This window comes from Pseudomonas sp. A125, from assembly GCF_055409485.1.
In genome coordinates, this window is record NZ_JBUZVP010000027.1 from 1 (window position 1) to 107,427 (window position 107,427).

The 107,427-nt window shown below is 60.6% G+C and carries 88 protein-coding genes, 1 tRNA gene, 1 rRNA gene and 1 pseudogene; 22 read left to right on the forward strand and 69 right to left on the reverse strand.

Going from position 1 to position 107,427, the window contains the following annotated elements:
* Positions 1 to 99: 99 nt before the first annotated feature.
* Genes ACZRN6_RS28090 through ACZRN6_RS28105 form a run of 4 tightly spaced genes read right to left on the reverse strand, consistent with a single transcriptional unit; the run spans position 100 to position 7,542 of the window.
* Complete coding sequence (locus tag ACZRN6_RS28090) at positions 100 to 2,319, reverse strand: glycoside hydrolase (protein ID WP_464009344.1); 2,220 nt, start codon at positions 2,317 to 2,319, stop codon at positions 100 to 102.
* Positions 2,320 to 2,321: 2 nt separating this feature from the next.
* Positions 2,322 to 5,375 carry an efflux RND transporter permease subunit gene (locus ACZRN6_RS28095; protein ID WP_322142751.1) on the reverse strand — a complete coding sequence of 1,018 codons (3,054 nt, stop codon included), beginning with the start codon at positions 5,373 to 5,375 and terminating at the stop codon, positions 2,322 to 2,324.
* Positions 5,372 to 6,442, reverse strand: coding sequence for an efflux RND transporter periplasmic adaptor subunit (locus tag ACZRN6_RS28100; RefSeq protein ID WP_322142750.1), 1,071 nt, complete (start codon positions 6,440 to 6,442; stop codon positions 5,372 to 5,374). Before ACZRN6_RS28100 ends, ACZRN6_RS28095 begins: the two co-directional genes overlap by 4 nt.
* Complete coding sequence (locus tag ACZRN6_RS28105) at positions 6,439 to 7,542, reverse strand: efflux RND transporter periplasmic adaptor subunit (RefSeq protein WP_464009345.1); 1,104 nt, start codon at positions 7,540 to 7,542, stop codon at positions 6,439 to 6,441. Before ACZRN6_RS28105 ends, ACZRN6_RS28100 begins: the two co-directional genes overlap by 4 nt.
* 122 nt (positions 7,543 to 7,664) lie before the next feature.
* Between ACZRN6_RS28105 and ACZRN6_RS28110 the strand changes: the two genes are divergently transcribed.
* Positions 7,665 to 8,828 (forward strand): AAA family ATPase, encoded by a 1,164-nt coding sequence (locus ACZRN6_RS28110; protein WP_322142748.1) that lies wholly within the window; start codon positions 7,665 to 7,667, stop codon positions 8,826 to 8,828.
* A 116-nt stretch (positions 8,829 to 8,944) separates the two neighbouring features.
* Here ACZRN6_RS28110 and ACZRN6_RS28115 read toward each other — a convergent pair whose 3' ends face one another.
* From ACZRN6_RS28115 to ACZRN6_RS28165, 11 genes are all read right to left on the reverse strand, one after another.
* Positions 8,945 to 9,817, reverse strand: a complete 873-nt coding sequence (locus ACZRN6_RS28115) for a transporter substrate-binding domain-containing protein (RefSeq protein ID WP_464009346.1) — start codon at positions 9,815 to 9,817, stop codon at positions 8,945 to 8,947.
* Positions 9,814 to 10,590: an amino acid ABC transporter ATP-binding protein gene (locus ACZRN6_RS28120; RefSeq protein ID WP_322142746.1), complete on the reverse strand. Its 777-nt coding sequence runs from the start codon at positions 10,588 to 10,590 to the stop codon at positions 9,814 to 9,816. Before ACZRN6_RS28120 ends, ACZRN6_RS28115 begins: the two co-directional genes overlap by 4 nt.
* Positions 10,587 to 11,246, reverse strand: coding sequence for an amino acid ABC transporter permease (locus tag ACZRN6_RS28125; RefSeq protein ID WP_464009347.1), 660 nt, complete (start codon positions 11,244 to 11,246; stop codon positions 10,587 to 10,589). Before ACZRN6_RS28125 ends, ACZRN6_RS28120 begins: the two co-directional genes overlap by 4 nt.
* The gene (locus ACZRN6_RS28130; RefSeq protein ID WP_322142744.1) at positions 11,227 to 11,892 is read right to left on the reverse strand and encodes an amino acid ABC transporter permease; all 666 of its coding nucleotides are present in this window, start codon (positions 11,890 to 11,892) and stop codon (positions 11,227 to 11,229) included. The genes ACZRN6_RS28125 and ACZRN6_RS28130 overlap by 20 nt, the downstream gene beginning before the upstream one ends.
* A 497-nt stretch (positions 11,893 to 12,389) precedes the next feature.
* A complete protein-coding gene (locus ACZRN6_RS28135) occupies positions 12,390 to 13,172 on the reverse strand; it encodes a MetQ/NlpA family ABC transporter substrate-binding protein (RefSeq protein ID WP_063033612.1) in 783 nt (260 codons plus the stop codon).
* Between the two features lie 232 nt (positions 13,173 to 13,404).
* Entirely contained in the window at positions 13,405 to 14,325 is a 921-nt protein-coding gene (locus ACZRN6_RS28140; RefSeq protein ID WP_322142743.1) for a sigma 54-interacting transcriptional regulator, read from the reverse strand.
* Positions 14,326 to 14,373: 48 nt separating this feature from the next.
* Complete coding sequence (locus ACZRN6_RS28145; RefSeq protein WP_464009348.1) at positions 14,374 to 14,955, reverse strand: alpha/beta hydrolase; 582 nt, start codon at positions 14,953 to 14,955, stop codon at positions 14,374 to 14,376.
* 996 nt (positions 14,956 to 15,951) lie between these two features.
* Positions 15,952 to 16,353: an ExbD/TolR family protein gene (locus tag ACZRN6_RS28150; RefSeq protein ID WP_003218118.1), complete on the reverse strand. Its 402-nt coding sequence runs from the start codon at positions 16,351 to 16,353 to the stop codon at positions 15,952 to 15,954.
* Between the two features lies 1 nt (position 16,354).
* Positions 16,355 to 17,080, reverse strand: a complete 726-nt coding sequence (locus ACZRN6_RS28155) for a MotA/TolQ/ExbB proton channel family protein (protein WP_088424038.1) — start codon at positions 17,078 to 17,080, stop codon at positions 16,355 to 16,357.
* Positions 17,081 to 17,131: 51 nt separating this feature from the next.
* The gene (locus ACZRN6_RS28160; RefSeq protein ID WP_464009349.1) at positions 17,132 to 17,935 is read right to left on the reverse strand and encodes an energy transducer TonB; all 804 of its coding nucleotides are present in this window, start codon (positions 17,933 to 17,935) and stop codon (positions 17,132 to 17,134) included.
* A gap of 240 nt (positions 17,936 to 18,175) precedes the next feature.
* A complete protein-coding gene (locus tag ACZRN6_RS28165) occupies positions 18,176 to 19,027 on the reverse strand; it encodes a LysR family transcriptional regulator (RefSeq protein WP_464009350.1) in 852 nt (283 codons plus the stop codon).
* A gap of 106 nt (positions 19,028 to 19,133) precedes the next feature.
* On the opposite strand from ACZRN6_RS28165, the gene ACZRN6_RS28170 reads away from it, so the two are divergent.
* The 3 genes from ACZRN6_RS28170 to ACZRN6_RS28180 all read left to right on the forward strand — a co-directional run bounded on the left by ACZRN6_RS28170 (position 19,134) and on the right by ACZRN6_RS28180 (position 21,791).
* Positions 19,134 to 19,595, forward strand: a complete 462-nt coding sequence (locus ACZRN6_RS28170) for a nucleoside deaminase (protein ID WP_464009351.1) — start codon at positions 19,134 to 19,136, stop codon at positions 19,593 to 19,595.
* Complete coding sequence (locus ACZRN6_RS28175; protein ID WP_464009352.1) at positions 19,582 to 20,781, forward strand: CynX/NimT family MFS transporter; 1,200 nt, start codon at positions 19,582 to 19,584, stop codon at positions 20,779 to 20,781. The genes ACZRN6_RS28170 and ACZRN6_RS28175 overlap by 14 nt, the downstream gene beginning before the upstream one ends.
* Positions 20,782 to 20,855: 74 nt before the next feature.
* Positions 20,856 to 21,791: a LysR family transcriptional regulator gene (locus tag ACZRN6_RS28180; RefSeq protein WP_464009353.1), complete on the forward strand. Its 936-nt coding sequence runs from the start codon at positions 20,856 to 20,858 to the stop codon at positions 21,789 to 21,791.
* Here the strand turns inward: ACZRN6_RS28180 and ACZRN6_RS28185 are convergent.
* Entirely contained in the window at positions 21,773 to 22,819 is a 1,047-nt protein-coding gene (locus ACZRN6_RS28185; RefSeq protein WP_464009354.1) for a fatty acid desaturase, read from the reverse strand. The genes ACZRN6_RS28180 and ACZRN6_RS28185 overlap by 19 nt on opposite strands.
* A 101-nt stretch (positions 22,820 to 22,920) precedes the next feature.
* On the opposite strand from ACZRN6_RS28185, the gene ACZRN6_RS28190 reads away from it, so the two are divergent.
* Positions 22,921 to 23,925: an AraC family transcriptional regulator gene (locus ACZRN6_RS28190; RefSeq protein WP_464009355.1), complete on the forward strand. Its 1,005-nt coding sequence runs from the start codon at positions 22,921 to 22,923 to the stop codon at positions 23,923 to 23,925.
* Positions 23,926 to 24,071: 146 nt separating this feature from the next.
* On the opposite strand, the gene ACZRN6_RS28195 is transcribed toward ACZRN6_RS28190, so the two are convergent.
* Both ACZRN6_RS28195 and ACZRN6_RS28200 read right to left on the reverse strand, forming a co-directional pair.
* On the reverse strand, positions 24,072 to 24,437 hold the full coding sequence (locus ACZRN6_RS28195) for a response regulator transcription factor (protein WP_322142735.1): 366 nt from the start codon (positions 24,435 to 24,437) through the stop codon (positions 24,072 to 24,074).
* Between the two features lie 38 nt (positions 24,438 to 24,475).
* On the reverse strand, positions 24,476 to 25,162 hold the full coding sequence (locus tag ACZRN6_RS28200) for a Crp/Fnr family transcriptional regulator (protein WP_322142734.1): 687 nt from the start codon (positions 25,160 to 25,162) through the stop codon (positions 24,476 to 24,478).
* A gap of 82 nt (positions 25,163 to 25,244) precedes the next feature.
* Here ACZRN6_RS28200 and ACZRN6_RS28205 point away from each other — a divergent pair, with 82 nt between their 5' ends.
* Positions 25,245 to 25,769, forward strand: coding sequence for an Mpo1 family 2-hydroxy fatty acid dioxygenase (locus tag ACZRN6_RS28205; RefSeq protein ID WP_322142733.1), 525 nt, complete (start codon positions 25,245 to 25,247; stop codon positions 25,767 to 25,769).
* A gap of 97 nt (positions 25,770 to 25,866) precedes the next feature.
* Here ACZRN6_RS28205 and ACZRN6_RS28210 read toward each other — a convergent pair whose 3' ends face one another.
* The 6 genes from ACZRN6_RS28210 to dibA form a co-directional block, all read right to left on the reverse strand.
* On the reverse strand, positions 25,867 to 26,847 hold the full coding sequence (locus ACZRN6_RS28210; protein ID WP_177042302.1) for a sulfate/molybdate ABC transporter ATP-binding protein: 981 nt from the start codon (positions 26,845 to 26,847) through the stop codon (positions 25,867 to 25,869).
* A 3-nt stretch (positions 26,848 to 26,850) separates the two neighbouring features.
* Complete coding sequence (gene cysW, locus ACZRN6_RS28215; protein WP_322142732.1) at positions 26,851 to 27,723, reverse strand: sulfate ABC transporter permease subunit CysW; 873 nt, start codon at positions 27,721 to 27,723, stop codon at positions 26,851 to 26,853.
* A 13-nt stretch (positions 27,724 to 27,736) separates the two neighbouring features.
* Positions 27,737 to 28,555, reverse strand: coding sequence for a sulfate ABC transporter permease subunit CysT (cysT, locus tag ACZRN6_RS28220; RefSeq protein ID WP_076015547.1), 819 nt, complete (start codon positions 28,553 to 28,555; stop codon positions 27,737 to 27,739).
* 197 nt (positions 28,556 to 28,752) lie between these two features.
* The gene (locus tag ACZRN6_RS28225; RefSeq protein WP_322142731.1) at positions 28,753 to 29,763 is read right to left on the reverse strand and encodes a sulfate ABC transporter substrate-binding protein; all 1,011 of its coding nucleotides are present in this window, start codon (positions 29,761 to 29,763) and stop codon (positions 28,753 to 28,755) included.
* 76 nt (positions 29,764 to 29,839) lie between these two features.
* A complete protein-coding gene (oscA, locus tag ACZRN6_RS28230; protein ID WP_003170956.1) occupies positions 29,840 to 30,022 on the reverse strand; it encodes a sulfur starvation response protein OscA in 183 nt (60 codons plus the stop codon).
* A 301-nt stretch (positions 30,023 to 30,323) separates the two neighbouring features.
* Positions 30,324 to 32,234 carry a phosphodiesterase DibA gene (gene dibA / locus ACZRN6_RS28235; protein WP_322142730.1) on the reverse strand — a complete coding sequence of 637 codons (1,911 nt, stop codon included), beginning with the start codon at positions 32,232 to 32,234 and terminating at the stop codon, positions 30,324 to 30,326.
* A 166-nt stretch (positions 32,235 to 32,400) separates the two neighbouring features.
* Between dibA and desA the strand changes: the two genes are divergently transcribed.
* A complete protein-coding gene (gene desA, locus ACZRN6_RS28240) occupies positions 32,401 to 33,585 on the forward strand; it encodes a delta-9 fatty acid desaturase DesA (protein WP_322142729.1) in 1,185 nt (394 codons plus the stop codon).
* Between the two features lie 375 nt (positions 33,586 to 33,960).
* Positions 33,961 to 34,959 carry a GGDEF domain-containing protein gene (locus tag ACZRN6_RS28245; protein ID WP_322142728.1) on the forward strand — a complete coding sequence of 333 codons (999 nt, stop codon included), beginning with the start codon at positions 33,961 to 33,963 and terminating at the stop codon, positions 34,957 to 34,959.
* Positions 34,960 to 35,079: 120 nt separating this feature from the next.
* On the opposite strand, the gene ACZRN6_RS28250 is transcribed toward ACZRN6_RS28245, so the two are convergent.
* The 3 genes from ACZRN6_RS28250 to gabD form a co-directional block, all read right to left on the reverse strand.
* On the reverse strand, positions 35,080 to 36,288 hold the full coding sequence (locus ACZRN6_RS28250; RefSeq protein WP_464009356.1) for an HDOD domain-containing protein: 1,209 nt from the start codon (positions 36,286 to 36,288) through the stop codon (positions 35,080 to 35,082).
* Between the two features lie 137 nt (positions 36,289 to 36,425).
* A complete protein-coding gene (gene gabT / locus ACZRN6_RS28255; RefSeq protein WP_322142726.1) occupies positions 36,426 to 37,703 on the reverse strand; it encodes a 4-aminobutyrate--2-oxoglutarate transaminase in 1,278 nt (425 codons plus the stop codon).
* A gap of 182 nt (positions 37,704 to 37,885) precedes the next feature.
* Positions 37,886 to 39,328, reverse strand: a complete 1,443-nt coding sequence (gabD, locus tag ACZRN6_RS28260) for an NADP-dependent succinate-semialdehyde dehydrogenase (protein WP_155585418.1) — start codon at positions 39,326 to 39,328, stop codon at positions 37,886 to 37,888.
* 395 nt (positions 39,329 to 39,723) lie between these two features.
* Between gabD and ACZRN6_RS28265 the strand changes: the two genes are divergently transcribed.
* Positions 39,724 to 39,800 (forward strand) — tRNA-Arg (locus ACZRN6_RS28265).
* A gap of 167 nt (positions 39,801 to 39,967) precedes the next feature.
* Positions 39,968 to 40,156, forward strand: a pseudogene (locus ACZRN6_RS28270) (Arm DNA-binding domain-containing protein); the annotation flags it as partial.
* A 399-nt stretch (positions 40,157 to 40,555) separates the two neighbouring features.
* Here ACZRN6_RS28270 and ACZRN6_RS28275 read toward each other — a convergent pair.
* The 12 genes from ACZRN6_RS28275 to ACZRN6_RS28330 form a co-directional block, all read right to left on the reverse strand.
* Positions 40,556 to 40,756, reverse strand: coding sequence for a hypothetical protein (locus ACZRN6_RS28275; protein WP_322142725.1), 201 nt, complete (start codon positions 40,754 to 40,756; stop codon positions 40,556 to 40,558).
* A 39-nt stretch (positions 40,757 to 40,795) separates the two neighbouring features.
* Entirely contained in the window at positions 40,796 to 41,323 is a 528-nt protein-coding gene (locus ACZRN6_RS28280; RefSeq protein WP_464009357.1) for a hypothetical protein, read from the reverse strand.
* 121 nt (positions 41,324 to 41,444) lie between these two features.
* Positions 41,445 to 41,750 carry a hypothetical protein gene (locus ACZRN6_RS28285; RefSeq protein WP_464009358.1) on the reverse strand — a complete coding sequence of 102 codons (306 nt, stop codon included), beginning with the start codon at positions 41,748 to 41,750 and terminating at the stop codon, positions 41,445 to 41,447.
* Positions 41,751 to 41,835: 85 nt separating this feature from the next.
* Positions 41,836 to 42,435, reverse strand: coding sequence for a hypothetical protein (locus ACZRN6_RS28290; RefSeq protein WP_464009359.1), 600 nt, complete (start codon positions 42,433 to 42,435; stop codon positions 41,836 to 41,838).
* Entirely contained in the window at positions 42,432 to 42,992 is a 561-nt protein-coding gene (locus tag ACZRN6_RS28295; protein WP_464009360.1) for an RNA polymerase sigma factor, read from the reverse strand. The genes ACZRN6_RS28290 and ACZRN6_RS28295 overlap by 4 nt, the downstream gene beginning before the upstream one ends.
* A gap of 26 nt (positions 42,993 to 43,018) precedes the next feature.
* Positions 43,019 to 44,680 (reverse strand): vWA domain-containing protein, encoded by a 1,662-nt coding sequence (locus ACZRN6_RS28300; protein WP_464009361.1) that lies wholly within the window; start codon positions 44,678 to 44,680, stop codon positions 43,019 to 43,021.
* Positions 44,681 to 44,754: 74 nt separating this feature from the next.
* Positions 44,755 to 45,336, reverse strand: coding sequence for a hypothetical protein (locus ACZRN6_RS28305; RefSeq protein WP_322142720.1), 582 nt, complete (start codon positions 45,334 to 45,336; stop codon positions 44,755 to 44,757).
* A gap of 74 nt (positions 45,337 to 45,410) precedes the next feature.
* Positions 45,411 to 45,629 (reverse strand): hypothetical protein, encoded by a 219-nt coding sequence (locus ACZRN6_RS28310; RefSeq protein ID WP_318304607.1) that lies wholly within the window; start codon positions 45,627 to 45,629, stop codon positions 45,411 to 45,413.
* A gap of 98 nt (positions 45,630 to 45,727) precedes the next feature.
* The gene (locus tag ACZRN6_RS28315) at positions 45,728 to 46,351 is read right to left on the reverse strand and encodes a hypothetical protein (protein WP_464009362.1); all 624 of its coding nucleotides are present in this window, start codon (positions 46,349 to 46,351) and stop codon (positions 45,728 to 45,730) included.
* Positions 46,352 to 46,416: 65 nt separating this feature from the next.
* Entirely contained in the window at positions 46,417 to 46,995 is a 579-nt protein-coding gene (locus tag ACZRN6_RS28320; protein ID WP_464009363.1) for a hypothetical protein, read from the reverse strand.
* 87 nt (positions 46,996 to 47,082) lie between these two features.
* The gene (locus ACZRN6_RS28325; protein WP_464009364.1) at positions 47,083 to 49,671 is read right to left on the reverse strand and encodes an autotransporter family protein; all 2,589 of its coding nucleotides are present in this window, start codon (positions 49,669 to 49,671) and stop codon (positions 47,083 to 47,085) included.
* Between the two features lie 348 nt (positions 49,672 to 50,019).
* Entirely contained in the window at positions 50,020 to 50,712 is a 693-nt protein-coding gene (locus ACZRN6_RS28330) for a hypothetical protein (protein ID WP_322142716.1), read from the reverse strand.
* Between the two features lie 389 nt (positions 50,713 to 51,101).
* Here ACZRN6_RS28330 and ACZRN6_RS28335 point away from each other — a divergent pair, with 389 nt between their 5' ends.
* Positions 51,102 to 51,359, forward strand: a complete 258-nt coding sequence (locus ACZRN6_RS28335; protein ID WP_464009390.1) for a hypothetical protein — start codon at positions 51,102 to 51,104, stop codon at positions 51,357 to 51,359.
* A gap of 73 nt (positions 51,360 to 51,432) precedes the next feature.
* Here the strand turns inward: ACZRN6_RS28335 and ACZRN6_RS28340 are convergent, their stop codons facing one another.
* From ACZRN6_RS28340 to ACZRN6_RS28435, 20 genes are all read right to left on the reverse strand, one after another.
* Positions 51,433 to 52,305, reverse strand: coding sequence for a hypothetical protein (locus ACZRN6_RS28340; protein ID WP_322142715.1), 873 nt, complete (start codon positions 52,303 to 52,305; stop codon positions 51,433 to 51,435).
* Positions 52,306 to 52,424: 119 nt separating this feature from the next.
* Positions 52,425 to 52,832 carry a DUF6911 family protein gene (locus tag ACZRN6_RS28345; RefSeq protein WP_464009365.1) on the reverse strand — a complete coding sequence of 136 codons (408 nt, stop codon included), beginning with the start codon at positions 52,830 to 52,832 and terminating at the stop codon, positions 52,425 to 52,427.
* Between the two features lie 159 nt (positions 52,833 to 52,991).
* Positions 52,992 to 53,717, reverse strand: a complete 726-nt coding sequence (locus tag ACZRN6_RS28350) for a hypothetical protein (RefSeq protein ID WP_464009366.1) — start codon at positions 53,715 to 53,717, stop codon at positions 52,992 to 52,994.
* Between the two features lie 4 nt (positions 53,718 to 53,721).
* On the reverse strand, positions 53,722 to 61,767 hold the full coding sequence (locus tag ACZRN6_RS28355; RefSeq protein WP_464009367.1) for a two-partner secretion domain-containing protein: 8,046 nt from the start codon (positions 61,765 to 61,767) through the stop codon (positions 53,722 to 53,724).
* A 31-nt stretch (positions 61,768 to 61,798) separates the two neighbouring features.
* Entirely contained in the window at positions 61,799 to 63,520 is a 1,722-nt protein-coding gene (locus tag ACZRN6_RS28360) for a ShlB/FhaC/HecB family hemolysin secretion/activation protein (protein WP_322142711.1), read from the reverse strand.
* Positions 63,521 to 63,841: 321 nt separating this feature from the next.
* Positions 63,842 to 64,324, reverse strand: a complete 483-nt coding sequence (gene pgaD, locus ACZRN6_RS28365) for a poly-beta-1,6-N-acetyl-D-glucosamine biosynthesis protein PgaD (protein WP_464009368.1) — start codon at positions 64,322 to 64,324, stop codon at positions 63,842 to 63,844.
* The gene (gene pgaC / locus ACZRN6_RS28370; RefSeq protein WP_322142709.1) at positions 64,321 to 65,667 is read right to left on the reverse strand and encodes a poly-beta-1,6-N-acetyl-D-glucosamine synthase; all 1,347 of its coding nucleotides are present in this window, start codon (positions 65,665 to 65,667) and stop codon (positions 64,321 to 64,323) included. The genes pgaD and pgaC overlap by 4 nt, the downstream gene beginning before the upstream one ends.
* A gap of 3 nt (positions 65,668 to 65,670) precedes the next feature.
* On the reverse strand, positions 65,671 to 67,668 hold the full coding sequence (gene pgaB, locus ACZRN6_RS28375) for a poly-beta-1,6-N-acetyl-D-glucosamine N-deacetylase PgaB (RefSeq protein ID WP_464009369.1): 1,998 nt from the start codon (positions 67,666 to 67,668) through the stop codon (positions 65,671 to 65,673).
* 12 nt (positions 67,669 to 67,680) lie between these two features.
* Positions 67,681 to 70,134, reverse strand: coding sequence for a poly-beta-1,6 N-acetyl-D-glucosamine export porin PgaA (gene pgaA, locus ACZRN6_RS28380; RefSeq protein ID WP_464009370.1), 2,454 nt, complete (start codon positions 70,132 to 70,134; stop codon positions 67,681 to 67,683).
* Positions 70,135 to 70,314: 180 nt separating this feature from the next.
* Positions 70,315 to 71,811: a YdgA family protein gene (locus tag ACZRN6_RS28385; protein WP_322142706.1), complete on the reverse strand. Its 1,497-nt coding sequence runs from the start codon at positions 71,809 to 71,811 to the stop codon at positions 70,315 to 70,317.
* 122 nt (positions 71,812 to 71,933) lie between these two features.
* On the reverse strand, positions 71,934 to 72,566 hold the full coding sequence (locus ACZRN6_RS28390; protein WP_258343094.1) for an NADH:ubiquinone oxidoreductase subunit N: 633 nt from the start codon (positions 72,564 to 72,566) through the stop codon (positions 71,934 to 71,936).
* Positions 72,567 to 72,647: 81 nt separating this feature from the next.
* Positions 72,648 to 74,090, reverse strand: a complete 1,443-nt coding sequence (locus ACZRN6_RS28395) for an efflux transporter outer membrane subunit (RefSeq protein ID WP_464009371.1) — start codon at positions 74,088 to 74,090, stop codon at positions 72,648 to 72,650.
* Positions 74,087 to 74,977, reverse strand: coding sequence for an efflux RND transporter periplasmic adaptor subunit (locus tag ACZRN6_RS28400; RefSeq protein ID WP_258343091.1), 891 nt, complete (start codon positions 74,975 to 74,977; stop codon positions 74,087 to 74,089). Before ACZRN6_RS28400 ends, ACZRN6_RS28395 begins: the two co-directional genes overlap by 4 nt.
* A complete protein-coding gene (locus ACZRN6_RS28405) occupies positions 74,974 to 75,183 on the reverse strand; it encodes a DUF1656 domain-containing protein (RefSeq protein WP_003218193.1) in 210 nt (69 codons plus the stop codon). The genes ACZRN6_RS28400 and ACZRN6_RS28405 overlap by 4 nt, the downstream gene beginning before the upstream one ends.
* Positions 75,180 to 77,258, reverse strand: a complete 2,079-nt coding sequence (locus ACZRN6_RS28410; protein WP_464009372.1) for an FUSC family protein — start codon at positions 77,256 to 77,258, stop codon at positions 75,180 to 75,182. Before ACZRN6_RS28410 ends, ACZRN6_RS28405 begins: the two co-directional genes overlap by 4 nt.
* Positions 77,255 to 77,686, reverse strand: a complete 432-nt coding sequence (locus ACZRN6_RS28415) for a MarR family winged helix-turn-helix transcriptional regulator (protein ID WP_322148591.1) — start codon at positions 77,684 to 77,686, stop codon at positions 77,255 to 77,257. Before ACZRN6_RS28415 ends, ACZRN6_RS28410 begins: the two co-directional genes overlap by 4 nt.
* Positions 77,687 to 77,840: 154 nt before the next feature.
* Positions 77,841 to 78,122 (reverse strand): type II toxin-antitoxin system RelE family toxin, encoded by a 282-nt coding sequence (locus ACZRN6_RS28420; protein ID WP_464009373.1) that lies wholly within the window; start codon positions 78,120 to 78,122, stop codon positions 77,841 to 77,843.
* Positions 78,112 to 78,357: a type II toxin-antitoxin system Phd/YefM family antitoxin gene (locus tag ACZRN6_RS28425; RefSeq protein WP_323570969.1), complete on the reverse strand. Its 246-nt coding sequence runs from the start codon at positions 78,355 to 78,357 to the stop codon at positions 78,112 to 78,114. Before ACZRN6_RS28425 ends, ACZRN6_RS28420 begins: the two co-directional genes overlap by 11 nt.
* 90 nt (positions 78,358 to 78,447) lie before the next feature.
* Entirely contained in the window at positions 78,448 to 78,693 is a 246-nt protein-coding gene (locus ACZRN6_RS28430; protein ID WP_322142703.1) for a DUF2789 domain-containing protein, read from the reverse strand.
* 75 nt (positions 78,694 to 78,768) lie between these two features.
* Positions 78,769 to 80,376: a glycosyltransferase family 39 protein gene (locus ACZRN6_RS28435; protein WP_464009374.1), complete on the reverse strand. Its 1,608-nt coding sequence runs from the start codon at positions 80,374 to 80,376 to the stop codon at positions 78,769 to 78,771.
* Positions 80,377 to 80,585: 209 nt separating this feature from the next.
* Here ACZRN6_RS28435 and ACZRN6_RS28440 point away from each other — a divergent pair, with 209 nt between their 5' ends.
* Both ACZRN6_RS28440 and ACZRN6_RS28445 read left to right on the forward strand, forming a co-directional pair.
* Positions 80,586 to 82,748, forward strand: a complete 2,163-nt coding sequence (locus tag ACZRN6_RS28440) for a PA5441 family protein (protein WP_464009375.1) — start codon at positions 80,586 to 80,588, stop codon at positions 82,746 to 82,748.
* A gap of 3 nt (positions 82,749 to 82,751) precedes the next feature.
* Positions 82,752 to 83,456 carry a DUF3142 domain-containing protein gene (locus ACZRN6_RS28445; RefSeq protein WP_464009376.1) on the forward strand — a complete coding sequence of 235 codons (705 nt, stop codon included), beginning with the start codon at positions 82,752 to 82,754 and terminating at the stop codon, positions 83,454 to 83,456.
* Positions 83,457 to 83,504: 48 nt separating this feature from the next.
* Here the strand turns inward: ACZRN6_RS28445 and ACZRN6_RS28450 are convergent, their stop codons facing one another.
* The 8 genes from ACZRN6_RS28450 to ACZRN6_RS28485 form a co-directional block, all read right to left on the reverse strand.
* Complete coding sequence (locus tag ACZRN6_RS28450) at positions 83,505 to 84,947, reverse strand: efflux transporter outer membrane subunit (protein ID WP_464009377.1); 1,443 nt, start codon at positions 84,945 to 84,947, stop codon at positions 83,505 to 83,507.
* Complete coding sequence (locus ACZRN6_RS28455; protein WP_322142698.1) at positions 84,944 to 86,002, reverse strand: HlyD family secretion protein; 1,059 nt, start codon at positions 86,000 to 86,002, stop codon at positions 84,944 to 84,946. Before ACZRN6_RS28455 ends, ACZRN6_RS28450 begins: the two co-directional genes overlap by 4 nt.
* Positions 86,003 to 86,028: 26 nt before the next feature.
* Entirely contained in the window at positions 86,029 to 87,564 is a 1,536-nt protein-coding gene (locus tag ACZRN6_RS28460) for an MFS transporter (RefSeq protein WP_464009378.1), read from the reverse strand.
* Positions 87,565 to 87,793: 229 nt separating this feature from the next.
* A complete protein-coding gene (locus ACZRN6_RS28465) occupies positions 87,794 to 88,714 on the reverse strand; it encodes a LysR family transcriptional regulator (RefSeq protein ID WP_464009379.1) in 921 nt (306 codons plus the stop codon).
* 171 nt (positions 88,715 to 88,885) lie between these two features.
* Positions 88,886 to 89,734 (reverse strand): ABC transporter permease, encoded by an 849-nt coding sequence (locus ACZRN6_RS28470; RefSeq protein WP_003218225.1) that lies wholly within the window; start codon positions 89,732 to 89,734, stop codon positions 88,886 to 88,888.
* A 12-nt stretch (positions 89,735 to 89,746) separates the two neighbouring features.
* Positions 89,747 to 90,598, reverse strand: a complete 852-nt coding sequence (locus ACZRN6_RS28475) for an ABC transporter ATP-binding protein (RefSeq protein ID WP_322142694.1) — start codon at positions 90,596 to 90,598, stop codon at positions 89,747 to 89,749.
* Between the two features lies 1 nt (position 90,599).
* Complete coding sequence (locus tag ACZRN6_RS28480; protein ID WP_464009380.1) at positions 90,600 to 91,625, reverse strand: ABC transporter substrate-binding protein; 1,026 nt, start codon at positions 91,623 to 91,625, stop codon at positions 90,600 to 90,602.
* 14 nt (positions 91,626 to 91,639) lie between these two features.
* Entirely contained in the window at positions 91,640 to 92,533 is an 894-nt protein-coding gene (locus ACZRN6_RS28485; protein ID WP_322142692.1) for a TauD/TfdA dioxygenase family protein, read from the reverse strand.
* A gap of 298 nt (positions 92,534 to 92,831) precedes the next feature.
* On the opposite strand from ACZRN6_RS28485, the gene ACZRN6_RS28490 reads away from it, so the two are divergent.
* The 5 genes from ACZRN6_RS28490 (at position 92,832) to ACZRN6_RS28510 (ending at position 99,493) form a co-directional block, all read left to right on the forward strand.
* Complete coding sequence (locus tag ACZRN6_RS28490) at positions 92,832 to 93,542, forward strand: GntR family transcriptional regulator (protein ID WP_322142691.1); 711 nt, start codon at positions 92,832 to 92,834, stop codon at positions 93,540 to 93,542.
* A 384-nt stretch (positions 93,543 to 93,926) separates the two neighbouring features.
* The gene (locus ACZRN6_RS28495; RefSeq protein WP_464009381.1) at positions 93,927 to 94,691 is read left to right on the forward strand and encodes a DUF3050 domain-containing protein; all 765 of its coding nucleotides are present in this window, start codon (positions 93,927 to 93,929) and stop codon (positions 94,689 to 94,691) included.
* Positions 94,688 to 95,635 (forward strand): diiron oxygenase, encoded by a 948-nt coding sequence (locus ACZRN6_RS28500; RefSeq protein WP_464009382.1) that lies wholly within the window; start codon positions 94,688 to 94,690, stop codon positions 95,633 to 95,635. Before ACZRN6_RS28495 ends, ACZRN6_RS28500 begins: the two co-directional genes overlap by 4 nt.
* A complete protein-coding gene (locus ACZRN6_RS28505; RefSeq protein WP_464009383.1) occupies positions 95,632 to 99,012 on the forward strand; it encodes an amino acid adenylation domain-containing protein in 3,381 nt (1,126 codons plus the stop codon). The genes ACZRN6_RS28500 and ACZRN6_RS28505 overlap by 4 nt, the downstream gene beginning before the upstream one ends.
* Positions 99,013 to 99,037: 25 nt before the next feature.
* Positions 99,038 to 99,493, forward strand: coding sequence for an SRPBCC family protein (locus ACZRN6_RS28510; protein WP_464009384.1), 456 nt, complete (start codon positions 99,038 to 99,040; stop codon positions 99,491 to 99,493).
* 112 nt (positions 99,494 to 99,605) lie between these two features.
* Here ACZRN6_RS28510 and ACZRN6_RS28515 read toward each other — a convergent pair whose 3' ends face one another.
* Entirely contained in the window at positions 99,606 to 101,486 is a 1,881-nt protein-coding gene (locus tag ACZRN6_RS28515) for a methyl-accepting chemotaxis protein (protein ID WP_464009385.1), read from the reverse strand.
* Positions 101,487 to 101,765: 279 nt separating this feature from the next.
* On the opposite strand from ACZRN6_RS28515, the gene ACZRN6_RS28520 reads away from it, so the two are divergent.
* The 4 genes from ACZRN6_RS28520 (at position 101,766) to ACZRN6_RS28535 (ending at position 107,072) form a co-directional block, all read left to right on the forward strand.
* Positions 101,766 to 102,266 carry a sigma-70 family RNA polymerase sigma factor gene (locus tag ACZRN6_RS28520; RefSeq protein WP_464009386.1) on the forward strand — a complete coding sequence of 167 codons (501 nt, stop codon included), beginning with the start codon at positions 101,766 to 101,768 and terminating at the stop codon, positions 102,264 to 102,266.
* Positions 102,263 to 103,246: a FecR domain-containing protein gene (locus tag ACZRN6_RS28525; protein ID WP_464009387.1), complete on the forward strand. Its 984-nt coding sequence runs from the start codon at positions 102,263 to 102,265 to the stop codon at positions 103,244 to 103,246. The genes ACZRN6_RS28520 and ACZRN6_RS28525 overlap by 4 nt, the downstream gene beginning before the upstream one ends.
* An 86-nt stretch (positions 103,247 to 103,332) precedes the next feature.
* Positions 103,333 to 105,825 carry a TonB-dependent siderophore receptor gene (locus ACZRN6_RS28530; protein ID WP_464009388.1) on the forward strand — a complete coding sequence of 831 codons (2,493 nt, stop codon included), beginning with the start codon at positions 103,333 to 103,335 and terminating at the stop codon, positions 105,823 to 105,825.
* 71 nt (positions 105,826 to 105,896) lie between these two features.
* On the forward strand, positions 105,897 to 107,072 hold the full coding sequence (locus tag ACZRN6_RS28535) for a PepSY-associated TM helix domain-containing protein (protein WP_464009389.1): 1,176 nt from the start codon (positions 105,897 to 105,899) through the stop codon (positions 107,070 to 107,072).
* A gap of 81 nt (positions 107,073 to 107,153) precedes the next feature.
* Here the strand turns inward: ACZRN6_RS28535 and rrf are convergent.
* A 5S ribosomal RNA gene (rrf, locus tag ACZRN6_RS28540) occupies positions 107,154 to 107,269 on the reverse strand.
* Positions 107,270 to 107,427 lie beyond the last annotated feature (158 nt).

A 107,427-nucleotide genomic window follows, 5' to 3' on the forward strand; every position in this document is an offset into this window, starting at 1 on the left:
ACCCCCCGTAGCAGCTGTCGAGCCCTGGCGAGGCTGCGTCAGGCGCACCTCGGTCACCGTGCCTGGCTCAAACTCGGCAGCGCGGCCAACGCAGCCTCGCTAGGGCTCGACAGCTGCTACGGAATAAATTGTGGGTGATGCGCCGGATATGAACGCCGTTACGCTGCTCGCCGCATAACCTTCTCTCACCTCCCCGGAAAAATTCGCCACCAACCGCGTCCCATCGGCAAACGTGGTCTGCTGCACCTGTTTATCTTCCGTCAACCAGCGAAAATCGGTCATCGCCTGAGTCGCCAACCGCTCATGCAGCGGCCGGAAGAATCCATCCTGGCGCTGAATCACCGGCAAGCGCTGCTTCACCGTCGCCGCACTCAGGTGATACAGCGGCGGCACGTTGTAGAGCAGTTGCGTCAGTTCATTCTCGCGCCGCACATTGCTCAGTTTCAGGCTGTCGAATAGCCAGTGGTGCGTGGTGATAACCGAGCCGTGGAACACCGCCTGATACAACGGCAGGCGCATCGCCGGGTCGAAATAAACCGTGCGAAACGGCTCCTTCAACGGCACCGACTTGAAGAACACCGCCGGCTGTTCCGGCGGGTACCAGGCGCCAACGAAGTACGGCGACTGCTTGTCCTTAGTCATCTGCCGATCACCCCAGCCCAGCACCGGCGTTTGCATGCCGTGGGCAAACAGAATGCCCCGTGCGGTAATCGCATTACCGTCCTCCGAGCCTGCCGGCAACTTGAGCACGCTACTGATCCAGTGGGACGCGTCGATATTGCCTTCGGCATTCTGTGCCTGGGTCATGCTGGCGCCGGTGCGATAACTGTCGAACAGCATGCTGGTGGCGTAGGCGTCGAGGAACCACGCGTTGAACCCGGATTTGGCTTGCACCGCCTGGACCCGCGCTTCCAGCAACGGTCGCACGCAGCGCGGGTCGGTGTAGTGGCCAGACTTCTGGAAACCGGTCTTGAGCTGGCCACCCTTCAATACGATCGCGCACTCGCGGTAGGCCTTGCTGCCCAGGTGTGCGGTGATCCAGTCGGGGTTTTCAGTGGCAGACAGCGCCGTTTCATAAGAGTCGTAGGGCGCCATCAAGTAACCGGCGTCCACCCCGGCCTTGACCGCTTCAGGATGCCAAAGCCCGCCTTCCCAGCCTTCGCCCTGGGTTACCAGCAGCCGTTTGAGGCCGGCGTCTTTCAACGCGTTGGAGACCGACAAGGTGTTGCCCCAGGTCTGCGGCGTGGCGCTCAAGGCGCCGGCAAAGGCCACGGCCAACTCGCTGCGCAGTGCCCCATAGCCCTCAGCGAGTGCGGTCATGCCCGGCTCGGTGGAGCGCTGCCAGCCCTGCCGGGCTTTTTTGTTGATTGCTGCGTTCAATCCCCGCAGGAGCACGGCTTGCTCATACGGTTGCTTGACCTGCCGGACCTGCGCAGCCTCTTTGTCCAGCACGCCATTCAATTGCGCCGCCAGCCCTTTGCCGCTGCGCAGCAATTTGAGCAGTTGCGGCCAATCGCGCACATCCTCCGGGGCCAGCAGGTCGTTGCCCCACAGGTAGATATGGCTGGCACCCAGCAATTTTCCCGCTTCCGGGGTTTGCTGCAGTTTGTCCGCCAGCGACTCATAACGCCCCTGTGCTACCAGCCACTGGCGATAACGCTTGGCGCCGGCCAGCGGGTCGCTTTCGCCCAGGTGCAACAGCAGGGTCATCGGTGCCGCAGGGTCCAGCGTGGTGAACTCATGGGCCGCGGATAACGCCAACCCCGCACCATCTGCCCGCCAGTGCAGGCGGTTATTGTAGGGGTTGGTCATCAGCCAGTTAAGGCTGAACGTGCCGTGATCAACCCCCCACAGCGGCAGGCTGAGGTCTTGCGTGGTGTTGACGTCGCCCTGCTCCAGCAGGAATTTTTGCCATACGCCATTGCCGGCCGGCACGTAATGCCCCTCGGCCAGGGGCCAGATCAGGCCGCGGCCCATCGCGCTGGCCGGCTGTCGCAAGATCGCCAACTCACCGGCACCACGGGCGGTGATCGTCAGGGCCAGGTCGCGTTGATCAAGGGTAGCGCTCAGGCGATAAGCCCCATCGTCCCATTGCCAGCTGGCGTGTTTGGCGCTTTGCGTCAGTTGGCCAACCGTGTGCGCGTCGACTCCATCGCTGGCTTGCACGGCATCGTGGTCAGCAGGCTTGGCACGAATCGCCAGGGTGGCCGGGTCGAGCTCGATGCGCCACAGGTTGTTTTCCAGTACGGTCGTGGCGCCCGCAAGGGGCGATAAAACCAGGCTGCCAATCAGCAGCCCGTGGCGCAACCAGTGGGTCATATTCAGGCCTGTTCGTGCTTCGGCTCCCGAATCTTGTACCAGGCCACATACAGCGCCGGCAAAAACAGCAGCGTCAGCAACGTCGCAATGATTATGCCGCCGATCATCGCATAAGCCATCGGGCCCCAGAACACCTCCCGGGCGATAGGGATCATGCCCAGGCTGGCCGCCGCCGCGGTCAGCAGGATTGGCCGGCGCCGGTGTTCGGTGGCTTCCACCACCGCATCCCACGGCGTGTAGCCGTCGCGTTCGTAGGCGTCGATCTGCGTCACCAGGATCACCGAGTTGCGAATGATGATGCCGATCAACGCGAGAATCCCCAGGATCGCCACAAAGCCCATGGGCGTACCCGTGGGAATCAGCGCCAGTACCACGCCAATCAGCCCCAGCGGCGCAACGCTGGCCACCAGGAACATCTTCTGCACACTGTGCAGCTGGATCATCAGGAAGGTCGCCATCAAGAACAGCATCAGCGGCACCACCTTGGCGATCGGGCCCTGGGCCTTGCCGCTTTCTTCCACGGTGCCGCCGGTGGCGACCTTGTAGCCCACCGGCAACCCAGCACTGAACTTGTCGATGTCCGGCTTGAGCTGTTTCACCAGGTCGGTCGGTTGCATGTCGTCGCGTACCGCCGCCTTGATGGTGATGGTCGGTTTGCGATCCCGGCGCCACACCAACGGCTGTTCAAGCTCATAGCGCACGGTGGCGAATGCCAGCAGCGGAATCGAGGTGCCGTTGGGCGTGACGATCTGCAGGTTCTGCAAAGTCTCCGGCGTACCGCGCTCGGCATCTTCGGCGCGGCCGACGACGTTGATCAGGTAGATATCGTCATGCACCTGGGTCACCGACGCACCACTGACCACGCTGTTCATCAACTGCGCCACGTCTTCCGACGACAGCCCCAGTTGCCGCGCCTTGTCCTGGGCGATGTCCACCCGCAGGACTTTGCCCGGCTCGTTCCAGTCGTAGATGATCTCGCCCATGTGGGTGTTCTTATCGAGCATCGTCGCCAGTTCGATCGCGTGTTTGCGCACCTGGTCGATGTCCTTGCCAGACACCCGGTACTGGATCGGACGCCCCACCGGCGGGCCCATTTCCAGTGGCTGCACAAAGCTGCCGACGCCGACAAAATCTTCCCGCAGGCGTTTTTGCAGGCGCGCAATCAGCGCGCCACGCTCTTCCAGGCCCTTGCTGACAATCACCAACTGCGCGTAGTACGGGTTCTCCAGTTGCTGGTCCAGCGGCAGGTAGAAACGGATCGCGCCCTGGCCGATGTAGGTGCTCCAGCGCGCGATGTCCGGGTCGTCCTTGATGATCGCTTCAAGGCGGTCGACGGCCTTGCGGGTCTCGTTGATCGAGGCGTTTTGCGGCAGGTTCAGGTCGACGAGGATTTCCGGACGGTCCGAAGACGGGAAAAACTGGTTCTGCACGAACTGCATGGAAAACACCGACGCCACGAACAACAGCACGGTAATGCCGATGGCCCACCAGCGGTTGCGCATGGCCCAGAGCATGCCGCCATTGAAGGCCCGGCCCACCCGGCCCGGCTCGGCGCTGTGGGGTTTGACCTTGCTGCTGAGGATATGCACCCCCAGCACCGGCGCGAACAATACGGCGACCACCCACGACACCAGCATCGCCACGGCAATCACCGCGAACAAGGTGAAGGTGTATTCACCCGCCGAACTGGCGTTAAGGCCGATCGGTACAAAACCGGCGACGGTTACCAGCGTGCCGGTCAACATCGGGAACGCCGTGGAGGTATAGGCAAAGGTTGCCGCCTGCTCCTTGGTTTCGCCTTTTTCCAGGCGTGTGATCATCATCTCCACGGTGATCATCGCGTCGTCCACCAACAGGCCGAGGGCGATGATCAACGCACCCAGCGACACCCGTTGCATGGTGATGCCGCTGTATTCCATAAACACAAATACCAGCGCCAGCACCAACGGAATCGAACACGCCACCACCAAGCCCGCGCGCACACCGAGGCTGATAAAGCTCACCACCAGCACGATGATCACCGCTTCAAACAGCGCACTGGTGAAGCCGCCCACGGCCTCTTCCACCACTTCGGCCTGGTCGGACACCTTGTGCACGCCCACACCCACCGGCAGGTCGGCCGTCAGCTCATCCATGCGTTTGTGCAGGGCCTTGCCGAAGTCCTGGATGTTGCCGCCCTTTTGCATGGCGATGGCCAAGCCGATGGCAGGCTTGCCGTTGAACCGGAACATCGGCGTCGACGGGTCGACATAGCCACGGGTGATTTGCGCCACATCCGCCAGTCGATAAAAACGGTCGTTGAGCCGCAGGTTGACGTTGGCCAGGTCCTTCTCCGAGGCGAACTGCCCGGAGGTGCGCACCGAAATCCGCTCCGGCCCGGCCTCGATCACCCCGGCCGGCGTCACCGCATTCTGCGATTGCAGGCTTTGCACCACCTGGCGCTGATCAATCCCCAGCGCCGCAAGTTTGCGGGTGGAGAAGTTCAGGTAAATCACTTCGTCCTGCTGGCCGATCATCTCGACCTTGCCCAACCCCGGCACCGAACGAATCTCGGCGCGCGCTTGCTCGACGTAATCGCGCAACTGGCGCATCGACAAGCCATCGGCGGTAAACGCATACACCGAGCCGAACACATCACCGAACTCGTCGTTGAACGATGGCCCCTGCAATCCCTGGGGAAAGCTGCCGCGGATGTCGTCGATTTTCTTGCGTACCTGGTACCAGATCTCCGGGATCGCCTTGGCACTGGTGGTGTCCCGCAGGAACACAAACACCGTGGACTCACCCGGCCGGGTGTAGCTTTTTACGTAGTCGAGGGAGTCGAGCTCTTCGAGTTTTTTCTCGATGCGGTCGGTGACCTGCTTGAGGGTTTCTTCCTGGGTCGCGCCGGGCCAGCGGGTTTGGATCACCATGGTCTTGATGGTGAAAGACGGGTCTTCCTCGCGGCCAAGGTTCATGTACGAGAACACGCCCATCAACAGCGCGACGAACATCAGGTACCAGACGAAGGACTGATGCTTGAGGGCCCAGTCGGATAAGTTGAAGCTCCCTTTCATCGCGGGCTGTCCTCGTCGATTTTGACTTTTTGCCCAGGCTTCAGGCTGTTCACACCGGCACTCACCACGCGCTCGCCGGGTTTGACGCCGGCGTTGAGCAAGGCGCTGTCGGCGTCACGGCTGACGATGCTGACATCACGCGGTTGCACGGTCTGGCTTTGGGTGTCGATAACCCAGATGCGGGTCTTGCCGTCGGCTTCCTGCAAGGCGCTCAGGGGCAGCTCGATGCGCGGGGCGATGGCCGAACTCAGGGTCACGCTGATGGCGGTGCCGAGGCGAAACGCGGGCGGCGTTTCGGCCAGGGTCAGGCGCGCACGTCGGGTGCGGGTCGCGCTTTGGGCCTGGGGTTCGATCTCACGCACGGTGGCGGTGGTGCTGACGGTTGGGTCCATTTGCCCGGCGACCAGGAACACCACGTCGGGTGGCAGGCGCTCGGCGAGACCCGCAGGCAAATCGATGACGGCCTCCTTGATGTCCGGACGCGCCAGGGTCACCACTTGCTGCCCGGCGGCAACCACCTGGCCGGCCTCGGCATTCCAGGCGGTGACGATGCCCGCATGGTCGGTACGCAGCTCGCTGTAGTTGAGCTGGTCCTTGGCCTGGTTGACCGAGGCCTTGGCTTGGTCAAGGGAGGCCTGGGTGGTTTTAAGGTCCGTCTGGGCGATGTCCAGTTGGGCCTGGGCGCCGACGCCCCGGCTGAACAACTCTTGTTGTCGACGTGCGTTGGCCTGGGCGTTGATCCACTGGGCCTCAACACGGGCCAGGTCGCCCTGGGCGGCACGCAACTGGTTCTGTTGATCGGTGGGGTCGAGCACGGCCAGCAACGCGCCCTGCTCCACTTCAGCGCCCACGTCGACCGCGCGCCGGGCGATACGGCCGGGCACACGGAAACCGAGGTTGCTTTCATAACGGGCCTGGATGGTACCGGCGAAGCGGCCGAGGTTTTCCTGGTCTTCGGATTTCACTTCAATCGACAGTACCGGGCGCACCGGTTCCGGCGCCGGTTCTTCCTTGGAGCACGCCATCAACAGCAGGCTGGCGGCAAGCATACACGTCAGCCGCTTCATGGCTGCACCCCTTGGGCCTGGGCCTGATCCGGCGGCTGGGCGATTTCCACGAGCATGCCGGGGTGCAGCAATTGCCCGCCGGCCACCACGACTTTTTCGCCACCCTTGAGGCCGTCGCTGATGATCACCTTGCCGGTTAGATAGCGCGCCACGGTGACCTTGTGCAGCTGCGCCTTGCCGTCGCCGTCAATCAACCAAACTGCCGGCGCACTGATGTCTTTGGTCAACGCGGCCCACGGCAACTCGATACTGGCCTTGGCCGGGCCATTGGCGGTGGCGCTGACCACCGAGCCCAATTGCATGCCCTTGGGCAGTGCATCGAGGGCGATCTTGACTTGCACCGTGCCGGTATTCGCAGCCACGGCCGGGGTGACTTCGCGCACCTTGCCCACGGCGGTAATCTGCGGGTTTTCCAGCAGGCTGACGGTGATCGGTTTGTCCGGTGGCGGCTCCACCAGCAGTGATTCATAGACGTTGAACACCGCGTCGCGCTCGCCATCCCGGGCCAGGCTGAAAATCGGCACGGTGGCCTGCACCACCTGGCCCACCTCGGCCTGGCGCGCGGTGATGATGCCCGGCGCATCGGCGATCAGCGAGGTATAGCCCAACTGTTCACGGGCGTTGGCCAACTGCGCCTGGGCGGCGGTCAGCGCGCTTTGGCTGCTGCGCAACGCGGCTTGGGCGGAGTCGTATTCGCTGCGGCTGGTGTAGCCCTTAGGCAGGAGTTTCTCCTGGCGCACAAACGCGGCAGCGGTCTGTTTGACCCGCGCCTGCTCGGCGACCACCTGGGCCTGGGCGGAATCGACATTGGTCTGTAAGTCTTTCGGATCGAGCTTGGCCAACACCTGCCTGGCGCTGACGCGGTCACCGACATCCACCATGCGCTGGATGATCTTGCCGCCCACGCGGAATGACAGATCGGTCTGCACCCGCGCCTGGATATCGCCGGTCAAGGTCACGGCGGCCGCAAAGTCGGAAGACTTCACGGTCTGCACAAACACCCGGGAATGTTCTTTGGGTTCGGCTTTTTCCTGGCCGCAACCGCTCAACAGCGCCAGCAGGCCAAGGCCGAGGATAAATGTGGAGGTGGGACCGCCCATGCAGGCTCCTTTTGCGTGATGCCGCCGTGCCAGTGTCTATGCGACTGTGAGCTTAGAACAGGGTTCCTTATCTGCATGGAGAATCCCATACTCCAATGGTTCCCACGCCGATAATTTTTCCCATGCTCAAGACCCTCGCGGTGGCCAATTACCGCTCAATCAACAAATTGGTGGTGCCGCTGGATCGGTTGAACCTGATCACCGGCCCCAATGGCAGCGGCAAGTCCAACCTGTATCGCGCCCTGCGGTTGCTGGCGGAGACGGCCCAGGGCGGGGTGATCAACGCATTGGCCCGTGAGGGCGGGCTGGATTCAACCTTCTGGGCCGGGCCGGAAAACATCAGCCGGCGCATGCTCAATGGCGAGGTGGCGGTGGAGGCGAGCGTGTCGAAGGGAGCCAAGCGCTTGCGCCTGGGGTTTGCCGGGGAAGATTTCAGCTATGCGATCTCTCTCGGGTTGCCGGAGCCCGACAAACAGTCGTTCTTTACCCTGGACCCGCAGATCAAGAAGGAATGCATCTGGGCCGGCCACGTGTACCGCCCGGCGAGCCTGCTGGTACAGCGCTCCGGCCCGATGGTGCGAGCCCGGGATGGCCGCGCCTGGGATGTATTGGCCCAGCACACGCCGGACTACCACAGCCTGTTCGATCAGGTCGGCAGCCTGCGGGGTTCGCCGGAAGTGCTGCTGCTGCGCGAAAGCATTCGCGGCTGGCGCTTTTATGATCACTTTCGCAGCGACGTCGACGCCCCGGTGCGCCAACCGCAACTGGGCACGCGTACGCCGGTGTTGCATCACGACGGTCGGGACCTGGCAGCGGCGTTGCAGACCATCCGCGAGATTGGCGACCCCGAGGCATTGCAGCGGGCGATCAGCGATGCGTTTCCCGGGGCACGGTTGAATATCACGCCCTTGCAGGGTGGCCGCTTTGCCATCGAATTTTATCAGGAAGGGTTGCTGCGGCCATTGTCGGCGGCAGAGTTGTCGGACGGAACCTTGCGCTATCTGCTGCTGGTGGCGGCGCTGCTGACGCCGAGGCCGCCAACGATGATGGTACTCAACGAACCGGAAACCAGTTTGCACCCGGACCTGTTGCCGGCGTTGGCGCGTTTGATCATCCAGGTGTCGCAGCAGTGTCAGGTGTGGGTGGTGTCGCATGCCAGCCGCTTGATTGCGGCGTTGCAGCAGGATCACGGGTGCAACTCGATTGTGCTGGAGAAGGTGATGGGGCAGACGCAGGTGGTGGGGCAGCGGGTGCTGGATGAGCCGGCGTGGCATTGGCCGAGTTAGGCGGTGCCTGACATGGCCTCATCGCGGGCAAGCCCCCTCCCACATTTTGATTTGTGAATACATTCAAAGGTGGGAGCTGGCTTGCCTGCGATAGCGGTAGAACAGTTACCGCATAGTCAACCCTGCCACTTGCCGCCTTCAACAATCACGCTTTCCGGCTTGGTGTCATCGCTCAGTTCCTTGCGAACATACTGGTCATACAGCTTGAGCAAATACTTCTCTTCGCCCAGCTTGGCCAACTCGGTATTCACCCAGTCACGCAGTTCGATGTTGCCCTTCTTCACCGCCGGCGCAATCGGCGCTTCATCGCCCAATTTTTGCTCCAGCACACGGTAGCCCGGGTTCTGCTTGGCCCAGCTGAACAACACCAGGTTGTCTTGCGCATACGCATCACCACGGCCGGCCGACAGCGCTTGCAGCGACTCGGAGTTTTTCTCGAACTTCAGCAGTTTCCAGTCCGGGTGGTTCTTGGTCAGCCAGATATCAGCCGTGGTGCCGGTGGTGACGATGGTGGTGCGGGTCGCCAGGTCGTCCAGGTTTTTCACTTCGCTGGTGTTGGCCACCAGTGCCTGCACCGCCACTTTCAGGTTGGGGTTGGTGAAGTCCACCGCTTCCTTGCGCTCAGGTGTCACGGTCATGTTCGCGAGGATCAGGTCGACCTTGTCGCTTTGCAGGAACGGAATGCGGCTCGCCGGTTCCACCGCGACGAATTCAACCTTGTTCTCGTCGCCCAGCAGGTCCTTGGCAAAACGGCGGCCGATGTCGGTATCGAAGCCGACGTAGCGACCGGACTCGTCCACAAAACCAAACGGCGGCTTGTCGGTAAATACGCCGACGATCAGCTTGTCCCGCGCCTTGATCTTGTCGATGTAGCTCACCGCAGCCGGAGCCGGGGTGGCAGCAGCCGTCTTGGCGGGCTCTTCGGATTTGTTGCAGCCGGCCAGCAGAGCGAGGCCGAACAGGGGGAATAACAACGTGGCAGTTTTCATAGCAGCTCCAATTCCTTGGTTCTTTTGGGCAGTGTTGAAACGAAGGAGAACTTCTCCAGGAACTGCTGCGCGCGTGCGGTTTGCGGGTTCGTAAAGAATGCCTCAGGGGTGTTTTGTTCGAGGATGCGGCCGGCTTCCATAAACACCACGCGGTCGGCGACGGCGCGGGCGAAGGCCATTTCATGGGTGACGATCAGCAGGGTCATGCCGTCCCGGGCCAGGCCCTGGATCACTTCCAATACTTCCTTGACCATTTCCGGGTCGAGGGCGGCGGTGACTTCGTCAAACAGCATGACCTGTGGGTTCATGCACAACGAGCGGACGATGGCGATGCGTTGTTGCTGGCCGCCCGAGAGCTGGCGCGGGTAAGCGTCGCGTTTGTCGCAAAGGCCCACCCGCTCCAGCAGCTTTTCAGCCTGGGCACGGGCTTCGCGGGGCTCGCGTTTTTGTACTTTCAACGGGCCGAGCAAAATATTCTCGAGCACGCTCATGTGCGGGAACAGGTGGTAACTCTGGAACACCATGCCCACGTCCTGGCGTACCTGGCGCCAGTCGGTGGCCTTGTCCAGCAGCTCTTTACCGGCAAAACGCAGGCTGCCGCTGTGGGCCACTTCCAGGCCATTGAGGCAACGTAGCAAGGTGCTTTTGCCGCAGCCGCTGGGGCCGAGAATCACCACCACTTCGCCGCTTTGCACACTCAGGTCGATGCCCTTGAGCACCTGCTGGTCGCCGAAAAATTTATTGAAACCCTGGAACTCGATCAATGCGCTCATGCGTGGGCCCAGCGCCGTTCCAGCACCTTGGAGGCGGCCGACAACGGGTAGCAGATAAAGAAGAAAAACAGGAACAGCGCGCCGTAGATCAACACCGACTCGTAGGTGCGCTCGATGATTTGCTGGCCGACCTTGATCACGTCCACCACACCGATCAGCACCGCCAGCGAGCTGGTCTTGATAATGCGGGTGTAGACGTTGATGGTCGGCGGGGTCATGCGTTTCAGGGCCTGGGGCAGCAGCACGTAGCCGTACAGCTGCGGGTCCGACAGGCCAATCGACAGGCCGGCTTCACGCTGGCCGCGGGGCAACGAATGCAGGGCGCCGCGCACCACTTCGCCCACTTCACTGGCGCCCCACAGCGACAACACCAGCACCGCGCACCAGAAGCTTGGGATGCTCAGGCCGAAGAAAATCGGCAGGCCGAAGAACAGCAGGTACAACCACACCAGCACCGGGATGGCGCGGAACAGCTCCAGGTAAATGCGCAGCACCAGGTTGATGGCTTTCGAATTCAGCGTGCGCAATACGCCATACACCACGCCACCAACGGTGCTGAAGGCGATGCTCAAGAATGAGATCGACAGGGTTTGCGCAGCGCCCTTGCCCAGTTGCGGCAACGACACCCAGAGTAATTCAAGACCCGAACTGGCCATGCTGGAGCCTCCTTTCAAGGCGGTTGAGCAGCAGCGACAGCGGCAGGAATAACAGCACGCAGATCAGCGTCAGCACGGCGAGCATTTCGTAGGTTTTGTAGTAGAGGGCGATGTAGCTTTTGGTGGTGTAGAGAATCTCTGGCACCGCCACGGCTGACACGATCGTGGTTTCCTTGAGCAGGAAAATGAAGTTCGCAAACAGTGCCGGCAGGCTGAGGATCCCGGCCTGGGGCAGGATCACATGACGCAGTAGCTGCCAGTGGGACAGGCCGATGGACTTGCCCGACTCGATCTGTGCCAGCGGCACCGCCTCGACACCGGCGCGCAGCACTTCGGTGAGGTAGGCGCCGCCAAGAAAGGTCATGGTGATGATCGCCGCCCAGAACCCGGAGATATTCAGCCCCAGGGCCGGCAACGCGAAGTAGACGAAAAACAGCTGGATCAGCAGCGGTGTGTTGCGCGCCAGCTCGACGTACAGCGCCACCAGGCGCCACACGTAAGGCGTGCGAAATACCAGCAGCGCGGCGTTGATCAAGGCCACCAGCATGGAGGTGCCAATGGCGATCAAGCCGACTTGCAAGGTCACGCCCACGGCCTTGAGAAACGCCGGCAGCGTGCTGAGGATAAATGCGTAATCGAAGGTCATCTCAAATCCCTGACGCCACAAGGGTAATGCGGCGTTGGTGCGGTCCGGTTCAGCGTGGGTAACGCTGAGTAGCGCCGACTTTAAAGGTATAAAAAATAAAATTTAAATACCGAAATAGCATATTGATATCACCCAAATAGATAACCTGCGGATTCGCGGTGCAGGCGGATGACAGCTACTGTTCTGCGCAAGGTAGGAACATTCTGTTTATCGGTGCTGCACTACAGGGATGAGCGGCGCAAGGCCAGACTGAAGGCCAATCACAAGCGAGGGAATCAGCGATGACAGAGGCAAAACCGATTGATCCGCAGGAACTGGTGAAGTGGCTGGTGGCGTTGCGCAGGGCCATTAACAGTCGAAATATCTGAGCTGACACAGTCCCAATGGGGGAGCTGGCTTGCCTGCTCCCACAGTTTTGACCGCATTCCAACCATAAAAAACGCCGACGCTGTAGAAGCCGTCGGCGTTTAAACCTTGAAGGAGGTTTTGGGGCTCGATCAGAACGCCGGCACGACAGCGCCGTTGTATTTCTTCTCGATGAAGGCTTTGACTTCAGGGCTGGTCAGGGCTTTGGCCAGCTTCTGGATCGCATCGCTGTCCTTGTTGTCCGGGCGGGCAACCAGGAAGTTCACGTACGGCGACTTGGCGTCTTCGATGATCAACGCGTCCTTGGCCGGGTTCAGGCCAGCTTCCAGGGCGTAGTTGGTGTTGATCAGGTCCAGGTCAACCTGGTCCAGGACACGTGGCAGCAGGGCCGATTCCAGCTCTTTGAATTTCAGGTTTTTGGGGTTGCTGGCGATGTCTTTCGGCGTGGCCAGGGCGTTGGTTGGATCTTTCAGGGTGATCACGCCAGCTTTCTGCAGCAGCAGCAGGGCACGGCCGGAGTTGCTGCCTTCGTTCGGGATGGCCACGGTGGCGCCATCTTTGAGCTCAGAGATATTTTTGATTTTTTTCGAGTAACCGCCGAAGGGTTCTACGTGCACACCGACCACGGTGACCAGGTTGGTGCCTTTACCCTTGTTGAAGTTTTCCAGGTACGGCAGGGTCTGGAAGTAGTTGGCGTCCAGACGCTTCTCGGCAACCTGCACGTTTGGCTGTACGTAGTCGGTGAAGACTTTGATTTCCAGGTCCACGCCTTCTTTGGCCAGGGTCGGCTTGACCAGCTCAAGGATCTCGGCGTGCGGGATCGGCGTAGCGGCTACCACCAGTTTCTCGTTGGCCTGGGCGAAGCTTGCAGTCAGGGCAGCCGCCAGTGCGGTAAACAACAGAACCTTTTTCATGCAGTGTCCTTATCGAAAATCCGGGTCGTCTCTGACGGCCGCTTTTTAGTTGAGTGCCAGCGAAGTGCTATCGCGGCGTGAAGCGGACAATACCGAGGTTTTTTATTCCAGAACAATACTTTTTATTCACTTTGATATTCCATTTTGTTCATGTAGGAGCCCGGCTTGCCGGCGATGGCGGTCTTGAGCCTTGCGATGCTCCTGAGGACGCCATCTCCGGCAAGCCGGGCTCCTACAAAACAGCGTGTTCTTTCAGATAGCTTTTCAGGGCTTCAACCTCGGCAGCGCTGGCGTGGCCAAGAATTCGCCGCACCTGCTCCACAGGCGAACCCGCCACGGGCAGGTTCAAATGCGCCGGCAAAATCTCGTCGCCACTGCTGACCAGCAGGGCAAAGTGAATCACGTTCTCCAACTCCCGCGTGTTCCCCGGCCAGCTGTGATGCTCCAGTACGCGTTGGGCTTCGTCGCTGATCAGCGGTACCGGCAAGTCGAGGCGCTGGCTATAGATGCCGAGGAAATACTCGGCCAGTGACAGAATGTCGCCCACCCGCTCGCGCAGTGCCGGCAGCTCCAGCTGGCCTTCGCTTAGGTAATGAAACAAGCGCTCGTGAAACTTGCCGGCCGCCACGGCCTGGGCGAGGTCGATGCTGGTGGCGGCCACCAGCCGCACATCGACCGGGCTTGGCTGATGGGCACCGACACGGGTGACTTCGTGGTTTTCCAACGCCGCCAGGAGTTTGACCTGGATTGGCAACGGCAAGTCGCCGATTTCATCCAGGTACAGCGTGCCGCCGTTGGCCGAGCCGAACCAGCCGGCGCGGCTGCTGGCTGCGCCGCTGTGGGCGCCTGCGGCATAGCCGAACAATTCGGCGTCGGCGTAAGTCGGGCTGATGGCGCCGCAATTGACCGAGACAAACAAGCCGGTGCGGTCGCTGCCACGGTGGATGTGACGCGCGAGCAATTCCTTGCCGCTGCCGGTTTCGCCACGGATCAGCACGGGCAAGGCGCGGGGGGCGAGGTTTTCGAGGTCTTCACGCAGTTGGCGCGAACGCGGGTCGACAAACACCAGCGCCTTGGCGCGAATGCTCAGGGGGCTTTTTTCGGCGTCGGGGAAGGTCAACAGTGGCTGACCGAAGGTTTCATGCAGGCTCATGGCAGACTCCCGCCCCATCCACGAAGGGGAAGGGGCGTTTAAAAAATTTTATGCACGGCGCCGGGAGTGATGTTCCAGGCGATTTTGCAGGCGGTAGAGGTAGGCGAAGCCTTGTTCCCAGCGTTGATGGCCGGACTTCACATTGATGTGCCCGGCACCCGCGAGAATTCCCGATTCGGCGCCCCAGTTACGTGCCAGTTCCAGCGCACGAGGTGCGCTGACGGCGCTGTCGTTGTCGGAGCTGACGACCTGGCTTGGGAACGGCAACAGGTGGTTGGGGATTGGCGCGAAATTACGCAGGGCGGGGGCGCAGGCGGGGCGTTCGACATCTGCCGGGGCCACCAGCAAGGCGCCGCGGACCTGACGCAGAAACTGCACTGGGGCGGTGGCGGCCCAATGGGCAACGGTGATGCAGCCCAGGCTGTGGGCAATCAGAATTACCGGGGTGCTGTCGGCGGCGATGGCTTCGGCCAGTGCCGCCACCCAGTCTTCACGGCGTGGGGTGAGCCAGTCGGCCTGCTCCACGCGGGCGCTGTTGGGCAGGCTGTTCTGCCAATGACTTTGCCAATGATCTTCTGGCGATCCTTGCCAGCCCGGCACGATCAGATAACGAATCGACTCGCTGTGCATGGGTGTGCCCTCCTGCAGCGTTTAACGTTGTGGGTCAGTATAGGCACGGGGTATATATTCGTTAAGGAATAAGAAGCTATTTGTTAATAACCAAAATGACGGACTGAGGGAGGTGTGGGGGTTTAGGGTACATATCCGTTATTTAGGTAAGGGCTGCTATTGGTTCCGCTCTTACAGCGGGTCACTTTTGAAAAGCGCAAAAGTAACCAAAACGCTCTGCCCCGCCTGTCGGCACCTCGCCTAGGCTCGGTGTGCCCTCACTCCGGCATTGCTCCGCGGGCCGCCGCGACGGCCCGTCCCTGGCCCGTCGCGGCTAAACCGGCGTCCTGCCGGTTTACCCGCTCCTCAATCCCTGCGTTCGGCCTCGGGCTGAATGGGGCAGTCAGATCAAGATCAAAAGCAAGAGCACGGCGGCCTGAAAGCCGACCTGAGTGTTAAAAGCCAAGGCAAAAGCTGTAGGAGCTGGCTTGCCGGCGATGCAGGCGACTCGGTCTTTCAGATACACAGAGGCGATGCCATCGCAGGCAAGCCAGCTCCTACATTTGAACCGTGCCCCGGTGTCAGGGTAGTTGTCGTGCTCGCTGTTGATTTTGCTGTTGCTTTTAACACTCAAGCCGGCCTGTAGGCCGCTGTGTTCTTGATCTGCTTGTGATCTTGATCTTAGGCGCCCCGTTAAACCACGCTGGCCGAACGCAGGCTTTGGAGCGTGGGTAACCCGGCAGGACGCCGGGTTAGCCGTCCTGGGCCAGGGATGGCCCATGACGGCGGCCCACGCTCCAAAGCCGGAGTGAGGGCACACCGAGCCTAAGCGAGGTGCCGAGTGGTGGGGCAAGAGCGTTTTGCTTACTTTTGCGCTGTTCAAAAGTGAGCCGCTGTAAGAGCGGAACCCATATCAGCCATCACCCAAATAACGGATATGTACCCCCAACCCGCAGGCAAAAAAAAGGCCGCACCCTGCCAAGGAAACGGCCAAAAAAATTGTCGAGGCATTTGAAACTAACGCGCAGTAATCACCGACAGCTTGGTAATCCCCGCCCGTTCGATAGACGCCATGGCTCGCGCCACTTCGCCGTAGTTCACTCCATCGTCAGCCTGCAGTTGCACCCGAACATCCGGGTCCTTGGCCTTGGCCGACTGCAGGTTGAATTCCAGCAAATCAGGCTGGATTTCATCCTTGTTGATAAACAGTTTGCCGGCCGCATCAATACTCACCACCAGCGGGTCTTTCTGCTCCACCGGAGCCACCGCCTCAGTCTTGGGCAAGTTGATCGGAATCGCGTTGGTCAACAGCGGCGCGGTGACGATAAACACCACCAGCAGCACCAGCATCACGTCCACCAGCGGCGTGACGTTGATCTCGCTCAACACCTCATCACTGTCTTGCGTGGAGAAGGCCATCTCAGGACGCCTCCTTCACTTTTTGCGCGCCGCCCTGGGCACCCGCTTTGTTCAGCGTCGGGTGCAGCAGCACACGGAAGGAGTTCTTCTGCGCCAGGCTGTAGAAGTCGTGAGCGAAGTCATCAAGGTCAGCGGCGGTGAGTTTCAGACGACGCAGGAAGTAGTTGTAGACCAGCACCGCCGGTACTGCGACCGCAATACCCACGCCAGTGGCGACCAGCGCCGCACCGATCGGGCCAGCCACGGTTTCGAGGCTGGCGGAGCCGGCGGCGCTGATGCCCTTGAGGGCTTCCATGATGCCCCACACAGTGCCGAACAGGCCGATAAACGGCGAAGTGCTGCCGATACTCGCAACCACGGCCAGGCCGGTTTCCAGAGAACGACGCTCACGTACGATCTGTTGGCGCAGTGCTCGTTCGAGGCGGTCCTGGTGGTTGATCGCCTGGCTCAAGTCAGCGGCATGGGGCGCCTCACCGACCTGGATCGCGGCGTAACCGGCCTGGGCCACACGGGCAGCCGCGCCGGGCCTGGTTTCAGCGAGTTCGGCGGCCGAGTCCAGACTGGACGCGGCCCAAAACTGTTTGTGGAACTTGCGATCCTGGGACTTGAGGCGGCCGAACTGCACGCCCTTGAGCAGGGCCAAGCCCCAGGTGGCGACCGAAAAGACCACCAGCAGCCAGATGACCGCGCTTTCGATGGATTCAGTTGGAGATGCTAATGCCATGATGTTTCCCCTCTGTGCAGGTCGCGATGTGTCCAACACACCGCCTCCCAATAATTAATGAATCTTGAAATCGATCGGTACGCTGACCCAGCCGTCCTGGGCCACATCGCCCTGCTTGGCCGGTACAAAACTCCAGCGCTTCACGGCAGCCAACGCGGCTTCGTCGAGTTGCTGGCGACCACTGCTTTTCTGAATCTGGATCTCACCCGGCTTGCCGGTGGCCAATACATGCACCCGCAACAACACCGTGCCTTCCCAACCCCGGCGCTGGGCCAGTGACGGGTATTCGGGCGCCGGGTTCTTCAGGTAGGCGGCGTTGGCCGAGGCCGGTGTGACTGGCGCTGGTGCAGGCGGTGCTGGTGCCGGCGGCGCTGGTACCGGCGGCGCGGGCGGCTGCTCGGCGACAGGCTTGGGCGCCGGCTTGGGCACGGTTTTTTGTACCGGCTTGGGTTTCGGAATCTTTTTCGGCGCCGGCTTGGCGGCCAACTCATCGACCACCGGTGGCGGTGGCTCCACAACAGGTGGCGGCGGTGGCGGCGGCACGGGGGGTGGCGGCTCTACAACCGGCGGGGCCGGCTGGGAAAACTCGATCGTCATTGGCGGGATTTCCGGCGGCACAATCGGCAACGCCGGGGTTGGCTTCTGGCTGACCCAATAGATCACCGCACCATGCAAGGCCAACGCGAGAATCCCCAACAGGATCGCTTCACGCCGGCTTAACACACCCTTGGGGGTTTTCTGCGTACGCAACTGCCCCAACGGCGCGCGATGCGGCCGGCCAAGGTCGACCAACTCACCACCCGGTGCCTGGCGCCACTGCGCCTCTTGTGCACTGGCGGCGGTCTGGACATTGCCCATTGATTAACTCCCCTGCGGTCTTAAGCAAAAAAACCGACGGGCCTGCCTTGGCGGCCGTCGAGGGCTGAATCATCGGGGCCAGACGCTTATCTCTTAAAGTAACCTTTAAAGTTATACATAGATCCAAATTGAATAAACGAAACATCCAGATACGCCGAGGCCACGTCCTGCGCGGCCTGGCGCCGAGGGGCAAAATCCGAATGCTTTTAAGGCATACAAAATATTCACTGAAGGCATGAATCAGCGAGGATTACCGGCACATAAATCCAGCAATTGATGCAACAACGCCTGCCCCGCCGCGCCCAGGCCATTACGGCCATACAGCGCCAGCCGCACGCCCTGCACTGCCGGCAAACCGCTGTCTGTGCCCAACACCACATGCCCGGGCTGCACCACCCGCACCGGCAGTAAGCTGATGCCGAGCCCCGCCGCCACCGCCGAACATACGCTGGCCAGGCTCGCGCTGGAGTAACCGATGCGCCAGCGCCAGCCGCCCACCTCCAGGTGATGCAGCATTTCATTGCGGTACAGGCCGCCTGCGGGGAATGCCACCAGCGGCAGCGGATCACGCGCCAGGGACGGCGCGCTGCGGCTGTCGACCCAGCACAACGGCTCCGGCCAGGAGGCCAGGCAGTCATCGCTGTTGCCCATTTGCTTGACCAGCAGCACGTCGAATTCACCGCCGCGATAATCGCGCAGCAACTCCGGGCCCAACCCGCTGGTGACCTCCAGGCGCACCCGTGGATAAGCCTGCACAAACGCCGACAGCAGCGGCATCAAGCGTTCAGCTGCAAAATCCTCGGGCACCGCCAGGCGCAACACGCCGTCGCTCTGCTGATTGATCAGCACATCGGCAGCCTCTTCGTGCAGCGCCAGAATGCGCCGCGCGTAGGCCAGCAAGCGTTCGCCCTCGACCGTGGCCACCACGCGGCGCTGGTCGCGGTCCAGCACCTGGCTGCCCAAGGCGTCTTCGAGGCGGCGGATCTGCTGGCTGACCGTGGACTGGGTCAAATGCAGGCGTTCGGCGGCGCGGGTGAAATTGCCGCAATCGACGACGGCGACAAAGCTGCGCAATAACACGGGATCGAACATGGGTATCACCATTGCATTTGCCACTGATTGGCATGGTTATATTTAATTTCAGAATACCCTTGTGGCTGCCCATACTTCACGCCTCATTGCGCACGAGGGGTTTGGCATGACTGACGATCAACGGCATCTGCATCAGGCGGTGCAACTGGCCCAGGCCAACGTAGCCGCTGGAGGCCGCCCGTTTGGTGCGGTCCTGGTGCGCGACGGCGAGGTGCTGGCGGAGGCCGTCAACGAAATCCACCTCAGCCAGGACCCGACCGCCCACGCCGAAATGCTCGCCATCCGCGCTGCCAGTCAACAACTGGGCCCGCGCCTGGAAGGCTGCGTGATCTACGCCAGCGGCCAACCCTGCCCGATGTGCCTGAGTGCGATGTACCTGTGCGGCGTGTCCCGCGTGGTATTCGCTGCCAGCAATGAAGTGGCGACGCCCTTTGGCCTGTCAACAGCGGCGATTTACCAGCAAGTGGCGTTGCCACTGGCGGAGCAAAAATTGCCTGTGCAGCACTTGCCGCAAGCGGCGATGCAGACCCTTTACGCGCAATGGCACGCCCTGCATGACACTGAATAATTCGTTCGCCGGCAAACTCGCCGGCTGGGGCTTGCTGGTGGTGCTGGGCCTGAACCTGCGGCCGATCCTCAGTTCCATCAGCCCGCTGCTCGGGGAGATCCGCCTGGCCACCGGTCTGAGCTTTCAGAGCAGCGCCCTGCTCACCAGCCTGCCGGTGATTTGCATGGGCCTGGTGGCGCTGGTGGGCGTGCGCCTGGAGGCAAAGCTGGGGGAACGTCGCGGGATCGCCCTGGGGTTGATGATGATTCTGCTGGCGTGCCTCGCGCGCTGGCTGTTTGGCCAGGCGTCGGCGCTGCTGGCCACCGCATTGTTCGGCGGCGCGGGTGTGGCGCTGATCCAGGCGTTGGTGCCAGCGATGATCAAGCGTCAGTTTCACCAGCGTGTGCCGTTGGCAATGGGGGTTTATTCGGCGGCGCTGATGGGCGGAGGTGGTTTGGCGGCGTTGTTAAGCCCGTTGGTGGCAGGGCATTTCCAGCATTGGCAAGCCGGCCTCGGGATCTGGCTGCTACCGGCACTGGGAGCGTTGTTGCTGTGGGCGTGGCTGCCATTGGGCGCGGCGAAAAACCCGCAGGTGACGGCGCCGTTCCAGGGCCTGCGCAACCGTCGGGCGTGGTTGTTGGCGCTGTATTTCGGCCTGGTGAATTGCGGCTACATGAGCATGGTCGCGTGGCTGCCGGCCTACTATCAGCAACTGGGCTGGGACGTGCTGCCCAGTGGTTCACTGCTGGCGTTCATGACGATCTTCCAGGTGATCGCCGCGCTGTTGATGCCAGCACTGGCGCAACGAGGCATTGATCGTCGACCGTTATTGAGCATCAGCCTGCTGGCCCAGACCGCGGGCTATATCGGCCTGCTGACAGCCCCGCTGCAATTCCCGCACTTGTGGGTGGCGCTGATCGGTTTTGGCCTGGGTGCGTGTTTTGCCCTGAGCCTGCTGCTGACCCTGGATCACCGCCGCGACCCTCGGGAAGCCGGCCAGTTGGCGGCGTTCGTCCAGGGCGTGGGCTTTTTGATCAACGCTATCTCACCCTGGCTGACCGGCTGGCTGCGGGAGCAGACCGGCAGTTTCGTCAGCGCCTGGCTAGTGCTGACGCTGACGGTGGTGGCGATGCTGATACTCACGCGGGTATTCAGCCCCGCGACTTATCGTACCGGCTCTATAGATATGCATTTTGAGTCTAGATAAAGCAATAAAGCTTCGTTGACGGAATAAGTAAGGCTATTAGAATCCCGGTTCCCTCCAGGACGCCGGGAAGCCCCATGGACCTTCGCCAACTGCGCTACTTCATCGCTTTGAACGAGTACCGCAGTTTCGTGCGCGCCGCCGACGCCATGGGCATTACCCAGCCAGCGTTCAGCCGCAGTATCCAAAGCCTGGAACAAGCGTTCGGTTGCATACTGGTGGACCGAGCGCACAAGGACCTGCGCCCTACCCCCGAAGGCCAGGTGGTGTTGCAACACGCATTGTCACTGGTACAGGGCGCGGCGCGCCTGAGCCATGAAGTCACGCGCATGACCAAGCTCGACGCCGGCGAATTGCCCTTTGGCTGCGATGCAGTGGCGGCGGTGAACCTGGTACCCGAAGCGATCGCGCAATTTGTCGGCGCCCATCCCAGAATACGCTGCGGTTTACAGGTGGATAACTGGGAAAAACTCGGCCGCAGTTTAAGCCGCGAGGAGATCGAGTTTTTCGTCGCGGATGTGCGCCACTTCGAGGCCGATCCGAACTTCCAGACCCAAGCCCTGACACCCCGGCGCAATGTGTTTTTTTGCCGCGCCGGGCATCCGCTGCTGGCCAAGGACAGCCTCTCCACAAACGACTTGTTTGACTACCCATTGGCTACGCCCCTGATAGCTGCGGGGGTACGCAAGCTGCTGGCCAACCTGAGCGGGCGTATCGACTTTTCTCCCGCTATTGAGCTTGAGCAGTTTGCGGCGCTGGCAGCCATTGTGCGCCGCTCCAATGCAATTGGGCTGGGGGCGCAAGAGGCGTTTTCCAACGAATTTGCCAACGGTGAGCTGGCCGTATTGCATTGGCGTAATGTGCCCCACAGCCTCGACAGCTTGAACAATCGCTGCGGGATCGTCAGCCGCACCGGCTTTCGATTGTCACCGGCGGCCAAGGCGATGATTGAGACGCTGGTGCAGGTGGATAAGCAAACACTGGAGGTTGCCATTCAACTCGCCACAGTGTGAGGTTTGAAGCGGTTAGCCCGGGCAAAGGTGCCGAAGTCATTGAAGCGCACGCCCATTTCAGCCATCACCTTGTGCGCCGTTTTCACCGTCATTTGGCGAATGTAGAACGGTTCCTTGACCACGAAATGATGAATCCCGTGGGTGCTGCCGAAGTTGAAGCAGAACGCCTGCAACGGCCACAGCCACCAAGGGTTGAGCACCTGGGTTTGCTGGACCACATTGCCCGGCTCGATATCACCGTAGTAGTGCATGTTGGAGCTGACAAAGTGCAGGCAGAAGGTACGCAGCACATTGGGGCCGATGATCACCACCGCAGCGATGTCGATGACGTGCATCACCGCCAACGTATTCGCTGACCAGTCGATCGGCGCGCCCAGCAGGCTGGCAATGCCGTTGATGGCATGGAAGCCGAGAAACACATACCACGCGCCCCAATGCAGCAACGCCAGCGGTGCGTAGACCAGCGCCGTGCGCTTGAGAATGCTCAACTTGTGCTTCCAGGACGGTGCGCGCAGCACCCGGATCAGCGCCGACATGATGTTGTCGCCGACCATCAGCAACCGCGCCAGGCCCCACGGTTCACCGTTGGTAATCGCCCGCTCCTCAATGTCGGTTTCAGTGCCGGACACCTTGTGGTGGTTGAGGTGGATATGGCGGCGCACCCAAGGGTTGATGGTGCTGGGCCGAGCCAGCCACACCAGGCCCATCATCAGATTGTGAGGCAGGCGCTGCTTGCGAAAGTACATGCTGTGGATCAGGTCGTGCTCCAGCTCGTGGGTCAATGAGGCGAGGAACGCATTGAGCAGCAGGCACGCCCACCACGCCATGTGCCCGGTGATATAGAGCGCCGCCGAACCCAGCATGCCCACCAGCGCAAAGGCCAGGATGCCCGCGCCCAACGCGTCCTGATGCAGCAGCCACGGATGGCGCTGGCGCAATAACAGGCCCTCGGCAAGTACCACTTCACGAATATGCGCTGAACGCTGTAGTGCGTTCATCTGCTGGGGACTTGCACAAGTACCTTGCATGCTTCCATCCTCTTGTTTATTGATGCGTACATCCTGCCCTATGCGATCTGGCGGGACGCTAGCCCCACACGCCAACCTGTTGACCGCAAGCGCCAATCAACATGACCGAACCGACCTCCCTCGCCAGTTGGACCCGCGCCCTGCGCAAGCAGCTCGACGTGCTGGGCCTCGACAGCGCGGCGCTGTGCGTGCAGGCCGGGCTCGACCCACAGCTGATGGATGACCCCAACGCGCGCTATCCGTTGTCCGCTACCACGCGCCTGTGGGAACTGGCGGTGCAGGCCAGTGGCGATCCGGCGATTGGCCTGCGGGTGTCGCGGTATGTCAGCCCCACCACCTTTCATGCGCTGGGTTACGCGCTGGTGGCCAGCGCCAGCCTGCGGGAAGTGTTCGAACGGATCGTGCGCTATCACCAGGTGGTCAGCGACGCCCTGAGCCTGGAACTTAGCCGGGAGGGCGAGCGTTACCACTTTCGCTTGCAACAGCCTGCCGGCACGTCTGCGCCCGCGTTTGAAGCGATCGATGCGTTTGCCGCGATTTATGTGCGAACCTGCCGTAATCGGCTGGGCCGGGAATACGCGCCGCTGGCGGTGTACCTGCGCCGGCCCGAGCCGGCCGACCCCAAGCCGTGGCACACGGTGTTTCGCGCGCCAGTGTTTTTCGCCGCCGATGAGGACCGTTTGGAGTTTGCCGCCCAGGACTTTGACAGTCACTTGGATGACGCCAATCCAGAGTTGGCCGAACACAATGAAACCGTGCTTAAACGCACCTTGGCGCAATTGCGACCGCTGACCTGGGAGCGCAAGGTGCGTTCTGCCATCGAGGCACAGTTACCCGACGGTGAACCGAGCGCCGAGCGGATCGCCCAGGCGTTGCATTTGAGTTTGCGCAGCTTGCAGCGCCACCTGGCCGATGAGGGATGCCGGTTTGATGCGCTGCTGAATGAATGCCGGGAGAACCTGGCGTTGCTGCGTCTGCGCGATCCCGGATGTTCGCTGGCGCAGATCAGTCATTTGTTGGGGTTTGCCGATACCAGCAGTTTTAACCGGGCGTTCAAGCGTTGGACGGGGCTGACGCCCGGGCAGTTTCGGGATGGGTTGAAGTAGCTGGAGCTGGAGTTGCAGTGGGGGCCTCATCGCGGGCAAGCCCGGCTCCCACAGTTGACCGAGTGGTCTTGGGCAACTGTGATCAAGTGTGGGAGCCGGGCTTGCCCGCGATGGCGATGGCCCAGGCACTACAAGCGCCAGATCAGTCAGCGCCCCCGATCGCGGCGCAACACCTTCTTCACCCGTGCCACCAAGGCCCGGGCCTCAAACGGCTTGAGCAAATAATCATCCTCGTGCAATTCCAACCCACGCAGCCGGTCTTCAATCCCGTCGGGCGTGGTCAGGAACAGCATCGGCGTCTCGCCTTTCAGCCGAATCGCCTGTTGCAGCTTCCAGGCATTCAGCCCCGGCAGCATCACATCCAGGATCACCAGGTCGTATTCGGTGCTTTCCACAAAGCGCAGGGCCGCCATGCCATTGGCCGCCACCTCCACCGTGTAACTGGCCTCCTCAAGACTGCGGCCCATCGACTCGGCCGCCTCTGACTCGTGTTCCACTAGCAGGACGCGCATAACACACCTCGAATAATCGTGAGCGCAGGCTAACACCCTCAGGCGTGCGCCGCCTCGCGCAAACGCTGCGGGTCGAGGATTTCGATCTCGCCATAGCCCAGGCGCACGATGCCCTGGCCTTGCAGGTCCTTGAGCAACGCGTTGGTGGTCTGGCGCGACAGGCTCAACATCGCAGCGAGGTCTTCCTGGGGCAGTTGCAGCACCTGCCGCGCCTGCTCGATGTCGCCGTAGCCTTCGGCGATCATCAACAAGCGGTGTGCCACCCGCACCGACGCCGGCATCAGGCTCAATTGCTCGATATTGATAAAGGTCAGGCGCAGCTTCTGGCTCATCAACAAGGCCATGTCGCGCCAGTAACGCGGCGCGTCATCGAGGATCTGCAGCAACGCCACATGGGGCACCTGCAACAGCGTGCAAGGCCCGACAGCGCAGGCGTCGTGGGTGCGGGGCAACCCGTCGAACAGGGAAATCTCGCCGAACCAGTACGGCAACTCCGCCAGACTCAACACCGCTTCCTTGCCCTGCTCGTTCACCGCACTGATGCGCAGGGAGCCTTCCAGCACCGCGTACAACCCGCACGGTGGGTCGCCGCGCTTGAACAGGTACTGCCCCGCCGTCAGCTGCCGCAGCCGGGCGCTGGCCAGCAAGCTATTCTGTAAGTCAGCAGGCAGGTGGCTGTACCAGTGACCGGTGGCCAGCCGTGGGTGCCATTTCTCTACATCCATGAGAACTCCGAGATTGTCGGCCAACTGACAGTCTGCCGCAGGCCTACAGGGCATGATCAAACATCCTACAGGAGGAATAACAATGAAAAGCCTCGTCGACCACCTCAGTCAATACGCCGCCTACCACCGTGACCCACGCAATATCGCCAGCCACTTTATCGGCATTCCGCTGATTGTGGTGGCGGTGGCCGTGCTGCTGTCACGCCCCGAATGGACAGTGGCCGGGTTGTGGCTATCGCCGGCCGTAGTGGTGGCGCTGCTCTCGGCGTGGTTCTACCTGCGCCTGGAATTTGCCCTCGGTGTGCTGATGACGGTCCTGATGGGCCTGTCGGTGTGGGCCGGGCATGTGTTGGCAGCGCAAAGTACGCTGGTGTGGCTGGGCAGCGGCATCGGCCTGTTCGTGGTGGGCTGGGTGATCCAGTTTGTGGGGCATTACTACGAGGGCAAAAAACCGGCGTTTGTCGATGACGTGTCCGGGCTGATCGTAGGGCCGTTGTTTGTGGTGGCGGAGTTGGCGTTTCTGCTGGGGCTGCGGCATGACCTCAAGCAGCAGATTGAAGAGCGCTCGGGGCCGGTGGCCGTGCGGCACAAGAACGCCACGGCCTGACAAGCAACACAAACTCAATGTGGGAACCGGTTTTCTGTGGGAGCTGGCTTGCCTGCTCCCACACAAGCCAGCTCCCACATTGGGTTTTGCAGTGTTCTTAGGCTTTCTGCCAGACCTTGGGCTTGAAGAACAACGTCTCGCCCCGCGCCAAACCGGTCAGGCTGTCGTGATCCTTCACCACTTCAGCCTCGATCAGCTCGCTCTGGCCTTCGACTTTCAACGTCACCCGAGTGGTCGCACCCAGCGGGCGAATATCGCGTACTTCAGCCGCGTGGTGGTCTTCCAGCTCATGGCGCGACAGCGACACTTCATGCGGACGGAACAGCACGTGCTTGTCTTCACCCAAATGCAGGCGGTTGGAGTCACCGAGGAAGTGATAAACGAAATCGCTGGCCGGGTTTTCGTAGACTTCACCCGGTGAGCCAATCTGCTCGATCACGCCCTTGTTCATCACCACGATGCGGTCCGCCACTTCCATGGCTTCTTCCTGGTCGTGGGTCACGAACACCGAGGTCAGGTTGATGTCTTCGTGCAGGCGCGCCAGCCAGCGGCGCAGCTCTTTACGGACCTTGGCATCGAGGGCGCCGAACGGCTCATCCAGCAGCAGCACTTTAGGTTCTACCGCCAGGGCGCGAGCCAGGGCGATACGCTGGCGCTGGCCGCCGGAGAGTTGTTCCGGGTAGCGATCCGACAACCAATCAAGCTGCACCATGTTCAGCAGCTCGTGGACTTTTACCGCGATCTGGCTTTCGGTGGGGCGCTGGTTTTTCGGCTTCATGCGCAGGCCGAACGCGACGTTGTCGAACACCGTCATGTGGCGGAACAGCGCGTAGTGCTGGAACACAAAGCCGACGTTGCGATCACGCACATCGTGGCCGGAGACGTCTTCACCGTGGAACACGATGCTGCCGTCATCCGGGGTTTCAAGACCGGCAATGATGCGCAGCAAGGTGGTCTTGCCGCAGCCGGACGGGCCCAGCAACGCCACCAGCTCGCCACTCTGGATGTCCAGATTGATGCTGTTCAGGGCCTTGAAGGCGTTGAAGTTCTTGCTGACATTACGGACTTCGATCGACATGACTTATTCCTCACCGGCGCTTTTGCGCAGGCGGTTGATACGGTTCTCGCTCCACTGCTTGAGCAGCAGGATGAAGAGCGCCAGGATCAGCAACAGGCTCGCAACGGCAAACGCGGCGACGTGGTTGTATTCGTTGTAGAGGATCTCGACGTGCAGCGGCAAGGTGTTGGTCACGCCGCGAATGTGGCCGGACACCACCGACACCGCGCCGAACTCACCCATGGCCCGCGCGGTACACAGCACCACGCCGTAGATCAGGCCCCACTTGATGTTGGGCACGGTGACGTGCCAGAACATCTGCCAGCCGTTGGCGCCCAGCAGGCGCGCGGCCTCTTCTTCCTGGGTGCCTTGTTCCTGCATCAGCGGGATCAGCTCACGGGCCACGAACGGCACGGTGACGAAGATCGTCGCCAGCACGATGCCCGGCAAGGCGAACACGATCTGGATGTCATGGTCTTGCAACCACGGGCCAAAGAAGCCCTGGGCGCCGAACATCAACACATAGACCAGGCCGGCGATCACCGGCGATACCGAGAACGGCAGGTCGATCAGGGTCACCAGGATACTTTTGCCACGGAACGAGTACTTGCTCACGCACCACGCGGCGCTGACGCCGAACACCACGTTGAGCGGCACCGAAATTACCACGGCGATCACCGTGAGTTTCAGCGCCGACAGTGCGTCCGGCTCAAGGATCGCGGTGAAGAACGCACCCAGGCCATTCTTCAGGCCTTGGGACACCACGATAAACAGCGGCAGCAGCAAAAACAGCGCAAAAACCAACCAGCCGAGGCTGATCAGGATGCGCCGGGATACGGCACTGCCACGGCGGGCAGCGTTCGCCGACGAGGCGGCGGAAATAGACGATTGGGACATGTTCCGCGCCTCCTTATGGGGTTTCGATGCGCCGCTGCAACAAGTTGATCAGCAGCAGCAGGACAAAGGAAACCACCAGCATCATGACGCCGATGGCGGTAGCGCCGGTGTAGTCGTATTGGTCGAGCTTGACCATGATCAACAGCGGCAGGATCTCGGTTTTCATCGGCATGTTGCCGGCGATGAAAATCACCGAGCCGTACTCACCCACACCTCGTGCGAAGGCCAACGCAAAGCCGGTCAACCAGGCCGGCAGCAACGCCGGCACCAGGATGTAGCGGAACACTTGCAAGGGCTTGGCGCCGAGGCAGGCGGCGGCTTCTTCGATTTCCCGGGGGATGTCGGCCAATACCGGCTGCACGGTACGCACCACGAATGGCAGCGTGACGAAGGTCAGCGCCAGGGTGATACCCAAGGGGGTGTACGCGATCTTGAAGCCCAGGTCGGCGGCAAACTGGCCGACCAGGCCGGTGGGCGTGTACAGCGCGGTGAGCGCGATACCGGCAACGGCGGTGGGCAGGGCGAATGGCAGGTCGATCATTGCATCAATGATCTTGCGGCCAGGGAAGGTGTAGCGCACCAGCACCCAGGCCAGCAGGGTTCCGATGATGCCGTTGATGATCGCCGCGCAAAACGCGGTGCCGAAGCTCAGTTTCAACGCCGCCAGCACACGGGGTGCGGTGATGATGTTCCAGAACTGATCCCAGGTGAGTTGAGCGGCATGTACAAACATCGCCGCGAGGGGGATGAGTACGATCAGGCTGAGGTACACCACGGTGTAGCCCAGCGTCAGCCCGAAGCCGGGTATGACGGGGGAAATACGACGCGACATAAGAGTCCTTGGTTAGCGGGTAGATACCACTGTAGGAACGAGCTTCTGTGGGAGCCGGCTCTTCTGTGGGAGCCGGGCTTGCCCGCGATAGCATCACCTCGGGGTGTCAGCCACACCGCAGTGATGCTATCGCAGGCAAGCCAGCTCCCACACAAGCCAGCTCCCACAGAAAGGCGCGCTCCTACAGGTAGTTTGGCTTACTGCGCCGAGTAGATCTGGTCGAACACGCCACCGTCATTGAAGAATTTCGGTTGGGCAGTTTTCCAGCCGCCGAAGTCTTTGTCGATAGTCACCAGGTCCAGTTTCGGGAACTGCTGGGCGTATTTGGCGGCGACTTTTTCATCGCGTGGGCGGTAGAAGTTCTTCGCCGCAATCTCCTGGCCAGCCGGGCTGTACAGGTGCTTGAGGTATTCGGTGGCGATCTCGGTATTGCCCTTTTTCTCGGCGTTCTTGTCGACCACGGCCACTGGCGGCTCGGCGAGGATCGACAGCGAAGGCACGACGATGTCGAACTTGTCGGCGCCGCCGTCTTCTTTCAGGGCCAGGAAGGCTTCGTTTTCCCAGGCCAGCAACACGTCACCCTGGCCATTGTTGACGAAGGTGATGGTCGAACCGCGCGCGCCGGTGTCGAGGATCGGCACGTGCTTGAACAGCTCTTTTACGTATTCCTGGGCCTTGGCTTCGCTGCCACCGGCTTTCAGGCCATAGGCCCAGGCAGCCAGGAAGTTCCAGCGGGCACCGCCGGAGGTTTTCGGGTTCGGGGTGATCACGGAAACGTCTTTCTTGATCAGGTCGCCCCAATCCTTGATGCCTTTAGGGTTGCCCTTGCGCACCAGGAACACGATGGTCGAGGTGTACGGGGTGCTGGCGTCCGGCAGGCGGGTTTGCCAGTTTTCCGGCAGGGTCTTGCCCAGTTTTGCGATTTCGTCGATGTCGCCGGCCAGCGCCAGGGTCACGACGTCGGCACGCAGGCCGTCGATCACTGCGCGGCCTTGCTTGCCCGAACCACCGTGAGACTGTTGGATCTTGACGGTGTCACCCGGGTGCGACTGCTTCCAGAAGCTGGTGAATTCAGCGTTGTAGTCCTGGTACAGCTCGCGAGTCGGGTCGTAAGACACGTTGAGCAGTTCGTAATCCTTGGCAACAGCGGAACCGGCAAACACGGCACTGGCCAGTGCTGCCAGGGCATAACGGCGAATCGACGACATAGAAGGCTCCTGAAATTCTTGGGTGTTGGCTTTTTTCTTATAGTTGCGGGTCTTGCAATCGAATCGCCGATCTTGTTCAGCTCGGTTTGTTGCCCGGGTTCTGCAAACGGAATTTTTCTTTGCGTTCGATCTGGACTACCTGGGCGTTGTGCACAGTGATTTCCACCGCACCAAACCGCAGATCGCGCAGGGCGCTCTGGATCTCGCGCAAAATGGCTGCTTCGTCCTGGCCGTCAACGCTACGTAGAGATGCGCTCATGGTGGTGCTCCTGAAATGAGAAGTGCCTCGCAGTGGCGGCACTGCTTGCGGCGTGAGGGCGATAGTAGATAAGCGCGGATATTCTTAAAAATACTATTTAAGAATGTTTATATAACCAGAAAGAATTTTCTGACGGGGGCGAGGGGTTGCAGCGGTTTTCAGGATGAAAATACTCATGCATGGCTGCACAAAACCCTGTGGGAGCCGGGCTTGCCCGCGATGGCGGTGTATCAGCCAACAGGGATGTCGCCTGTGATGGCCTCATCGCGGGCAAGCCCGGCCCACATTGACCGCGTTGTGTCTAACGAATCGCAGGCGCCTTAGCCCAATCCAGCTCACTGGCCGGCATCGGCCGACCAAACCAGTACCCTTGGCCCAGGTCGCACTGCTGCTCCAGCAGAAACCGCGCCTGCTCAACCTGCTCGATGCCCTCGGCATGCACCTGCATGCCCATGCTTTGCGCCAACGCAATCACCACGCGCACGATTGCCGCGTCATCCTCATCCCACGGCAACCCGGCGACAAACCCCTGGTCGATCTTGAGCTTCTGCACCGGCAAGCGCTTGAGCCGCAGCAGCGATGAATAGCCGGTGCCAAAGTCGTCAATTGCCAGGCGCAGGCCAAGCTCGCGCAAGCGGTGCATTTGCTCCAGGGCCACTTCCGGGTCTTCCATCACCGCGCTTTCGGTAACTTCCAGCTCTAGAAACGCCGGGTCCAGCCCCGTGTCGTGCAGCACCTTGGCCACTTGCTCGTACAGCTCGCGCCGGGCGAACAATCGGCTGGACACATTCACCGCAAGAAACGTAAGCGGCGCGCCGTCGGCCAGCCACTGGCACATCTGGCGACAGGCCTGGTCCATGACCCAGGCGTCGATATCGGCAATCTGCCCGGTACGCTCGGCAATCGGGATGAACTCCGCCGGCGACACCAGCCCGCGCTCCGGGTGCTGCCAGCGCACCAAGGCTTCGACACCGATCAGGCGGCTGTTTTGCAAATCGTGCACCGGCTGGTAGTACACCCGCAGTTCCTGCTGCTCGAGCGCGCGGCGCAGTTCGCCGGCTATTTCCACCCGGTGCTGGGCGTGGGCAGTCAGTTCTTCGGTGTACAAGGCGTAGCCTTCGCGGCCGGCGCTCTTGGCCTTGAACAGCGCAGAGTCGGCGTTGCGCAGCAGTTGTTCGGCGCTCTGGGCATCGCTGGGGAACAGGCTGATGCCAATGCTGGCATTGATAAACAGTTGATGACCATCGAAGATGAACGGCTCTTTCATCGCATCAAGGATTCTTTGCGCCAACGCCGCGGCCTGGACCAGCTGTGGGCAACTTTCCGCCAGCACCGCGAACTCGTCGCCACCCAGGCGCGCCAGGGTCACGCCGGGGCCGAACAGGCCTTGCAGGCGTTCACCGACGGCCTTGAGCAACTGGTCGCCGACGTTATGGCCGAGGCTGTCATTGATGATCTTGAAGTGGTCAAGGTCGAGCAGCAGCAAGGCGCAACCCCGTTTATGGATCTGCGCCGAAGCCAGGGCCTGTTCGGCGCGGTCGGTGAACAGCAGGCGGTTAGGCAGGTCCGTCAGCGCGTCGTGGTGGGCCAGGTGCGCCAACTCGTGCTCGGAGTGCTTGATGGCGCTGATGTCGGAGAATACCGCGACGTAGTGACTGAGCTGATCCTGCTCGTCGCGGATCACCCGGATGGTCTGCCACTGGGGGTATATTTCGCCGCTTTTGCGGCGATTCCAGATTTCGCCGCTCCATTCGCCGTCGCGTTCCAGGGTCTGGAACATCTGCTGATAAAAGCCCGCCGAATGGCGGCCGGACTTGAACAGGCTCGGTTGGCGGCCCATGACGTCTTCGCGCTGGTAACCGGTGATTTCGATAAAGGCCCGGTTAACATGAACAATCAACCCCTTGGCATCCGTGACCAACACCCCTTCGCGGGTGCAATCGAACACGGCAGCCGCCTGGCGCAGGCGCTCGCGGTTTTCCTTCAGCGGCTGCTGGATCAGGTTCGCCCGGGCAAAATGCGCGCATAGCAGGTAGATCGCCAGGGCACTGAGGCTGACCCACAGGTAACCGCGCATCTGAAGCCAGCGGCCCAGCTCCACGGGTTCATCGATAAAGTTGATCAATACCTGATGACTGAGCTGAATCCACACAATCGAAACCAGCAGGTACATCAGCCCGACACGCAGGGCACCTCGGTATGAAAACAGCATATGCTCAGTAATCCTTACTAAAAAACCAAATTCGCCCTACAAAGGCTACGGATTATAGAATAAGAAACATCCAGTCACTCCTATCTGAAAGGGCGGCTGGTTTTATCTGTAGGCTTAGTGATAATGCGCAAGCTGGTTTTTTCTTTATCTGAGGGCCATACAGCCTATGTGGTACAACGGTTTTCTTGACTTGTCGGCCTGGCAACTGGTTGCAGTCACCCTGTTGATGACCCACGTGACCATTGTCGGGGTCACGGTCTATCTGCACCGCTATTCAGCCCACCGCTCCCTGGAGCTCAATGCTGGCCTGAAACACTTCTTCCGCTTCTGGCTGTGGCTCACCACGGCGCAGAACACCCGCGAGTGGACTGCTATCCACCGCAAACACCACGCCAAATGCGAAACCGTCGACGATCCCCACAGCCCGGTGATCAAAGGCTTGTCCACCGTGCTGCGCAAAGGCGCCGAGCTGTACCGCGCCGAAGCCGAAAACCCCGAGACCCTGCGCATCTACGGCAAGAACTGCCCGGAAGACTGGATCGAGCGCAACCTGTATACCCGCTTCCCGCTGCTGGGTGTGGCGATCATGGGCGTGATCGACCTGCTGCTGTTCGGCACCATCGGCATCACCATCTGGGCGATCCAGATGATGTGGATCCCGTTCTGGGCCGCCGGCGTGATCAACGGCCTGGGCCATGCCATCGGCTACCGCAACTTCGAATGCCGCGACGCGGCGACCAACCTGATCCCGTGGGGCATCATCGTGGGTGGCGAAGAGCTGCATAACAACCATCACACCTACCCCAACTCCGCCAAGCTGTCGGTGAAGAAGTGGGAATTCGACCTGGGCTGGGCCTGGATCAAAGTGTTCAGTTTCCTGCGCCTGGCCAAGGTGCAACGGGTGGCGCCAATCGCCCACCGGGTCGAAGGCAAGGGCCACCTGGACATGGACACCGCCATGGCGATCCTCAACAACCGCTTCCAGATCATGGCCCAGTACCGCAAGTTGGTGATTGGCCCGCTGGTCAAGCAGGAACTGGAGAAGGTCGACCACTCGGTGCGCCACCAATTCCATCGCGCCAAGCGCCTGCTGTCGCGGGAAACCAGCCTGCTGGATGACCGCCATCACGTGCGCATCCAAAGCCTGCTGGAACACAGCCAGGCCCTGAAGGTGATCTACGAGAAGCGCCTGGCGCTGCAACAGATCTGGCTGAAAACCAGCACCAACGGGCATGACATGCTGGCGGCGATCAAGGAATGGGTACACGAGGCCGAGGCCAGCGGGATTCAGTCCCTGCGGGACTTTGCCCATCAGTTGAAGACCTATTCGCTGCGCCCCGCCGCAGTCTGACACGGCTGTAGCGCGCCGATTTTTTGTGGCAGGGGAGCTGCTGTGGCGAGGGAGCTTGCTCCCGCTGGGCTGCGTAGCGGCCCCAAAATCTTGGGAGCGCTGCGCACTCCAGCGGGAGCAAGCTCCCTCGCCACAGCAAGCTCCCTCCCCACAGCAAGCTCCCTCCCCACAGCAACCTCCCTCCCCACAGCAAGCCCCTCACCCCGATAAGCTCGCGCCTACAGGTTTCTGGCGCCATTTCTTGGTCGCCTCAAATCGACGCCGATAACGGAACTTCGCTGCAAATTCCCCCTCTCAAACAACACTTCGCCATCCCGGCGGCCCTTGTTGTGACCGCTGCCCGACCCTGCGGCACGCCCAGAGAGAATTGTGCCGATGGTCCACGAAAAGACCTTCTCCGATACCCCCGTCCACGACCAGCCACGACCCGCAGCCGCCGCTACGTTGCTGGCGCTGATGCATGCCCAGGGTGAAGTGGAACGCTTGAGTGAACGCGAGCAACTGCTGAGTTCATTGCTGGTCAGTGTGAATGCCGTGCTCTGGGCCATGGAATGGGAGACGCGGCGCGTGCTGTACGTCAGCCCGGCCTATGAACGGGTTTTCGGACGTACGGCGGGCATGCTGCTGGCCGACCACCGGGAATGGCGCAACAGCATTCACCCCGAAGACCTCGACTACGCCGAGCACAGCCTGGCCCAGGTGCTGCACAGCGGCGCCGTGGAAGACCGCGAATACCGCATCATCACCGCCGACGGGCAGATCCGCTGGCTCAGCGACAAGTGCTACATCAACCAGCATGCCGAACCCGGCCAGCCGGTAATCGTGGTGGGCATGGCCGAGGACATCACCGAAAAGAAGCAGCTGGAGCTCGAGCTGCATCGCCTCGCCACCACCGACGTACTGACCCGCAGCAGCAACCGCCGTCACTTCTTCGAATGCGCCCACCACGAGTTCGAACGCGCGTGCCTGCAGGGCACGCCGTTGGCATTCCTGCTGCTGGACATCGATGACTTCAAGGTCGTCAACGACACCTACGGCCACCTGGAGGGCGATCAGGTGCTGCAGCGTATCGCCGAATGCGGTCGAGGAGTTCTGCGCCGTGGCGACCTGTTCGGGCGCATTGGCGGCGAAGAATTTGCCGCCGTGCTGCCCGGTTGCGCACCGGGGATGGCAATGCAGGTAGCCGAACGCCTGGGGCACGAGATTGCGCAACTGCGCTTCAGCCATGAAGGTGAGAGCTACGCGGTCACCGTCAGCCAGGGTTTGGCCAGCCTGACTGCCGAGGACGCCCACGTCGACAGCCTGTTCGCCCGCGCCGATGCGGCCATGTACGAGGCCAAGCGCCAGGGCAAAAACCGCGTGCTCGCAGGCTGACGCTACACGACTCCCTGTGGGAGCCGGGCTTGCCCGCGATGCAGGCACCTCGGTGTGTCAGTTGTACCGAGATGACGCTATCGCAGGCAAGCCAGCTCCCACACTGGCCCGCATCGCCTGCTAGGTTTTGCGCATACGTGTCAATTCCGGCAAACCCACCTTGAGCAAGCGTGCCGTCTTGCCTTTCGCCAACACCTCCACGCCTTCATGCTCGGTCAGCCGCGCCAGTTGCGCCGCCAGGTTCACCACCAGCGCCTCCCGGGAATACACCCCGCCCTCCAGCGAATAAATCGCCGCGATCAACTGGCGTAGCTCCAGCGGCAAGCGCCAGCGGGTGCGCAGTGCCGAGCCATAGGCCGCACCGAAGGTGTAGAGGGACTCGCCAATCAGTTCGTCATCCAGTTCGCCGCCGCCCTGCAGCCAGTCTTGCAGGCACCGCAGCAAGGCCAGGTCGCCGAGGCGATGGAGGATGCCGGCGCTGTAGCAGCGCTCGTGATCCAGGTCGAGCATCCGCGCCAGGCTGCGGGCGTAGTCGGCGGTGTGCTGCGACAGCTGCCAGTAACGCTGGGCGTAATCCTTGAGGCTCGGGTCGCTCAGTACCACGTTGTGCTTGAGGGCAAGCCCCAGGATCAGGTTCATGCTCTGCCCGGCCGCCAGCTTGTGCAGGGCCATGGGCAGGGTTTGCACCGGCGAGCCGTGATGGCCGGCACTGTTGGCGGCGGCGATCAGCACGGCGGTGATTTGCGGGTCGATGCGCACCTGTTCTTCCAGGCGCTTGAGGTCCAGGCCTTCCGGTTGCAGGCTGTGCTGCACCGCAGCCTTTACGTCGACTCGCAGCGGCGCGCCGTCGGACGCTTCGCGGCGGCGCTCCAGAAACACCGCCAAGGTCATGCCCGGCGCCAGGGCCGGGACTTCGCAATACACCGTCTCACCTTCGTTCAGCAGCAAGTCTTGCAGGCGCTGGGTCAGGCTTTCCATGTTCAGGGGCTTGGTCAGGTACGCCGTGGGCGCCAGGGGCAAGGCTTCGCGCACGCTGGCGCTGTCGTTGCGGGTACTCAGCAGGATAAACGGCAACAGTGGCGAACGCCGTTGCTGGCGCACACTGCGCAACAGGCTCAGGCCATCGACGCCGGGAAGCTCCCAGTCGGCGATGATCAGGTCATAGGGTTTCTCGCGCAGCAGCTCGGCGGCACGCTGGCCATCGGCGCACACATCCAGCCGTGCGTCGCAGCGCACATTCAACAGCACCTGCTTGAGCAAATCCCGCGACCAAGGGTCGGCCTCGGCAATCAACACACGGGGTACAGCCGGTAAATCAACAGCAGTCATCCAGCACGCTCCATCGGCAATACCAGCACCTTAGACAAAGGAGCCGCCTGCGTACATGAACAAGCGCTGAATACCGTTCATCGGGCATAAAAAAACCCGCCGAAGCGGGTTTTTTTGTCGATCAGGTCAACATTCGATCACAACTCGCAGAAGCACTCTTCGATGATCGCCAAGCCTTTGTCCAACTGCTCGTCCGGCGAGGTCAGCGGGACCAGCACACGCAACACGTTGCCGTAGGTGCCGCACGACAGCAGGATCAAGCCTTTGTCGCGTGCCTTGGCCACCACAGAAGCCACTGCTGCAGCGTTCGGCTTGTGGCTGTCGCCATCTTCGAACAGCTCGACCGCGATCATCGCGCCCAGGGCACGCACTTCGCCGATCACCGGGTACTTGGCCTGGATAGCTTTCAGGCCGGTGACCAGGCGCTCGCCGACAGCTTTGCAGCGGTCCAGCAGGTGTTCTTCTTCAAACACTTCCATCACGGCCAGGGCCGCGGCGCAAGCGATCGGGCTACCGGCGTAGGTGCCGCCCAGGCCACCTGGCGCGATGGCATCCATGTATTCAGCCTTGCCGCACACACCGGCCAGCGGGAAGCCGCCCGCGATGGATTTGGCGAAGGTTGTCAGGTCGGCAGCAACGCCCATCTGTTCCATGGCGAAGAAGGTACCGGTGCGGCCGGCGCCGGTTTGCACTTCGTCGGCGATCAGCAGGATGCCGTGCTTGTCGCACAGTTCGCGCAGGCGCTTCATGAAGGATTTAGGCGCAACGTAGAAACCGCCTTCGCCCTGCACCGGCTCGATGATGATGGCAGCGATATCACGCGGCTCGGCATCGTTTTTGAAGATGCGTTCGATGCTGGCGATGGAGTCATCATCGCTCACACCGTGCAGTTCGTTCGGGAACAGCGCACGGAACACGCCGCCTGGCATCAGGCCCATGCCGGCCGAGTACGGTACGACTTTACCGGTCAGGCCCAGGGTCATCATGGTGCGGCCGTGGTAGGCGCCGGTGAACGCGATTACGCCGGCGCGGCCAGTGGCAGCACGGGCGATCTTCACGGCGTTTTCTACCGCTTCGGAACCGGTGGTGACCAGCAGGGTTTTCTTGGTGAAATCACCTGGCACCTTGGCGTTGATCTTTTCGCACACTTCAACATACGGCTCGTACGCCAGCACCTGGAAGCAGGTGTGGGTCAGCTTGTTGAGTTGCTCGGTCACGGCCGCGATAATTTTCGGGTGTACGTGACCGGTGTTCAGCACAGCGATACCGCCGGCGAAGTCGATGAACTCGCGACCTTCAACGTCGGTCACGGTGGCGTTCTTCGCCGATTCGGCGAAGATCGGGTGAATCTGGCCAACACCGCGCGGTACAGCGGCTTCGCGGCGTTTCATCAGGGATGCGTTGGTCTTGCTCATAAAGTCCTCATTCGCCACTCATCGGGTGGCGTGGTCCAAGGAATACGTGGCGGGGAGGCAACTACGGCAGCATGCGATGATCGACTGCCACAGCTTTCCCGGCCACTACGAATAACGGTGTGAAACACGCAAAGGGACAGCGCTCTCGTGCCCTTTGCGTTTACTGCAATCTCGCGCCGGGCTTAGATGCCCAGGCAGAGGTATTTGATTTCCAGGTAGTCCTCGATCCCGTACTTGGAACCTTCACGGCCCAGGCCCGACGCCTTGATGCCGCCGAACGGCGCCACTTCGTTGGAGATCAGCCCGGTGTTGACGCCGACCATGCCGTATTCCAGGGCTTCGGCCACACGGAACACACGACCCAAGTCGCGGGCATAGAAGTAGGAAGCCAGGCCGAACTCGGTGTCGTTGGACATCGCGATCACTTCGGCTTCGTCTTTGAAGCGGAACAGCGGCGCCAGCGGGCCGAAGGTTTCTTCCTTGGCCACGGCAGCATTCTTCGGCACGTTGACCAGGATGGTCGGCTCGAAGAAGTTGCCTTCCATCACCTTGCCACCCGCCAACAGGGTTGCGCCTTTGCTCAGGGCATCAGCGATATGCTCCTGAACCTTGGCCACGGCCTTCTCGTCGATCAGCGGGCCGGTGGTGGTGCCTTCTTCCAGACCGTTGCCGATCTTCAGCTTGGCCACCGCCACTTTCAGTTTCTCGGCGAACGCGTCGTACACCGAATCCTGAATGTACAGACGGTTGGCGCAGACGCAGGTCTGACCGTTGTTGCGGTACTTGGAAATGATCGCGCCTTCGACGGCCTTATCCAGGTCGGCGTCGTCGAACACGATGAACGGCGCGTTGCCGCCCAGTTCCAGGGAGACTTTCTTGATGTCCTTGGCGCATTCGGCCATCAGCTGGCGACCGATTTCGGTGGAGCCGGTGAAAGACAATTTACGCACGATCGGGTTGCTGGTCAGCTCGCTGCCGATATCGCCGGCGCTGCCGGAGACCACGCTGAACACGCCTTTCGGGATGCCGGCACGCTGGGCCAGTTCAGCCAGGGCGAACGCGGAGAACGGGGTTTGCGACGCAGGCTTGAGCACCATGGTGCAACCGGCGGCCAGGGCCGGGCCGGCTTTACGGGTAATCATCGCGGCCGGGAAGTTCCACGGCGTGATGGCGGCGGTAACGCCGATCGGTTGCTTGATCACGATCAGGCGCTTGTCCGGCTGGTGGCCGGGAATCACATCACCGTAGACGCGCTTGGCTTCTTCGGCGAACCACTCGATGAACGACGCGGCGTAGACGATTTCGCCCTTGGCTTCGGCCAGCGGCTTGCCTTGCTCCAGGGTCATCAGGCGAGCCAGGTCGTCCTGGTTCTCGATGATCAGTTCGAACCAGCGACGCAGCTTGTTGGCGCGGTCCTTGGCGGTGAGTGCACGCCAGGCCGGAAGGGCCTTGTCAGCTGCTTCAATGGCGCGACGGGTTTCGGCGGCGCCCATTTTTGGCACGGTACCGAGAATTTCGCCGGTAGCGGGGTTATTGACCTTGATCGTTTGACCGTTGTCCGCATCGACCCAAGCGCCATCAATGAAGGCTTGCTGGCGGAACAACTGGGTGTCTTTGAGCTGCATGTCGGCTTTCCTTAACAGCACCGCGCACGCGCGGAGCGAATTAGAGTTGTTGAAAGGCGCCTTTAAGGCTGCCGTCAGGGAAATCATTCACTGGGCGCAAGCACGTAAATGGCGCACGTAAGGGCAAATGTGCGGTTCAGCACCCAGGCAGGAGCGTTTGAAATCTCAAACGAATCCTAGGATCAATGGGGGTTCAGGGCAATAGTCTGTTCGAAAAAAAGAACGAAAACGGCGCATTTGCTCCATTTTTCTGATCAGCGTATTTCGGCCGAGTTCAACCGCATTAAGTCGAGACGCCCGGCACAGGGCGCCGGCGGTACGTATTCCTACTGGCAGGAGGCCGAAAAGCGGCATGGACGCCCAAGGTCGACATGGGTATGATGTCGCCCGCACAAGCATCCGTAGCTCAGCTGGATAGAGTACTGCCCTCCGAAGGCAGGGGTCGTGGGTTCGAATCCCGCCGGGTGCACCATATAGCAGTCTCGGGCTGTCTCAGACAGTCTACGAAACACCCCAAGAAGCCCGCCCTGTGCGGGCTTTCTTGTTTCTAGCTATCCGTCCCTGTCTACCCCTATAACTTCCCGCCGTGTATGCCCACGTGTATGCCTTGAGATTCCTATAACTGGAGGCATACAGGAAGTGAAGCGCACTGAAATCAAACGTCGCCCCTTAGCAGACACCACGCTTGCAGGCCTGGAGCCTGAGCACACAACGTATCGGGAGCAGGACGGGAATGGCCTGTACTTCCGGGTGAAACCTAACGGGCAGAAATCATGGGAGCTGCGCTACAAAAAGCCAGACGGAAAATGGTCTTGGCTGGGTCTCGGCTTGTAATATTCAGAATCTCAACTTACTCACCGCTTCTAACATCGCTTTGGATGTGGCGGACTTTTCCTACCACAGTTCATTTGGTAGGTTTTGGTTCGAAGTACACGCCAGACGGTACGCATGCAAGGAATCCATCAAGCCCTTGTTCGTGCTGGGCGATGATCCACGCAGATTGCTTACGCTCCCGCGCCCTGTCGCACCCATCCGGTCCACTGGCGACGTACAAGCCGTCAAGATGGTTGTACGTCTCGCACTCGGTGGCGTTACACGCCACGGCCACAAGATGCACTGGACGCGTTACCTCCCTATGGCGGTCTATCAGATACACAACGGCAAATGGCAATGTGCAGGCAAGTACAAGAGCGATGGATGACTTATTCATTGGTCGTTTCCGGGGTATCAATACGACGAACAGGTCGTATGGCCATAATCGGTCATGCCGTTGGTGTAGACCGGGTAGGGCGGCACAGTCGCCCATGGTGGTCCTTTCGGGCAGGCCAAGACGGTACCGCCGAAGACGCCCAGCGCCAAGCCCGCTTTGTCGGCCTGGACCATTGCCAACCGGAGTGCTTCTGTTGCCTTGCGCTGCGCAGCGTTCATAGGTCAAACCCCTAATACAAAAAGTCTTTCAGGGAAGTATTATTGACCAAACTTTATTGATGTAAGTGTTTTTTTACCAACAGATTGGTATTCTTTAATATTCTTCTCGGTCATATTAAATGTTGCAATTATTAGGCTATCATCTGATAGCACATATAACTGCATATTGAATATATCAGCATCAAGCCCCTTTGATGTGAATGTTATCAACCATGCTTTATAACCCTCAACCGTGACCGGTGATGCTTGAGGCGCCAAGTTTCTCATGGAGTTCAACATTCCATCCTTGATTTCATCAATCCCAACTAGCTCTGGTTTTTTAAACCTTGATATACCAAAAGACACTGTGCCGTTTTCATTAGCGTAAATAACCTGAGGTCTTTTTTTTGATGGGTATTTAATTTCAGCTAGCTTTTCAGGTAACAGCGTAAATTTACTTGGAATTTCGACACTTAAATCCAAGGATTGAATATCCTCACTTCTCATGTCCATATTTAATGCTGAAACATTTACCGAGACCATTAATACGAAGACAGATAGCGCTAGATTTTTCCGGAGTTTAATCATATTTTTAATCCTTAATCTTGCCATCATTTATCCGTTTAGGCTTCAATCGTAACGGCTGCAGGGTTGGGGCGCGCGTGCTTTTTCTACGGTATTCGGTAATGAAATTCCGACTTTGGTCAAATTACATCAAATTGATAGAAACAACTTCGACAAATCGAAATTTTTTCCTGGCCGCCTTAGTAGCGTCTTGCTCAGCTAGGAGAGTACTCAACGTATCTGCTTCATGGACCATCTCATACGTCTTGCCTTCAAACTCATTGCCCACCCGCAGCGTGACTCTCAGCCTGGGCGTGAAGGCTTTCGCGAATTTCTTTTTATCTGTCGCCTTAGTCGGCTGCGTGTCCAAGATATCTGGGAGAGGCTCATGCTCGGGAGATGTGCTGTACTGCGCAATTTGCTCGGCACCACCGAACAGTGCACGACGCATCTCTTCTTCAGCTAATTTTGGGGCACCAGATACAGATGAAAAAGCCCCAGGTCGAAAGACCTGGGGCTTTTTTGTGGGCGCCGATTCAGGGTTTCTGCAACGCCTCCAACCGCGCCGGCAGGTCTTCCTTGGGAAAGCGCTTATGCAACTCCAGCAGCTTCTCATCCGCCACCTTCGCCTCTCCCGCCTGCCGCAACCGCAGGATTTCCTGCAGCCCTTGCTCCAGCGGCGGCAGCACAACAGCCGCGCGTTTGCTCATCTTCGCCACCGGCTCATCCGCCAGCGAGCCCGCGACTTCTGCCTGCACCTGCGGCGCGCTATCGGCCTGCGGCGCCACGGAGAATCGAGCCATCGGCGCGGCTGCCGGGGCCGGGTGGGCCAGTTCCTGCGGAGCCGCCGCGTAAGTGCCTGTAGATAAGTCTGGCTGGGGCACCGGCGAGCGCGTGACCAAGCCAATCATCAGCGCCACACCCGCGACGGTGGCAAATGCCATCTGCCAGCGCGGCCGTTGGCAGGCCTGCAACCAGCGCTGCCACAGGCCGGGTTGCCGCACGGGCGCTTCGCGGTGGGCGGTGGCCAGGATGAAGGCGTCCAGGGAAGCCGGCGGCTCGCCGCTGGTGTGTTGACGGAAATGCTCGATCAGCACGTCGTCGTTCGAGTCCTGGGTAGGTCGGGGATCAGTCATGCGGGTACCTCCTCGGCCAGCAGTCGGCGCAGTTTCTGCTGGGCGTAACGCAAGCGGCTTTTTACCGTTTCCAGTGGGGCGCCGGTGAGCGCGGCGATTTGTGGTACTTCCAGCTCGCCGTGCAGGCGCAGCAGGAACACTTCGCGCTGGTCTTCGGGCAAGTCTTGCAACGCGCTGTCCAGGCGCGCCTGGTCGCGGCTCAGGCTAAGTAGTTGCTCAGGCCCGGCGCTGTCGTCGGGCTGGCCGTGAAGCTGCTCATCGTAGCTGTCGTGCAGCGGGTTGTGGACGCCGTGCTTGCGCCAGTGGTCGATCAGGCGGTTGCGGGCAATCTGGAACAACCAGGTGCGAAAACTCGCCCGGCCCTGTGGCTCACTGGTGCTGCGGATCAGGCTGACCCAGGTGTCCTGGAACACTTCCTCGGCCAGTTCGGCCTTGTTGCTCAAGGACACGAGAAACCGGTACAGGCCCTGTCGATGCCGCGCGTACAGGGCCTCGAACGCTGCACCGTCGCCGCTGCGGTAGCGGGACAGCAGGGCTTCGTCGCTGGGTGAATCCATCAGGTGGCGCACTCCTTTGAGGTGGGTCAGTGTTTGGCCGGGGCCTGGAGGCTCTGGGCCAATTCGACCAGTTGCACAAATTCGCCGCGCAAACCGAAGGGGTCGTCGCCCCGGGCGGAGCGGGCCAATGCGGCGGTGTCCTTGAAACTCATGCTGCCAGTGTAGCGGCCATCACCCTTGAGTTGCTGGGCGAAGGCGGCCACGGCGGCAGAGAAGCGCAAGTCGTCGCTGGGTTTGTCGCTCTGCTCGCGGCTGATCGGGTGTTCGATCAGTCGGCTATCGCCGCCTTCCGCTGGTTTGTAGCGTACCCGCAACATCGCCAACTCATCAGTTTTACCGTCAGCCTTGGCCGCCGATGCGTAGCGCAGTGGGTCCAGCCAACCCTGTTCACCCTTCGGGACAATTTCATACAACGCCGTCACCGTGTGCCCTGCACCGATCTCTCCGGCATCGACTTTGTCGTTGTTGAAATCCTCACGCTTCAAGGCGCGGTTTTCATAGCCCAGCAATCGGTATTCGCTGACCTGTGCCGGGTTGAATTCCACTTGCAGTTTCACGTCCCGGGCCACCACGGCGAGGGTCGAGCTGAGCTGATCTACCAACACTTTGCGGGCTTCACGCAGGTTGTCGATGTAGGCGTAGTTGCCATCACCAGCGTCGGCCAGTTGTTCCATCAGGTGTTCGTTGTAGTTATCCACACCAAAGCCGAGGGTGGTCAGTGACACACCGCTTTTGCGCTGGTCCACCGCCATCTGCTTGAGGCTGTCGAAGTCGCTCACGCCTACGTTGAAGTCACCGTCGGTGGCCAGCAGGATCCGGTTGATGCCTTTGTCGATAAACCCTTCGCGGGCCATTTGGTAGGCCATTTCGATACCCGAAGCGCCGGCGGTGGAGCCACCTGCCGTCAGCTGGTCGATGGCGTTGCGGATCGTGGTTTTGTCCCGGCCCGAGGTGGGCTTGAGTACCACCCGCGACTCGCCGGCATAGACCACCAGCGACACGCGGTCCTGGTCGCGCAATTGGTCCACAAGCAACTTCAGGGTGCTCTTGACCAGCGGCAGGCCTTCGCGGCGATTCATCGAGCCGGACACGTCTACCAGGAACACCAGGTTGGCCGGTGCCAGGTCCGCCACGGCGCGGTCCGAGGCCTTGATGCCGATGCGCAATAGTCGGGTGTGAGGGTTCCACGGCGACGGTGCAACTTCCGTAGTCACGCCAAAGGGCGAGCCGTCGGTAGGCAGGGCGTAGTCGTAGGGAAAATAATTGACCATTTCCTCCAGTCGCACAGCACCTTCGGGCGGCAGGCTGCCTTGATTGAGGAAACGTCGTACGTTGGCATAGCTGCCGGTGTCGACGTCAACGCTGAAGGTGGAAACCGGCGTTTCGGCCACGCTGCGGATCGGGTTGTCCGGGAGGTTCTGATATTGCTCCCGAGGCTCGGCCTGGTATTGCATGGCGACGGCGTCGTTCATGACCAACCGCGACGCCATCGGTGCAGGAGCAACCATCCGCTTGACCATGGCCCCCTGAACGCTGGCGGGCTCCCTTTGCAGCGGCGCGACAGGTGCCGATTCAGCAGGCTTGGCCACATCACGGGATGAAGAAAGCCCACACCCGGCAAGCGCCACCAGCAGGGTCACGGCAAAGCCTTGGGCGGCAGGACGCAACAGCAGAATTGGACGGGACATGGTCTGAACCTCGTGAGTGAATGATCCGTTCACAAGGTCAGACGCAAGGGATTGGTGATTCGGGTTAAAGCAACTTAGCGTGACGGAATATCGCGCAAATCATCGACGATAAAGCGGCTCAACACGCCCGTGTAAAACGGCTCGACGCTGGTGTTGCCGGTATTGCTGACGATCCCGCCGATCGTCTTGTATTGCTGCCATTGGCCAAACAAGCCCGCGGGAACCAGGCTGTCGCGGTCTTTGGCGAAGTGTAATACCTCGGCACCGGCCTTCTTGACCTTGACCAGGTAGTTGAAATCCACACTGGTCAGGACCGTGTTGTCATCAACGAGCACGGTGGCGATCCCGCCCTTCGAATCCTGGAAATGACGGGCGTAGACGACCTTCACATCCAACAGATAGTCGGCGCTTTCCTTGCTGGTGGCGTAGCGCTTGGCCGTGATCAGGCGGTTGACCAGGTCGACACCCAGTTGCTCGCGGACTTTGTCATCAGGCAGGAAGCGTGGGTTCTTGCCCACGACTTCAACGTCGAAGGTATCGAGCCAATAGGTGGCGGTCTTGGGGATGTGAACCGGTGCGGGGGAAATGTAGTAAGCCGGCTTAGAGGCGCAGCCAGCCAGAAAGCTGAATGCCAGGAGTAAAGCAACAACGCGCATGTCTGAACTCTTCCCTGAATGATGTCAATTTGACTTCATTTTACGGCGTTGCCGGCGCCTTTTCGAGTCCTGCTTCAATTTGAAGCAATAGCCCCAGCGGCCAGCAAGCCAATACCGGCGTACCACCCCCAAAGGAACGGCCTGGCCTGGCGATCCTTTCTGGCATAAACATACACATAACAAGGGATAAACAGGCACAGCAGCGCATGCACCAGCGAGTTTTTTACGGCCACACAAAAAATGGCCAGCTGCATCAAAATTGCCAGTCCCAGTCCAACCATGACCAATGTCATTACCACGGTATTTCTCCTGCGCGGGTGCGTGTGTTACTTCGAGTGGGGCACGACGGCACTGGCCAACTTATCGCCAAGGCGACGAAGCTAACCCTCCATCAGGCGTACAACGCCCAAAAGTCCATGCCATCCACAACCCAATACCTTTGCTCTTTCGGGATCAGCTCCGCGAATGAGCCAGACGGCTGCCCGTCCCAGTCCGAGGGCACATAGGACTCATGAAACCTGTCCCAATCAACATGCCGGAACACCTTGCTATCCAGGTCCACATAAAAGCGGGGCAGCCTCATTCGCATTTTTTCGCATTCATCCAGACGAGGCTTCGTGTGGCCAGATAGAACGGCCTCGATATGGTTATGAAATTCGCCAAGGTAGGCAGCGGAGTAACCGTAGGTGAAGAAACTGACCATCCACTCCAGCGAATAAACGTTGACGCTGTCGCTATCCAGATAGCGCTGAAAGGTATTCACCTCCAGGACCGGAACGCCTCCTCTGAACTCGGAAACGGCCTGGTCATAGAGGCTACTGTCCATGACGCCACTCTCGACATAGCTCCTGTATTCAGCCCTGACATCGATACAGAAATTTCCCTTGTCGTCTGCCAGGTAGTAGTACCTGCCATCAGCGACAAACACCGCCAAATCCTTGCGCCCCTCGAAAATATCTTCAAGCAGGCCATCAACGTCATCTGCAGAAATCATCAGCGCCTCTTCAGTTGCCATGGAGCCCGGCGGTACCCGTCGATACCTGAGCGACTATCGGATTTGCATTGGCGCCAGGCTCTGGCTCACGCCGCAGGAGCCACAGTCGCCACGGGGACACGCTCGTTAGGCGCAGTCACGTCATACACATGCTGCTCACACCCCTTCCCGATAATCACGAACTCCACCAGGTAAACCTTTTGCTTCTCAGGCTTGAAGCTCGAACTCATGGGGCCGCATTCATATACATAGGTTTTGACGAGGCCGACGTAGTTGGCGTTGTAGACCCGTGACTCGCCGATCACTTCAAAGGGCTGCCCCGGGTCAGCCTGCACTTCCAACTGAGGGAAGCGTTTGGCGACGGCGCTGTTGCCCACTTCGTTCATCTTGGCGATCCAGCCGAATACCTTGCCACGGCCGGAATCCACCACCGTCCCGAGGATTTCCGGACGCTGGTCCACATCGGAACTACGGCGTACGGAGAACTGCACCGGATAGGTAAAGCCGGTCGCCTTCATGATGACTTTGGCGTGCTCGGCATCCACCTCGACCTTGTTTTGCTGCAACTGGACGCCGTCCTTGAGCAGGGTTGGCGAGGAGTTCCTGGCAGTGGAGTGGCAGCCGGCCAAGGCCAGGGCGAGGATTAGCAGTGAGGTCTTTTTCATGGTTACTTCCTTGAACACAGTTAAAAATCTGGCTCGGGCTACGTGGGAGAACCGCAGCCCGACGCCGTTTCCTATCGGCTGTAAAACTTAAAACGCGTACCGCGCCTTGAGCATCACCCCATCGGCATCAAACCCACTGCGGGCCTGGCGGGTGTAGCTGGCACCCACGGTAAAGTCCGACACCTGATAGTTCACGCCGACACTGGCTTCATAGCTGTCACGCGCCACCGAAGCGCCGGTGACGGTGAACGCAGAACCGCCGAGCACATAGCTGGAGGTTTGTGCGACGCGATCACCCATCAGGTCGTGATACGCCATCAAGGTTGCTTCCGGCTGCAGGCTGCCGGCGCCCATTGGCAAGTTGCCCGCCAAGCGCACACCAGCGCCCAGCTCGCCCACTTCATAGCGTTGCGACTGGGTGCTCAGTGCGGCCGAAGAACCCTTCTCGTCGAAACCGTCCATGCGCACGTTGGCGTAACGCGCTGCCACGCGCGGCTCGATCACCACGGCCTGCGACGGCTTGAAGCTGTAGCCGCCGATCACACTGGCAGACAGCACATTGCTGTCGTAACTGCCCTTGGCTGTGGTGCCGGCGATATGACGTTTGCTGTCGTTGTCGTTATGGCCATAGCTGAGGCTGCCGTCGACAAACCAGTTTTGCAGCGACCAGTTGCCGTACAGCGACAGCGCATGGCCCTCCACATCGGTCTTGTTGCCGAGGTCGGAATGGATGTTGGAGTTAAGGTAGCTGTACGCCACGCCCAACGTGGTGGTGTCGTTCAAACGCCCGTCCACACCCACGGCCATGCCGCTGCTGTTGGCCGAGTAGCCGTTGTTGCCGCCACGCCCGTCCTGGTCCATGTTGCTGCTCAGGCCCTGCACCCACACGCCGCCGGTTTGATGGCTTTCGCGCTGGTCGGTGAGGCGGTTGAAGATCGCGCCGTTGATCACGGTTTGACCCGACAGCGCCACGTCCAGCGCGCCGCGGTTGACGTCCGGCTTGAGCTGTTCGCTGACTTGCGCCAGTTGCTGCGCAGTACCGGCGTTGGCCAGGGCCTGGAACACTTGATCGTTCTGGTTGAGGCCGCCGAGCACATCATTTTTGAAGGTATTGACCGCCGTGGCTGCTGCGGCACTGGCGCCCACGCCGGCCAGCTCTTGCTGCACTTGCTGGTTGTCCTTGACCGCCACCACCGCCTTGACGGTTTGCGCGTCGGCCGAGTAACTGAGCACGTCGAGCAACGACGACGAACTGGCGACCGACAGGCCGTTGTTCTGCACGCTGGTGGCTTGCAACAAGGTGTATTGGGTGCCGTTGTTAGTGCGCGCGAAGTCGCCTGGCTGCGCGCTCACCGTCAGCTTCGAGGCCTGGGCGAACGTGGCGTTGCCATTCACGTTCAGGTACGGCGTGGTCGGCACGACGCTGTCGGACAGGTGCATATCGATGCCCGCGCCGTTGGCAACGTTAAGGTCGCCGGTGATCGTGGTGCCCGGGGCGGAAAGGTTCAGCGAGCCGGAGTTGATCGAGACCGGCGCGATGATGCGGCTGCCGGTGAAATCGGCTTGGCCTGCGACATTCACCGCGCTCAAGTTGAGCAGGTCGCCGGTGATTTTGCCGCCGGTCCAGTTCAGCGTGGCGAGGTTGGCGGCGTCGATGGCGGTGCCGGAGTTGCTGCGGATCTCGCCGGCTTGCTGGTTGATCTCAAACGCCGAAGCCTGATCGGCAGCGTCCACGTGAATGGCTGTGCCATCGGCGCTGATCGTGCCGCGGTTAACGATGCCGCGCGCGCCGGTCGCGCTGTTCTGGGCAAAGGTTGCCCCGGCAAACTCGAAGGCATTGGCGTTGGTGCCCGTGGCCTCAAGGGTGCCGGTGTTGAGGATGTAGTCGACCTTACCGTTTAGAAACATCACCGTCTTGGCGTCATTGCCGTTGGCGGAAAGCAGGCCGCTGTTTTCAATGCGCAGAGGGTTGGTGTCGGTTTCCACCTCGATGCCCCAGGCGCCCTCGCCCGTCGCTTTGAGCGTGCCGGCGTTGAGGATTTTGCCACCGACGGTGGTGCCCAGATTGTTCTGACGGTCGAGGATCAGGCCGATGGAGTAATCACCGTTCAAGTCGATTACGCCGGTGTTGGAGACGTCGCCGGCGACGGTGGTGCCATGCAGGTAAATGCCTTCGCCGCCATCCACGTAGGAAGGTGAAGCCGGCGGCGTCAGGGGCAGCGTGGAACGGATGGTGCCGGAGTTGATGACACTTCCACCGATGGTCGTCGCGCCGATCTCAAGCCCCTCGTAACCCCCATTCTTCATAAGAATGTTGCCCGCCTGGACCACGTCCCCGGTGACAGTTCCCGGGCTCAGGTTTTGCGGGCCCGACCAGAACAGCGGGTCCAGGGCAATCGCACGGATGGCGGCGCCCTGGGAATCCAGAGTGATGTCGGCACGGTTGATCAACGAACCCTGGATAGTGGTGTTGGCCACACCCAGTCCGGCAGGGTTGGTGGTGGTCGGCACCACTACTTCGGAGAACGTCCCGTTGATAATCAATGACTCATTGAAGGTCTCGCCGACCCAAATGTTCTTGCCCTGCCCCAGGTCGAATTCCACCGCCAGCGCTTGCGCACTGATTGCGCCGACCATGAGTGCCAACAGGCTTTTCTGGAACTGCTTACGCTTCATTTCAAACTCCATGAACTACATTAAAAGCCGCCAATAGGCCCGGCGGCAGTAGGTGTACTGAGAAGGATCAATTGATCCGAATGCATTGCCCCGCGGCGCCTTCCTGAAACGCAGGCGCGCGCCTGTGCACCGCAGCGGGCGGTGACAGAAAAGAGGTTTGGGGGGCAAGGTTCACATTAATCCTTAATGTCATTTGAAAACGCTGCAGTCCATGCAGCCCGACCGGTTGCGGGTGGGCGAGGTAAAGACACTGGGATATACAAAATGTTCAAGGTGCTCGGCGGGTTCTATCAATAACCACCGCGTTGAGATCAGCCACCGCAAGCCACGCGGCAACCTCTCGCTGGTCTACTTGAGCTCCTTCACCAGATAACTCCCGGAGATCTGCGTGATACCCGTCAACGCGCGGCGCAATGCCTCAGGATCAGTGCGATAAGTGAGCGGTGTGTAGCCGTAGACATTCTGGCCATTGAACGGCGTGACCGTCTCCACCGTGCGCCAGAGCATCTCGTCACCACGGTCCATGCGCGCCACCACGGTTAGCGTTGGGTAGACCACGCTGCTGAAACCCTGGGTCAGGCGAAAACCCCACTCGCCCACCGTCAGTTGAATCTGCGCATCGGCCGGCTCGTCGTCACCCACCACCTTGAGCGATGACGTCTTACCCAAGGCATCGATAAAGGCCTGCTTGAGCAACACGCCCAAGTCGATATTTTCGGCGTCCATCACCGTGAGGATCGCCGCCGGCGTCGACATCTCGGCCAGTTGCCCCGCCTTCATGCCGGCGGCAAACCCCGCGCCGCTCAAGGCCGCCGTGCCCAGCTTGGACGCGCCGCTGGCCATGCCGACGCCCGCGCCGAGCCCGGCACCCAGGGCTGCACCCCAGGCTTGTTCACGCCCCATGTAGACCATGTTCTTTTCCCATTTTACGGGCAGCACTTTGACCGTCTTGACCTGCGCACGATGCTCGGGCGTGAGGGGCTGGCTGACGCAGCCGCCGAGGATGAGGGTGGAGAGGAGAATCAGGAGAAGGTTTTTCACATCAGTCCTTTAATGTTGGTGGTGGGTGGATGCGTTTAATCATCGCCAGGGTGTCGGCGATGGGGGTGAAGACATGAGGCATTGGGAGTGGGCCAGTACTTTGCTGCCTTGCGTGGGTTTGGGTGCGGGCTTATAGTCCGGGCCGTCGCCCACATGGCGATTCAGGTTTGGCGACCTGACGGTAGAGAATGCGTAAGCTGGTGGCTTTTTGCAGCCACTTGCTCGCCTGCAAAGTCGTTCTATGACGGCTGTGCGCGGGAGACCTTAGGGTCTGCCGGTTTTCTCTACTGCCGGTTCGCCAACCTGCGTACAGCTGTCACCCATTCGTTTGGCGACGTTTGAGTGATTGCCTCAATCACTTAAGTAGAGAGTCAAAGATGAACCAATATATGCCCCTAACGGGCCACGACTGCACCGTCCCCGCCCTGCTTATCGATACCCATGCGCCCCTCGATGTCCTCCACGACGCCGCTGTGTACAGGATTCGCGCCGTCACCCAACTGCTGGAAAACCTGGCCTTCCGCGACCCGCTCAGCAGCGATGCCGTGGTGCTTCAAGACTTCGCCCAATTGCTGGCCATTCCGCTGCGCGATGGGTGTGATTTGCTGGATGTCATCAGTCGCCGGCTCACTGCCGATCCCTCCTGAGTAAAAGCCGGGCGGCGGTAGCGCCGCCCCCTTGATGGCCAGGGCGGAGATAAAAACGGGGCTTTGACTGCTTTCATGTTCCACCAAAAAAACGCCTGTAAGCGGATTCAACCCTTACGACCAGTTCGTCAGGTGAGAACACCAAGTGTCTCGATGCCGCCGTTCCCACGTAAAGCAGCGGGTTCGTCACGGTAGGTGATGGCAGGCCAAGCTGTTGGCGCGCCCGGTAAATCGCGCCAACCTCCACCAACAACAAATCAAACGGCGGGCTTTTGAATTCGGGTTTCCAGGCGCCGCCATTGTCCTGCGCATTGGCCAGGTGATACCGACCAAGCTCCTCCAGCACCACTGCCAACTGTTGCTCGTCATTCCAGTTGTCTATCACCGACTGATAAATGCCCAGGTTCATCGACTCGATTTGTGCAACGGCGCCTTGCTGCGAATAAACGGAGTAAAGCCACAACATGAAAGGCTCAAAGTGGCGTGCTTTCATAAAACGCGCATCAACGGCGCCCGGCACAGACAGCATCCCGGCCAACACATCGGCCGTCGATGACGCCAGGTCACGCCGGTCTGCCGCCATGAAGGCCGCGAGCAGACACGCGGCATGGCTCAGATGATTGCTCAGGTCAGGCACCGTCTTGATGCCTTGAAGAAAACGCGTGTTGGAGAAGGACCTGGCTTTTAACATCAGTGCCCAGTAGCGATACATCATCGAACGGGCGACGTTCTCCCAGCCGGTTTCATCGCCGTCGAAAATGGCAACTTCCCCCTGAATGCCATAATGAACCGCAAGCATTCCCAGTGAGTCCGAAACGTTGTCAAACCCCAGCAAAGAATCACTGGCCAAGTCCTCGTCCAGAAACTCAAGCTCTTGAGCAACCACGACAGGCGAACGGGACAGCCAGTGTCGGTGCTTTCCAAGAATGCTGCTTACTTTCTTCACTCTCGTTTTCCTCATGGAAACAGGGAAAATAGGAGTCAGACCACTATTCTACTAACTCTGGTGTTTTTAAAGAGCATCTCTGCCAGCCTTAAACGTGGTCTGACCCCAGTTTTCTGTGATTACAAAATTACTAACTTTGACTCACTAACGTTACCGACGCGCAAAAACTCTTTGAAGCACGAGCAGATAAAATTTATATCTTTCGTCATTGACCTCGCAGGATATCGGTCGCCTAAAATCTCTATCATTTCTGCTCCTGCACGCTGATTACTGATAGTTTTTACATCATGCTCACCATCTTCGAGATATTGGGACAACATGAGGAAAAAGTTTCCAGAATCCGTGTACAGATTTAATTTATATGGACCGTACTCAGGTTCGGGATCGATTACTAAGCTAATAACGCCATCACGAGAAGCATATTGTCGGACAATGGCTTCGACCGCTTCAGCTGTCGGCTGATGGAGGATAGGTATCTGTAGTCTTCCTTGCTCAGGGTCCAAGACATATCCTCCTATCAACATCATTTTTTCTCCTTGATAGATTTCATGCCCGGCTCCCAATAGTATCTTTTCGGCAATCCTGTTATATCATCGACCGAGAAATAGGGGTCAGACCACCATTAATACTTTAATTAGAAAACCGTGGCCTGAACCCTATTTCCCGCGCCCGACTCTCGCTCTAATTCACGCGTTAAACAAAACTTTTCTCAGCAAGGCCTGCCTCTCTGCCTGAGCCCCTACCGCTGTAGTGAAGCACTGGTTATAGGCAGCAATTTTCAAAACGCCGCCCAAATCTTCTACTGCAAAGCAGTCGATATCCATTAACTTTTTTTCGTCGACACCCACTACCTGAAGCAAGGATTTGCTTACCCACATGAAAGCGCCAACCGCCTCAATGTAGCCGTTTCTTAAAACCCAACGCCCAGGATTTTTTGATATATCTACGATCTCTTGGGTTAGCGGAAAAGGCAGCCCATTACTTTTCTTGGGCAGATGAGCGTGTTCAACGCGCTCAACTTCAAAGAGCGTAAGACTCTCGGCATTTTGCCATCGATCATACTCGGCATCGTAAATTCGAGCCTGAACAAAGCCGGGGTCATCAATTAAAGCTTCAATCAAGAGCTGTGCAACTTCAATCGAATTCGCCAAGCGTTTTATATCAAGCCGATAAAACGCTTTATCTGCCACATACGAAAACTCGACAGAACCGTTCGCCAGCTCAATAAAAAAACTCTGGCACTTGTTTTTCTTCAAGTAATTCGAAACATCCGCCAACCCCATTTTCTTGCCGGTAAAGCCATCAATGACGGCATCCTCATTAAAGTTTTTGAGCTGTTGTATCAGCCGCCCCCATACAACTGAAGCGCCATCATGTAGCCTCTCGCTAAAAACAACTTCAATTTCAGCCATATGATTAGCCACCGAACTCTTTAATAATCACAGTAATATTACGTTGCTTTCCATACTCTATAAGCTTGCTCGCGTCAGCCATCCCGCCCGGTTGAACTCGGATGTCCAAAACTTTCGTTGCCGGTACGCCATCCACGGTAATTTTTGAACTTTGCAAGGTATCCATATGGGTTCTCATGTCATAAGACCACCCTTTACCTCGGGTATCAATCGTTTTCAAACTCACCACATTAGTGTCGAGCTGGAAGTCAATAACTGGGAAGTTATTGGATTTAAAGGGTTGCCCGGTCTTGGGATTGATGAGGTTGTCCGTTCGGGCCCAGTCCTTATAGTCCGTATCCGTAAGTGTTGTCTCAATCTGCCTACCTCTCGTCCGAGGTTCAAGATCCCAAACATTTTTGCCGTTTTCCGGCGGCATGAGATCCGGCCTTGAAGGTGGCGGGGTCTCTCTCTTGCTGGCCGCAACGGCGCGCTTGTAAGCCAAGGCTCCCGCCGCTGTACCTAACCCAACTGCAAGCGCGATTTTGAGATCGTTCGTAATTTCCTGCGCCTGCGCGTCGCTCAAATTCCATTTTGCTTTAAGCGTATCGACCATCGCCCCGACCGTATGCTCAGTCGTCGCTGTCGCTAACATCTCCTGGAATTCAAAGTTCGAATTGATGAGGTTTTGTACTGCTTCTCGAGCCTTCGGCGAGCCGTACTCCACGATGTCTTTGATTGGGTTGAGATCCGCCATGGTATTGGCGACTTCTTTAGACCGCGCTGCACACGTCGAAGGATCAGCCTTACAGCCGGCGATCGCGTCAATATCTTGTTGAAGACTCAACTCTTTGAATTTACGTGTGGTGTCTTCAATGCAGGAAGTGTCCGTGCACGCCGCTATCTTCTTGGCTGCTCTCTCAAGCTGATTGTGGTTCAGATAGTTATATTGCGTTGCGTTTTGCGCCACCCAACTACCTTTTTCCAGCGTAGCCGCGTCCGCGTCGCCTTGTGCTGCTGCTGCCAGCACGCCGACAATCTGCGAACTCATCGTAAGCAAGTTATCGTCACCTTTAACCAAGCCGTCCAGATGGGTGACCAATGCCTCGCTTGCCCCTGCTGCCAAGGCGCCGGTCTTGAAGTCTCCTCCAGTGGCCTCTGCCAGCAACCCACCGACCATGGCGTGAATCGCAACCTTCGGTGCGGAACCGTCTGCGAACACATTCTTGGTGTAATTACCCAACAAATTGAAACTGGCAGCCGCCAAGGTATTAAACAACGCGTTTTTCAGCGCATCGCTGGCACTGCCACCTTGTCCGAGCGCCTTGCTCAACAGCATGGACGTACCGCTCTGCAGCGTTTGGTTGGCTGCGAATTGACCAACACCGCTCCAGCTATTCAGGATGCCCGGCGTTGTAATTTTCCCAGTCGCCGTGTTTGTTTCGGTTCCAGTCCAATCACCGAAAAACTCTGCCGTCAGACCTGCCGTAACGCCAGAAATGACGTACCCCTTCATCGCATCCGAAGAAGTCACGTCCTTGAGCACCGCGCCAAGATTGCCTCGATTATTAATAACACTGACGGTCGCGTTCGTTGAGGCACCCGCCGCCACCGCGCCTGCGACGGCGCCCACCGTACTTCCGCCTGCGGCGACGGCGGCCATAGGCCCGACGACTGCTGCCATCACAATTGCAATGATGATTTGCGAAGCCGGCCCCAACCCCGAGTTGCTGTACTTGAAGCTGTCGTGGATTTCCTTGACCTGACGCCAATCCACATCACCGCGCTTTTCCGCTTCCTTGATCCACGCCAACTGCGGATCCGCCTTGACCATCGCATCAATGGACTGGCTAACGGTTTGCTGGTTAACCTGGTTGATGTCGATTTTCAAACCATCGACGGCCTTGATTGCCACGTTGCCTTCGGCAATCAACTGGCTCTGACGCAGGGTTTCATCTGTATTGCCCTTGCCTTTGGAAGACACCCAAAACGCATTGTTATTGGTCTTCTCGTGGCTTTCCTGATGCAGGTCCTTTACCGCCTCAAAGGTGATGGCACCACCACTGTCCAGGGTGATGTCTTTCCCACTCTGAAGCTTGGCGAGCTGGTAAGTCTGATCACCACCACTCTTAAGCACGAGGTCACCACCGGTCTTGATTTCAGTACCGACGTTGGTCACGCGAGTCACTTCGTCACGCTGGGTCTTTTTGTTGCCCCAACCGCTGACCTTTTTCATGTCATACAACGTATGCGTACTGTTCTCAGCCGCCAGCAAATTCAACTTATCCCCGCTATACAGATAAGCCTCATTCCCCGCACTGATCTTGCTCGCCACCAGCGTGGTGTCGCGTCCGGCCTGGCTCTTAAAGTCCCCTCCCGCCGTCAGCACACTGGCCAGCTGCGTGGTTTGCTCGTCCGCCGTCTTGATGCGTTTTTTGCCGTCCTTTTCCTTGCCTTCGACGTTGTGCGTTTCGCTGACGGAGGCGACGTTGAGGTCGCGCCCGGCCTGAATGTTCAGGTCCTTGCCCGCGGTGGCGTTGCTGCCGATGATGTTGACGTCTTGCCCCGCCACCATGCTCAGGTTGCCGCCGGCCGTGACCGTGGCCGCTTGGTTTTTCACGTCGGTGGTGATGCTGGATTTGTGCCCGCCGTCGCTGAAGGCGTGGATCTCGCTGGTGTCGCTGACGGCGATCAGGTTGAGGTCGCGCCCGGCTTTCAGGTCGGCATCGCCGCCGGCGGTGAGTGCGCCGTGGTTGGTGAGGTCGCGGCCAGCGTCGATGGCCAGGTTTTCGCGGGCGGTGATGGTGCCGGCGCTGCTGTCGGTGAGGGTGCGCATGCCGGCGCCCTGGCGCACCTGGATGGCGGTGTTGTCGTTGGTGATGTCGCCCTTCAGGGTGGTGAGGCTGACCTGGGTGCCGCGTATCTCGCCAGCCATGGAATTGCGGATGCTGTCCTGGGCCAGCAGGCTGAGGTTGTTGCCGGCCTCGATCAGGCCGCCGGTGTAGAGGCTGCCGCTGCTGGCCACCGAGAGGTTGTTGCTGGCGCGCAGGGTGCCGACGTTGATCAGGTCGCCGCCGGTCATCAGGTTGAGGTCGCGGCCCTGGATCAGGCTGTTGCCGCGCACGTTGCGGGAGTCGGCCTGGGCCAGGTAGAGCACCGGCACGAGCACGGTCTGGCCGTCGACCACGCGGTTTTCCATCCACACGATGTCGTGGGTCAGGGCGCCGACTTGCTGGTCAGTCAGGGACACGCCGACGCTCAGGCGCAAGGCGTCCTTGCTGGCCAGGGCGTTGTCCATCAGGTAGCGGAACTGGTCGTAGTCGCTGGTCAGTCCACCGGCGAGGAAGCGTTGCCCGGTTTGCGCCAGCACGGCATCGCGGATCAGCCGTGACTCGTATTGCCCGTCACCCAGGCGACGCCAGGCGTTGTCGGGGCTGTAGCCGAGCTTGCCGAGCATGTAGTCGGAGCTGAAGAAGCCCGCCACGGTGGTGAGGTTCGGGTTGGTCTCGATCAGGTAGTGGCTGGTGGGGTCGGCGTTTTTGATGAACAGGCCGTAGTCGCCCTTGGGCAACTGGAAGCCGGGCGCGGTGGTGGGGTCGACCGGGGTGAAGGACTCGCCGGTGTAGTCCACGGGTACGTAGCGGCCGTCCGGCGCGATGCTGGTCACCGGCAATACGCTGCTCGGCGCCTGGGCCGTGGCGTCGTTGACGTGCTTGCTCAGGTTGATATTGATGCCGCCGACGGGGACGCCGGTCTGGTCGTCACCGAGGGTGCCGGTCAGTTGCTCCAGGGTATTTGTGTGCAACGTGCCATTTTGCAGGCTACGCGCAACGTTGAGGTTGACCGCGCCACCAGCCTGTATCGTCGCGGTGTAGCCCGGGCCGCCGTTGTCGGTCCAGGTAGTGACGTTGCTTTGTTCGGAGAAGCGCCAGTCGCTGGACCGGGCTTTGAGCACCTCAAAGCGCGCCTTATCGAAATTACCCGCCGCCACCGCTGCGTTGAAGGCGGGTACGTCGAGGTATTCCATCTGGTCCCACTCACCGGTGTCGATGCGCTCCGGGGTGCCGATGACGATGGTGTTCTGCCCGGTGCGGGTTGCGGCGCCCTGGTTGAGCAGGTCGTTGGCGGTGATGCTCAGGTTGCCATTGGCCGCCAGCAGGCTGTAGCGGTTCTGGACGTTGTCGCCCTGGATCAGCAGGTCTTTACCCGCCACCAGGCGCGCAGAGGCCGAGTCCTTGATCGCGGATTCAAGGTAGGTCTGGTTGATGGTGATTTGACCGCGCTTGAACGAGTCGTGCCCGCCGCAGTGCTGGCCGCACTGCCAATTGAGGCTGCCGGTGGTGACGGTCTGGCCCAACTCGAATTCAGCCTTGGCGTTCTCCACATTCCGCGCACTGATGCCGATATTGCCTTCGCTTTCAACCGTGCCGGAAAGGTTGCTGAAGCCCGCCGCCATGCCGCCATCGAGCGCCGCGAAACTCAGGTTGCCCTTGCTGTAGACGTCGCCGTACAGGTTGCTGAAGCTGTTCCCGCGCAGGGTCAGATCACCGCCGCTGAACAGCAGCGTGTCCGCGCCATTGCTGATGCCATTGCTGGCGCTGAGGTTGACGCTGCCTTGTGAACCGAGGGTGCCGCGGTTGTTGATGTGTGCGGCGGCAATGTCGAGTTGCTGGCGTGCGGTGAGGTAACCAAGGTTATCCAGCGTACCGCCCAGGGTGATCCGGGTGGTGGTGCCGCCGGCCAGGCGCCCGCCGTTCTGGCTGAGGTTGTTGGCGACCACGCTCAGTTTTTGCTGGGCCGAAAGGCGGCCGCTGTTGGTCATGTCGCCGGTCAGGGTGACGCTCAGGTCACCGTCGCTGAGCAACTCGCCCGCGTTATCCAGGCTGGCGACATCCAGGGTCAGGCCCTTGGCGCTGGCCAGGCGGTCGCCGGCCTTGAGGCTCAGGCCCTGGGTGCTGGTGTAGTGCAAGGCTTCATTGAGTTGCACGCGGCCGAGGCCATCGACCCGGCCAAACGACCAGTCGGCGGTGCCCAGGCCATTGATGCTGCCCTGGCTGCCGCTGAGGCTGCTGGTATTGAGGCTGAACACGCCGGCGCCGGCGTGCTGCAGTTGCCCGGCCTGGTTATTCAAATGCCCGGCATTGAGGCTGAAGGCCTGGCTGGCGAATTCAAGAATGCCGTTCTGGTTATTCAGTTGGTCGGTGACCGTCAGCGTGCTGCTGGCGCCTTCCATCGCCCGCAATTGGCCGCCCGCGCTGTTGTCGAGGTTGGCGCCATTGAAGGTCAGGCCCTGGTTGGACTCAATCAGGCCGCCCTGGTTGGTCAGTTGGGCACGCGAGGTCAGGGTGAGCTGGTTGCCGCTGATCTGGCCGTTGGCGCTGTTGTCCAGTGTGGCGCCGGAGACGGTGACGTGCTCCTTGCCGAACAGTTTGCCGCCACGGTTGGTCAAGGCTTCGACCGTCAGTTGCAGGTCACTCTTCAAGGCAGTCATCGAGCCGGCCTTGGTGCCGTCGTGGCTGTTGTCGACGCTGTCGGCGGTGAGCGTCAGGCTGTCGCCCTGCACGGTGCCGCCCTGGTTGTTCAAGGTGCCCAGCGTCAGGTCTGCCGCCGCACCACCGCTGAGGATCATGCCCTGACGGTTGCTCAGGTCCTGGCCACGGTAGCTCACGCCCTGGTTGCCGGCCAGGAGTTGGCCCTGGTCGTTGTTGAGGGTTTGCGCCGCGATATCCAGGCGCTTGCCCCGCAAGGTGCCACCCTGGTTGTTGAGAGTGGTCAGGGCCTTGACCAGCACACTGCGCTCGGCGGCATCGATCACGCCGTGGGTGTTGGTCAGCAGGTTGCTGATGTTTAGGGTGATGTCGCCGTCATTGCTGACCAGCGCGCCCTTGCTGCTGTTGTCGAGGTCTTGCGCGCTGACAGTCAGGGCCTTGCCCAGCAGGATCCCGGCGCTGTTGCCCAGGCGCTTGCCGGTCAGCAGCAAGTCACCCTCACTTTGAATACGGCCCTGGGTATTGAGCAATTGATCACCCAGCACCACGCTCACACCCGGCGCACCGCCGGCCAACAACCCGGCATTGCGGTTGTCGAGGCTGCCGGCGCGCACGTCCAGTTGGTCACCGACGATACGCCCGGCGCGGTTGTCGATCTGCCCGTTCCGAGCCTCCAGCAGCAACTGCTTGCCGATGATCGCGCCACCCTGGTTATCCAGGCTCGCGGCGTGCAGTTCGATGTCGCCTTGGGCGGCCTGCAGATGGCCTTTGGCGTTGTTCAAGTGTTGGGCGACGGTCAAGGTCAGCTTGCCGGCATCCGCGCTGAACACGCCAGCGTCGTTGTTGCTGAGGCTGCCGAGGGTCGCGGTGAGTTGCCCACCCACCAGCTTGCCGTCCTGGTTGGCGAGGTCGCCGGCGGTGAGGTTCACGTCAGTGCCAGCCTGGGCATGACCCTGGCTGTTGTTGAAAGCGTTGGTGACGGTGAGGTTGAGCGCGCCTTTTTCGGCACTGATCAAGCCCTTGCCACTGTTGTCGAGGCTGGCGGCGTTCACCGTCACGGCGTCGGCGACAATCTGCCCGCCGTTGTTATTCAGCGCGCCGCTGTTGAGGGTCAAGCTGCCGCCCGCCACCTGGATACGGCCCTGACGGTTATCCAGCGAATCGGTTTGCAGCGTCGCCGCCTGCTCGGCACCGAAGCGAATCAACCCGCCCAGGTTGACGATCGCCGGCGCGCTGATCGCCAGGCTCTGCTCGCCGAACAGGCGCGCGGTGGCGCCCTGGTTGGTCAGCTTGGCGGTGCTGACGCTGACGGTCTTGGCCTGGATGATGCTGCCCTGGTTGGTCAGCGCCTGCGCGGCGGTGATCGCCAACGCGCGGCTGGCCAGCAGGTTACCGCTGGTGTTCACGGTCTGCGCGTTCACCACCAGGTCGCCGGTGGCATTGCGGCTGTTGTCTACCTGTACGCCCGCTTCGATGGTGCCTGGGTTGGTGACCTTGATCGCGTTGAGTTCGATGCGTTGGCCGGCGGCCAGGCTCTTCTGGTTGACCAATTCTTCGGCGCTGCTCACCTGCACATTGCCGGTGGCGTAAACCTTGTCGGTCAGGTTGACGCTTTGTGCGGTGACCTTGAGGTTACCGGTGGCCGCTGTCTGCGCCATGCTCAGGTGCCCATTGGCATCGAGCTGGATATCGCCGCCGCTGGCAGCCAGTGTGCCGTCGAGCTTCACGCCCACGCCGGCCTCGGTGCCCACCAGTTTGATCGCGCCGGCATACATGCCGCCCAGCGCCGAGGAGTCGATGGCCAGTTCGGGCTTGGCGCTGCCGTCATCGGCGCGCGCGGTGGCTTTCAAACTTTTGGCATCGACGTCGTTACGCCCGGCGATCACGGTCAATTCCCGTGCGTTGATCTGCGCATTGATCTTGGCCGAGCGGGTGATGATTTCGAAGCGGTCGACGTTGCTTGCATTCAGGCCCTGGCCGTCGATGGTCACGGCGCCGCCGTCAACCTGATAGCGCTGCAACTGGCCACTCGCGTCGAGCACCGGTTTGCCGGTGGTGAGGGTTACGTTGGGGGTGTTGATAAAGCCGCAACCGCTGCACGTAACGCCATACGGGTTGGCAACGATGACCTTGGCCGACTGGCCCGCCACTTCGGTGTAGCCGCGCAATTGGCTGGGGCTGCCGCCGTTGACTTCGTTGAGGATGACGCTGGCCGCGCCGCCCTTGAGGTTGGGGTTGCCGACGATGTAACCACCCAGCTGGGTATTCGTCATGGGGCCGTTGGCGTTGTTGAGGATCACGCCGTTGGGGCCGACGTTGTAGTCCTTGAATTGGTTATGGGACAAGCCACTGCCATTGGGGGTGGCGATGTTCACCACCGGTACGCCATTGCCGGCCTGGCCGACGGTGGTGCCCGGCGCGCTGACCACAATGCCTTCGGCCTGGGCCAGCAGCGGCTGCCAGAACAGCGCGTTGGCCAGGATCAGCACCAGGCCACGCTTGGGCAGGCCGAAGAACGAGTCTCGCGGTTTCAGCGCAGCAGAAGGCTGGCGGGCCAGGAAGGCAAAGTGGCGAACATCCATTGTCATATTCTCGATGTAACGGGGCGTTGAATTACAGGAAGAAATCCATGCGGAAGTAGATCGGCGCTTCGCGCTCGCTCATCACTGCCGGGCGTTCCAGGGAATGGGCAAAGGTCACGCTGGTGCTGACGTATTTGCCACGGGCGAACAGCTCCAGGGAGTTGCTCGAAACCCGGCCGTGCAGGTTGTCGTTGTAGCGGTCGTTGCGGATAACGCCCTGGTCATAGCCGACGCTGGCACCGTATTCGGCGAAGGCCGGGCGCATCCAGTCCCAGGTCACCGGGCGCGCCCAGCGCACGTCGTTGCGCCAGTAGCCGCCGCTGTCGCCGGTGAGCTGCTGGTCTTTAAAACCGCGCACCGAGGCCGAACCGCCGAGGCTCATGCGCTGCGGGCTGAACAGGATGTCTTCACTGCGTTGGCCGGTGGCCAGGCTGGAAAAACTGAACGACTCGCCCCACAGCGTGAACGGCTGCAAGTAGCTGACAGTGGCGGTGTACTTGCGGTAGCGCGCGTTGGGCAGGCGATTGCCGTACTGATCGCGCTCGTTTTCGGCTTGGGCGTCGAAGGCGCCGATACCGTTCTGCATGCCCAGGTCGAGGTTGACGAAAGCATTGCCGATGCGTCGGCCGTGATTGATGCCCAGTTGCAGTTCGCTGAGGCGGTTACTGCTGGGCTCGGTGCGGATGTCGAGGATGTAGTTGTTGGTGCGCAGGTGCGACAGGCCGACGTTCACCGAGGTCTTGCTCACGTCGTCACGATGGATCACCCGCTCGGCGCGCAATTGGTGGTTCTCGTTGTCGCCGTTCTGCTTGAATTTAAAGGCGTTGGTCACGCCATAGGTGCGGTAATCACTCTCGCTGTAGGTGTAGCTGAAGTTCCACCAGCCCCACGGCACGTTGTAGTAGAGCATGGTGTTTTTCGAGGTTTTCTGGTGGTCGCTGACGGCATCGTGGCCGCCACGCAACACCAACTGGTCGGCCAGGCCCAGGGGGCTGTCCCACTCAAGACCCGCGCCCCATTGCTGTTCGCCGGTGCTTTTCTGCCCGTCGTTATTGCGCGACAGGCTCGCGCGCCAGGGCTTTTGCGGGACGTTCTTGACCTGTACTTCACTGCCGCCCACCTGGCTGCCGGGGGTCAGTTCCATTTGCGCCTGCTTGGACGGCAAGCGGTTCAACTGGTCCACCAACTGCTCGATTTCCCGCAGGTTGAGCTGCTCGCCGACCTTGCCGGGAAACGCCATGGCCAGCTCGCGTTGGGACAGGTTGCTGCCGTCGGCACCCTTCAGGCCTTCGAGTTTGCCTTCCACCACCAACACCTGGAGGTGGCCCGTGGAAAGGTCCTGCTGCGGCAGGTAGGCACGGCTGGTGACCATGCCTTTGTCGATGTAGTAGTCAGTGATCGCCTTGAGCACTTGATTGAGCTGGGAGACGCCCAGGCACTGGCCGATATAAGGCTTGAGCAGGCGCTCGCGATCCGTCGCGGGCAGGCTGTCGGCGCCCTTGAGCTCGATGTCTTTGATCGGGAAGCAACGGGTGTCGGCCGGGGTCGCAGGCGCCTGGGGTTTGGCTTCTTTACCGGGCAGGTCCTTGAGTTCTTCAAGGCGCCGGCGCTGTTCTTCCAGCAGACGGTTTTGCCGGTCGCGGATCAGGTCCTGATCGCCAGGCGTAGGCGCCGCCACCGCACTATTGAGTGCGAAGCAAGTCAGCAGGCAAACGCCCAGCAGCAGCCGAGTCCGTGGCAGTAATAAAGACATGTTCGATCCGTCGAAAAAGCGGGGGCCGGCAAACTAACATCGAACTTCCGGTGGGCCAAGATTCTGGCTTAGTTGGAAACTATGATTAGCAGGCCTATAAGTTGCTGATTATTAACAATAAATAAATCATGCAACGCTTAATCGCTTGCAATTGGAATTTTTATTCCGACAAGCGGTAACAGTTTTGATACACCTTCAACCGTGGCGCTTACAGCTGCTACTACTTGGCCATCAATCCGGTATCAAGACTGGTTAGTAGCCAAAAGATGAGAAAAGTTCGCGGTTGTTTTGTGAATTGGATCCCATATTTCGGCATCCAGGCTAACCGACTTCCTTGGCCCGCTCCTGCCCCGGCACCCGTTTCAGCCCCGGCCGCTCCACATGCCGCGACACGTGCGCCGTCACTTCCTGCACACCGCCCTCCTGGTCGTTATGAATCACCAGCACACCCGGGCGACGCAGTTGTTCCAGGTCGCCTTCCCCCAGGCTGAAACTGTCGCTCAAGCGCTGGTCGCTCAAGGCCTTGGCCGCCGAGCGCCGCTGGGCAAAGTGCTTGCCACGTCGCTGCTGGTAGCGTGCCCAACTGATCAGCACCACTGCGTTGAACACGGCAATCCACAGGTAGATCTGCAAGGTATCCAGTGCCGCAAAAATCGGCGCATCGATCCGCGGGCCGCCGTGGCTGTCGAGCATCGGCACCAGCCCGCGCATCAGCAAGATAATCAGCCCGGCCCAGGCCAGCAGGGTCAGGAATACGTCGATGGCCCACATCACCGGGCGCTGTTGGGTACGGATCAGGTTCATGGTTGCAGTTCCTTGATGGGGGCTTTGATACCGCGATCCGGGCTGACCCAGCGCGCGCGTTTCTGGTGTTGGCGGAACAGCACTTTGGGGAAGCTGACCAGGGTGGTGAACAGGCTCACCAGCCAGAACACCAGCGGGTACCAGACAGTCCAGAACAGGGTTTTCCACAGGCCCTTTTCATAGCGCCGGTCGATCATGATGCTCACCGCGAACTGCACCAGGCACACCACCGCCAGCAGCAGGCCGGTGAAGGCCGGCGGCATCAGCGAGTCGACGGCGATGGCGGCAGGCAGCGTCACGACTTTGCCCACGGCCCAGAAAATCACCGAGAGCAAAAAGGTGAAGGCCCAGCCGGTGGACAGGCAGTACTCGAACAGCAGCGGCCACAGGTAGCGATGGCGCCATTGCCAGATGCCCCGGATGTTCTTGAACAGCACTTCGGCGCCGCCCTGGGCCCAGCGCAGGCGTTGCTTCCACAGGCCGCCGAGGGTTTCCGGCATCAGGATCCAGCACAGCGCGCGGGGCTCGTAGAAGATGCTCCAGTGGTCCAGTTGCAGCTTCCAGCTCACGTCAATGTCTTCGGTGATCATGTCGGTGCTCCAGTAGTCGACCCGGTCCAGGGCCGCCCGCCGAAACGCTACCACCACGCCGGAAACGGTGAAGATCCGCCCGAAGACCCGCTGGGTGCGCTTGATCAAACCGATGATCGAAGAGAACTCGCCCACCTGCACCCGGCCGATCAAGGTGGAGCGCGTGCGAATGCGCGGGTTGCCGGTGACGGCACCGAGACGCGGGTTGTCGAGCATGGGCGCCACCAGGTACGCCGCAGTGTTCGGCGAGAGCAACGCATCGCCGTCGATGCACACCAGGTATTCGCTGCGCGCTGCTACCGCGCCCATGCGCAAGGCCACCGCCTTGCCTTGGTTTTGCGCCAGGTGCAGCACCCGCAGGCGCGGCTCTTTCAGCGCCAGCGCATCAAGCACGGCGGCGGTGTTGTCGCTGGAGCCGTCGTTGATCGCGATCACTTCAATGTTGCGGTATTGCTGGGCCAACGCGGCGCCGATGGTCTCGGCGGCGTTGTCACCTTCGTTGTAGCAAGGGATCAGGATCGAGATCAGCGGTTCGCCGGCCAATACCGGCGCCGGCGTGTCGTCCGCCCATGGCCAGTGGCGTTCCCAGTGCAGCCAGAAGTACAGGCCGCCGGCGATCCACAAGCCGGACATGAACAACGGATAGAAGAATACGAAGTCCATCAGGAACTGCCCGGTGACCAGAAAGATCAGGCCAAGGGGCACACCCAATACCAACGACAAAACGATAAGCGCGAGGATTCTGTCGAACATGAGTCAAGGATTCCACTGGTTGGAAAGGGCCGGACGCACGGTTTTCAGGTCCGGCGAATTCTCCAGGAAGTTGTCGGGGTAGTAGCCAAAACTGGTCACGCCCTGGCGCTTGAGCACGCCCATCCACTCGGCCATTTGCGCGCCGGAAAGGTCCGGGGCGGCCTGGGTGCGCCAGTCCTTGGCTTGTAGCTCGAAGACGGTGCGTTGCAGTGCGCCGGGACGTGCCTTGACGGTGGCCACGAGTTTTTCCAGCCAGGCATTGGAGCCTTTGAGGTCCTGGCCTTCCATCAGCGGCATGGCCATCGGCGCGGTCCAGTCGTAGCTGGTGAGGAAGTCGTCGAGGTTCTGCGCGAACCAGGCTTCACTGCCCGGATTGAGCATCGGCTCGGCGAAGATATTGCGTGCGGTCTGTACTTGCGGGCCGCGCAGCGTGCGGACCTTGGCCGCCAGTTCGTGGGTGAAGTCGATGAGGTAGCGGCTCTTGAAACGGGTCCAGCGTTGCATCACTGCCGGGTCGGCGCGCAGGGCTTCGAGGGTGTCCGGCAGGCCGTTGGCGGCGTAGGCCTTGAGCGCCAACGGGCTGGCATCTTCAAAGTCCGACAGCACCGCGTCGTCGTGGAACAGCACGCCGTCGATGGCACTGGTGCGGGCCAGGTCTTCGTAGATCTCACCGATGATCTGCCGCACTTTTGGGTCAAACGGCGACAGGCGCTGGTACTGGTCCGGGTCGATGGCGACCTTGCCGGTTTGCGGGTCCCAACGGGTAACGCGGGGCAGCTTCGAATCGAGGGCGAAACTGAGCACCGGCATCCAGGCAAATACGTTCACGTGGGCCCGGGTGCGCAGTTGCCAGGTGACGCGGTTGAACAGGTCGGCGCGCACCGGCAAATGGCGGTTGGGGAAGTACAGCGAACGCACCAGGCCATCGCCCTTGGGGTCGGCGAAAGCCTGCAGGAACACGGTGCTGGCGCCCATGTCGACCACGCGCTGGATCAGCTTGTCGAGGTTGCGCACCTGCTGTTCCGGGTCCGGGTCGTAGACGTTGTCCAGGTCCACATGCAGCACCCGCAGTGGCGCTTCTGTCTGGGTCGCGACGATGGCGTTGGCGTAGTGTTCGCCGTCCGGGTCGGAGGCCACCAGGAAACGCGGGCTGCTCATCAGGTTGCCGAGGCTGTCGAGACCGTCTTCCAGGGTCAGGGCCATCTGGTAGCCCTGCTCGCCCACCACCGCCAATGAGGTACCGTCGGCCGCGCCATAAGGCCACACCCACACACGCGGCGCCTTGCCAGTGACGGCGCGGATCTTGTTGGAGATAGCCGTCACGTCGGTGCGCATCCGCGCCTGGAACTGCGCTTCGGTTTCGTAGCGATTGGTGGCCGGGTCAAAGCGTCGGGTGGTGGCCGCCGGTTGCAGGTTGCCCTGTGGGTTGGCCAGCACGCCTTTGTGATTGGCGTCGGTGTGCGCGGCGATTTCTACCAGGCCGGATTGGGCGATTTCGCGCACCTGCTGCCAGGTCAGGAAGTCCGAACGCGGCCGTGGCGTGCCGGCGAAATCCACTGGCTGGTTCAGCGGCGTATCCACCCACGAACCCACCGGCGCCAGCAGCGCATGCCAGTTGTAGCTGCGCAGGATCGGCATCACACGGGTGTAGAAGCTCGCGTAGCCGTCATCGAAACTGAGCATGATCGCCTTCGCCGGCAGCTCCGGGCCGCCGTTGCGGGCGGCCAAAATCTGGTCAACGGTGACCGGCTGGTAGCCGTTCTCCCGCAGCCACGCCAACTGCTCGATCAAGCGCTCGGTGCGCACCGCCACCACAGCCTGGTCGGGGTCGCGGTCCTCGATGTCGTGGTAGGCAATCCCGAGAAAATGGTTCTTCGGCCACGCGGCTTCATTGGCAGGCTTGAGCCGCTCGGCGGGTGGAGTGAAAGGCGCGGGTTGCTGGGCGCAAGCGCTACTCAGCATTAACCCCAGGGCCAACAGGCAACGGGACAAGACAGGCATGATCGGACTCTTCTAGAAGCGGTAGGTGAGGTCGACGATCAGGCGCAGGTCGCTTTCGCGCTCACCGTCATAAGGTCGGCTGATCCAGCTGAGGTTGGCGCCGGTTTCGAGCACGTCGTTCCAGCGAAACCGCTGGCCGTAGCCCACCAATGCAACGCCGCCAGTGCCGTAGTCGCGCTGGCTGTAGGTGCCCGCCCCCACCTGGAACTGCTGGCTCCACTGGGTTTCGTAGCGGTGGTAGAGCACGTGGTTGACGGTGGCCGTGGGCAGCACGCTTACGTCCGAGCGCGGGTTGAAGTACGGCGTGTCTTGCTTGGTGTTGCGGCTGGTGCCGACTTCCAGGCCCAGGTCGACTTGCACACCTGGCGAGCTGTACACGCCCTGGCGACCAGTGAGCAGCGCTTCGAGGCGGCTGTTGCCGTCGCTGAAGTGGGACGGGCTCAGGGCCAGTTTCCATTCGCGGCTTTCGTTGGCGCGCCAGCGGATAAAACCGCTGCCGCCGTTGGCAGTAATGTCGGCATTCAGTGCCCGCAACGGGGTGCTGGCGGACAGGTAGTCGAGGCTGGCGCCGTACTGCCATTGGTCATTGATGTCGCGGGCAATCGCGATGCGTGCGCCCTGCTTATCGCCAAAGCCGTAGGAGTGATTGGACACCTCGGCTTCCAGGGTCATATCGCGGGTGCGCCGCTCTACACCGAGGCGCTGCCAGCGGTGTTGGCCGGTGCCTTCTTCGAAATCGGCGGTGGCATAGCCGGCCCCGCCGAACACGCGCCAGTCTTCGTCGATGGGCGGGCTGTAGAGCAAGGTTTCGATGCCGAAATCGCGGCTGCCCGAGACCGCGCCCGCGCCGTTATCGCCGCCGCCGTTGCTTTTGCCGGTGTAGGCCTCTACGCGCAATTCGGCCGTGTCGTGCACATCCCGCAGGCGGCTGAGGCGCTGCACCTGGCGGTTGTCCGGGGCGCGGTCGACCACGTCGTCGGTGAGTGCGTCGAGCTGGCGCCACTCCTGTAAATCCAGCGCGGTGTGGCCTTGGGAGACTTCCAGGCCGATGTCGCGCGGGGCCTGGGCTTCGGTTTCCTTGAGGGTGTTTTCGGCGCGCCGTGGCCAGTCGCGGGCACGGTACATATCGGCCTGGGCCAGGCGCAGGCCGATATTGCCGGGCGCCTGTTGCACCAGGGCTTCCAGGCCTGTTTCGCTGGCGGGCAGGTCGGCGCCATAGGTGCCGGCCTGGGCGGCCAATTGTTGGGCGTCCATCCAGGCATCGTTGGGGTTGCCAATGGGCAAGCCCTTGAGCTCGACCCGGGGTTTCTGGGTGCTCGCCAGGTTGTCCGCGACTTCGCGGGCTTCCACCACTTGATCGTTTTCGAGCAAGGCGTAGAACAGCGCGGTGCTGTCTTCGACGTGATCGCCAGCATCGGCGTCGCTTGCTGCAAGTGCCTGGCGATACAGCGGCGCTGCGTTTTCCGGCAGGCGCTGGTCGAGGTAGGCCGCGGCGACCCAGCGCAGCGCGTAGGTCGGCAGTTGCACGCCTTCACTCTTGAGCACTTCGTAATCGCGGATCACCTCGGCGGTGCGCGCCCGGGCTTTCAGCGCGCCCAGGCGGTCGATGCGCCAGCGCACCACGTCGTCATGGGCGCTGGCATCCGGTGTCCAGGTGGTGAGTAGTTGGTCGTAATCCTTGAGGGCACGGTCGGCGATGACGTAGCGCTCTTTTTCACCGCGAGTCGCGAACTCAGCCATGCGCACACGCTCGGCAGCCAGGTCCCCTTCGAGGCGGCGTTGGGTGACCGGGTCCAACAGGCCTGGGCGCCGGGCAGCGAGGCGCAAGGCCGGCTCCGGCAGACGCGCGCGTTGCAGGGCGACGATGTATTCGCGGGCGACTTCAGGTGTGTTGCCGGCACGGATAAAGGCCTGGTCGAATTCGAACAGCGCGTCATAGGTGGAACCGGCACGGGTCAAGGCGTAACCCAGGGCCATGCGGCGGTCAACATCGTCGGGTTTGGCAGCCACCAGGGCGCGAGTGCGCTGCACAGCTTCGGCAGTTTGCCCGGCGTCTGCCTGGGTCAGGGCCAGGCCCAGTTGCAGGTCCGGGTTATTCGGCACGCGCAGCAACGCCTGGCGATACACGGCAATCGCCGGTTCCCAACGCTGTTGGTTGCGATAAGTGCGGGCGACGGTGGCCAGCGCCTGGGTGGTGAGGACGCGACTGCGGCCCTGGGCCTCGTAGACCGTCAGTACCTCGGCGTCCTGGCGCGCCCAGCTGGCAATCAACAGGTGATCGCTGACCTGCCCCGGCGTCTGGCGCTCGGCGGGCAATTGACGCAACAGATTAAGGGCCGGGCCGTAGTTGCCGCTGCGGGCCTGGTTGATCAGCGAATCATAGGCAGCATCGGCCGACGCCACGACGGGCCACAGCAGCTGGCTGCACAGGGCCAGGCGGATAAACGGATGAACATTACGCGACATATCGTCAGCTTCCTTCCACGGAAAGCTGTAGCGATAAATTCACCTGGAGGGCACACCAGGCGACCGGTATCTAATGACCCGGCCAAGCTTTCCTGGGGCGCAATATCCTTGAGAGGGGTACAAAAAAGGCCAATTCAGAACAATTGTTCAGAATTGGCCTACATCACTTTGAGCCGAGTCTTATTGAGCGCCGCTGACCGCGCCGATCTTGCCCAGCACGAAGCCAATGAATTGCTCGACGGTCATTTTCTGCCCGTTGAAGGTCACTTCATTGTTGGCGTAGTGCAGCTTGGACACGATATCGGTGCCCACCAAAGTCGCCAGTTGAGTGCCCACGGCCATGCCGCTGATCATCTCGCTGGCCATCTGGGCTTGCTGCTCGATGGCTTTCGGGTCGGTCACACCACCGATCTGCGCCTGCAGGCCGGCGACGTCCTGGATCATCGGCTTGGACAGCGTCAGGTTGGCGTCCAGCAGCGCAACGATCTGCTTGCCCAGCTCAACCGACGGCAGGTCCATGCTCGACGGCTTGGCCAGGTCTACCACCAGGTTGAAGCGGCTCTCGCCATTGGTGGTTTTCAGCGACAGGTTTTCCACCGCCACTTGCGGCTTGGCAGACAGCAGTTGGTCGACATTGGCCTGGGCGAGGGTCTGCTCGGCTTCAGTCAGTTGCAGCTCAGGCACGGGCTGGCCGGCAGCGGCTGCCGCTTGAGCCGGCTGCACTTTTTCCTGGTAGAGCTTGGTCAGCACCAGCATCGAGGGGATGTCGACGTTCTTCATGCTCACCGCCATGGCCGCCGAACCGACAGGCTTGCCCTGGTAACCGATCTCGTCGATCTTGTAGTCGACACGGCCAGCCAGGTTGTTGTCCTTGGTTTCGCTGCTGTCTTTCTGCTCAAAGTTCTTGAGGGTCAGCACGGCTTGCTGCGGGCCGAAGGTGACCTTAGTGTTGGTCAGCTCGACAGTGTTTTGCCCGGTGTAGAAACCAAAAGTGGTTTTTTCCAGGTTACTGGCGATGGTCAGGCCACTCAGTTCAGCGTCCAGCTTGGCGTTGTTGGCGTCGATGACCGAGACCTTGAGGCTGTCCATGTAGCCGCTGGCCTTGACCTTCTTGCCTTCGGCAGTGGAGTCGAAGTCCAGGTTGGCGCCGGAGAAGCTCACGGCCGACTTGTCGTCCTTGAGGTCCAGGGGCAGCAGTTCGATGTTGCCGGTCACCGAGCGGTCATAGCCGATGTTGGCCACGCCTTTGAGCGGTGATACGTCTTTGCTGGCGGCGAACCATTTTTCGGTGGTGGGGTTTTTCTCAAGTTCGTAGTGACTGGTGGCCATCACCGGCAGCCACTTCAGCGACACCAGGCGCGAGAACGGCAGCGGGCCGTGTTCGATATGGTCGACGAACAGCAGTTCGGTGTCCTGGTGGTTTTCGCCGAACACCGCGCCCTGGGCCTTCAGGCGATAGTGGGCGGTGCTGCTGAACAGCTGGCGGTCGAGGGAGACCAGTTCCAGGGTCACGGTACCGTCGACGCCGGCCATGGAGGTCTGCAGTTCCTTGTTGGCATCCTGGATGGCAGTTTGCAGTACCGGCTCCAGTTGCTTGCCGGTGTACCAGGCACCGCCTGCGCTGATTGCACCGATGGCGACGACGATACCCAAGAGAACGACTGCTGGCTTATTCATGTAGTGACCTGATCAAATCCTGTGAAGTGGGCTGTCTTCCCTGAACCCCGAAGGGTGTCGGCTCAAGCCCGCCGAAATCCGGGGAAGATTAGCATAGGCACCCAATCACAATGAAAGGTCCCTCAGGAATACTCGGTTTCGATCTCATCGAGCTGATGATCAAAGCTCTTCAGGCGCGCCGTCCACGTATACACCAGCACTTCAAACTCGCGGTGAATCACAGCATTGCCCGGCGTATCCGACTTGGGATCATAAAAATCCAGCTGGTAACGCTCCCGCGCCATCGCGGTGGCCACGTCGGATAATTCCCGCGCGTTATTCAGCCAATGCCGTCCGTCGGCGACCTGCCGGTCGAGCATCACGCATTGTTTCTTCAGGGCTTCGAGGCTTTTTTCCAGCGGCGTGCCGGTCAGTTCACCCATGACTTCCTGAAAGGTGCGCCCCGGCTGCCAGTAGCTGCCCCAGAAGTAGCGGTCGAACACCGTCTCGACCCGGCGCAGGGCGACTTTGGTGTCCCAGATCGCCACGCGGGTCTTGCCTTGTTCGAGCAGTCGTCGCTTGATTCGCTGGCCTTGGTAGGTGGCCCAAGCCACCACGCCGATGGACAGCACCGCAATCAGCGCGCTGGCGCTGTCGAGGAACACCATGGCCTTGTCGATTTGATGGGCCAGCATGATGCCGTAGAAGTAAGTCGCCGATAGCAACACCAGTGCGAAGAACACGCACCAGAAAGCGGGAGCATAAGGGTTTTTCATTATTGTAATCCCCATGAGCAAACGCGAGCAGTGACCAGCAGGCCGTCACGGCAGCCTGCTGTTCAAAGCATAGCAATCAGCTCAGGGTTTGCTGGCTTGTGTGGCTTGCGTTCGTCCACTTTCCCAGCCGCCGCCCAGGGCCAGGAACAAATCGATCTGGCTCATGGCAACCTGAGTGTTTGCCGCTGCCAACTGCGCCCGCACATCGGTGTAGGTGCGAGTGGCTTGCAGGTCGGCCAGGAACGACGCACGGCCGGCCTGGAAGAACCGGTGTGTCTGCTCTGCCGCCTCTTTGGCCGACGCGCCGGCATCGGCCAACGCGTCGCGGCGTTGCAGTTGCGCGGTGTATTGCGCCAGGCCCGTCTGGGTTTCGCGGATGGCGTTGAGCACCACGCCGTCAAAGTGCGCCAGGGCGCCCTGGGTCGCGGCTTCGGCTTCGTGGATGCGCGCTCGTGCACCGTTGGTCGGCAGCGTCCAGCTGATCAGCGGGCCAAAGCCCCAACGGTTGGTGGCCGGCGTGCCCAGGTCATCCAGGATACCGACGGTGCCCACGGTGGCGCCGATGCTGATATCCGGGTACAGCGCGCCGGTGGCCACACCGATGCGTGCGGTGGCAGCCGCCAGTTGGCGTTCGGCCTGGCGCACATCAGGGCGGCGCTTGAGCAGCATGGCGCCGTCGCCTACCGGCAGTAACTGCGCGATATGCGGCAGCTCGGCGCATTGAGCGGTGCCGGCCGGCAGTTGATTCAGCGGCTTGGCCAGCAACATCGACAGGCGGAACAACCCGGCCTGGCGCAGTGCTTCATAACGCGGCATTTCGGCGCGCAAGGATTTGTATTGGGTTTGCGAACGGGTGACCTGGGTTTCATCGCCGCGCCCGGCGTCCCGCAGGCGCTGGGTCAGGTGCGTGCTCTGGGCTTGCAGGTCCAGTGATTCGTTGGCAATCGCCAGCTCTTCGTTGGCCGCGCACACTTGGGTGTAGGAGCGCACCACATCCGCCACCAAGGTGATGCGGGCGATATCGGCAGCCGCCTGGGCCGCATCGGCAGTGGCCTGGGAGCTTTCGATGCCGCGCTGCAAGGTGCCGAACAAATCGAACTGGTAGGAAGTGCTGATGCTGGCACTGCCGATATTCGCCACCGGGACTTTTTCCGTCAGTAAGTAGGCCTCACCGGACTCTTGCAGGCGCTGGGCTTCCGCCTTGGCGCCAGCACTCCACCCCCCGGCAGACTCGGCTTGCTGCACCTGATAGCGCGAGCGCTGCAAGTTGGCCGCGGCCACCCGCAAGTCGGTGTTGGAGGCCATGGCCTGCTCCACCAGCTTATCCAAACGTGGGTCTTGATAGAGCTTCCACCAATCCGCCGGCACCGGCGCCGACACCACATTGTTGCCCTCCCCGGCCAACTGGCCCTGAAGGTCACCGCGGTTCACGGCCGCCTTGTCGGGCAGCGTGTAATCGGGCCCCACCACTTGGCAGGCCGACAGCAACAACCCCAGCCCGGCGGTTGCTAAAAGCCGTTTCATGGCTGGTTCTCCGACGTGGGTTTGTCACCGATGATCGACACGGTGGCGGTACGCCCGGCAATCATGCGGAAGTCTGCCGGTACGTCGTCAAACGCGATGCGCACCGGAATCCGCTGGGCCAGGCGCACCCAGCTGAACGCCGGGTTGACGTTGGGCAGCAGGTTGGAGCCGCTGGTGCGGTCGCGGTCTTCGATCCCGGCCACGATGCTTTGCACATGCCCGCGCAGGCGAGCGTTGTCGCCGATCACGCGGATGTCGACGCTCTGGCCAACGTGAATGCCATCGAGCTTGGTCTCTTCAAAATAACCATCGATGTGGAAGGAGTTGCTGTCCACCACCGACAACACCGGGCGCCCAGCGGTCACGAACTCCTGGTTACGCGGTGCACGGTCGTTGATGTAGCCGTCCACGGGGCTGCGGATCACCGAACGGTCCAGGTTGAGCTGCGCGGCATCCACCGCCACTTGCGACTCGGCCAGGGCCGATTGGGCACGGGCCACGCGGGACTGGCTTTCTTCCAGTTGCTCGCTGGCCACCAGGTTGCCAAGGCCGCGGTTACGCTTGTTCTCGCGCACGGCCTGGGCCAGGGTTTCCTGGCGGTCGGCCACAGCGGCCTGAGCTTGGCGCAAGGCCAGCTTGAAGCGGTCCTGGTCGACGGAGAACAACACCTGGCCGCGCACCACCAACTGGTTGTCGCGCACGTCCACTTGCTGGATCAGCCCGGACACGTCCGGGGCGATCTGCACGATGTCGGCACGGATGTGACCGTCACGGGTCCACGGCGCGAACATGTAGTACATCACCATGCGCCACACCACGACGCAGGCGAAGGTCACCACCAATAACGTCAGGACTACACGGCCGATGGTCAAAAAAGGTTTTTTCATGTCATGAGGTATCGACTGAGTGAGTCCACTGCGCCCAGCAACAGAGCGTAGAGACCCACATTGAACAATGCCCGGTGCCAGACCAGGCGATAGAAGTGGACGCGGGTCAACAGCCCGTGCACCACCAGGTACAACACGTACGTAATGCCCATCAGCACCAACAGCGTGGGCAGGAACACCCCGCTGATATCCAGATCACCGATCATAAAGGCGCTCCATCGGGTAACGGCGCTTCCATCTCTGTGCCGCCAAGAAATTCCACGCCGGGCAACAACGCCAGGCGCAAGCCGCTGAGGGCGTGCAGCAAGTGCAGGCGGGTTTCGTCCTCGCCTTGCAGGCCCTGGCCGTTGAGGGCGCGGCGGGTACGGTCGAGGGTCATCAGCAGACCACTGGGGGCCGGCAGACGTTCACCGGCCTTGAGGCAGGCCTTGAAGTAACCGCCGACGCCTTCCACCACCTGATTCAACAGCACCCGCGGGACGCCGAGGATGCGCGGCGAGTACGCCAGCAGGTCCAGCAGGTTCAGCGCCACCCGAACTTCGCGCAGGGCGATGCCGGTGTCTTGGCCGGTCATGGCCAGGCGCGGCAAATGTTGCATCAGGCGGTCGAGCATTTGCACGCCCATCTTGCGGTGCTCGGCCAACGTCGCAGGCTCGGTGAGGGTGACGATGTCACGCCAACTGAAACGGGTCAGGCGCTTGGCCGCCAGTTCGGCGCCGAACGGCCGGGCGATCAGGGTCCAGACGAAGGCGAACAACAAGCCCACCGGGCCCGCCAGGTTGGAGTTGGCGAAGGCCAGGAAGTCTGCGTCATAGGCGCCCTGGATGCTGATGAACGACGAGGTGTTGACCAGCGTCAGCAGCATGCCGAGGTAGAAACGCGGCTGTACCGTGAGCGTGCCGATGCAGATAAAGGGCACCGCAAACGCCAACACCAGCATCGGGAAATCGTGCAGGTTGGGCAGCACCAGAAACAGGTACAGGCTGGCGAACAGCACCGACATCGCCGTCCAGAAAAAGAACCGGTAGATCTGCGGCGCAGGGTCGTCCATGGAGGCGAAGAAGCTGCAGGCGACTGCCGCCAGGATCACCGCGCTGCCGCCGTCGGTCCAGCCCAGCAGGATCCACAGCACCGAGGCGACGATGATCGCCGTGACGGTGGAAAACGCCGAGTAGAACATCAGGCCACGGTCGAGAAATGGCGTCAGCCGGCCCAGGCGCCAGTGGCGGTAGACTGCGCGCCAGCTGTCCTGGCTTTCGCACTGGATAGCGGCCTGCAGGCTGCGGCAGTCTTGCCACAAATCCACCCACTCGCCCAGGCGATACAGGGCGTTGGAGAACAGCAACTGGTGGCGATCGTCCAGGGCTTCGGCGTCGGGTTGCAGGGCTTCGATCTGGTCACGCAAGGCGCGCCAGCGTTCGATAGGCGCGTCCTGTCGCGTGCCATCCAGCCACTCGATGGCGGCGTTCAGCAGCGGCGTGAAGCGCTCGAGCAGTTCCGGGGCGCGGTGTTCCAGGGCGTACACGGCGTCGTCCAGTGCGTCGATCACCGGCAGCAGGTGGATCATCCGCCCGCGCAGTTCCTTGGTATTACGCACTGTTTGCGGCCGCGAGCCCTCGTGGGGCAGTTGGCCGATCATCAATTCCAGGGTGTTGAAGGTGGCGACCATGCCGCCGCGCAGGGTGCTGATTTCTTCGGGCTGCACGTTACGGCTGAGAAAGCGTTGGCTGTAGACCTGCGCGTCGGCGAACCACTTGCTGACCGAGTCATCGAACACCGGCGCCAGGCGCCGCGGCCAGAACATCGCCCCCACCACCGCCGCCACGGCGATGCCGAGGAAGATTTCTTCGGTACGCGCTTCGGCCACATCCCACACCGCCAGCGGGTTATCCACCACCGGCAGGGCGATCAGCGGCAAAGTGTAGCCGGCCAGCATCAGCGCATAGCTGTTGGCAGTGCGCAGGTGCAGGGACAGGAACAACAGGATCCCGGTCCACAGCGCGATCACCACCACCAGCACGTAGGGCGTCTGCACAAACATCGGCACAAAAAACACCGCAGCGGCCGCGCCCATGAAGGTACCGACCGCGCGGTACAGCGCCTTGGAACTGGTAGGGCCGACAAACGGGCTGGAAACGATGTACACCGTGGCCATCGCCCAGTATGGACGCGGCATCTGCATCAACATGGCGATGTACAACGCGATCATTGAGGCGGCGAATGTCCTGACGCCGTAGAACCAATCCCTGGCCGGCGGCATGCCGGTAAAAAATCCGTTCAAGAACTCACAACCATGGGATGTTGATTGGCGCCTTCGAAGGCCCGCAGTACACGCAAAGCAGCTTCCAGGTCATCGGGGGCGATCGTCGCCAGCACTTCGCGGCGCAGGCGCACCAGTTGCTCTTCCACCGCCTGCACCAGCTCGCGGCCACGCTCGGTGAGGCTCAAGGCCTTGGCGCGGCGGTCGTGGATGTCTTCGGTGCGGCACACGTAGCCGGAGCCGCACAGCTGGTCCAACAGGCGCACCAGGGACGGGCTTTCCATCCCGGCGGCCTGGGCCACCTTGACCTGATGTACACCGTCGCCGAGGCGGCCGATCATCAGCAGCGGCACGGCGCAGGCTTCGGAGATGCCATAGCTCACAAGCGTGGTCTGGCAGATTTTGCGCCAGGTCCTGGCACCTACCACCATGCTGCTGCTGATGTTCATCTGGAGTTGTTCGAGGGTCTGGGACACTGGACTCTTCGCATACAGTTAGTTTGCTAACTATCAATATGGTCGATGGATCCAAAGCAGTCAAGTTTTGATACAAATTTGCGGATAGGTGGCGAGCAGATTCGTTTTGATTTTTGTGATCCATCGCTCAACGTTTCTTCGCGCGCTCATAAACGGCACTGCGTTCACGCTTACCAACGGCAACAACCGAAACTACAACCCTCTCTTCAATGACTTGGTACACCAGTCGATACCCGGAGGCCTGCAACTTGATTTTGTAGCAATCAGGCATCCCATGCAGTGAGTCTGAAGGGACTCGGGGCAGTCCGATGCGCTCTGCCAGTTTCTTTTTGAATTGCTCGCGTAACGTATGCCCCAGCTTGTCCCATTCCTTTCGCGCAGAAGGCAGGAACTCAAGTTTATAGGTCATCCAGGTTCACTGGCACGGGTGTCTCGTGGCGGCGAGAGCGAACCAGATCCGCCAGATCCAGATCGTCCAGCCGCTCCATCATCGCCTCGAAAACATCGGCGGGAACCATGTATCCCATAACGCGGTTGTGATTGAGCACAGCAACTGCCCCACCGTGAGCGCCGCTCATGACGGCAGAGGGGTTTTTTTTCAACTCGGAAACACTGACAGCCATATCGGCCAGAACACTTTGCATAATAAAGACCTCAATTAAGTACTTTATTCTGGTCTATTTAAGGGCGACGTAGCAACATGAAAATTCTCTTAAAGAGCGTTAAGCCCAGGATTACACCCCGCGCCCCTCTCTCAACCACAAATTCAACTCGTCCACCACCTCTGCCCAATCCGCATCCTCCAAAATCTCTTCACGCAAAAACGCCCTCTGGCCTGGCGTCCAGAAAAACGCATCTGCCAGGTGCAGTTCGGGTTTGAGTGGGGAATGCACAGCGATAAAACGCTCGATGCTCACCGGGTCGTCCGATAAACCGAGCTGTTTGAACAACGACGGCAAGCTGTGGACTGGGGATTGCATGGTGTGCTCCTGCAGAAGGGGTTCACCTGAGTCTAGCCTCCCAGGCGAACATAAACCTCTGCGCAGTGGCACCGATTAGTCGCAGCCATCCCTGTGAACGCTCGCCGGCGCGTTACACAGCACAAACAGTCGGGCCCGTGCACCTCCGCCATCCTGCTGGCTGAGATGGCGCCATCCTGCCGGCAATGGGGCAAAATCATCCGGGCCATCAGCGGCGCTGATCAGCCACACACGCTGGATATCGGCCGGCAATGCCGACAGGCGATCCAGGTAAATTCGCCCGCCATCCTGCTCCACCAAAGTGCCAAAACCATAGGCGTTCGGCCGCGTCGATTTGCCCGCGGCGGTCGGCGGTGTGAAAAGCTGCAACTGGGCGTCGGTCTCGTCGTAATAGACGTAGGGCAGGTACCACAGCATGTCGCTGATGACGATGCGGTCATCTTCCTGGTAGTTGCGATTGACGAACTCCACCACCACGTTGAATTGATCATGCTCATCAACGGTGGAGTTGGTCTTCACGCCCACCCACTCGACCCCGACGAACAGCACGAAGGTTGCTGCCGCTACAAGTGGCAGGCGCGGTGACAGACGGTCGACGGCCAACGCCACGATGATCGGCAAACTCATCGCATAGGCCGTGAGATACCGCTCGATAAACACCGGGGAAATAAACGAAACCCCATAGACCAGCAGTACCGGCAGCATGAAGAACAGCGCCAACAGCCAGCCAAAGCGATAGCGGCTTTGGTCGCGCCAGGCGGTTACGCCCACCAGCGCCAGCAGCAACAACGGAAAACCGACAAACAGTGGCCGCCACACGTGGTCGCCCGGGTCCTGAATGAGGAACTGCCACACCATTGATGGCACGGAATACAGGTTGACCGGGTCTTCCCAGCCAATATCACCGCCCACCTTGAGTTCTTCGGTGTGCTGCACCAGGCCCAGTAAATTCGGCAGCCAGGGCAAGTACAGCAGCACAATCATCACGTTGGCCAACCACCAGCCCGGACGTGTGACGAGGCGCAAGCCGCCGGCCCGTGGCTGGCGCAGCAATACCAGCCAGGCCCAGTGCACCAGCACGCACAACGCGGTGAAGTAATGCGTATAGAAAGCCGCCGTCATCAACAGCGCATAGGCCACCAGATAGCGCGACCGCTCAGGCTGGCGGACCCAATACACCAATGCCAGGGTGGCGGCCAGCAGCCACACGCCCAGCAGCGAATACATCCGCACTTCCTGGCTATAGCGCACCGCCGTGGGCAGCAACGCCAGCAGGATCCCGGCCAGTACCGCCGCGCGGCGGGTCGCAATCAGGCGCGTCAGCCAGATTCCCAGGCCCACGGCGACCACACCGGGGATCGCACTCATGCTGCGCAGGGAGAAAACACTGTCGCCAAACACCTCGATCCACCCGCGCAGCATGAAGAAATACAGCGGCGGGTGAACGTCATGGGCGGCGTGAAACCACAGGTCTTCCAGGGAATACTCGGCGAGCAGCAGGCTTGAGCCTTCATCGCCCCAGATCGCGGAGGCGGTCAAACCATAGAAACGCACGGCCATGGCCAATGCCACCAGCGGCACCCACCACAACCGAGCCAGCCAGCCGGCATTCTCCCACAGGCCAGGATTGAGCACGGGCAATGCCCCGGCCTTGTTGTCTTGTTCCGCCACAGAGCGTCGCACCTCTACTTCCTCACCCACTTCCAAACCTACGCTTGCGCGAACACCCGCCACTCTAGGTCAAAAGGCCTCGATTCGCCCGCTGTTTTGCGCGATTTGAACCGCCATCCGCCAATCGGACAATTCTGAATTTTGCGCGAGGCGTCTCCGATGCTTTGGCCGGATCAGGCTATGATTGCTGCCTTCCATGGATCCAGGATCAAGGACACTTCATGCGTATCGGTTTTCTGTCACCCCTGGCACTGACACTGCTCGCCACCGTGCCCTTTCAGGCCCACGCCAGTGCCGATGACTCGTGCTACCCCGACTGGCGGGTATCGCGCAACAGCCTGGACGTGTGCAGCAACCTGCCGTTCCTGAGCCCGGGTAATGACAGCCGGGTGAACCTGCGGCTGCTGCTGGCAGACAAGAACGTCATGCCGCTGGCGCCCAACGCCCTGGGCGAGCAGGACTTTTCCGAAGGCTTTGGCCCGGTGCCGTTCCCGGTGTATCGCCTCTCGCCCGCAACCGATGAGCCCGACAACAAGCCCGACGATTCGCGCACCGCCGAACTGGATGAACTGCTCAACCCGCTGGGCATCAAGCGCGATGACTACAAGACTGCCGGTGAAGCCTTCCTTTCCGGCGAAGGCAGCCGTTGCCGCAGCAACGCCGATGACAGCGCCGCCGCGTTTATCAGCCAGGCGGTGAAAGCCGATGTGCCGCAAGCCGAACGCCAATTGCTGGCCAAACTGCGCTTGCAGATGCTCGCCAGTTGCTCCTCGGACGGCATCGCCGCGAGCGAAGCCGGCCAGCTTAAATCGGCAGATGGCCAGGCATTGCTGGCCTACCTGCAAGCCGCCGGCGACTTTTACAGCGGGCGCTTCAGCGACGCGCAAAAAGGCTTTGCCGGGCTGACAGCCAGCGCGTTGCCCTGGCTCAAGGAAACGGCGCTGTACATGACTGCGCGCACCGCGCTGAACGACGCCCAGCAAAATGCCTTCGATGAATACGGCACGCCGTCGCTTGAGCATGTGGATAAGTCTGCCCTGCAACGCGCCGAGACGGGTTTCGATGAGTACCTGAAAACTTATCCACAGGGCGAATACGCCGCCTCCGCCCGTGGCCTGCTGCGCCGGGTGCACTGGCTGGCGCCCAACCCCGACAAGCTGGCAAACGACTTCGCCTGGCAACTGACCCAGGCCACCGATGCCCAGCGCAACGTGTCGCTGGATGAACTGGTGCAGGAAGCCGACACCAAACTGCTGACCAGCACCACGGCACCGGTGGGCAACCCGTTGATCCTGGCCCTCAACGACCTGATGTGGATGCGCGCAGGTGAACCGCCAAGGCTCACTCGCGAAGCCCTTGACGGGCAAAAATCGATTTTTGCTCAGGAACCGGCGCTATATGCCTACGTGCAAGCGGCGTTTGCCGTGTACGTCGAGCATCAGCCCGACCGCGCCTTGAAGCTGTTGCCACAAGACATACCGTCGAATCTCGATTATTTCGCCTTCAGCCAGCAAACCCTGCGCGGCCTGGCGCTGGAAGCCAAGGAAGACTGGAAATCCGCCGAGGCGCTGTGGCTGCAACTGCTGCCGCTGGCCAAACAACCGCTGCAACGCGACCAGCTTGAACTGGCACTGGCGATGAACTACGAGCGCAGCGGCCAACTGGCCAAGGTGTTCGCCGCCGACTCGCCGATCAACGCCAGGCAGGTGCGCTATATCCTGCTGCGCAACGTCGCCGGCCCGGAGTTGCTGCGCCAGCAGCTTGCGAACGCCAGCGACCCGATCGAGCGCCAGACCGCGCAATTCACGCTGCTCTATAAAGACCTGCTGCGCGGCCAATTCGAGACCTTCGCCGAGGACCTGAAACAACTGCCCGCCTCGGTTCCCGACGACAAGCTCGGCACCAGCCTGGGTTACGTCTACAGCGGCGGCCAGTCGTTGACGCTGTTTCGCTGGAACGGTGACAAGGCCGAGTCCGGCTACACCTGCCCGAACATTGCGCAAATCGCCAGCACCTTGCAGGCCGACCCGAAAAACCCCAAGGGACTGAACTGCCTGGGTGAATTCATCCTGCGTAACGGCCTGGACGGCATGCCGCTGGAACAAGCGCGCTCCGCCGGCAGCCTGGGCAGTACCGCCTCGCCCTTCAACGGTGAAACCTTCTCGCGGCTCGAAGGCTACAAGCAGGTGATCGGCAACCCCAAGGCCCCTCACAACGACAAGGCCTACGCGCTGTTTCGCGCCATCAACTGCTATGGGCCTTCGGGCTATAACAGCTGCGGTGGTGAAGACGTCGACAAGGCCGTGCGCAAAGGCTGGTTCCGCCAGCTGAAAACCGGGTTTGCCGACACCCAGTGGGGCAAGTCGCTGCAGTACTACTGGTAAACCGTGAAGCCCTTCTGGCTGGCCCTGCTCCTGCTGGCAAGCCCGGCCTTCGGCGCGGTGGACGCCCATGACCATGACGCGTTCTGGCTGTGGAGTGGCGTCGCGCCGCAGCCGGTGCTCAAGCAGGCGAAAACCCTGTACATCCTCCAGGGCCAGATCAACTCGACCCGCCGCGCGCCCCGACGTGGCGTGCAATTTATCGCCCAGGGCATGAGTGTGCCGCGCATCACCCAAGGCGAAATCTGGGTGGTGTACCGGGCTCACACGTTGCATTGGCCCGAGTCGGTCTACGGCCAAATGCTCGGCCAGGTGCAACGTTGGCGCGACGCGGGTAATCCGGTGGTGGGTATCCAGATCGACTTCGATGCGCGCACTCAATACCTCAACGAATACGCCGACTTCCTGCGCGACCTGCGCCAGCGCCTGCCCAAGGACTTGCGCCTGAGCATCACCGGGCTGATGGACTGGAGCAGCCATGCAGACCCCACCGCCATCGCACAACTCAAGGGCGTGGTTGATGAAGTGGTGGTGCAAACCTATCAGGGCCGCCACAGCATCCCGGATTACGCGGTGTATCTGCCACGGATGAACCGGATGGGGGTGGCGTTCAAAATTGGGTTGATCCAGGGTGGGGAATGGGAGGAGCCGGGGTATTTAAAAGGGAATGAGTGGTTTCGGGGGTATGTGGTGTTTTTGCAGAATCCTTGAGTGCCCACAGTCCGTTGACTGCAGGCACCGGGCTGGCGTGCCGGATGTTTACCGCCCGGCCGTCTGTTCCGGATACACCGACTCCCAGCCCCCGCCCAACGCTTTGTACAACCCGACCATGGCCAGGGAAACCCCGGTGGAGCTTTCCACCCACTGCTCCTGCGTCGCCAACAACGCGCTTTGCACCGTCAGCACGTTGACGAAGTCCACTACACCTTCGACGTACTGGTGCTGCGCGGTGGTGAGGGCGATCTGGTTCTGGCGTACCGCTTCGGCGAGGCTGTCGCGGCGCAGTTGGCTGGCGTTGTAGCGGGTCAACTGGTCGTCGATTTCATGCCAGGCCCGCAATACGGTTTGCTGGTAAGCCAGGGCCGCTTCCTGTTGCTGGGCTTCGCGCAGATCAAGCATGCCTTGCAGCCGGCCACCGTTGAAAATCGGCAGGCTCAGTTGCGGGCCGAAAGCGAATGCACGCGAACTCCACGAGCCGAAATCCGCCAACTGCAACGCCTGGGAGCCCACACTGCCGGACAGGGTAATGCGCGGGTAAAAGTCGCCCTTCGCCACACCAATGGAGGCGGTGGCCGCATGCAAGCGGGCCTCGGCCTGGCGAATATCGGGGCGGCGCTCGGCCAGTTGCGACGGCAGGCCGATGGCGACCTGGCACTGGGTCTGCGGCACGGCGGCATCCTTGGACAGCTCGGCATACAGGGCTTGTGGCGGCTCGCCCATCAGCAGGCTCAGGGCGTTGATCAACTGGTCCTGGCGCTGCTGCAAGTCCGGCAGGCGCGCCTCGATGGCGGCGACTTGAGCGGCGGCTTCGGCTACATCCAGGTCAGTGGCCACCCCGTCGGCCCGGCGCAGTTGCGACAGCTTCAGGCTGTGGCGAGCCACGTCGAGGTTTTGCTCGGTGACGGCCCGGGTGTTCTGCACGCCGCGCAGTTGGATGTAGTCCTGGGCGGTTTCCGCCAGCACTGACAACAGCACGGCACGGCGGTCGTTTTCGGCGACTTGCAAGGTGGCATCCGCGGCTTCGGTTTCGCGCTTTACCCGGCCCCAGAAGTCCAGTTCCCAGGCGGCAGAGAAACCCATGTCCCACTGGTTGAACGCCGAGCGGCCGTTCTTGCCCGAGGCGTCGCTCAAGCCATCGGCGCTGTTGCGTTGGCGCAGGTAATCGCCGGTGGCGTTGACGGTCGGGTAGCGCTCGGAAGTGATCACCTGGCGCGCCGCACGGCTTTGTTGCAGGCGACTGCTGGCGAGTTTCAGGTCGAGGTTATCGGTCAGCGCGCGACGGGTAAGCGTGGTGAGTTGCGCGTCGTGGAACACCTCCCACCAGCGCTCTTGCAGCGGGTCGTTGACCGCGTGGCTGGCGGCTTGTCGGCCCTGGGGTTCGGTCCATTTGCCGACAGGGTTCTGCGGGCGCTGGAAGTCCGGGCCGACGGTGCAGGCACTCAGGGTGAGCAGGCTCAAGGTGAACCAGGCAAGGCGTCTCATTGCTGCGCCACCTCACGTTGCTGGGCCGCCGCGTGGGTGTCGACGCTGGCTTGCACCGACATGCCGACCCGCAGGCGTTCGGTCAGCGCCTGGCCGGGCTCCAGGATAATTTTCACCGGAATGCGCTGCACCACCTTGGTGAAGTTGCCGGTGGCGTTGTCGGGCTTGACCGAGGCAAACGTCACGCCGGTGGCCGGTGCAAGGCTTTCGAGGTGCCCCTTGAGCACTTCGCCGTCGAGGCTGTCGACCCGCACTTCCACCGCTTGGCCAGCGTGCATGTGGGACAGTTGGGTCTCCTGGAAATTGGCCACCACGTAGGCCTCGGCCAACGGCACCACGGCGAGGATCTTGCTGCCCGGCGTCACATAGGCGCCGACCCGCACCGCCCGCTCGCCGACCATGCCGTCCACTGGCGCGACGATGCGCGTGTACGACAGTTGATAGCTGGCCATTTCCAGGGCGGCCTGGGCGCGCTTCAGACCGCCGTCTGCCGCGTCACGCTGGGCGCTGAGGATTTCCACCTGCTTGCGTTCGGCAGCCAGCACCGCCGCGGCATTGGCCAGGCGCGCGGTGGCCTGGTCGATGCGGGTCTTGGCTTGCTGGGCGTTCTGCACGGTACCGGCGCCTACGCCCGCAAGGTGGTTGTAGCGGTTCAGTTCGTGTTCGGCAAACGCCACTTCGGCGCGGTCTGCCGCCACCGTGGCCTGGGCCTGGGCGATCACCGAGCTTTGGCGCTCGAGTGTCGCGGTGGCGTTTTTCAACTGCGCCCGGGCCACCAGCGTATCGGCGTCGGCCGCTTGAGCGGCGGCGCGAAAATCACGGTCATCGATCAGCGCCAGCAACTGGCCGGCCTTGACCCGCTGGTTGTCTTCCACCAGCACGTCCTTGATGAAACCGGCCACGCGTGGCGCTACCAGGGTGTAGTCGGCGGCGACGAAGGCGTCGTTGGTACTCTGGCGCTTGCTGCCGAATACACCCGGCGCCAGCAGGTAAACCAGCACACCCACGGCGAACACGGTGATGACAGTTACGGCGATTTTGTCTTTGCGTTTCATGGCAATCCTTTTGGCTCAGTGAGCAATCAAGTCGGCGCGCGGGGCGGATAGATCCGCGTCGGCATCCAGAAAATCAGCAGGATCAACACCGCCGCGACGCCGGCCATGACGTAGTAGAGATCCGAAGAGGTGAGCACCACGGCCTGCTGGTGCAGCCGATGGGCGAGGCCGGCGGTATCGCCGTCGGCCAGGGGTGAGTTGCCCAGGCTGTCAACCAACATGGTCGAGTGAAAGTGCAGGCGGTGAGTGGTCAGCACGTCGAGCACGCCCGTGGCAACCACGGCGGCCAGACCCTTGACGGTGTTGAACCATGCCGAGGCGAACGGCCCGTCCTGTGGCGTGATGCTGCCGGTGGAGAGCATCAACAACGGCAGCACCGCCATCGGCTGCCCGAAAATTTGCAGCAGTTGCAGCCCATAGAAATCATCGCGTATCCATGCCGACGTCAGCTGCGCCCCGCCCACGCAGGACAGAATCAACATGCCCAAGCCGATGCCCAATACCCAGCGGCAATCGACCCAACGCAGGTTGCACAGCGCCGCCACCAACGGCAGCGCGATCAACTGCGGCAGCGCCATGACCAGCATCACCGGGGCAGTTTGCAGCGGACGGTAGCCTTGCACCTGAGCCAGGTAGCTGGACGGAATGAGGGTGACCGCCAATAGCACGATCAGCACCCCGGCGAGCACGATCAGCGCGAACGACAGGTTGCGTAGCCCCAGCATCTGCAACTTGAAAAACGGCATCGGGTGCGACCACTCGTTGATCATGAACAGCACCAGCAGCACCAGGCCTGCGATCAACAATGAGGTAATCAGCGGCGACTCGAACCAATCCAGGCGGTTGCCCTGCAACAGGCCGATCACCAGCATGCAGATGGCGGGGAACCCCAGCAGCAGGCCGCGCCAGTTGAACTGCTTGAAGCGCTCCAGGCGCAGCGGGTCTTGAGGCAGGCCGTAAGCCACGGCCGCCATGGCCAAAAGGCACGGCCCGACGATCTGCCAGAACGCCCATTGCCAGCCGACGTATTCGGTCCACATTGCCGCCAGCGGTGTACCCAGGCTTGGGCCGAAGGTTGCGGTCAGGGCATAGCCCGCCAGGCCGTACAGCTTGACGTTAGCCGGCAGGAAGCGCAGGGCCACGGTCATCAGCATCGGCGGCAAGGCGCCACCGGCAAGCCCCTGCACGGTGCGCAGGATCAACAGACTTTCGTAGTTCGGCGCGAACGGACACAGCACGCCGAGTACGGTGAACAAGCTGATGGCGCAGAGCGTGAAACGGCGCAGCGAAAACGTCACCGAACACCAAGGCGCGAAGGCCATCGCCGACACCGACGTCGCGGTGTACGCGGCCACCAGCCAGGTGCCTTCGTCAAAGCCGATGTACATCGCACCACGAATGTCAGCGAGGGCAACCTTGGTCACCATCTCGTTGAGGCCGGACACCAACACGGCGAGCAATACGCCCACCAGGCCGATGATGATGCGTGGGCCGAAGACGGGCGGGCTGAGGGTGCTTGGTTTGGCTGCGGCCAGGGGTGCGGGAGCAGCGAGGGAGGTCATGAACTACAACTCGGAATGGGAAATACCCGAGCAGTTTAATCAGGCTTACACATGACAAAAAAGTTACTTACAGGAAGCTTATAAGTGCACCAGACGCAATGATCAAAATATAGGCGATCTCTGTGGGAGCCGGGCTTGCCCGCGATGGCATCACCTCGCTATTCCTGAAAAACCGGTCGCCCGCATCGCAGGCAAGCCAGCTCCCACATTGACCGAGCTCACTTGCGACTCACGTGGGCTGCGCTTCCTGCCACGTCGCATTGCAGCATTCGCGCATGGTCTCGCGCAGCCACTTATGGGCAGGGTCTTTGTCGAAACGCGGGTGCCAGGCTTGAGTCAGCACCAGGGTCGGCAGGGAGATTGGCAGGGTAAACGCCCGCAGCGGCAACTTCAGGCGATTGGCACTGTAGAGCGCTTCCTTGGGCACCGGAAGGATCAGGTCGGAATCGGGCAGCATGAACATCGCCCCGTGAAATCCAGGGGCGATCATTGCGACTCGACGCTCCAGGCCCTGGGCATTGAGTGCGGTGTCGATCGGCCCACGGGCAATGCCGCGCCGGGAAATGCTGATGTGGGAATAGCTGGCGAACCGCTCGGCGGTGATTTCCCCATCGAACAACGGGTGCCCTTCCCGCGCCAGCCCGACAAAGGTGGTGGTGAACAGGTTCTGCACCTTCACTTCCGGGGTGATGGGCATGGTGTTGCCCACCCGCAGGTCCAGCCGGCCTTCACGCAGGGCTTCATCATCAGTGTCGCCTTCCGGGACGAAGCGCAGTTCGCACAGCGGCGCCATGCGTTCCATGGTGTCGAACAACCGGCCGCCATACACCCCGACAAAAAAGTCATTGGCGCGCACGCTGAACCGACGGCGCAGGGAACGCAGGTCCACTTCGTCCGCCGAGCGGAACAGCAGCGCCGCCTGCTCCACTACGTTGCGCACCTGGCCTTGCAACTCCAGCGCCTTGGGTGTGGGCACGAGGCCGCGACCGGCGCGCACCAGAATCGGGTCGCCCACGGCCTCGCGGATGCGCGTGAGGGTGCGGCTCATGGCGGCTGGGCTCAGGTTCATCCGCCGTGCGGCGCCTACCACGCTGCCCTCGTCGAGCAAGGCGTCGAGGGCGACCAACAGGTTCATATCTGGTAATTGCATGCCAAGCACTCGTGCCCAGCGGGGAGTGAGCTTGGCGCAATCGTAGCAAGCTTTTGTGTAGGAGCGAGCGTGCTCGCGAAGAGCGTTGCCGATAACGCGGGCCCCCTGAAGGGGCGCGTCGCCTGTGCATTTTTCGCGAGCAAGCTCGCTCCTACAGGGAACAGCAGGTGACTAGCGTTGCATGCCCCAGCGCTTCACGGTGACCCGCTCAAGGGTGTCGAACACCAGGTTCTCCACCAGCAACCCGATCAGGATCACCACCGCCAGGCCGGCAAACACTTTGTCGGTGTACAGCTCGTTGCGGTTCTGGAAGATGTACCAGCCAAGCCCCCCCTTGCCGCTGGTAGCGCCAAATACCAGCTCGGCAGCAATCAGCGTGCGCCAGGCAAACGCCCAGCCGATTTTCAACCCGGCGAGGATCGACGGCAGCGCGGCCGGGATCAGGATGAACAGCACGAAACGCATGCCCTTGAGGCCATAATTGCGCCCGGCCATGCGCAGGGTTTCCGAGACACCGAGAAACCCCGAATACGTGTTGAGCGCCAGTGCCCACAACACCGAATGCACCAGCACGAAGATCAGGCTGTTCTGCCCCAGGCCAAACCACAGCAGCGCCAGCGGCAGCAAGGCAATCGCCGGCAACGGGTTGAACATCGAGGTCAGGGTGCTCAACAGATCACGCCCCAGTTGGGTCGACACCGCAAGCGTGGTCAGGGCAAACGCCAGCACAATGCCGATCAGATAACCCTTGATCAGCACTACCAGCGAGATGCTGACCTTGCTCAACAGCTCGCCACTGGCCATGCCGTCGTAGAACGCACTGAGTGTCTGCAGGAAACTCGGCAGCAGCAGGTCATTGTTTTGATAACGGGCTGCCGCTTCCCAGAGGATCGCCAGCACGATCAGGATCAGGCTTTTACGCAGCCAGCCTTGTTGCCATAACCGCTGACGCCACGGCAACTCGCGCTCGACGCGAACACCCGGCAACGGTTCAAGCGTGATTTCATATTCCTGGCGCATGGTGCAAACCCTTCAATAAGCGATGCGGATATCGGCGAAACCCAGTTCGGTTTCCACCTCGGGCGCTTCATCAAACAACAGCCGATGAATGCGCCGCGCCGAAGCCTGGAACTCCACACCGCCGAGGCTATGCAGGTCGTATTGATGGCTGTGGATTTCCGCCCGCACCCGTCCGGGATGCGGCGACAGCAACAGGATGCGGTTGCCCACCACCAGCGCTTCTTCGATGGAGTGGGTGACGAACAGCAGGGTGAAGCGCACCTCTTCCCAGAGCAGCAATAATTCTTCCTGCATCTTGCGCCGGGTCAGCGCGTCGAGGGCGGCGAAGGGTTCGTCCATCAGCAAAATTTTCGGCTGCATGGCCAAGGCCCGGGCGATCGCCACACGGGCTTTCATGCCGCCGGACAGGGTGTGCGGGTAGGCATCGGCAAACGCGGTGAGTCCGACTTTTTCCAGGTAGTACAACGCCCGCTCTTCGGCCTCGCGACGCTTGAGAGTCTTGGAAGCAAGCAGCGGGAACATGACGTTCTGCTTGACGGTTTTCCACGGCGGCAGTTGGTCGAATTCCTGGAACACCACGATGCGGTCCGGGCCCGGTTGCTCGACTTTTTGCCCGAGCAAACGGATCTCGCCTTCGCAGGGTTTGATAAAGCCGGCGATGGACTTCAGCAGCGTGGACTTGCCGCAGCCCGAAGGCCCCAGCAGTACAAAGCGGTCGGCCGGGTCGATCTCGAAACTGACCTGGTGGGTGGCCCGCACGACCCGTTCCGGGGTGCGGTATTCAAGGCTGACTTTATCCACCGCCAGCAGCGCTTCGGTGGTTTTCGGGTTGCTGGCCGTGTGGCCTTGCAAGGGCGCGTTCATGTCAGCTCCCTTGCAGCGGCTTGGCGTCCTGGAAGAAATAATCCTTCCACGATTCGGGTTTGTTTTTGATCGCGCCGACGCGGTAGAGAAATTCCGCCAGCGGGTAGGTATTTTTAGGCGTGACGCTGAATTCGAACTGCGGGTTGTCGATGATTTTCAGCAGCTCGGCGCGGTCGATTTTGGCCTTGGTCACGCGGATATAGGTGTCGGCGGCGGCGCCTTTGTCGTTCTGGGCGAACTGCGCCGCTTCGGTCAGTGCCTCGACGAATGCCTTGTAGGTTTTCGGGTTGTCGTTGCGAAATTTCTCGGTGGCGAACAGCACCGTCGGCGAGTTCGGGCCGAGGATGTCGTAGGAGTTGAGCACCACATGCACGTTCGGGTTGGTCAGGGCCTGCTCCTGGAACGGCGGGTTGGAGAAATGCCCGGTCAGTTCGGTGCCACCGGCAATCAGCGCAGCCGTGGCATCCGGGTGCGGAACGGCGACGGTGTACTTGTCGAGACGATTGAACTCCTTGTCGCCCCATTGCTTGGCGGCGGCATATTGCAGGAAGCGCGATTGCACGGAAACACCCACCGCCGGTACCGCAATGCGGTCTTTTTCGGTGAAGTCCGCAATGCTCTTGACCTTGGGATTGTTGCTCACCAGGTAGTAGGGAAAGTTGCCCAGGGAGGCGACGGCTTTAACGTTCTGCTTGCCGTGGGTGCGGTCCCAGATGGTCAACAGCGGGCCAACGCCAGCGCCGGCAATGTCGATGGAGCCGGAGAGCAGCGCATCGTTGACGGCGGCGCCGCCGGACAGTTGGGTCCAGTCGACCTTGATGTCGATGCCTTCCTGCTTGCCGTATTTCTCGATCAGGTTCTGGTCGCGCACCACGTTGAGCAGCAGGTAGACGATGCCGAACTGCTCGGCGATGCGAATCTCGCCTTCAGCCTGGGCGGCGGCAGGTACGACGAGGCTGCCGGCCAGCAGGCTGACGCCCAGGCCAACCGTGGCGGCCAGACGCGCAAATGGAATTTTCTTGGACATGGTCAGGCTCCGGATCAGAAAGGCGCATCGCCCTGGATAGTGGTACGGAACAGCTTGCGCCGCAGGTGGCTCGGGCAGCCGGCCGCCAGGTGGATCAGCGAGCGGTTGTCCCAGAACACCATGTCGTGGGGCTGCCACTGGTGGCGGTAGATGTTTTCCGGCAGCACGCTGTGGGCGTAGAGCTGGGCCAGCAGGTCGCGGCTTTCGTCCTCCGGCAGGCCGACGATGCCGGTGGTGAAGCCTTCACTGACGAACAACGCTTTGCGGCCATTTTCCGGATGGGTACGCACGATGGGGTGCACCACTTGCGCCACTTGAGCCAGTTGCTCGGGGGTGAGGGTCGGGCGCCAGTTACCTTCGAACTTGGTTTCGCTGTAGCGTGCGATGTATGAATGCGCGGCGCTACGGCCTTCTACCGCCTTGCGCAAGGGCTCGGGCAGGTTGTCCCAGGCTTTGTGCATGTCGGCGAACAACGTGTCGCCACCCTCGGATGGCAGCTCCTGGGCATGCAGCATCGAGCCCAGGCTGGGCAGTTCTTTATAGGAGAGGTCCGAGTGCCAGAACTTGCCCGCGTCTCCCAGGCCGATGGATTGGCCGTTTTCGATGATGTTGGAGACGATCAGGATCTCCGGGTGGTTGGCCAGCAGGAATTGTTTGAGCACATGGATTTGCAGCACACCGAAGCGGCGGCTGAAGGCGATCTGTTGCTCGGGGGTGATGCGCTGGTCGCGGAACACGACGACGTGATGGTCCAGATGCGCGCGGTGAATGCGGGCGAAGTCCTGGTCGCCGACCGGGCGGGTCAGGTCCAGGCCAATGATCTCGGCGCCGACGCTGCCCGAAAATGCGCGGATGTCAAAGGTTTGGGTGGTGTCGGTCGCTGTTGGAACAGTAGAGGTGGCGCACATGAGTTCACTCCCGGACGGTCAGGAGAGTGACTTTATAGTCATAAGAACAGCAATTTAAATACCGTTAGTGAATAACGATATGCAGCAATACCGCTATCGCCGCGATGTGCAGGAATAAAATGAGCAGCGCAGACGTTTTGCCTGTAAGACCTGACAAATGGGGGCTGTGGGCGTGTGGAACGCGCTGTTGAGTCGCTTACAAGCCGAAACTTTGCCCGTTTGACAAGCTTGTAGACAATCACTAGTGTGCATTGGATCCAATTAGCCACCTCAGCCTGAAAAGGAGGATAGCGTAGTCGTGACGCAGAAGCCGAACCCTTTGAGCAGCATCCAGATCAGCGGGCCTATCCCCGCCCATCTCGCTCGCTCCGTGATTGAAGAAACATTGCGCAACGCCATCCTGGATGGCCGCTTGCCCTGCGGTACTGCCATGCGCCAACAAGAGCTGGCCAGCTTGTTCGGGGTTAGCCGGATGCCGGTGCGCGAGGCCTTGCGCCAACTGGAAGCGCAGTCGCTGCTGCACGTGGTTACCCACAAAGGGGCAGTGGTGGCGCCGCTGATAGAGGACCATTCGGCGGAAACCTACGCGCTGCGTATGCTGCTGGAGTCCGAAGCGCTGCGCTTGTCGATTCCCCTGCTCACGCCCGATGACATTGCCCAGGCCGGCGCCTTTATCGACGCGCTGGAACGGGAAAGCGACTACACCGAAATCGGCCGCCTCAACCGCCTTTTCCACATGGCGCTGTATGGCAAGGCGGGCAATCAGCGGTTGCTCAAGCTGGTGGAGCACGGCCTGAACGAAGAGGAGCGTTTCCTGCGCTTCAACCTCGAAGCCATGGGCCTGGGCAAGACGTCTCAGGAAGACCACCGCGAACTGCTGGGCCTGGTGGCTGAAAAGAAGGTCGACGAAAGCATCCTGACCTTGCGCAACCACCTCACCCGCGGCATGGAGGTGATTACCGGCTACCTCAAAAGTCTTGAAGAGGCTGAAGAGAACGCCGCGCTGTAAATTCTCCGTGGAACCAGGACGCCTCCTTCGACCACAAAGCGCTGCGAAGCGACCTTGGCCGATGGAGGTCAGCGTACAACAGCGCCCAGTTAAACCCTTAGTTCGAAAGAACACTTCCTACACTTCGCAGAGCCATTCAACTACAGCAATATTTCTACTCGAAAGACTTATAAAACAAAAAAACCGCCTGAATACTTAATTAGATTATTACCCATACCCCAATTCTCCCCAATCGACAGCGTGAACCCTGCTCGGGCGTCACTGCGCGTGGCGTTCCTTTAAATAAAGCTTTGGTGTTTTGTCACAGCGTGCTGTTTGCTTAGTCAATAACAGCACGTGGCTGCCTGTTATCAGGGAAGAAACAACGACTTATAGGCATCAACTATGTTCCAGAACTTACACCGTCTTAAACAAAAAAAGCAGCAGTTGCACAATCATCCAATATTTACACAAATTAATACGCTTCCAACATTGCGATACTTTATGGAAAACCATGTATTCGCCGTTTGGGACTTCATGACCCTGATCAAACGCCTGCAACATGACCTTACCGGAATGCGCCTGCCGTGGTTGCCGCCGCCAGACCCACAAGCGGCACGCCTGATCAATGAGATCGTGTTGGGCGAGGAGTCGGACGAATATCCCGGTCACGGACACGGCAGTCACTTCGAGTTGTATCTGCAAGCCATGCGTGAAGTCGGCGCGAGCACCACGGCCATCGATCAATTCATCACCCTGCAACGTGACGGCAACGATGCAGAAACCGCCCTGCAAAAAATCGACGTCCACCCTGCCGTGGCCTGTTTCGTCAAAAGCACGCTGCAGGTTGCCCTGGCCGCACCCACCCACTGTGTGGCGGCAGCCTTCCTCCATGGTCGTGAGAGCGTTATCCCGGCGATGTTCAAACGCATTCTGCAGGGGTGCGAGATGCTTCACCGCCAGGCTCCGACCTTCTGCCACTACCTCAAGCGCCACATTGAACTCGACGCCCAGGAGCATGGCCCGGCGGCAGCGCAATTGCTGGAACGCCTCACCCTCGCCGACCCAAGTCGCGAGCGGCAGGCCAACAGTACCGCCCTCAGCGCCGTGGAAAGCCGGCTGGCCTTATGGGACGGATTGCATCAGCGCCTGCCTGAGGTGAGTGTATGAACCCTGCCGATTACCGCTCATGTGCCGACGACTGGGAGCGTCGCGCGACGATCCGCACCCGCCCCCGCCGCTTGCTGGAAAACGACCACAAGCTGATCTATCCCTTGAGCCGACAACCGTTGGTACTGAGCGCGACCTTTGTAGAGCAATGCCCGCAGCAGCGGGATTTTGTCTTGCTGCAGACGTTCTACAAATTCATCAACGACGTGGTGATCTTTGAAACAGAGATCGTCGACAAGACCGCCCGCAGCATTGCCAAGAACCGCTTTTCAGTGCCCTTCCCGCTCGCCTGTCGCTACGACGCCATGACCGTAGTGGTGGATGAGGATTACCACGCCCTCGTCGCCCTCGACTTCATGCAACAGACGGTTGCGATGACCGGCATCCCCGCCCTGGAGTTGCCCGGGCAAATCGAGTTGAGCCGAGCCTTGCCGGCCGCGCTGGCGCTGGCGCCCGCACACCTGCGCGACGCCGTGGAACTGATTGCCGTGGCCATCGCCGAGAACACCGTGACCCAGGACGTGGCAGCGTTTTCCAAGGATGAGAGCGTCAAGCAATCGATCCGCGGCTTGATGGCCGACCACTTGTTTGACGAGGGCCGTCATGCGGTTTTCTGGACACGCCTGGTGCGTATTTATTGGCAGTCTGCACACGCATCGGACCGCGATTGCATCGCCCGGATCCTGCCGGTGTTCCTCCAGCATTACTTGACCCACGAGCTGCAAAAAAACTTCGATTTGCAGTTGATCGATCACCTGCAGGTCAGTGCCGCCACGCGCTGCGCACTACGCGCCGACGTGCAGGCGATGGGCTTTCCCATTACCCGCCAGCACCCGCTGATCGGCAATATCATGGGGTTCCTGAATCATAGCGGCCTGCTGCAAACGCCGAGCGTGGTCCGGGCGCTGGATGCTTTTCTTGCGGCGCCAGGAGAGCACTCATGAGGCGCCTGGAAATTGGGCTGGCAGGGTTCAGCGCAGCGTTGAATGAGATCAGCCAGACGCTTGGGCAATACGGTCATGGGTTGGTGCAGCCACAGAATGCACGACACGTCGACCTGCTGATTGATGACGGTAGCGAGGCGGTTCCGCCAGGCCTGACCTGCGCGGCGTCGATGAGCCTGCGCCTGGGTATGGGAGCGTTGAACGCCTGCGCACTACCGACCCTGCAGTTCAGGTGTTACGCCCACTCACGGCGACTTCTGGCGACCCTGGACATTGCCGGCGAAGCCTGTGGCAATGGGCAACGGTTGCGTCAACAGGCAGTAAGCGCCCTGGTGGATTGGGTGGCCCAGCAGGTGAGTGGGTTTTCCCGGGATGCAGGCTATTTCTCGCAGACCGCCATCGCCTCCGATAACCCGGAACACGGTCTGCAAGCGCTCGCGTCGCTGGCGTACCTGCATCGCTTTAACCAGACCACCGACCTGGCGCTGCAGCAACAAAGCCAGGTACCTATGATCGAGCGCCTGGAAAACAGCCTTAGAACCTTCGCCCACCGCCCGGCCCTGAACATCGCCGGCAATGGGCTGACTTATCAACATTTGCATCGCAAGAGCCTGGCGATCCAGCAACGCCTGTGGCCTCTGCTTGGGCCCCTCGATACACCACCGGTGATTGGCGTCTGCCTGGGTAAGTCGCTGGAGCTGTACGCCAGCATCCTTGCAGTGCTGGGCTGCGGCGCGGTGTACTTGCCGCTGGAGCCGGGCCACCCGCTGCAACGCCAGCAGGCCATGCTGGAAAACGCCGGCGTCTCGGTGCTGCTGGATGATGGCAAGCACCCACTGCGCGATGGTTTTGCTGCAGTGGATGTCAGCACCCTCGACACTCACGACAACGCAGCGCTAATGCGCCAGCGCCCGTCCATGGATGCCCCATGCATGGTGCTCCACACCTCAGGCACTGCCGGCCACCCCAAAGGCGTGCTGCTCAGTCAGCACAACCTGGCCCATTTCACCGCGTGGTTCGGTGCCCATGTACAACTGGACGAGCACAGCCGGGCCTTGCAATTCTCGTCCTTGAGTTTTGACTCGTCCCTGATTGATATCTTCCCGTGCCTGATCGCGGGTGCCGAATTGATCGTGCCCAGTGAGGACCAGCGACGCGACCCGCAGCAACTGGTGGAGCTGATCCATCGCCAACGCGTTACGCATGCCTTCCTGCCGCCGGCGTTACTGAGCATCCTGCCGCTGGGTCAGTCCATGGGCCTGGCGCACGTGATAACCGGAGGTGAGGTGTGCGAACCCAATGTCATCGAACGGCTGGCGGGACAGTGCCGCTTGCACAACTTCTACGGGCCCACCGAAGCCACCGTGCTGGTGACTCACCGCACGTTGCAGCCAGGCGATAGCAATCGCAACGTCGGTATGCCGATCGCCAACAGCCAGGTGCTGATCCTCGATGAACAACTACAACCGGTGGATGAGCAGGTGTTGGGCGAGCTGTACATCGTCGGCCCGGGTGTCAGCCTTGGTTACCTGAACCAGCCTGGGCAGACCGCCGAGCATTTTGTCGAACTGGTGCTGCCGGACGGCCAGTCCTTGCGCGCCTACCGCAGCGGCGACCTGGCGAAGTGGACGGAAAACGGCATCGAGCTGGGCGGGCGCCGGGATCAGCAAGTGAAGATCCGTGGCTTGCGGGTCGAACCGCAAGAGATCGAACAATGCCTGCGCAGCAGTCAGCTGTTTCGCCAGGTGGCCGTGGTGATTGACCGTGATCGGCGGATCCTGGCCTTTGTCGCGCAGCCCAAGGCTCGGGGCGCCCTGGCTGCACTCCAGCAGTATGCCCGGCAGGCGCTGCCGGACTATCAGCAGCCCACCCTGTGCACGGAGCTTGCGAGCTTGCCGTGCAACCACAACGCAAAGATCGACCGGCATGCATTGCTTGCGTTACCGACTCAACCGCTGCCAACCATCCAGCACGGTGAACCGCACACGCCGATGCAAGTGCAGTTGCTCAAGCTCTGGAGCGAGTTGCTGGACGTGCCGCTCACGCAGCTGTCGATGCACGACAGCTTCTTCAACCTCGGTGGTCATTCGATCCTGTTGTCGACGATGCTGCTGCGTATCCGCGAGCAGTTCGGCTGCAGCCTCTCCCTCGGGCGGTTTTTTGCAAGACCCACGGTCAGCACACTGGCCACGCTGATGGGCGACGGGCCGCCAGCCGATGCCCCGACCAGCCAGGCAACCCGGGACGCCATGCGTGAGCTGGGCGTACAACCACTACCAACCGCTCAGGCTGGCGAGCCCCGTAACGTGATCGTGACCGGGGCCAACAGTTTTCTCGGGGTGCATTTTGTCGAGGCATTACTGGCCGGCGGTGCACTTGAGGTGGCGTGCCTGGTACGCGAACGGCCCGGGCAGTGCGCGACTGAGCGGTTTGCCGAAGCGCTGCGCGATTATCACCTGGAACACCTGGACCTGAGCCGGGTGCGGGTGTATGCCGCCGACATCAGTCAGCCGCGCCTTGGCCTGTCGAGTGAGACCTATGAGTACCTCGCCGGACAGTTCGGCGTGCTGGTGCACAACGCTGCCCACGTCAATCATGTGATGGATTACGCCACGCTGGCCAAGGACAACGTCGAGCCGGTGCTCGAATGCCTGCGCCTGTGTGAAACCGGGAGCAAAAAAGTCTTCAATTTTATCTCGACGCTGTCGGCGGCCAGTAGTGTCGATGCCCAGGGCCATGTACTCGAAACGCCCGCCGCCGCCACCCCACCGCTCTACATCCAAAATGGCTACAACCTGTCCAAATGGGTCGCGGAGCGCCTCCTGGGGCGTGCGGCCGAGCAAGGTGCATGGGTCAATATCCACCGCCCCGGGAACATCAGCTTCAACAGCTGCAACGGTGTCTGCGAGCCACAGAAAAATCGCCTGATGTTGATGCTCAAAGGCTCGCTGCAACTGGGCCTGATGCCCCACCTTAAGCTGGACTTTGACTTGATGCCCGTGGACTTTCTCGCGCGGTTTGTTGCGTTTCACAGCAGTCGCTGCGAACCGCAGGGTTGCGTGTTCAACCTGCACAATCCGCAACCCTTGAGCTGGGAATCCTACGTCGATGCATTTCGCCAGGCCGGTCATGCCTTCGAATTGGTGAGTGTCGCCCAGTGGCAACGTCACCTGCACACGGTGGACAGCCGCAACGCGTTGTTCGCCGTGCTGGGTTTTTACCTCAATGGCTTCGGCGAGGACATCGGCGATACCTCGTTGATCCGCCATGACAACACACGGCGTGGCGTAGAGCAGATGGGCGCGCGCTACCCCGAGAAAACCCCGGCGTTGTTACGCAAGGGCTGCGAATACCTCAAAAGCATCGGCTTCCTGTGATCAGGAACAACCAAAGGAAAACCTTATGAAACCCGATACGTTGATTCACAACCCTTGCGCCAAGCCCGTGGTGTCTTCAGTGGTGGTTGCCTGTAATGCCGCGCGTGCGTGGGCGGTGGTCGGTGACTTTGCTGGCTTTGATAAATTTATCCCGGCCTTGTCCCGCATCGACATGACTGGCACGGGCGCAGGGTGCCTGCGCAAGAAGTTTTTCAACGATGGAAACCTGGTGGTGGAGCAACTCAACAGCCGGGACGAACAGGCCATGCAGATGACCTGGACGACGATTTACAACACCCTCGGCGTGGCCCGGCTGTGGGCAGCCATGAGTGTGGAGGCTTCGGGGGAAGGCTGTTCAAGGGTGACCTGGACGATCATCGCCGAACCGGTTGACGCGGGTGCCAGAGGGTTTGAGCAGTTCGTCCAGGCATTTGCCGACAACGCACTGGAGAATGTGCAAGGGATGTTTGCCCAACCTTAACTGTGGAGCGAGCTTGCTCGCGAAAAACGTACAGGCAACACGGGGCTGTCTGATAGCACCGCGTTATCGTCGAGGTTCTTCACGCGCAAGCTCGCGCCTACAGGTTCATCGATCAGATTTTGAAGCTGTCGACCAACTGCTTCAGCCTGTTGGCCTGTTGAGACAACGCGTCGCAATCCTTCAAGGTTTCGTTAAGGTTGGCCACGCCCTGCTGGTTCAGCAGGTTGATCTGGTTGATGTCGACGTTGAGGGTTTCTACCACGGCGGTCTGCTCTTCGGTGGCGGCCGCTACCGACTGGTTCATCCCGTCGATCTCGACGATGCGCTGAGTCACGCTGACCAGGCGCTCACCGGCCTGGTTGGCGACCTCGACGCTTTCTTCACTGGAGGTCTGGCTGGCGTTCATCGTGGTCACCGCCTCGCGTGAGCCAATCTGCAGCGAGGTGATCATTTTATGGATCTCTTCCGCCGATTCCTGGGTGCGGTGCGCCAGGTTGCGCACTTCATCGGCCACCACGGCAAACCCACGCCCGGCTTCACCGGCGCGCGCCGCTTCAATCGCGGCGTTTAGAGCCAGCAGGTTGGTTTGCTGGGAGATGCCTTTAATCACATCCAGGATGTGGCCGATGTTGTCGGTGCTGGCATTCAGGGTTTCGATCTGCATGCAGGACAGGCTGATTTTTTGCGACAGTTCCGACATCGCCAAGATGGTTTTCTCCACCACCTTGCGACCGTCATCGGCCTGCTCGCTGGCACCACTGGCGTGTTGCGAAGCGTCGGCGGCGTTGCGCGCGATTTCTTGAGTGGCGGCCCCCAGCTCATTGATCGCCGCGGCCACGCTGTTGGTGCGGGCGCTCTGTTCGTCGGAGCCGACAATCGAGGCGTTGGAGGAGGCCATTACCCGCTGGGACAGGTCATGCACCTGGCGAGTAGCCGAGGAAACTTCGGAAATTGACGCGTGAATACGCTCGACGAATTGGTTGAAAGCACTGCCCAAATCACCGAATTCATCTTTGCTTTCCACGGTCAGGCGGCGGGTCAGGTCACCTTCACCCTGGGCAATGTCCTGCATGGCGCGGCCCATGGTGGTGAGCGGGCGCATCAAGACTTGGATCAGCAGGCTCAAGAAGACTGCGATGGCGGCGACCGCAATGAACATGGCGATCAACGCCGAGGTGCGGAACTTGCCCAGCGGTGCGTAGGCTTTGTCTTTGTCGATCGACAGGCCGATGTACCAGTCTGCGTTCGGCAACCCGCTGATCGGGGTGAAGGACAGAATCCGTTCCTGGCCATTGAGGACGACTTCCTGATTGACCTTCTCGATGCGCACATTCGTGCTCGGATAGATGTCGTTGAGGTTTTTCATCACCTGGTCCTGGTCCGGGCTGACGATTACCTGGCCATCACCACTGACCAGGAACGCGTGGCCAATGCCGCCGAAGTCCACCGAGTTGATGATCTTCACCAGGGTTTGCAGGCTCAGGTCACCGCCAACCACGCCAAGCAATTCACCATTCTTTTTCACGGGCATGGCGATGGTCACGATCAGCCCACCCACCGCTGCCATGTAGGGCGGCGTGAGCATGGTCTTGTCGGCGGCCACGGCCTGTTTGTACCAGGGACGCTGACGTGGGTCGTAGCCATCGGGCATTTTGGCGTCGGGCCGTTGGGTGAACACACCATTGGTGGAACCGACGTAGGTGAACTGGAAGTTGGAGGTAAATGCCGATTGGTCGACCAACCCCGGCAGATCGGCAGCGCTGCCTTGATGGGCCACATTTTGCGCCAGGCTTTCCAGTACCAGTACCCGGCCACTGAGCCAGTTCTGCACACTGCTGGCGGTGAGTTCACCGGATTGCTGAATGGACGACTCCAGGTTCTGCCGGATGGTATTGCGCTGTAGATAGTCGTTGTAGAACGTGAATAACGCGAAGGCCAGAACCACGACGCCTGACGCGGCCAACAGAATTTTATGACTGAACTTAAGATTCATTTCATTGACTTCTTTTTGCCAAAAGGGGGTGAGCGTGCCGGATGCAACATTCCATGTAACGGTATAGGCAGACTCTGAGACTGCTCTATTTCGGTGCACGCATGGCTCGTCAGGCTGTCGGCCACGTCAGGATAAATCTTAGAGATTTGTGAGAAGCATCCTCTTTTTGCGTCAGAAGCCGACCAGCGGTAGCCATCTGAGGTCGGGAGTTGCAAAAATTTTCAGCGTTGCCGACAATGCGACTAATTATCATTTGTGACGCTTTGCCAGGCCGTGTGAATGCCCTCTTCAGAGTTCGCAGTACAGACGCTTTACAGCAGCCATCATGGCTGGCTCAACACATGGCTGCGCAGCCGTCTGGGCAATGCCGCGGATGCTGCGGACCTGGCCCAGGACACGTTCGTGCGCCTGCTGCAAAAAACCGAACGCTTCGAGCTCAAGGCGCCCCGCGCCTTCTTGCGCACCATCGCCCGGGGCTTGGTGATTGATCACTGGCGGCGCGAAGAAATCGAGCGGGCTTATCTGGAGTCCATTGCCCATTTGCCCGAGGCCATGTCACCGAGCGTAGAAGCGCGTGCGTTGATTCTGGAATTGCTGGAGTCCATCGCCCGGCTTCTGGACGGACTCAAGCCCAAGGTGCGCAAGGCGTTTCTATTGGCTCAGTGCGACGGGATGACCTACAAGCAGATTGCACAGCAGATGGACGTGTCATTGCGCTCGGTGGAGCGATATGTGGCCGAGGCGCTGTACCACTGTTATGTGCTGCGGTATGAGGCATGACTGCGATGGATAGCGCGGTGCGCTCCGGGCCCGACCCGCAGGTGGTCAAGCAGGCCATCAGCTGGATGCTGCGCCTGCGTAACAATCGCGCGAACGTGCGCCTGAAGGCGCAATGCGAGCACTGGCGCGAGGCACATCATGAACACGAGCTGGCCTGGCAGCGCGTGCAGGCACTGCAACATGAGTTGAGCAGCCAGTTGGCGGCAATTCCCGGCGCCCATGTGGCGCTGGAGAACAGTGCCCAGCGCCTTGGTCGTCGGCAAGCGCTGAAGGTTTTGTCCGGCGTTCTGTTGATAGGTTCGGCGGCATGGGTCAGCCGAGACGTCACCGGCTGGCAGCGCTGGACCTCAGACCTGGCCACCACCACTGGCGAACGCCGTAGCGTGCAACTGCCGGATGGCACACGCCTGCAGCTCAATACCGACAGCGCAGTGAACCTGGACTTCAACCCACGGCAACGCTTGATCACGTTGGTACGCGGTGAAATCCTGGTGACCTGCGGCGCCGCTGCGCCTGCACCGCTGCTGGTTCGCACCCGCCATGGTTTGTTCGAAGGTATCGACGGGCGGTTTGTGGTGCGTCAGGAAGGTGATTGCACACGCTTGAGCGTCGCGTCAGGCAACGTGGCAATTCATTCACCGCATACGGCCGACGGCTTGTTCACTCAAGTGCATGCAGGAGAAAGCTACCTGGTCCGTCAGAACGAGGCCGTTCTGGCGCCGCCTGCAGATATGGATACAGGCGCTTGGGCCGACGGCTTGATCGTCACCCGCAACATGCGTCTTGCCGACTTCCTGGCGGAAGTGGGGCGCTATCGTCATGGTTATCTGGGTTGTTCAAGTAATATCGCAGACTTGCGCTTGTCTGGTGTTTTTCGCCTGGAAGACACTGAAAAGCTGTTGGCGATCCTGCCACAGACGCTGCCTGTACGCCTGCGCTATCGCACTCGCTGGTGGGTGAGCCTGGAGCGTCAGGCCTGATTTATTTTTGGCGGCTTTTTTCCGTGAGTTCGGCTTAGACAGTAAGCAATTCAATCTGCCTTCAGCGACCTCTACGGATCTCGATAATGACTGTGCGTTTTTTCAGTAAATCACCCTCTTCCTGCCCTTTGCTCGGTAAAGCCGTACGTGCAGCGCTGCTATCGACCACGATGGGCATTGGCTTGCTGCCGGTGGCCGGCGTCGCGGCTGACAGCGGGGTCGAGCGCATCAGCCAGCGCTACGACATCCCGGCAGGCCCGTTGAGCGATGTGCTCAATCAGTTTGCCCGTCAGGCAGGTATCACCCTTTCCAGCACGCCTGCGCAGACTCAGGGCCGCCAGTCTCCCGGGCTGCACGGTGAGTACTCTGCCGAACAGGGCTTGAGCCGGTTGCTCGACGGGTCGGGTTTGCAGGCGCAAGCCCAGGACGACGTAAGTTTCGTATTGCAGGCGCCACCCGAGAGCGAGGCGCTGACCTTGCCAACCACCGACATCAAAGGCTTCGCCCTCGGTAACGCCTTGGGCAGCACGGACGGCTATAACGCGACTCACAGCCAGATCGCCACCAAGACCAGTACCGCGCTGCTGGAGACATCCCAGACAGTTTCAGTGGTGACTCGCGAGCAGATGGATGACCAGGGCTCGCAAACGGTCGCTCAGGCAATGCGCTATACCCCCGGGGTGCTGACCAACCCGTATGGCGCCACTCACCGTTATGACTACGTGGCGATGCGTGGTTTCAACGACGGCTCGGTGGATAACATCTACCTGGACGGCTTGAAGTCCATGGGGGACAGCGGCACCTACAGCACCATGCAGGTGGACCCGTATTTCCTCGAGCGGGTAGATATTCTCAAGGGCCCGTCGTCGGTGTTGTACGGACGCAGCTCGCCGGGTGGGCTGGTGGCGTTGACCAGCAAGAAACCGTTGTTTGAGCCTTACCATCAAGTGCAGGCCACCATGGGTTCGCAAGGGCAGCGAGGCATGGGTTTCGACTTCAGCGGGCCGGTGGATGACGACAAACGTATTGCTTATCGACTGACCGGGCTTGCGGACAAGTCCGACACGCAATTCGACCATGCCAAGGAAAAACGCTACGCGCTGGCGCCTACCTTGAGCATCGACTTTACCGATGACACATCCCTCACGCTCCAGGCTTATCTGCAGCACGATCCTGACGGTGGCTATCACGGTGGCATGCCGGCAGATGGCGCGTTGCACCAGCGTAACGGCCAGCGGATCACCAATCACTTCTTTGAGGGCGAGCCGGGCATTGACGGGTACAAGCGTGATCAACAGTCGTTCGGCTACCAGTTTGAGCATCGCTTCAATGATGTTTTCACCGCACGGCAAAACTTTCGGTATTTGGATTCCAAGGTTCGGCTGGACCAGGTGTATGCCTATGGCTGGACCACGCCCACCAGCAATGAGTTGAATCGCTACTACTCAGGCGGTGACGAGAAGCTGCATGCGTTCATCATCGACAACATGTTGCAGGCTGAATTTTTTACCGGCGCGACGAAGCATACGGTGTTGATGGGGGCGGATTATCAACGGCGCAAAACCGTTGTGGACTGGAGCAGCGGCTCTCTTGCGCCAATCAATGCGTTCAATCCGGTGTACGGCAATGCCGAGATCAGCTATTACAGCCCGACCAGTTATCTGCGTCGGCTTGAGCAGACCGGTGTCTACCTGCAGGACCTGATTGAGATGGACAAATGGCGGTTCTCCCTCGGGCTGCGTCAGGACTGGGTTGAAACCTCCGATGAAAACCGCATTGCTGAAGCGGGACGGCCGTTGGGCACTGAGATCAGTGATAAACGTACCAAGCTGACTGGGCGGGCTGGAGCGCTTTACCTGTTTGATAACGGTCTTGCGCCATACGTCAGTTATTCCGAATCCTTCAACCCCAATTCCTATTCGGACAGTGCTGGCAACCCCTTGGCGCCTACCGATGGCACCCAGTGGGAGATGGGCTTGAAATACCAGCCGCCGGGTACCGACAACTTGTTCACTGCATCATTGTTCCGCATTGATCAGGAAAATCTCGCGACCAAGCTGCCGCAGGAAAATTTCTATCGCGCTGTAGGCGCTGTCCGCTCCCAGGGCCTGGAGCTGGAAGCGCACATGCAGTTGACCGACAACCTCAAAGTGTTGGGCAGCTATACCCTCACAGACATCGAGTATTCGAAGTCGATGGTCAGCACGTTGAGTACTGCGGATAACGTGATCGAGAACAAGGGAAATTCGCCAACCCAGGCGCCGCGCCATATGGCTTCGGTGTGGGCAGACTACAAATTCGACAGCGGCGCCCTGGATGGTCTTCGACTCGGTGGCGGTGTTCGTTACGTCGGCTACAGCTGGGCGGATGCGGAGAACTCCATGAAGGTGCCTTCCTACACGCTATTTGACGCCTCGATGGGTTATGACTTGGGCAAGGTAGGCCTGAAGGGCGTGGATGTACGCCTGAATGCCAACAACCTGACAAATGAGTCTTACGTGGCGTTGTGTGCCAGCCTGAACTTCTGCTATTTGGGTGAAGAGCGCAACGTCAGTGCGACGGTGAGCTACCAGTTCTAACCCCTCTCGATTCATACAAAGCCAGTTCCTGATTCCAGGCGCTGGCTTTGTGGTCTTTGCAGGAAAATTTAATGCGTGCATTGCTGGTTTTACTTCATCGCTATATCGGGTTGGCGACGGCGTTGTTTCTAATGATGGCGGGGATCACGGGCAGCCTTTTAGCGTTTAACCATGAGCTGGATGAAAGGCTCAATCCCAAGTTCTATGAAGCAACAGCCAAGGGTTCGGCATTACCGCCAGGTGAACTGGTGAACACCCTGCAGGGGCAGCATCCCAAGCTGCAAGTCTGGTACATGGAGTATCCACAAGAGACCGGTCATACCGCTATGTTGGCGGCAGTTGCGCGAAACGATCCAGCGACCGGCAAACCCTTTGATGAGCCTAACCAGGTTTTCTATCTCGATCCGGTCAGTGGTGAAGAAATGGGGCGGCGCTTTTGGGGCGCGTGCTGCTTTCAGCGTGAGAATCTCATTCCGTTCATTCTGGAGTTTCACTACAACCTGACGCTGCCGGGAAATTGGGGCTTGTGGCTGATGGGGTTTGTGGCTATTGCATGGGTGTTCGATTGCTTTATTGCGCTGTGGCTGACCCTGCCGAGGGGCAAACCGTTCTGGAGGAAGTGGGCCACTGCGTGGAAGATCAAGGGTGGTCATGCTTACCGGTTAAATTTCGACCTGCACCGCGCTGGCGGGCTGTGGCTTTGGTTGTTGTTGTTGCCGATTGCAGTCAGCAGCGTGGCAATGAATTTGCCAAGCCAGGTGTTCAAACCCGTTGTCTCGTTGTTTTCACCGGTTCAGGCCAGTGTCTATGAGGCACGTGGCGGGTTACCGGCCGAACGATTGGGCGTGACGCAATTGAGTTATCAACAGGCCTATGAGCGGGCGCAGGAGGAAGGCAAGCGGCTGGGGCTTACAGCGGCGATTGGGGAGTTGTATTACAGCTTTGAGTACAACTTTTACGGGGCTGGTTTTGGGCGACATGATACGCAGGCTCATGGGAAATCCTGGTTGTTTTTCCATGGAACAGATGGGCGTTTGTTAGGACAAGAAATAGCGGGGCAAGGTACGTTGGGAGAGCGCTTTTATCGGCTGCAGCTACCGATCCATGGTGGCAGGATAATTGGGACGATGGGGCAATTATTGATTGCGCTGCTGGGGCTTGTGATCGCGATGTTGTCTGCTACCGGCATCTATATCTGGTGGCGCAAGTTACTGGCCAGGCGAAGCGGTAAGGCACGCAAGGGTTGAGCAGTTCTCGTTTGTAGGTGACGTAGCCCTTAAACGACAAAACCCCTGTCTGCGTTAGCAGACAGGGGTTTCGGAATTCAATCTTGACGATGACCTACTCTCACATGGGGAAACCCCACACTACCATCGGCGATGCATCGTTTCACTGCTGAGTTCGGGATGGGATCAGGTGGTTCCAATGCTCTATGGTCGTCAAGAAATTCTGTGTACCTGCCCGTTGCTTTCGCAACGTGCCGGTGAAAATCATGGACTTATACAAAAACAAAACCCCTGATTGCGTTAGCAATCAGGGGTTCTGGAATTTAATCTTGACGATGACCTACTCTCACATGGGGAAACCCCACACTACCATCGG

What these genes read in the sequence shown, in the direction of transcription:
- ACZRN6_RS28175 (WP_464009352.1), top strand. Translation starts at nt 19,582, where the DNA reads ATGACACTGAATAATTCGTTCGCCGGCAAACTCGCCGGCTGGGGCTTG.
- oscA (WP_003170956.1), bottom strand. Translation starts at nt 30,022, where the DNA reads ATGAGCGCATCTCTACGTAGCGTTGACGGCCAGGACGAAGCAGCCATT.
- ACZRN6_RS28310 (WP_318304607.1), bottom strand. Translation starts at nt 45,629, where the DNA reads ATGACATTGGTCATGGTTGGACTGGGACTGGCAATTTTGATGCAGCTG.
- ACZRN6_RS28100 (WP_322142750.1), bottom strand. Translation starts at nt 6,442, where the DNA reads ATGAAGCGGCTGACGTGTATGCTTGCCGCCAGCCTGCTGTTGATGGCG.
- pgaC (WP_322142709.1), bottom strand. Translation starts at nt 65,667, where the DNA reads ATGTTCGACAGAATCCTCGCGCTTATCGTTTTGTCGTTGGTATTGGGT.
- ACZRN6_RS28225 (WP_322142731.1), bottom strand. Translation starts at nt 29,763, where the DNA reads ATGTCGTCGATTCGCCGTTATGCCCTGGCAGCACTGGCCAGTGCCGTG.
- ACZRN6_RS28190 (WP_464009355.1), top strand. Translation starts at nt 22,921, where the DNA reads ATGACCGAACCGACCTCCCTCGCCAGTTGGACCCGCGCCCTGCGCAAG.
- ACZRN6_RS28170 (WP_464009351.1), top strand. Translation starts at nt 19,134, where the DNA reads ATGACTGACGATCAACGGCATCTGCATCAGGCGGTGCAACTGGCCCAG.
- ACZRN6_RS28395 (WP_464009371.1), bottom strand. Translation starts at nt 74,090, where the DNA reads ATGAAACGGCTTTTAGCAACCGCCGGGCTGGGGTTGTTGCTGTCGGCC.
- ACZRN6_RS28290 (WP_464009359.1), bottom strand. Translation starts at nt 42,435, where the DNA reads ATGACTGATCCCCGACCTACCCAGGACTCGAACGACGACGTGCTGATC.
- ACZRN6_RS28195 (WP_322142735.1), bottom strand. Translation starts at nt 24,437, where the DNA reads ATGCGCGTCCTGCTAGTGGAACACGAGTCAGAGGCGGCCGAGTCGATG.
- ACZRN6_RS28460 (WP_464009378.1), bottom strand. Translation starts at nt 87,564, where the DNA reads ATGACCTCCCTCGCTGCTCCCGCACCCCTGGCCGCAGCCAAACCAAGC.
- ACZRN6_RS28485 (WP_322142692.1), bottom strand. Translation starts at nt 92,533, where the DNA reads ATGTGCGCCACCTCTACTGTTCCAACAGCGACCGACACCACCCAAACC.
- ACZRN6_RS28400 (WP_258343091.1), bottom strand. Translation starts at nt 74,977, where the DNA reads ATGAAAAAACCTTTTTTGACCATCGGCCGTGTAGTCCTGACGTTATTG.
- ACZRN6_RS28405 (WP_003218193.1), bottom strand. Translation starts at nt 75,183, where the DNA reads ATGATCGGTGATCTGGATATCAGCGGGGTGTTCCTGCCCACGCTGTTG.
- ACZRN6_RS28210 (WP_177042302.1), bottom strand. Translation starts at nt 26,847, where the DNA reads ATGTCGATCGAAGTCCGTAATGTCAGCAAGAACTTCAACGCCTTCAAG.
- ACZRN6_RS28495 (WP_464009381.1), top strand. Translation starts at nt 93,927, where the DNA reads ATGTTCCAGAACTTACACCGTCTTAAACAAAAAAAGCAGCAGTTGCAC.
- ACZRN6_RS28280 (WP_464009357.1), bottom strand. Translation starts at nt 41,323, where the DNA reads ATGATTAAACTCCGGAAAAATCTAGCGCTATCTGTCTTCGTATTAATG.
- ACZRN6_RS28355 (WP_464009367.1), bottom strand. Translation starts at nt 61,767, where the DNA reads ATGGATGTTCGCCACTTTGCCTTCCTGGCCCGCCAGCCTTCTGCTGCG.
- ACZRN6_RS28335 (WP_464009390.1), top strand. Translation starts at nt 51,102, where the DNA reads ATGCCCCTAACGGGCCACGACTGCACCGTCCCCGCCCTGCTTATCGAT.
- ACZRN6_RS28245 (WP_322142728.1), top strand. Translation starts at nt 33,961, where the DNA reads ATGGTCCACGAAAAGACCTTCTCCGATACCCCCGTCCACGACCAGCCA.
- ACZRN6_RS28520 (WP_464009386.1), top strand. Translation starts at nt 101,766, where the DNA reads ATGCCCTCTTCAGAGTTCGCAGTACAGACGCTTTACAGCAGCCATCAT.
- ACZRN6_RS28300 (WP_464009361.1), bottom strand. Translation starts at nt 44,680, where the DNA reads ATGTCCCGTCCAATTCTGCTGTTGCGTCCTGCCGCCCAAGGCTTTGCC.
- gabD (WP_155585418.1), bottom strand. Translation starts at nt 39,328, where the DNA reads ATGCAGCTCAAAGACACCCAGTTGTTCCGCCAGCAAGCCTTCATTGAT.
- ACZRN6_RS28205 (WP_322142733.1), top strand. Translation starts at nt 25,245, where the DNA reads ATGAAAAGCCTCGTCGACCACCTCAGTCAATACGCCGCCTACCACCGT.
- ACZRN6_RS28115 (WP_464009346.1), bottom strand. Translation starts at nt 9,817, where the DNA reads ATGAAAACTGCCACGTTGTTATTCCCCCTGTTCGGCCTCGCTCTGCTG.
- ACZRN6_RS28110 (WP_322142748.1), top strand. Translation starts at nt 7,665, where the DNA reads ATGCTCAAGACCCTCGCGGTGGCCAATTACCGCTCAATCAACAAATTG.
- ACZRN6_RS28150 (WP_003218118.1), bottom strand. Translation starts at nt 16,353, where the DNA reads ATGGCCTTCTCCACGCAAGACAGTGATGAGGTGTTGAGCGAGATCAAC.
- ACZRN6_RS28350 (WP_464009366.1), bottom strand. Translation starts at nt 53,717, where the DNA reads ATGGCTGAAATTGAAGTTGTTTTTAGCGAGAGGCTACATGATGGCGCT.
- ACZRN6_RS28525 (WP_464009387.1), top strand. Translation starts at nt 102,263, where the DNA reads ATGACTGCGATGGATAGCGCGGTGCGCTCCGGGCCCGACCCGCAGGTG.
- ACZRN6_RS28430 (WP_322142703.1), bottom strand. Translation starts at nt 78,693, where the DNA reads ATGCAATCCCCAGTCCACAGCTTGCCGTCGTTGTTCAAACAGCTCGGT.
- ACZRN6_RS28515 (WP_464009385.1), bottom strand. Translation starts at nt 101,486, where the DNA reads ATGAATCTTAAGTTCAGTCATAAAATTCTGTTGGCCGCGTCAGGCGTC.
- desA (WP_322142729.1), top strand. Translation starts at nt 32,401, where the DNA reads ATGTGGTACAACGGTTTTCTTGACTTGTCGGCCTGGCAACTGGTTGCA.
- ACZRN6_RS28325 (WP_464009364.1), bottom strand. Translation starts at nt 49,671, where the DNA reads ATGAAGCGTAAGCAGTTCCAGAAAAGCCTGTTGGCACTCATGGTCGGC.
- ACZRN6_RS28425 (WP_323570969.1), bottom strand. Translation starts at nt 78,357, where the DNA reads ATGCAAAGTGTTCTGGCCGATATGGCTGTCAGTGTTTCCGAGTTGAAA.
- ACZRN6_RS28305 (WP_322142720.1), bottom strand. Translation starts at nt 45,336, where the DNA reads ATGCGCGTTGTTGCTTTACTCCTGGCATTCAGCTTTCTGGCTGGCTGC.
- ACZRN6_RS28440 (WP_464009375.1), top strand. Translation starts at nt 80,586, where the DNA reads ATGCGTATCGGTTTTCTGTCACCCCTGGCACTGACACTGCTCGCCACC.
- ACZRN6_RS28125 (WP_464009347.1), bottom strand. Translation starts at nt 11,246, where the DNA reads ATGGCCAGTTCGGGTCTTGAATTACTCTGGGTGTCGTTGCCGCAACTG.
- pgaB (WP_464009369.1), bottom strand. Translation starts at nt 67,668, where the DNA reads ATGCCTGTCTTGTCCCGTTGCCTGTTGGCCCTGGGGTTAATGCTGAGT.
- ACZRN6_RS28390 (WP_258343094.1), bottom strand. Translation starts at nt 72,566, where the DNA reads ATGAAAAACCCTTATGCTCCCGCTTTCTGGTGCGTGTTCTTCGCACTG.
- ACZRN6_RS28185 (WP_464009354.1), bottom strand. Translation starts at nt 22,819, where the DNA reads ATGCAAGGTACTTGTGCAAGTCCCCAGCAGATGAACGCACTACAGCGT.
- ACZRN6_RS28475 (WP_322142694.1), bottom strand. Translation starts at nt 90,598, where the DNA reads ATGAACGCGCCCTTGCAAGGCCACACGGCCAGCAACCCGAAAACCACC.
- ACZRN6_RS28360 (WP_322142711.1), bottom strand. Translation starts at nt 63,520, where the DNA reads ATGTCTTTATTACTGCCACGGACTCGGCTGCTGCTGGGCGTTTGCCTG.
- ACZRN6_RS28250 (WP_464009356.1), bottom strand. Translation starts at nt 36,288, where the DNA reads ATGACTGCTGTTGATTTACCGGCTGTACCCCGTGTGTTGATTGCCGAG.
- ACZRN6_RS28275 (WP_322142725.1), bottom strand. Translation starts at nt 40,756, where the DNA reads ATGAACGCTGCGCAGCGCAAGGCAACAGAAGCACTCCGGTTGGCAATG.
- ACZRN6_RS28465 (WP_464009379.1), bottom strand. Translation starts at nt 88,714, where the DNA reads ATGCAATTACCAGATATGAACCTGTTGGTCGCCCTCGACGCCTTGCTC.
- ACZRN6_RS28165 (WP_464009350.1), bottom strand. Translation starts at nt 19,027, where the DNA reads ATGTTCGATCCCGTGTTATTGCGCAGCTTTGTCGCCGTCGTCGATTGC.
- ACZRN6_RS28130 (WP_322142744.1), bottom strand. Translation starts at nt 11,892, where the DNA reads ATGACCTTCGATTACGCATTTATCCTCAGCACGCTGCCGGCGTTTCTC.
- ACZRN6_RS28420 (WP_464009373.1), bottom strand. Translation starts at nt 78,122, where the DNA reads ATGACCTATAAACTTGAGTTCCTGCCTTCTGCGCGAAAGGAATGGGAC.
- gabT (WP_322142726.1), bottom strand. Translation starts at nt 37,703, where the DNA reads ATGAGCAAGACCAACGCATCCCTGATGAAACGCCGCGAAGCCGCTGTA.
- ACZRN6_RS28455 (WP_322142698.1), bottom strand. Translation starts at nt 86,002, where the DNA reads ATGAAACGCAAAGACAAAATCGCCGTAACTGTCATCACCGTGTTCGCC.
- ACZRN6_RS28090 (WP_464009344.1), bottom strand. Translation starts at nt 2,319, where the DNA reads ATGACCCACTGGTTGCGCCACGGGCTGCTGATTGGCAGCCTGGTTTTA.
- ACZRN6_RS28105 (WP_464009345.1), bottom strand. Translation starts at nt 7,542, where the DNA reads ATGGGCGGTCCCACCTCCACATTTATCCTCGGCCTTGGCCTGCTGGCG.
- ACZRN6_RS28320 (WP_464009363.1), bottom strand. Translation starts at nt 46,995, where the DNA reads ATGAAAAAGACCTCACTGCTAATCCTCGCCCTGGCCTTGGCCGGCTGC.
- ACZRN6_RS28470 (WP_003218225.1), bottom strand. Translation starts at nt 89,734, where the DNA reads ATGCGCCAGGAATATGAAATCACGCTTGAACCGTTGCCGGGTGTTCGC.
- pgaA (WP_464009370.1), bottom strand. Translation starts at nt 70,134, where the DNA reads ATGTCGCGTAATGTTCATCCGTTTATCCGCCTGGCCCTGTGCAGCCAG.
- ACZRN6_RS28505 (WP_464009383.1), top strand. Translation starts at nt 95,632, where the DNA reads ATGAGGCGCCTGGAAATTGGGCTGGCAGGGTTCAGCGCAGCGTTGAAT.
- ACZRN6_RS28145 (WP_464009348.1), bottom strand. Translation starts at nt 14,955, where the DNA reads ATGCACAGCGAGTCGATTCGTTATCTGATCGTGCCGGGCTGGCAAGGA.
- cysT (WP_076015547.1), bottom strand. Translation starts at nt 28,555, where the DNA reads ATGTCGCGTCGTATTTCCCCCGTCATACCCGGCTTCGGGCTGACGCTG.
- ACZRN6_RS28295 (WP_464009360.1), bottom strand. Translation starts at nt 42,992, where the DNA reads ATGGATTCACCCAGCGACGAAGCCCTGCTGTCCCGCTACCGCAGCGGC.
- dibA (WP_322142730.1), bottom strand. Translation starts at nt 32,234, where the DNA reads ATGCTGTTTTCATACCGAGGTGCCCTGCGTGTCGGGCTGATGTACCTG.
- pgaD (WP_464009368.1), bottom strand. Translation starts at nt 64,324, where the DNA reads ATGAACCTGATCCGTACCCAACAGCGCCCGGTGATGTGGGCCATCGAC.
- ACZRN6_RS28135 (WP_063033612.1), bottom strand. Translation starts at nt 13,172, where the DNA reads ATGAAAAAGGTTCTGTTGTTTACCGCACTGGCGGCTGCCCTGACTGCA.
- cysW (WP_322142732.1), bottom strand. Translation starts at nt 27,723, where the DNA reads ATGTCCCAATCGTCTATTTCCGCCGCCTCGTCGGCGAACGCTGCCCGC.
- ACZRN6_RS28500 (WP_464009382.1), top strand. Translation starts at nt 94,688, where the DNA reads ATGAACCCTGCCGATTACCGCTCATGTGCCGACGACTGGGAGCGTCGC.
- ACZRN6_RS28160 (WP_464009349.1), bottom strand. Translation starts at nt 17,935, where the DNA reads ATGGGCAATGTCCAGACCGCCGCCAGTGCACAAGAGGCGCAGTGGCGC.
- ACZRN6_RS28385 (WP_322142706.1), bottom strand. Translation starts at nt 71,811, where the DNA reads ATGAATAAGCCAGCAGTCGTTCTCTTGGGTATCGTCGTCGCCATCGGT.
- ACZRN6_RS28120 (WP_322142746.1), bottom strand. Translation starts at nt 10,590, where the DNA reads ATGAGCGCATTGATCGAGTTCCAGGGTTTCAATAAATTTTTCGGCGAC.
- ACZRN6_RS28095 (WP_322142751.1), bottom strand. Translation starts at nt 5,375, where the DNA reads ATGAAAGGGAGCTTCAACTTATCCGACTGGGCCCTCAAGCATCAGTCC.
- ACZRN6_RS28450 (WP_464009377.1), bottom strand. Translation starts at nt 84,947, where the DNA reads ATGAGACGCCTTGCCTGGTTCACCTTGAGCCTGCTCACCCTGAGTGCC.
- ACZRN6_RS28480 (WP_464009380.1), bottom strand. Translation starts at nt 91,625, where the DNA reads ATGTCCAAGAAAATTCCATTTGCGCGTCTGGCCGCCACGGTTGGCCTG.
- ACZRN6_RS28285 (WP_464009358.1), bottom strand. Translation starts at nt 41,750, where the DNA reads ATGCGTCGTGCACTGTTCGGTGGTGCCGAGCAAATTGCGCAGTACAGC.
- ACZRN6_RS28180 (WP_464009353.1), top strand. Translation starts at nt 20,856, where the DNA reads ATGGACCTTCGCCAACTGCGCTACTTCATCGCTTTGAACGAGTACCGC.
- ACZRN6_RS28530 (WP_464009388.1), top strand. Translation starts at nt 103,333, where the DNA reads ATGACTGTGCGTTTTTTCAGTAAATCACCCTCTTCCTGCCCTTTGCTC.
- ACZRN6_RS28535 (WP_464009389.1), top strand. Translation starts at nt 105,897, where the DNA reads ATGCGTGCATTGCTGGTTTTACTTCATCGCTATATCGGGTTGGCGACG.
- ACZRN6_RS28200 (WP_322142734.1), bottom strand. Translation starts at nt 25,162, where the DNA reads ATGGATGTAGAGAAATGGCACCCACGGCTGGCCACCGGTCACTGGTAC.
- ACZRN6_RS28415 (WP_322148591.1), bottom strand. Translation starts at nt 77,686, where the DNA reads ATGAACATCAGCAGCAGCATGGTGGTAGGTGCCAGGACCTGGCGCAAA.
- ACZRN6_RS28140 (WP_322142743.1), bottom strand. Translation starts at nt 14,325, where the DNA reads ATGAGCCTGCATGAAACCTTCGGTCAGCCACTGTTGACCTTCCCCGAC.
- ACZRN6_RS28510 (WP_464009384.1), top strand. Translation starts at nt 99,038, where the DNA reads ATGAAACCCGATACGTTGATTCACAACCCTTGCGCCAAGCCCGTGGTG.
- ACZRN6_RS28315 (WP_464009362.1), bottom strand. Translation starts at nt 46,351, where the DNA reads ATGGCAACTGAAGAGGCGCTGATGATTTCTGCAGATGACGTTGATGGC.
- ACZRN6_RS28345 (WP_464009365.1), bottom strand. Translation starts at nt 52,832, where the DNA reads ATGATGTTGATAGGAGGATATGTCTTGGACCCTGAGCAAGGAAGACTA.